Raw genomic sequence first — 109,873 nt, 5'->3', positions numbered from 1 at the left:
ATAACTGGTCAACCCAAAAGAATTGCTTTTTTATGACTTTTTCAGCAAGCCCTAAATATTTAAGTTAACCAGTTGCTTCAATTCTAGAGTTCAATATAGTTCAGAATGAGCAACAAAATTCTGATGTAGAGACGCGATTTATCGCGTCTTAAAAGACCAATTATTTAAAGGATTCTCCTTCTCTTACTAGATAATAGTAAACGTAAGGTACATCATAGTCGTCTCCTAGCTTGTGATCAGGGGAGTGAGGTTTTTATACCTCACTCAATCTAGAACAGCTAAATCTATGTCAAATCAATCAAAAAATGAGCTATTAAAGTATTTCTTTCATAGGATAGCAAGTAAAGATGCAAAAGATTTGGGTTATCTTTATCAAGGTGCATCACTGAACCATCAACTGCTAAGTGGTGATGATCTATCCACCGCTCCTGTGAATCTAGTAAAAAACTGAAGTAGGGGCTGACATCTGGATGATTTTTAGTTAATTCTTCATAGCTTTGATAAAAAGGAGGTATCCCAATTCCCATCGGCATATATAAGCCTTTGGAATAATCTTTTACAGGCAATTGAGGAAGCGTTTTCAGATTAACGCCACTGATGAATAATCTATTTTTCTCACCAGTTTTGGTATCTGTGAATCCTAGCTCAATTTCCTGTAAATTTTGTTCAACACCAATTGGTTGAATGTTCCTTAAAATGGCTTTATCAAATTTGCCTATTCTCCAGTATTGATTTCCCCAAGGCTTATTTTGATCGTAAAATCCTGGCGCTCGAAAACTTGCAAATTTAACTTCATTTTTAACGTCGTAAAAATCTCCCCATTTAGTGATATTGGTTGCTAGCGTAGTTCTAACTTTTCTACTTTGCTCTCCTGATACAATTATCCTCTCATCAAGAGGGAATTGAGTAGCAACTTCTTTTTGATTGATTACATTTCTAAGAAGATTAGTTTTTACTATTGTGCCACTTGGATCTTGCCAGTGTTCTAATTTCCACCAATGCTGCCAATATGAAATCTTATTAATTTTTTCAAAAATATTTTTGTAATGTCCAATCGGAAATGTAAACCAACTTTGATAATAAAGGGATTTGTTGTTATCCTCTTTAGTAAAAAGTAAAATTTCCCAAAATCCGGCATTTAAGCAATTATTAGCCAAACCGATCTCTACAATGTTTTGCTTTTCAAAACCATCTCCTCTTAGCTTAAGTTTGAGTCAGGTCTAAGCCTCGACTTTATCTATTTTTCCTTTATTGCGATACTTGCAGCAAACCGCTAAAAGCCCCTATGCATAGGCACTTAAGAAATTACACTTTTCCATTTCACCAGAATTAGTCACAATAGAAAAAGTTTTATGCCTCAAAGCAAAACTTTTACCCAACAAAGTCGTTTACTTTCCTTAATTAGATAAAGTAGGACTAAGCTGTTGAAGAAACTCAATATTCAAATCTAGCTTTTCTCCTAACCATAAGGAATGAACTGCGTGGTCTGCCACAGCATTCCCTGTCTCAGGATGGACGAGAATATCTAATCCCTCACGATTGAGCATTAACCAAGGAACAACTTTATCAAACTGATTCGGTAAGAAAGCAACTTGATACATCGCTTTTGGATGGGGGCCGATGGGCTTGTCAAACCAGCGTCCGAGTTGCACGTCAAACCTAGCGCCTAATCCTTCACGTACACGCGCAGCGACATCCCAACTCGCAGGATCGAAGTAAACATGAGCATGAAAACCAGTGATCTCGATAGTATCTTCTTCCATAGATCCACTTTTCGCTCTCAACTCTAATTTTGGGTAGCGGGCTTTTTATTTCTTACTAAAAAAGCGATGTCTACGACGGGCTACGCCTACGTTCTAATTTTAGCCCAATACAGTGTAGCTAAGGATCGTTTGTGGAGATTGAATTTACAGAGATTGTCGATTGAGATAACTAACTTTTGTGGGGTAGGCAGCATACTGAGCGTTATCGTTAGCGCAGCCTCTCGCAGAGAAGTAGGACTCACGCCGAAGTCTTACCCACCTTAATTATGCAAGTTACAGCTATTTTCAGGTAAATAGACCACGCGGTAGAGGCGCAAGGCCTTGCGCCTCTACGACAGGTGTGGTTCAAATACATGAAAACTGCTGTAAATGTGGAATAGCTTAGTAGTTAGTTAACGCTGAAAGCGCTTGTAGTTTCTTTGACAACTTCATCTATTTTAGGAGTAACTGAAAGATGCACAACATGCACTGAACAAGGAGCATGGTGAAGAACATAGTTACTCACACTACCGAGAAATAGTTCCATCAGCCGAGAATGACCCCGACGCCCCATAACAATTAGGTCAGCGTTACAACTATGGGCTAAATCACAAATAATGTGACCAGGATTACCAACATTTTGTGTAAATTCCGTAGTGATACCTGCTGTGTTTGCTTGGGCACAAAAAGATTGCAACATCTGGATTCCTAGATTTTTAAAGGTATCCCACTGTTTTTGGTATAACTCAAAACTTTGACTGGTCAATCCTGGATAGTAGTCCATATTAGACAGCATAGGAGCATAAGGACTACCCTCTTCTTCGGAAGATAGGACATGAAGTAGCATTAAGCTAGCTTGTGTTAACTTTGCTAAATCCAACGCTTCCTCAAAAACCTGTTGCCCTATTTCCGAGCGATCTAATGCAACTAGAATCTTTTTAAACATCATAATAGACCTCCGATTTCATTGGTAATTGGTCTTTACGGTTTCAGGTTTCCAGATGCTGGATTGTCAAACATGACTAATCCCTCAACTATGTTTAGCGACTTTTGAATTTTAAATCTCTTAAAGGTTTTCGCCCTATATTTATATTTATAGCAGAACAATTTGAGGAACTTGTGAGGAAAGCCAGCATTTATCTTTGAGCATCAGGGAGCATCCCATTTTGGAAGAAATATCTTTAGGCCCTTACCCTAAATCCTTCTCTCAAAGTTGCTATGCATTAGTCACATTTTTATTAAGATTTCTGTAAATAAGTCAGGACAGGATTGTAGAACAAAGCGATATGTGGATATTTGACAAAAGCAGAAGAATGTAAATGACGAAAATTTTCTAGGCGATCGCTAACTACAAACTGGATAATTTGAGTGTATACCTATCAATGCTTTTGCTCTTGTTTTAAGTAAGTTATATTTTTGTTGAGAAATATCCGGGTAATGGATAGCCTAAAAGTAGAGAAGTCAATATATTGCATACAACCGAAAAGGCTAAAGCATTAAACAATCCGGTTGACAATTGTCCATACTTCCCCATCAGAGCGGACATAGGGAACGGAGATTGTCTTAAAGCCAGTAATAAAGGGCTTGTAATAAATCTGCCAATACATTGGACTCAATTGATTGGCACAAGCCTTAAGAAAACGGACTTCTGCGGCCAGTTCACTTGCTAGTTGATTAATGCGTTCAGCATGAACCTGAGCCACTTCTTTCGCTTCCTCTAGCTGCTGCTGTTGGATAAGTTGTTTGGATTCACCTTGCCAACGCACTAACTTCCCTTGTTTTTGTTTGATCTGGCCTTCCAAGGCGGCGATCGCTGCATCTATGCCTTGGAGTTCAACTGATAATTGGGCATTTTCTCTGGCTTGACGGCGGTAAGCTTCCACCATCGCCTGGGGTGAATCATTCTCGCCACAGATGACATTATTTTTTATAGTGAGTGCAGCGCGTTCTTCTAAAAGAGCCTGAATTTGAGAGTTAAATGCGGCTATTTCAGCCTGAGTTTGCTCCATAAATCGAGTTTTAAATGCTGAGTAAAATATTAAAAGCTTTTTGCGCCTTGGGTATCGAGAGAAAGCGATCGCACCTCGGCTGTAATTCCTTCTTCTTGCCAAGCAGCTAACATCGCCGCCTCCACAGCCTTTGAGTATAACTGATCTGCCAAAGCTAACAGTGTCGGCCCCGCACCACTAATCACCATACCATAAGCACCAGCACTAACAGCTGCGATGTTGAGAGCATCATAACCAGGAATCAAAGCTTTACGATAGGGCTGATGCAATCTATCTTGCAAAGCTGTCTTTAACCATTGTCCGTTACCAGTTTCCAAGCCACGCAACAATAATCCCAAATGTGCTGTATTGAAAATCGCATCGGCGCGACTCACCTCAGTGGGGAGAACGCCCCGCGCCTCGGAAGTAGAAAGTTCAAAATTAGGAATAGCCACAACTGGTACAACATCTTTATGCCAGGGAACATCACAAATTTCCCAACCTGCGCCACTGGTAGCAGCGAGACGACATCCTCCCAACAAAGCTGGAACTACATTATCAGGATGTCCTTCCATTGCGATCGCTAACTCCATCACCTGCGATTGACTCATAGGCGTACCTTCAAGTTGATTAGCCGCAACCAACCCACCAACAATTGCTGTCGCCGAACTACCCAAACCCCGCGCCAACGGCACACCTAATTTAATCTCTATTTTCACAATCGGCGGTGTTTGCTCTATATGTTGATAGAACTTGACAAACGCTTGGTAAAGAAGATTGCTCTCATCAGTTTGGACTCGTTCAGCTTCTGTACCAGTGACATGAATAGTTAGCCCACCCTCTTCTTGGCGAGTGAACTTGAACTCGTTGTACAGTTTTAAAGCTGCACCGATGCAATCAAAACCTGGCCCCAAATTCGCAGTTGTGGCGGGAACAGTAACAGTAATGGTAGAAACAACAGACATTGGCAAAACTCACTAATCATCAACTAGCATCCCATGTAAAGGGGTGATTTGTTTACTAGTGATGCTAATTATCTGTTGTGGTAGTTTGCATACCCATCTGAGTGTTTATATTTTATTAATCTATTTTTTTACCTAATGATTGAAAACTAATGTTATTATTAATTCATATATTATTATTGACTATTTATATTAACTAATTTAATAAATGGAATATTTAAAGCGCTTTCTTGAGTATGCTCCTGAAGCGTATGATGCTATTCGTAATGCTGACGATGTAGTAGGGATTGTACGTAACACTGGATGGGCAGAGTTTCGCATTCGACGGATTAAAAAACATTTATTTTATGATGAACACCAGTTGGATTACGATCTCAAATTTAACCGCTTTAGTCCCGATCCAGATATAGCAGATGCCTGGATTAGGTTACAGCGAGGTAATTTTAATCCTGAAGATTTGAGACTACTGGAACATGAATACTTTGAGTCGAGGTTTGAAGGCATTTTCCATACTAACTACCGGACAGATCATGACGCTACTGAACGCTCTGGTCGTTTGTGGAATCCCCAGTAGCATGATGAGCATAACTCAAATGAGTTAAAACTGAAGTATCCAACTTTTACAAACTACATTAATCTGTTATGGCTTTTTACGTATTGATTCTAAAAGAAAAGGAGGATGAGATCGGCGTTACTTAACGCTTTGGCCCACATGAAGATCGTCTCGGCTCTTTATGGATAGATAAATTGAGTGGAGAAATTAAGGAACTTCAAGAAATCCCAGAGCAGAACTCGCAGGCATTTTTTCAACGAGCAGCAGTAAAGGTTTGGCAAAATTGGAAAAAAGGAGCTTTTCCAGAAAAAACATCTTGGGCATCCTGAGAATGATTTGGCATTGATAGCCTATCCATAGCGATCGGCTATCAATACTTTGTTCTTCCTGAGAAAAATACCTAGAAGTTCTCGAAGTTAGCGATCGCTCTTTCCACAGAAGAAAAACTTACTTCAAAGTTCCCAAAACGGGCGCTACCTCAACCTCGGAAATTTGCGGAACCAAGAAACCCTTTGCATAAATCTGGGGATTGGTTTGCGAGACTATGGCATAAGACTGGCGAAGATTAGCATTGACTGCAACGGTCTTCACGTCGTACATCTGCATCGCCATTTTGGGATAGAAACCAATACCAATAATCATCAGCAGAAAACAGGCCGCGATAAACACCTCACGGGGTCTAGCATCCTCGTAGACTGCATCTTCTGGCACGAGACAGTCTGTACCAAAACAAACTGTTCCGTCATCTTCTTGATTTTCCAAGCTTGCATTATTAATGTCGCATAGCAGCGCTGCGTCTTTACCATAAAACACTTCTCGCAGCATGGAAAGTAGATAAATCGGTGTGAGGATAACTCCAACTGCGGCGAGAAAAACTGTTACGGTACAGAAAGTCGAACTATAAACGTCACTGCTTGTCATCCCAACGAATACCGAGAGTTCGCCAGCAAAGCCACTCATACCTGGAAGTGCCAGGGATGCCATTGCTCCGATTGTAAACAAGGCAAAGACTTTGGGCATGGCTTGACCAACACCGCCCATATCTTTCATTACCATTGTGTGGGTGCGATCGTAAGTAACACCTGCTAAGAAGAACAGCACCGATGCAATTAAACCATGCGAAATCATCTGCAACATCGCGCCGTTGATTCCCAAATCAGTGAAGGACGCAATCCCCAGCAGTACAAACCCCATGTGAGAAATCGACGAATAAGCTAAACGCCGCTTCATATTGGTCTGACCAAAGGAGTTCAATGCACCATAGATGATGTTGACAACACCGAGAATGGCTAGAACCGGCGCAAAATAAATGTGTGCATCGGGAAGCAACTCAAGATTCAGGCGAATCAGTCCATATCCGCCCATCTTCAGCAACACACCAGCTAATATCATCGACACAGGAGAGGATGCTTCGCCGTGAGCATCAGGCAACCAAGTATGCATGGGAAAGACAGCAAGCTTGACACCAAATGCAATCAACAATCCTGCATAAAGTAGCAGTTGCAGACTAAGGGGATATTCCTTGCTGGCGAGGGCGGTGATGTCAAATGTCATATCACCGCCGCCGTATAGCCCCATTGCCAGGGCTGCCACTAAAATAAATATAGAAGCTGCTGCGGTATACAACAAAAATTTCGTAGCTGCATAACGACGCCTTTGCCCACCCAAAATGCAGATTAGTAGATAGACGGGAATCAACTCTACTTCCCACATAATGAAAAATAGCAGTAAGTCTTTGGCAACAAACACCCCTACCTGTGCCGAATACAGCACCAGCATTAAAAAATAGAAAAGGCGAGGTCGGTGATCGACTTGCCAAGCTGAAAATATCGAGAGTGTGGTGACAAATCCGGCTAAAAGCACAAGTGGCGCTGAAAGTCCATCGACTGATACCGCCCAGTTAAAACCTAACTGAGGCACCCAGGCATAATTTTCCACCATTTGAAAACTAGCACTGCTGGCATCGTAATGCTTCCAAAACGCATAGCACATCAAGGCGAAATCTGCAATACCTACACCCAGCGCATACCACCGCACGCGCTTACCATCTTTATCAGGCAATACAGGGATGAGCAGGGAAGCAACAAGTGGTAGTAAGACAATCGCGGTAAGCCAGGGAAATTGATCCGCTATCATGTATGTATAGAAAAATACTTATTTAGTTAATTATGTCATTCTACTAAACTTTGTAACAATTTCTTCATAAATCTTTGTCCCAGTTAATTGCTTTGACCGAAAAACAATTGACTGGAGACTGGGAAAGAAATATTTTTATTTGTTAAGTGTTCTTGTCTACGCAGTTGATGATAGCTATTTACTTACTCACGGTACTAATCCCGCCCGCAACGCACGGACAGCAGCTTGTGTTCGGTCAGCGACACAAAGTTTATTGAGAATACCTCGAACATGAGTTTTGACAGTACCGACTGTTAAATAGAGCTTTTTAGCAATTTCTGCATTGTCACAGCCAGCAACAATCAACTCTAAAACATCCATCTCTCTATGAGTTAAAGGATAACTGACTATACTTTTCTCAGTATCTGGGTCAATACCTTCAATTAAGACTCTTTTTCCAGATGCGCCTCTGCTGCCATCGGGGAAATCTTGACGTATTTGTTGTAGTACAAGGTCTGCGATCGCTGGATCGATCCATGAGCTACCTGCATAAGTTGTTTGCACAGCTTCTACTAGTTTCTCAGTTTCTATATCCTTCATGCAATAAGAATCTGCACCTGCTGCAAATGCTGCTAAAACTGCTTGTTCGCTATTTTGCATCGTTAAAATTAGCAGCTTTGTTGTGTAGTCCTCATTCTCTGCCTGATATTGCCTAAATGTGCGTGTTAGCTCAATACCATCCATGTCAGGCAAACCAATGTCAATAGTAGCAACATCCGGCTTGAGAGTTTTCAGAAGCTTGATGCCGTCGGCTGCATTAGCTGCTTCACCAACAATGTTGAACTCTGGCTGGGTTTGTAAGGCAGACCGCAAGCCGATTCTGGTCAGGTTGTGATCTTCAATCACAAGGATCTTGATTTCACTCATAGTTGCTTAACTTTACTATTATTTATCTAAAGTACAGATTAAAATAATCTCGTTCTTCTATTCGGGATCTTATACAAAAAGCAATGAGTTTGGTATTATTTCCTGAACTTCATCTACCATTAGACATAAATAACCTTATCTCGTAAGCTTTTCTAAGGCAAGAGTTTCGATATGACAATATAATTCAATCAGAAAATATAAATATTTTTATAGATTAACTTAACGATCGATGTTTTATGATATACAATTTTTAATTAAAAATCTGGTAGCAAGCAAAAGTAGGTGACTATTAAGTAGTTACCTTTGATTTGAGTAGGATTATGCATCGAAAAAGGACTAAAGTAACTCACTATAACACCCAGACACTGGTATTAATTGGATAATTCAGGCGGATAAGATCCTTGTAAAGAAATATTATATTTAAAATAAATAGCACATAAAATACAGGAAAAAGCAGTTTAATTACGTAGAAAAAAGGTATTTAACTCAGGAAACTCTAAAAGAAAATGTTAATCCTTAATAATCTCAGGGCTAGTGAAGTAAGCTATTACTAGATTTGCTAGGGATAGCCAAGCACTTCTTTTTTTATTTAGCCATGTCTTTACCTAAAACTGTCAAAAAAGATAAAATTCTCGTTGTTGATGATGTTTTTGACAATCTACTTGTCTTAGAAGCAGTCCTAGAAGATGAGGACTATGAAATTAGCTTGGTAGAAGATAGTAAGATTGCTCTGGCTATGGTTGAGGAGTCACCGCCAGACATAATTCTCTTAGATGTGATGATGCCGGAGCTAGATGGTTATGAATTTACTCGGCGTATCCGACAGAATCAGGCGTTGCCATTTATCCCGATTCTGCTACTCACGGCTCACTATGAGTCTAGCGTTGTTGAAGGACTCGACGCTGGTGCAGATGACTTCATTCGCAAACCATTCGATCCTGATGAACTACATGCAAGGGTGCGATCGCTCCTGCGCCTCAAGCATAGTATCGACGAACGAGATCAGATGGCGAACCTTCGAGCAGATTTTGTCTCGCGTTTTACTCACGATTTACGCATACCGCTAGTAGCCTCCAACCGCGTATTAAAATTATTGCTGGAAGGGAGGTTTTGCGATGTTTCACCACAATTACAAGAGATAATTGATACCATGATTGGCAGCAATCAAGACCTGCTGGAAATGGTAAATACCTTGTTAGAAGTTTATCGTCATGAAGCGGGCTGTAAAACCTTAAAAATTTCTCCCTGCAATATTCAGGAATTAGTTAGTGAAGTTTCCCAAGAATTAACTCCTTTAGCTGAAGAAAAAGGATTAACTGTAAATATTGATCGAAGTGAAGTTGCAAGCATAATTATGGGCGATCGCTTAGAACTGCGGCGAGTTTTGACAAATCTTATCGGCAATGCCATCAAGTTTACAGACAAAGGTTCTGTAGATATTCACTGCTATCTGACTCCGGTAGCTGTAAATATTGATATCCAAGATACAGGACCAGGAATTTCTAAACCAGATCAGGCAATATTATTCGAGCGATTTCGTCAAGGGAAACACCAACGTTCTGGTAGTGGCTTGGGACTATATTTATCTCGCTGCATTATTGAAGCACATCAAGGCACAATCGATGTGAAATCTGAACCAGGACAGGGTAGTACATTTACTATACGTCTACCTGTGGCTGGCAAAAACTAAAAGTAGGGAGCATCTCACCTTTGCAAATATACCAGGCGATTAGAAATCGCAGCTACACAAACGAAGTCCGCCTACGCGGACTCGAAGAATTTGAAACCCACGCAGGTGGGTTTTGTTTGTATAGCCAAGCCAGTGCGGTCTTCTCCCAAGGGGAGACGCCAGTGCAGGCGTGTTTATTACTTCTTCTTTCTTTCTTTCTTTCTTTCTTTTTTTTTGTGTCTTTTACGTCCTTCTCTACGAGACGTTACGCGTAGCTTGCTTCTCCGTAGGAGTATGCGGTTCGTTTTTTTTTCTTGTACTTCAGCTCTAATATGGTTTAGCGCATTTTCATACACAAGCCTACAGAAGCTGTTTACGGACGCGCTCGCTTCCGTTATGGATGGAAGAAACAAGTCAAATCCTCTTCCCTTCTGCCTCCTGCCTTGTTTCTTGAAAGTGGTACAATAATTGTGATTACTCAATCGTACATAAACTTTGGACTTCCCGCAGCACAAAGCTACTAGATATACAAAAACTTTCCATAACACCAAATACAAAGTTATAAAATATACTTTAAAAAGTTAATTTATATTGCTAATAATCCAAAAATATGATGTTGGCTGAAGATGCTTGAAATAAATCATTAACATTTAAAAATAGCCAAAATAGTTCACTTAGTTTCTAAGTAGTTCCAAAACTCTATGTTGCAATAATGTCAACTTGAAGAATTATTATTTGATGTGTGTAAGCTCCTATGGTCAAGCGATCGTTCCAGGGATCACTCACCGGGATTGAACAAGCTAAAAAAGCGTTCGCTCATAAGGGGTGGACACAAGAAAATTTGGCTTTTGAAGTTAACTTAAAGACTCGCCAACCAATTTGGCGGTTTTTTAGTGGGCGTCCTGTTGAGCGTCATATCTTTATAGAAATTTGTTCTGTATTGTCGTTGAATTGGCGGGAGATTGCGGCTAATCCTCCAGAAGAATTCCCTGAATCAAAAGAACTTGGTGCTGCGGAATTTTTAGATATTGATGCTCTAGTACAACAAGTGCGATCGCAACGCTTTGACAAAATTCAAGACCAGTGCGGCACTTTGCAGTTATTAGATGTTACTCGCCCGGTTAGAATCGACGACATTTACATTGATGTCAACATTTTGGAGGAGATTGCGAGCCTTCAGTGGTTAGAGTTTGCTGACTTGCAAAACTTTACATCACAAGAATTTGATCGCTTTGGTTTAGGTGAAGTATCCCAGACACAAATGGCGGGGATCGCGGCAGTTCAAACTTATTCAAAGCTGCGGGTTTTGGGTAAACCGGGAGCAGGTAAAACCACTTTTTTACAACATCTGGCGATTCAATGCAACCGAGGGAGATTTGCTGCAAATCGGGTTCCTATTTTTGTCACCTTAAGAGATTTTGCTGACGAATCTAAAGAAGCAGGAGAGTTCTATTTACTCAACTATATTTGCAAAGAATTCTTCACCTGTGGAATTTCAGATCCATCTGTGCTGGAAACTTTGTTGTTGGAGGGCAGAGTATTGCTGTTGCTGGATGGATTAGATGAAGTACTCCATCAACAGAGCATTAGTGTCGTCAATGAGATTCGCAGACTATCTGAAAAGTATCAAAAGAATATGTTTGTTGTCACCTGCCGCACAGCAGCTAAAGCTTTCAACCTCAGACGCTTTACAGATGTTGAAATTGCCCCTTTTAGTCAAGATCAAATTGTTGCTTTTGCTCAGAAGTGGTTTACAGCAGTTACGAAAACGAACATTCAAAATAAACAAGAACAGGCATTTGAATTTATTGAAAAACTAGATTTGCCCGAAAATTTACAATTTCAAAGACTTGCTGTCACTCCCTTGTTTTTGCATCTCGCCTGCTGGGTTTTTCATCACCAGAATAAATTTCCAACCCAAAAAGCTGCGTTTTATAAGCAGTGTTTAGACCTGCTCCTGGGCAAATGGGACGAAACTAAAGCAATTGAGCGGGATGAAGTGTATGAAGGTTTTTCATTACCACAAAAACTTAAGTTGCTGAGTCAGGTTGCTAGCGCGACATTTGAGCAGGGTAATTACTTTTTTGAACAACGCATTGTTGAGCAATACATTAGCGATTATATCAGTGATTTGCCGAATGCTTCCACAGAACCGGAGGAATTGGAATTAGATAGTGAAGGGGTACTTCAGGCGATAGAGTTGCAACATGGATTACTAGCAGAACGAGTGCGGGGGATTTTCTCTTTCTCTTATTTGACGTTTCAAGAATACCTGACTGCTCGAAAAATTGTTGCCAGTTATAATTTACAAGCATTAGAACAACCGTTAGAACGTCTGGTGACTCATATTACTGAACCCAGGTGGCGTGAAATCTTTTTGTTAACGGTTACTATGCTACGGAATGCAGATTTTTTCGTGCAGTTGATGAAGCAAGAAGTTGATGCGCTAGCGGCTCAAGATCCATCTTTGCAACAATTTTTAACTTGGGCAAGTCAAAAGTCTCTTGCTGCTCCTGAGTCTGCTGCAATTCGGGCGTTTTATCTTGCCCTGGCTAGGACTCCTCACCTTACCCCGTACTTTGCTCTTGTCTGCATCTTCGAGCGAGATATTTTTTTGAATGCGGCATTAGATAACCTAGTAATGGAATGCGAATCTAATTTTGCCGATGTCTATGAGTGCAACGATGCTCTGAGTAGTGCTTTAGTAATTGTTCAAGATGCTGGCTTACATCAATCTTTACAACAACTTAAAGACCTACTGCCCAATCCAGAACAAAGTAGAGAAAAGATTCAGACATGGTGGCAAACAAGTTATTCTGCTTGGATGAAACAGTTAAAAACTGCGATCGCGAAGTATCGAAACATTCAGCATCACTGGCATTTCAGCCCACAGCAACAACAAGTATTACAACAATATTACGATGCCAATCAGTTGCTTATCGATTGCCTTAATAGCAACTGTGAAATCACAAACGTTGTGCGGCAGGAGATTGAAGCTAGTTTGTTGTTGCCGATAAAAGAACTCTCTAAGCGGGAATGGCAGGGGGCAGGGGCATGGAGCAGAGGGAGTGAGGGAGATGAGGGGACAAGAGGGTAAACAAAACTCCTAACTCCTAACTCAGCACTCAGTACTCCTTATGCCTAATGCCCAATGCCCTTTCTATTTCGCTGTAACTTTGACTCTAGCTACAGAGATTTCTGGTGGTTCAATGAGAACTTGGACTGGTGTAGATGAGCCTTTCAACCACAGCAGCACTGCGGGAGTGACACCCAGTAATAAGCCTAACAACACGGGTACAAAGAATCCAGCTGTTAAGCTCATGACTGTAGCGAAACCAAAGTTACTTAAATAAACTGCAAAAGGTATATTAAGTTGCGATCGCTCCCAGTTAATTGGATTATTTCTCCACAACAGTGCAGTCACAGTCATAAATACTGAGCTAGTACCCAGCCACCCCGCAAAATTTTGGTAAGGCATTCCAAAGAAGGGGCCTGGTTGTTGCCAATACCAAAAGGGTAGAGAAGTTTGACTCATTGCAGGATCGAGAACAAAATCCCAGGAGGTTAGTAACAAAGCACCCAAAGCGATCGCACTTATATGACGCCACAAGTTGGGTTTTTTGTCCACTTCTAAACCTGAACGTGCCAGTAGGTAAGAAACAAATCCCAAATAAAACCACGACAAGGGAATTGTAAATGGGACTAAACCCGCAATCTTATAACCTAAACCGCTTAGGTAACTATAATGGCCAAATGGAAAACCAGTACTGGTTCCTAGTAATTCACTTCCTAGAGAAATAAATACAGATGGCAACAGAAATGCCAAAGCGCGACTTAAACCCAAAGTCCGCGTGGCATACAAAAAAACACCTGCCGCGCCTAAAATCATATAAACTACACCGCCTCCTGCCATACTCCATTGCATAGCAGTTTGTCCAACCTCTGATAAGTCGAAAATTACTTGGGCATTAGGTACAACCAGTAATATCCCTACCAATCCAAATATCATTGACACGATATGACCAATAAGGCTTATGCGTTCAGCAATAACAAGTTGTCTCATGATAATTCCTTGACAAGATATGACACACAGCGACCCTACTGTTAAAAGTTTCAAAAGTTTAAGAACATATTTAGGGGTTGCTGAAAAAGTAATAAAAAAGCAAGATCAGGATTGTTAATGCGTCGGCTGACATTGTTAATGCGTCGGCTGACATTGTTAATGCGTTGGCTTGCATTGTTAATGCGTTGGCTTGCATTGTTAATGCGTCGGCTTACATTGTTAATGCGTCGGCTTTACGCAAAACTCTACTAAGTCAGCTAACGGATGAGAGCAATACTAGGTTGTAGCCTTGTTAAAAGCCTGATTATGTCCTCCGCAAATCTGCCTCGGTGAGGAGTATCATCGTTTCTGCACCAACTCTGCCAAAGTCAGGCTCTAGCCCTAATGCCATCTCAATGAGATACGTCCATGTGCCAGATTCAGGAGTGTAGCTGCGTACAATCCCTTCTCCACCAACAAAGCTTACCCATTGAGTATTGCGAAACTTAGGCAGCTTCATGAAGGTTGCAGTCATGCTTTTGATTCCTCAATTCATAGTTGATACTTTCTGTTTTAATAGAATAAATTAAATATGTTTTGTATCTTTTTAAGTAAAGATGTTAAACATCATCTATAACTTAAGAATGTTTTAGATGCAGATTAAACAATTTATACGTAATTCAAACGTTTATCAAAAAAGAATTCCAAAGTCATATTATGTCCGCATAATTAGTTATGCTAACCACAGTCATTACACCCCTCCCCGATGCTTCGGGGCTACGGTGTACACGCAAGTATTCTAGAGTTGCGCCACAGCCTTTTGATCCCCCCAACCCCCCTTAAAAAGCAGGGGGGCAAAAAGCTCTCAAAGTCCCCCTTTCTAAGGGGTATTTAGGGGGATCTACGACGATTTTGGTTTTCTAGAAAGATGTGTGTACACCGTAGCTTTGGTGGGGTGGGGTTCTTCGGGTTGAATAAGCAATCAAGCTGACATGATATCATACCAATTCTGTATCCCAACCTACAATTTTTCACAAAGCCAAGCGTATTGATATATAGCACAATACGCTTGGGTTAAGGGCTATTGGTGTAAATAATTGGTCTTTCAAGACGCGATAAATCGCGTCTCTACATGAGGGTTTTGTTGCTCATTCTGAACTGTATTGATATATAGCAGTCCTAAATAATTTGTGAACAATTAGATCCCCGACTTCTCAAAGAAGTCGGGGATTTGGACAACGTGCATTTTCACAAATTAAATACAGTACTTTCAATTACGAATTACGAATTACGAATTACGAATTATCTGTGCCTCGTCCAGTCAAATTTGTAATCATCAATACCAATTGAGTAAGGTCAATCGGTTTAGCTAGATGCATTTGGAAACCAGCATCAATTGCCTTTTGCCGCTCTTGTTCGGTGGCATAGGCAGTGATTGCTACTGCTGGAATTTGTCCCCCAGCTTCAGCTTCAAGCGTTCTCACCTGACGAATCAGGGAAAAACCATCTTCCTCTGGCATTCCAATATCTGCTAGAAGCACATCATATTTGCCAGGAGATTCAGTTAAAGCAGCGATCGCTTCCCTTGCCGATGTCACAATCACTACTTCAGCCCTGAAATTTTCTAATATCGACTTGATTAAGTCGCGGCTATCCGCTTGATCGTCTACAGCCAAGATGCATAATCCTTCAAGGCTCAAGGGTGGATTTTTACCATTTAATGTGTGCTGAGTCTCTGACAAAATGATCGGCTCTAAATAAGTTGGCGGTGTAATTTCCAACGGCATTGAGCGCAGAGGCAGCCTGACAATGATCGTGGTTCCTTTTCCCTCGCCTGGACTTTGCGCTTGAACTGTTCCACCGTGAAGTTCTACAAGATGACGGACGATTGACAAGCCTAATCCAAGTCCCTGAGTTGTTTTGCTACTGCTGGAATCTCCTTGGCGGAAGCGATCGAAAATATATGGCAGCAAGTCTGCCGAGATGCCAATTCCTGTGTCGCTGACTCGAATTTCAGCATGAGTATATACAGCTTCGAGCATAATTCCCACTCGTCCATTGGGTGGAGTGAACTTAATCGCGTTAGAAAGTAAATTCCACAGAACTTGCTGTAAGCGATCAAAATCTCCGACAACTGTCGCCGAGTTCAAGTCTGAAACAATTTGAATGCTTTTTGCCTCTGCGGACAATTGGACAGACTCAATGGCGGCATCCACTACTGAAACTAGATCGATTATACGAGTGTTTAAATGAAGCTTTCCACTCGTAATCCGTGAGACATCCAGCATATCATCGATTAACTGAGCTTGCACCTTAGCACTCCGCTCCACCACTTCCCAGGCACGAGTGACTGCTGAAGAATCTAAATCGCGGTTACGGAAAAGTTGCGCCCAGCCCAGTATAGTATTGAGCGGGTTACGAAGTTCATGGGAGAGGTTCGACAGGAATTCATCTTTAGCTCGGTTGGCAATTTCCGCCTGTTGACGGGCTGACTGCTCCTGTGCTAAAAGCTCGGAGCGCTCTAACTCAAACCGTTTGCGCTCCGTGATATCTTCAATCGCCAGCAAAATCATTTGAGCCTCTCCCTCTTGAATAATTTTCCAACCATTGAGCAGCATGGTTTTCTGCCCAATCTGCTCAAAACGATGCTCTACCTCCAAGTTTTGAATACTGGTATCGTTGGCGAGAATGTCTTCTAAGAGCGATCGCAGTTCGGGCAGGTTCCATTGACCGTTCCCTAGTTCAAAAATCAGAGATTGGGCTGTCTCTGATGGTGAAACCTGAAATGTTTCATAAAACGAGCGATTGGCTTTGTTCACCCGCAAATCAGAATCAAGGACGATTAATGGCACTTGTACCGTCTCCACAATCGCTTCAGCGTAATTCCGGGCTTCTTCTAACGTTACGGCACTGCGTTTAAGACCATCAATATCTATTAACACCAACACTACACCGTCAATTTTGTTTTCTGTAGTGCGATAAGGACGGATGCGGAGGTTGTACCAATGTCCCCCCAGAGTTTGGACTTCTAATTCTTTGATGCTGAGTGTGTCAAGTACCTCCAAAATTAGAGTTTCTAAGTCAGGAACATCGAGATTCGCTCTGATATCGCTCAAAGGTCGTCCAGCATCGGCGGGAATCAAATTGAAAAGTCGCTGCGCCATTGGCGTAAAACGTCGAACGCGTAAGTCCAAAGTCAATATCAAAATGGGAATATTAATACTGGCAAGCAAATTCGTGAGATCGTTGTTAAGTTGGTGTAATTCCTGATTTCGACTACGAAGTTCTTCATTAGTAGTGTTGAGTTCTTCGTTAGTTGCCTGAATCTCTTCTTTGGCAGTTTCTAACTCCTCATTGGTGCTTTGCAACTCTTCATTGCTCGACAGGATTTCTTCATTGGCAACTTTCAGGTCTTGATTGATATGCTCCTGCTCTTGGATCACCGCTTGTAGATATTCTTGAGTTGCAGCCCGCTCTTGGATGGCGGTTGCAAGTTCAAGCCTTAGCCGAACAATCTCCTGCGCTAAGTCTGACTGCTCTTGGCTCTCAGGATTTACTGTGCTGGGGTTGTTAATTGTGGGTGGGGCTGATTCAAATAAAACCAGAAAGTAGAGTTCTTCGTCAGTCCGAGGGTTGAATGGAATCACCTCAAGATTGATGATTTTTGCAAGATCGCCCGATTCAATTTGTAACCCTTCTCTTCTAACTAGAATTTTTTGCCGTTGTGCTTGATAAATTGTGGCGCGTAGCTCAATGAGCAAGCCTTGGCGCACCATTTTAAATAAGTTAAGACTGGGTTTCCCAGGTGAAAGTTTGAGGTAGAGATCGATTTCTCCCCGAAATTGCAGCACGTCCATCTTGTCGTTGACTACTACACCCACTGGGGCATAGCGATTCAAGATTAGTTGATCAGTTTTTTTCTCTAAATCAAACTCATCCGATGAATTCTCAAACGCCTGCTTTGATTCGTCCACTTTTACTATCGGATAATTGCTGGTAATGAACGAAAAAGTTGGACGAATTCCAGTTAGCTTTTTGGCATAAATTTTATACTTTTTGTCAATTAAAGTAAACAAATCCGAATATTTACCTGTGCTTTCTGAAGTCCCTAGCAGCAAGAAGCCAGTCAGATTAAGACTGTAATGAAAGATGGGCAATATCCGTTTTTGCAACGTTTCGTCCAAGTAAATCAGTACATTCCGGCAGCTAATTAAATCTAAGTTAGAAAAAGGGGGATCGCTGCCCAAGTCTTGCCGGGCAAACACACACAGTTCGCGCACAGCTTTGCTAATTTGATATCCACCGCCCTCAAGGGCATTAAAAAATCTGCGGCGGCTCTCTGGTGAGACTTCCACCATTTGATTCTCTGCATAAATACCTGATCTCGCTTTGTCAATCGCTATCTCGCTGATGTCTGTGGCAAAAATTTGGATCGGCGGCGAGGTTACTTTATTTGACAAAAACTCCAGCAAGGAGATGGCGATGGAATACACTTCTTCGCCCGTTGAACACCCAGCTACCCAAATCCGAATCGGCAACTCTGCTGATTTGTTTTGGATGATGGTAGGAAAGACTCGCTCTTTCAAGAGTTGAAATGCTTCGGGATCGCGGAAAAAATGGGTTACATGGATCAGAATTTCTTCATAGAGCGCCTTGACTTCACCCGGATTGTTTTGCAAATACTCGGCATAATCCTCCAAGCGTTCTAGTTTATACAACAGCATTCGGCGCTGGATTCGGCGATCGAGGGTGTTGGGCTTGTAGTGGCTGAAGTCAACGCCAGTTTGCGATCGCAATAAGACAAATATAGTCGTTAGGGCATCTCCCTGTTCGGGCAACTTCTCAACTGCGATCAGTGGCAATGACTTAGAAATAAAAGGATTGCGACTGAGGTTTACCAGTTCCTCGGCGATTTTTTGCGGCGGTAGCACAAAATCCACATTCCCGGTGGCAACAGCGGTATTGGGCATACTATCGAATTTTGCCGTGTCTTCACACTGAGCAAAAGTCACGCCTCCAGCTGCCTTGATTGCCTTCAGCCCCAGTGAACCGTCTCCATCCGCCCCAGATAGAACAACTGCGATCGCTTTGTGCCCTCGATCTGCTGCCAATGAAGTAAAGAACGCATCACCAGGCATATATTTCCCCTGAACTTTCTCTCGCGGCGTGAGTTGCAACACTCCCGCAGACAGCATCATCTTAGTGTTAGGCGGAATGATATAGACCTTGTTAGGTTCTACAGTCATGCCATCTTGCACTTCAATAACAGGCATTTGAGTTGTTCTTGCCAGAATCTCGCTCAACAGACTCTTGTGGTTAGGGTCTAAGTGTTGAATCAGCACAAATGCCATCCCTGTATCAGTAAGCAAATGCTTGAGTACCTGCGTAAATGCCTCTAATCCACCCGCAGAGGCGGCAATGCCAACGATGGGAAATAAAGCATTTGCCATGTCTTGTTGCTCTACGTCGAACACTTCATTAGCGGTAGATTCAGATACAGGTTGCTCAGAGCGTTGATCGGATGTCATAGGATGAAGTTTAGCACTGCAATGATTTGGCAACTAAGGTTTATATTTTAGATTCAGTTTACTTATTTGCCCTGTATTTAATAATAGTTTGAGTATAAAAAAAATTAAGGCTGCTTTGGGTGGTACGTGTTGGCGTTGGCGAAGCCTCTCGTAGAGAAGCCTCTCGTAGAGAAGTGCAGCGCAAGCGCGATCTTTTCGAGTTATACCGATTTTTTTCACGCAATCAAACAGGAGTGCTATATTCCCAAAATATAAACTATAAACATTTAAGTTTTCTAAATCAAAGTCACTGCCAAGAAGTAAGAAACTAGAATAAATCCAATACCAATAATTCCGCTACTCAAAAGCAAAACTAATTGAGTTAAGTCATTCATGTGATAACTCCTGAGATTAATCCTATCGTTTCTCAAGTTAATTAGTAGCATTTGAAAAATATTTATCCCTACCCATAAATGACCCATACCATTAATTCTCAAAACTTAAATTACTATATCTAAAACATTAATTAAAGCTAGTTAGCATGAGGATAAGGATTATTAGCAATTGCTAAAATGCCAAGTACAGCAACAAAATCATCAATAACTACGGGTTTAGCAACGCATAGACTAAACCCAGCTAAAAGAGCGTGTTGATACATATCTTCAGTTACAGTGCTTGTCAGAGCGATCGCTGGTACTACTTTGCCTCGCTCTCCCGTAAGTGTTCTCACTTGGTGAATCAGAGCATAGCCATCCTGATTTGGTGTGGAAATATCACTTAAGAGGATATCAGGTTGCCATTGCAAAAATATTTCCATAGCTTGTCCTAAGAATGCCGCTTGCACGCTCACACCATAGGATTGCAACATCGGCGTGAACGAATTGCAGAAATTGACATCATTATCCACAAGAAGTACTCGTAGCCCTTGAAGAAATGAAGAATTATTAGGAAATCTATTTTTTAGATACATCACAGTTTCAAGATTGAGTTTTATTGAGCTTTGGAATTTTCTTAAGTAGTACATTTATTGTGCTTGCTTGAAGTTGAATAAACTTCTCATCATTAAGCACAAAAACTCAGGGCAAATGGATTTAAATTACTCTTGATTGCAACCAAGGTTAAAAACAACGAAAAATCAGCATTTATCATTTAGTTTAGTTTCCTAAAGAACTTCCAAATAAAAAAATACTCAACTACTTCTTGTAGAGTGGGCGTCTCGCCCGCGCGTAGTCAAAGGCTGGCTGGAAGGCCACCCTACAAGATTGAATAATTTATTTGTTGGCAATCCTCAAGCTCAAAGCAATGTCTATAAAAGGCTATACCTACGCTAAAGCTGTGTCAATAAGTAGCTATTATGCGACTATTTTTGAGTTTATTGACATGATGTGGCCGCCCGGCACAAAAATGGTGAGCGGGTTATTACCTTTGAAAATATCTACTCTCTTACCAGCTTTGATTACAGCGATTAGTATACTAAAGACACTAAATTTTATGGCAGCATCGGCAGTATCAACCATTTATTTGACCGATTAAAGAAAAATTTTATTAACAGTATTGACTTTAACATCTTATTGTTAAAGTTTATGTTTGAATAGATGTTTTAATAACGTATATTTTATCTAATATGTATATTTTCAGGAACAAATTTTCTGATATAAAAAAATAAATTATTCCAATGGATGACTCCCGTATTTTTGGCCTTAGAAAAGTCAAATATATTACTAGTATTATGGCGATCGCTGTCCTGTTGTTACACGCACTTAGTCATTTAGCGTTTAATCATTGGTTGGAAAAACCGATTAATGAGTGGTTAAATAGAAGATTAATTATAAATTAGTACCTTTGAAAAAATCAGTGAAAGCTTGATAAAATATTTTGGGATAACTATTGTGAAAATGCCTAAAAATCTTAGGAAAAAAACAGAGTTAATAAAGGGAGAAGGTTCAGTAAATAATTATTTAACTTAAACCTTCTTCCTAAATAAAATTCCACCTAGTACGCTATCGCCAGAATCTAGTTACTTGAGTAACTTGTTATAACCAGGAAAACCTCTACCACAGTGTACTATTCTAAAGTCTTTTTAACTTCATCTTTGATATTTTCAGCGGTGTGACGGACTTGGGATTCAGCTTGTTTAGCTTTACCTTCAGCTTTATCTTTAGGATCGCCAGTTACCTCGCCAACTGCCTCTTGTACTTTACCTTCGATGTTTTTAGCAAAAGCTTTTGCTCTATCTTCGATACTCATATTATTTGTTCCTAAAATAAGTTGCGTAGTGATTAGTTATTGCTTGCTTGAAAAGCACTGCAATATCTATACATTACTTTTAAATAACTTTTAATTCTTCTATCTGACGATGTTTCTATGACAAATATTTGTATCCATTGTACATAGTTATTTAACCTTTAAATTCATCTTTAGAAATTCAAGTAATATGCAAAAGAGGGAAAGGGATCATTCTATTATTCTATCTTTAGACAAAATCATTTATCACTTTAGGTAGACAGTCCTGATAATAAACCGCAACTAGGCTTATCACCACTGGATATGGTAAGTACAGCGCTCTTTATCTAAGTCGAGTACACTAGCCACCCGCTTCAATAGTTCTCGGTTAAGGGGAAAAGGGGAAAGAAAAAACCCTTAACCCAAACCCAGTAACCTTTTCCCAAAACCCGATTCCTAATTAAAAATGTCTAACCGATAAGTATTGCCACTCATTCTATCTGGCACTCTCCCCGATAGCTTGGTTATACATTAGTCCCATCTTTCTTAACAGTCACTTCTTAACTTGCAATCCGCTGTATATTGCTTCTGCAACTCTGACTACTTAAGCAAGTACTAGAAATAACTGGTACTAAAAATAGCTGCAATCTCAGTAAATACTTTAGGAGCAATAGCTTACAGAACAAGGATTTTGTCACAAAATTTAGCAGAAATCAACATAATTTTTCAGGGTTTAACTGAAGAATAGTTTAGCTAGTGCAAAAAGGCATAGAGAAGTCTCAGCAGCGGCTTTGAAGTACCTAATATAACTTGTGACTAATTTCTGCTCAAAGACAGCAGGAACAATTATCCACGTTTCTTTATAGCTTCTTACTTGTAATATTTATGAAGATATTTATGCAATCAAATTTTACTACTCAACCAACTCCCAACTCCCAATATATAGACTCTACTATCCAAACTGATTCATCTGTTAACATTTTCATCGGATATTCTATCTTGATTCCAATGATTGTGTTTGTAGGGTTTAATTTCTATAAGAAACACCGGGTTGCTGTTTTCCGCCGACAAGTTGCTTCTTTAGAGAAACTGTGGCATTTGAATATTAAAAAAGAGCTTGAAGAAAAATAATAATGAAGTACTTATTTCTAATTTGGGTGCTTATATTCTCTTTAGTCGCTCCTAGTGCGGCAATGGCTGACAACAAGCCGCTTCTCGACGAGAAATTACACCAACACGTCTACGCTGAAGTAAAACAGCCATACAACTTAATATCTGGACTTGGCACAATCCACCATCCAGTTTCTACTTCTAATCCCCAAGCCCAAGAGTTTTTCGATCAGGGATTAAATTTAATTTACGCTTTCAATCATGATGAGGCGGTGCGTTCTTTTCAATACGCTGCCAAACTCGATCCGCATTTAGCGATCGCATATTGGGGTATTGCTTTAGCCTTGGGCCCCAACATTAACTCGGCAATAGATCCCAACCGAGAATTAGCTGCTTACCAAGCAGTACAGCAAGCTTTGGCACTTTCTAGCCAAGCTTCTACTCCAGAACGAGACTACATTACTGCCTTAGCAAAACGTTACTCTCAAAATGCCGATGCTGATTTGTATCAACTAGCGGTAGATTACGCCAAAGCAATGGGAAACCTAGTCAAGCGCTATCCTGATGATTTGGATGCGGCGACACTTTACGCTGAAAGCCTGATGGATCTGCATCCTTGGCAGCATTGGACTAAAGATGGTAAACCCCAGCCAGATACAGAAGAAATTGTGGCTGTTTTAGAATCAGTTCTCAAACGTAACCCGAATCATGCAGGAGCTAATCATTACTATATCCATGCAGTGGAAGCCTCACCTTCTCCAGAACGGGCCCTTGTCAGTGCTAACCGACTCGGAACTCTAGCGCCAGCAGCGGGACACTTGGTACACATGCCAAGTCATATTTATTTTCGTGTGGGAGATTATGAAGGGGCAATGCAGGCAAATGAGCAGGCGATCGCTCAAGATGATATTTACATCAAAAAATATCAAGTCCAGGGTACTTACCCCATGATGTACTACAACCACAATGTAGATTTCTTCATGGTGGCTAGCAGTATGGTGGGAAAAGATCAAGATGCTCTCCAAGCCGCAGAAAAGTTAGTCGCAAATGCTACTGCTATTGACCCGTATGCACCAATGCTAGAGGGATTCTTGGGCAGCAAAATGCTGATTCAGACACGCTTTAATGATTGGGATGCTATCTTAAGAACTCCTGCTCCCGAAGCTAAATTGCCCACTACCTCAGCACTTTGGCATTTTGCTCGCGGTATGGCCAGCGCAGCCACAGGTAAACTTGAAGATGCAGCAAGTGAAAGTCGGGCATTACTGGCTGCCAAACAGGGAATTTCCACCGCGGCAACCATTGGATTCAGCCCCGCCAATCGCATTTTAGACATTGCCTCAAAAGTTCTAGACGCCAAAATTGCTAGAGAAAAGCATGATTATGAATCTGCCATTTTATTGCTAGAAAAAGCGGTGGCAGCAGAAGATGCCCTCGATTATGTGGAACCACCAGACTGGTATTTTCCGACGCGGGAATCTTTGGGTGCTGTGCTTTTGGCTAAGGGTGACTATAGAGAAGCTGAGAAAGTCTTTCGTGCCGATTTAAAAAAGTATCCCCATAATGGACGTTCTCTATTTGGCTTGCAAGCAAGTTTACAAGCACTAGGCAAAGAAGAGGCCGCTCAAGTTGTCAAAGCTGAATTGGAGACAGCTTGGAAAGGTGATGTTCGGCAACTTAAGATTGCAACTTTGGTTAATTAGCCGAACATAATGTTCCGCCACTTACTCCCCTTTTCCAAAAAGAGAGGCTTGCGCCAAAAAAAAGACTCGCGTAGCTTGCCGCTGTAAGCATCACAGTTGGTTTTACAGCGGGTTATCCAAAAAAGTACAAGTCACAATAGTTTTATATTTGTTGCCTGACTTTGCCTTTCGTATTAAAATTTTGAAGTAATGCTTCATGGTGAATGCAGTCAAACGTTCAATTCGGATATTAAAGATGCGCCCCTGCATGTCTGATTTTCTATATCACCCTACAGAATTTATCTTCTTCCATTTCCAACCCCTTTTTGCGGTGGATTGTACTTAGGGTATGTGGGGGCGGGCGATCGCTTAGGTGCGATCGCATCACTAGTTAACTATCTACTGGGTGCAAAGAGTTGGCTCGTATGTCATCCTAGATTTATGAGAGTTAATTCAGCGATGTCTTTGGTTTTAGTATTGAAAGGCTTTTTCCTTTTAGTATTTACAGACTTCTGAGAGAAATTAAAATCTCTACACAGTGATGATTTTGGAGAGAATCGATGTCAATTTATGTAGGTAACCTCTCTTATGATGTTACACAAGAAGATTTAAGTGGTATTTTTGCAGAATATGGTACTGTAAAGCGCGTTCAAGTACCTACTGACCGTGAAACAGGTCGTCCGCGCGGCTTTGCTTTTGTGGAAATGGGAACTGAAGCTGAAGAAACTGCTGCCATTGAAGCTCTTGACGGTGCTGAGTGGATGGGTCGTGACCTGAAAGTGAATAAGGCTAAACCCAAGGAAGACAGAGGTGATAGAGGTTCCTTTGGTGGTAACAGAGGAGGATACGGTGGCGGCGGCGGCGGTGGACGCGGCGGACGCTACTAAATCTTGGAAATAAAAAATTTACCAAGAGTCTTAAGGTCAGACAAACAAGAGTCTGTCTTTTTTTTGTAATGTTACCGCCTGCATAGCCATTGATGAAGTCAACTTAGTAGGAGAAATAATGACCCAAGTAATTGTAGGTGACAATGAACACATTGAGTCAGCCTTACGACGATTTAAACGAGAAGTTTCCAAGGCTGGAATTTTTCCAGACATGAGAAAACATCGTCATTTTGAAACACCCTTAGAAAAACGCAAGCGCAAAGAAGTTGCCAAGCACAGACAAAGTAAGAGAAGTTTTCGTAATTAAGGGCTGACATACAGCAGGAGTCAGAATTCAGAATTCAGGAGTCAGAATGGGCTGCGCCCCGCTGCGCTAACAGAATTCAGAAGTCAAACAGGCTTTATACCTTGCTTTGAGACTTAGCTTGTGTACTTCACCTTCCTTGAAATCCGCTGTAAATATGAATGAATTCCCTCATAGATTCTATGAGGGTTTTCCTTTTGTCTATTTTAAAATCAGGAAACCTAAAGAAACGCTAAAATCAAGTCAGCCTTTGTATTGTAGCGGTTGTGTCCCACATCACTCAGAGTGCGGTTCACTGCATAAATCCTGATTGTCAACGTCCTTATCCTCAGCCTTGGGGAAACAAATTTTGCAACAGTTGTGGCGCACCGCTAGAACTGTTAGACCGCTATGTTCCAATTCAGCCATTAGGATCGGGAGGATTTGCTCAAATCTACACGGTTTGGGATGAAAAAACTCAAACCGAGAAAGTGCTGAAGGTGTTGGTAGAAGATTCACCAAAGGCACTGGAGTTATTTACCCAAGAAGCGGCGGTTTTATCTAGTTTGCATCATCCAGGTGTCCCCAGAGTCGATGCCGAAGGGTATTTTCAGGTACAACTGTTTAATCCCAAACTGCACCAACTGCCTTGTCTGGTAATGGAAAAAATCAATGGGCGGACTTTAGAGGAGATATTAAAAAAGTTTCCCCAAGGGTGTCCAGAGAGTTTGGTTTTAAACTGGTTTGCCCAAGCTGTACAGATTTTACAAGAATTACACAAACGTCAGATTCTTCACCGGGATATCAAACCTTCTAATTTAATGCTGGGCACTTCTTTGCCATCTTCAATCGCGTCTCCAGGGCAAGCAGAAGGCGATCGCCTGGTACTAATTGATTTTGGCGGGGCGAAACAATTTAGCGCCTCGAAGCTGCGTTCTCAGTCTAGTTCCACGCGATTATTTTCTTCTGGCTACAGTCCACCAGAACAAGTGACTGGAGGTATTGTTGGGCCAAGTGCCGATTTTTATGCCCTTGGTCGAACGGTGATTGAACTACTAACAGGCAAATATCCACTAGAGTTGGAAGATCAGCAAACGGGTAAATTGCGCTGGCGAACTGTGGTGAATGTCAACCCGCAACTAGCAGATTTGCTGGATGAGATGGTGCAGGAGGATGTGCGATCGCGTCCAGCCAATGCAGCTATAATTCAAAAACGTTTGGCGAAGATTTCTCAACCATTACCGCCACCAGGGTTATTTGCCCAACTGCAAGACAAAATTAAGCAAGCCTCAACGCAAGTTTCCCAGAGATTTACACTGATAACACAAGCTATTGAACAAGTTTTAGCTAACTTTAGCCAAGCTGTCACCAAAACCGTTGTTTTTATCGCTCAGACAATCATCAAAATTTTCCGAGCTTGTTTGGCGACAATTTGGGCGATGATCCTGAGTACTATCGGCGCTTATTTTGGTGCGATCGCTGGTTTTATTTTGGCCTATCGTACCAGCTTGGGGCGTCAGGTTGTGGAATTGATTGGGAATCAGCTAAACCAATTAGTGCCAAATACTCAACCCGTTTTCGGGGCAGATATTTTGGTGTTCGTCGCCGCAGGCTGGGGAACCGCATGGGGACTGACAGTATCCGGGTGTTTTGGTCAACGGCGGCGGTTTTTAGTAGCTTCCCTGATGGGCATGATTAGCTATGGCTTCGGCTGGTTAGTTTTGCAATTAATCACCCCAAAAGATAGCGGCGAGGGCTTAGTGGCAGTGATTTTGGTGGCAGTTTGCCTACTTACCTTGAGTTTAGGACTTCGCAGCCATCATGTAGTGTACGCTGTGTTCTCGGCTTTTGGCAGTGCGATCGGCTATGCAGTTTTGATTCTTTTGAAGTTAGCACCTCCAATCTTCCAATTTACTAGTCAACCAGCCTGGTCAGAGTTATACTTGCCTCTGACTTTTTTTGGCTCTGTAGGCTTCTTTATCAGCTTCTGGTTAGGAGTGAGTTATTACTTAATTGTCCCTGGACTGCGCCTTTTAGGATGGCGATGAAGAAGGCAGGAGGCAGTTTTTGGCAGCAATGGATAACAAATACTTAGAAAGAGTTTTAGTACTATAGGAATCCGCTTTGATTCCTGAAATTATTTGCATAGGGAGGGAACAGGGAAGAAGGAATAAAAGTGTACGTTGATTGAGGAAAAGTGCGATTGGTATACTGAGAACAACTTCTAGAAAAGGCGATCACCATCATGACGACACGCGAACTCTTATTACACGAACTAGCAAACGCGTCTGATGAACTCTTGCTACCAGTGCTGCAATTTTTGCAATTCCTCAAAGCGCATCCTATTCAATCCGCTGATCTTGAACTTGACACCCTGGAAACCATCATCAGTCTTCGGCAGGGATTAGCCGAATTTGATCGCGGTGAAGGACTTCCTGCCACCCAAGCGTTAGAAGAACTGCGTCATCAACTCCAGATTCCCCCTCGCCCATGACTTATCAGGTTTTGATCCAGCCAACCGCGTTTCAAGACATAGAAAACACTTACCGTTGGATGTGTGACAACTTTGATGCTGAAATTGCTAATCAATGGTACTACGACCTACAAGATGAGATTGCCTCCCTACAACTGTTTCCCAAACGATGCCCAATAGCATCGGAAGCACAAGGAATTGGGCGAGAAATTCGTCAACTCTTCGTTGGCAAACGTAGACAATATCGAGTGTTGTTTGTGGTTGAGGAGGATGTTGTGGCTATTATTCATGTTCGCCACAGTCGGCAAGCGCGTATTGAACCTGATGCAGAGTAGGCGATCGCGCGCGCTACGCAACACAAGATATCAGCAGTATTTTGGATGGTGACGGATAAGGGGCGATCGCACTTTGGGGAAGTTTTCCTAAATTGAGAATTGCTGATATTGGAATAAATCCCTCCTGTCCTCTGCCTTTGTTGTCAATCAAGTGCCTAAAAACAAGATCCCCCTAGTCGTATTTTTATCGAGCTAGGGGGATCACATATTTGGTAGTCTATAATTGGTTCGGTATAGTTCCTTACGATTTGATTCTATAGCCTATATTTCCGTTTGAGTAGTCTTACTATTAGAATTTATAGTATTTTTACAGCTTCTTAATCAATGCTTCATCCCGGTACTTCTTTAGAGAAGCAGTATATGTAAGGATGACAGTACGTGATGTTCGTAACTTATCATTTTTGTAAATATCAGTAAAAAATATGAAACTTAAGATTGTTGCCACCGTCTGCCTGTTAGCTTGTTTAGGGTTTGCAGAGCAGGCTCTTGCGTTAAATCAGCTAGATTTGGATCAGTTGAAGGCAACAAGTGCCTGTCCTCGGTGTAATTTGAGTGGCGCTGACCTAAGTAAGCTAAATCTAACTGGAGCAAATTTACGAGGGGCTGACTTGAGCGCCGCTACATTATCTCAAGCTAATCTCACGAATGCCGATCTCACCGGTGCAAATTTAGAAGGTGCGATTCTGAATTCGGCGAATCTGAGTGGTGCTTCTTTAACAGGAGCAAATTTAAAATCAGCATCCCTAGAAAATGCCGATCTGTCTTTTGCTGGCTTCATCAGTGCCAATTTAGAAGCAGCAAACTTAAAAGATGCCAAATTGCAATTTACCAATTTTCGGGGGGCTAACTACCGACTAACAACTTTAAATAATGGTGTCGTCACCTCCGACAAACCTTATGGCTGGTCGTTAGAGCGTCAAAATCCCAGAGAATGTAACGAGTACAAACCCGAAAATACTTTAGGCACAACCTGCTATTCAAAATAGACTAGGGAATGGGGCATTGGGGATTGGGCATTGAGAAGAGACAAGGTAGACAAGGAAGAGGGAAAGATAAGGGAGAGAGTTGTTCGATAATTCCCCCTTACTCCCTGCACCCTGCCCCTGTGCTTCTTCCTTAAACCACTATCCTTGTAATAGCAAAAGCATTTTGTTTGTTAACAGTTCTTTATCATGGGAAAAAAGCCTAGCCTATAGATTAATTAAATCGATGCTTACCCATATAAAAGACCTAGCAGCAAAACTAGCGCCCCGCTTAATTGAAATTCGCCGCCATATCCACTCTCACCCAGAACTCAGCGGTCAGGAGTATCAAACAGCAGCCTTTGTAGCTGGTGTTTTGTCTTCCAGTGGGCTACACGTACAAGAAGGAGTTGGTAAAACAGGTGTGATTGGTGAACTGCAAGGCAGTGGTCAAAATGACCGTTTATTGGCAATTCGTACTGATATGGATGCCTTGCCCATTCAAGAGGGCACTAATTTGGAATATGCCTCTCGTGCAGATGGGATTATGCACGCTTGCGGTCACGATGTCCACACGACTGTAGGGTTAGGAACGGCGATGGTGCTGTCCCAAATGGCTGAGGAGTTGGGTGGGAAAGTGCGGTTTTTATTTCAGCCAGCCGAGGAAATTGCTCAAGGGGCAAGTTGGATGGTGAAAGATGGAGCGATGGAAAATGTCTCGGCTGTATTAGGGGTTCATGTTTTCCCTTCTATACCCGCAGGTTCTATTGGGGTGCGTTACGGAGCATTGACAGCCGCCGCTGATGATTTAGAGATTCTGATTATGGGAGAATCTGGACACGGGGCACGTCCCCATGAGGCGATTGATGCGATTTGGATTGCTTGCCAAGTGATTACTGCATTGCAACAAGCCATCAGCCGGACGCAGAATCCTTTGCGCCCTGTAGTATTGAGTATCGGGAAAATTAATGGTGGTAGAGCGCCGAATATAATTGCGGATAAAGTGCAGTTATTGGGAACCGTGCGATCGCTCCATCCTGAAACCCGTGCCCATCTCCCAAACTGGATTGAAAACATTGTATCTAATGTTTGCCATACCTACGGAGCAAAATATCAAGTCAATTATCGCCAAGGTGTACCCAGCGTCCAAAATGATTACGCCCTGACGCAATTGTTACAATCAGCCGCAGAAGAAGCTTGGAGTTGCGATCGCGTTCAAGTTTTACCTGAACCCTCCCTTGGATCTGAAGATTTTTCTATTTATTTGGAACATGTCCCTGGTTCTATGTTTCGCTTGGGTGTCGGCTACAAAGAAAGAATCATTAATCACCCTTTACACCATCCCCAATTTGAAGTAGATGAATCTTCCATTATCACCGGAGTTGTAACTATGGCATACACAGCTTATAAATACTGTCAGCAAAATTTGTAAACAAAAACTCCCAGCGTTTACCTGCTGGGAGTTTTTGTTTAACTAACTTTTTTTAGCGGATATAAAAAGCTCGAAAGCATTCTACACATTCGATTCGCTAACAACACCCAATTTCTCTTGAATTCGGGTCTTAGCGGCTTTGAATTCAGTAGCCAGTTGCTCGCTTTGCTCAGTAGTCAAGTTGTTGCGAATGGCAGCAAACATTGTGCTTTCTTCTTGACGAATATGATCGCCGAGAGCAGCCAATAGCTCTTTAACTTTTTCTTTGAATTGAGGTGAAGATGGGCTAAGAGCCTTAATTTCCTCTAATGCCTGCTTTGCATGAGCTTGTTCATCAAACAATTCTTGGGTGTTATCTTGACCGTAGAAAGGACGTACTCTTGGGTAGACTACTTCCTCTTCAGCTTCAGCGTGGGCACTTAAATCCTTGTAAATTTGACCGAAGTACTCTTGGATTTTTTGTGGATCGTTGCTTTGTAGTAGTTCGGTGAATAAGGTATTTACCTTGTTGTGATCGAGGCGGATGACATCTTGGATATTTAGATCCTTTTTGTCGCTGTTTTGGGTGACAGCACTACCAACTACACCACTAACTGCGGCCATAGCGTCTTGAACACGTGCCCAAATTCCTTGATCTGCATCTTGTCCAGTGAGTTCACGGACACCCAGAATTTCCAGAATGCCTTTGAGTTGCTCTTGGTGAGCGCGGTTCTCAAAGTTAATAGTATTCAAAGGTGCGATCGCTAGTAAAATGTCAGCACCAACTTTTTGAGCAGCTTTGTGAACAATCAAGCCACTCATTACTAATTGATGTTTTAGCAATTCATGCTGAGAGACTTTCTCATACAGGCTTAACTCAGAACCTTTGAACAATTCGCGAGCTTTTTCAATGAATTGTGTAACATTTTTTTTGGGTTCTGCCTGAATGCCATATTGACCAATTACGGTTTCTAAAATACCAAGGTTTTTTTCATCATCATTGATAAAATTTCGGATGCGATCGGCAATTTCAGCATCAAGCCCTTGCGTCAAAAGCGATTGTTCATTTTCGATGACCAACTGTTGGAGAGCTTTAAGACTTGCAAGTTTTACAGCAATAGCATTGCGTTTCGTATCATCTAAAGTAGTTACCATCTGTGTTCTCCGTCGGCAAAGTGTTCGTAATTCTTACTGATATAACCTTGACACAGAGGTTAGGGAGATTCCATCTTTCTTTTGAGCGATCGCTCTCACAACTCTGGGTAGAGAAAAAAACTTTTCGTTAGATAAAAATTGCAGCGATCGCTTCAATTCATGGTTGCAATCAAATCAAGTAATTTAGTATGACATTCAAATTGAATAGATTACCGATTTGGGAGTAATCTATATCTTTGGAATGAAAATTAACATCAAAAAAACTACTTCTTATTCAAGAGGGCAAAATCGTAACCAGTTCCACTAGAGCAAGACTCACAACGCTCGATTTTGACAAGCATTGCTTCTCCTTGACGCTCCCCGGAGGGCGAAAACTGAATCATTCCGGTTGCTCCAGATGTTGAAAAATTGGGATTAGATAATACCCTTTGTAATCCTTCGCGGGTACTATCTTCTTTTAAGCCAGCAATAATTGCTTGGAGTGCATCATAAGCTCCCGCCGTTCTCTGATTTACTTGGGCATTCCAAAGCTGAAAGGCATTTTTTGCAAATGGGTTATCTTTATTAGCATTACGATGCCAATACACAGGTAACACCATTCCTTCGAGATCCTTGCCATTTTGTAAAGTTGTTGCACTGTACATAGTTTCAGAAGCAAACAGTGGCTTTCTACCTTTAACCTCTTGTGCTACCTTGGTGGCAAAATATATATTTCTGATTGAAGGCATTAGTAAAAAGCCACTTGCATTTTCTGTTTCTATGGCTTTATCTACAAAAGCTCTAGGGTCAAAATTTTTGTCGGCTAAATTGCAAGGCGTACTAATAACGTTGCTGCCATATTTTTTGATAGCTTGAGTGTACTTTTCTACAAGTATCTGATTTGATGAAGAGGTGGAATTATCTCTTGAACTACGAACATCGCCACAAATAGCAACATTTCTTGCTTGTCGAGCAATGTAGCGAGAATGAGTATCTACTAAATTATCATATAATGGATTGATATGAAACAAGTAGTTAGTTGTGGAACTATTAGGCTGAAGATTTACTGTATTATTATCTAATTTTTCGGTATTTTCTGCTTGATTTGGTAACTCGACGGGTAAGACTAAAACCAAACCTTTCTCTTTATATATTTCTGCATTACGTCTAACACCCACGGCAGCTACGAGGCTTTTATCTTGAACTAATTCATTATCTAACCGTGCAGAATCTTCTCTATTATCAGCACTTGCAATTACAATTTGCAATTTTTTACCATTAATTCCTCCTTGGTTATTAACTTCATTTTGAGCTTGAGCTACACCGCGTAAAATCTCTTCTGCTAAACTAGGATCAAAGTTAATTGGTGCGACGATCGCAACTTTTATAGCTTCTAAATTATCTCGTGCTATTTTGGCATTGTTTAAATAAATTAAAGTTTCTGGATCGTTGCGATTATTTTTCAGAGAATCAGTAAACTTTTTAACGGCAGTACTGAAATCTTTCTCAGCAAAAGCTTTAACTCCATCTGCTTTTTCAGGGGATGTTTGCACTTTCACCAAAATTCTTGTACCCAAATTCAGTAGTGAAGGCTTATTTGTAAATGAAGATGAAGTCTGTGTGGGGTTTGATGATGTTGTGACGATAGTAGAAGAAACTTTGCTAATTAACCATAAAATAGCTGCTACCATTACCCCAGCCAGACCAAGGGAAATAAGCAGTCTCAAGTTTTCTTTTTTATTTGTCATGAATAATTACCAATATATTACAAAAATTATCTTAAATAAAGAGATTTATGACAATTGAAGAAAACCAAAAAACTAAAGATATTTAGCAATCAGTTTGTTAATTATTTCAGACACACCGACAATAATAACTGTTAATAAACCTGCCAGGATAACTAGCAATCCTACAAGCAGCAATCCATTCAAACCAGCGTTGAGAAGATTATTAGTTAGGAGATTTCTGAAAATAAAGACAATGAGTAAATTTGCGATGATAGCAATAACAATTAAATAAGCTTTTTCTAGAAGTGGGCGAGATTGAATAAAGACTAATCCTCCTAAAATGAGCAACCACAATCCAGAGCTAATCCAAGTAGTTCCGAGAAAACTTATAAGTGCGATCGCTAAAAATGAACTGCCCGACCCTGCTATTATTGCTCCAGATAATAATCGAATGTTAGATAATTGTGGTAGATATCGAGTTGATTGATGTTGATTTTGTGGTTGCGATCTTGATCGCATAGTAGGCGGAATAACTGTAGGAGCTGATGTATATTTTAGCGGTGGCAACTTCTTCAAGTCTTGTAAGACAGCCTGTGCAGATTGATAACGCTGTTCGTGATTTTCTTGTAGGGACTTATTAATAATCATCTCTAATTCTTGACTTATGGGTTGCGTTAAATGCTGCCGCCAACTAGAAGTCCAACCATAGCCTTGTTTCATCCACAAACTTGAAGGAGAGATATTGGTCAGCAGATGAAAGCAAGTTATTCCTAAACTGTAAATATCACTGGAAGGAAAAACTTTACCCGCTTGCATTTGCTCAATTGGTGCATAACCTAATGAACCAATAATTGTCCCCACTGCGGTGTTTGTAGGTTCCGTCTTTTGCTTTGCCACCCCAAAATCAATTAGTACTAATTTCCCATCATTTTGACGGCGAATAATATTTTCTGGCTTAAGATCACGGTGAATTACTTGTTGTTGATGTATATCTACCAGTACAGATAATAAATCATTTAAAAAATCTCGAATTTTGGCTTCATCAAAAACTCCCTGTTGTTTTAACTCTTGCAACAGATTTTGCCCTTCGATAAACTGCTGCACTAAATAAAGATATTCAGCTTCCTTAAAATATGCATACAAATTGGGAATTTGGAGATGTTCTCCTAGTTCTTTGAGACGTTTGGCCTCTCGTTCAAACAACTCAGTCGCTTTTTTATGTGCCTGACTACCCTGACTGCCATAAAATTGACTTAGAACCAGCTGCTTAACAACACATTGTTCATTGAGCTTGTCTATATCTTCTGCGATATATGTGCGTGCAAACCCTCCTCTCCCTAATGGTGAGATGATTCGGTAACGATTTCTCAATAGCGATACCAACTCTGTGCCACAACTGAGGCAGAAATTTGCTCCGTCAGGATTTTTGGGATTCTCGCAATTAGGATTTAGGCAGCAGACCATATAATTATCGCTGTCATTTTATTAGTTTTTAGAATATACCTTAAATTCCCTAGAAGCGTTACATTGTAAAGTCTCTACATAGACAATGGCGACGCCGAATAGCCCGTCGTAGACATCGCCTTTTACTCTCCTAAACAATTAACCTCGCTCTACATTGTGAGAATTCTGTGTAAGTTGAATATTTTTGTAGAGATACCCACCCCATTCTAGTCAAGAAAAACCAAACTTGGCGATCGCTTATCTTTGATCCCAAACATGAAATACCCTGACTTTTAGCAGCCAGCAACTTTATCTCTCTAAGACAAAGATCGCACTTTTCACCAAAGTATTTCAATGACTAAATTCCTCTATGCGAATCAACCGGAATTCTCAAAAGCAATACTGCCCTTCAGGTAACACCTGTTTGTCACAGAAGCTTTTTTTATCCCACCAACGCCGTAATTACCACACATCTACATTGTGGGGTTTACAAAACTCACCGCAATTGTGACGATTACGCTAGAATTATTAAAGGTTCTTTACAGAGTTTGCCGATCATCCCCAATTCTGTTAAAACAGCCTAGCATTCAAATGTAAATCTTATAAACACCCTCTAGAGTTCACCAAAAGCTTCTATGACGCTCCCAATTCGCAACGTCGCCATTATCGCCCACGTTGACCACGGCAAAACCACGCTGGTTGACGCACTCCTCAAACAATCCGGCATTTTCCGCGAAGGCGAAGACGTTCCGGATTGCGTTATGGACTCCAACGCCCTAGAACGGGAACGGGGTATTACTATCCTGTCCAAAAATACAGCAGTTCGCTACAAAGAAACACTAATTAATATTGTTGATACTCCTGGACACGCTGACTTTGGTGGCGAAGTTGAACGTGTACTCGGCATGGTTGACGGATGTCTTCTGATTGTCGATGCCAATGAAGGCCCCATGCCCCAAACACGCTTTGTTCTGAAAAAAGCTTTAGAAAAAGGGCTGCGCCCCATCGTTATCATCAACAAAATCGACCGTGGTCAAACTGACCCCCACGTTGCTGTCGATAAAGTATTGGATCTGTTCTTGGAATTAGGGGCAGATGAAGACCAGTGTGATTTTACCTATCTGTTTGCCTCCGGTATGGCAGGTTTCGCCAAAGAAAGCCTAGAAGCCGAATCGGTAGATATGCAACCCCTGTTTAATGCGATTCTGCAACACGTTCCACCACCAGTAGGCGACAGCAATAAGCCTCTGCAATTGCAAGTCACAACCCTAGATTATTCTGAATATCTGGGACGGATTGTCATTGGCAGAATTCACAACGGTACTATCCGCGCAGGGCAGCAAGCGGCTTTAGTTACAGAAGATGGCACCATTGTCAAGGGTAAAATTACCAAGTTGATGGGCTTTGATGGACTCAAGCGCGTAGAGATGGAAGAAGCAACCGCAGGTTATATTGTCGCGGTGGCTGGTTTCGCTGATGCTTATATTGGGGAAACGATTACTGACCCCAATGAACCACAAGCTTTACCACTAATTAAAGTGGATGAACCAACCTTGCAAATGGCCTTCTGGGTGAATGATTCGCCCTTTGCAGGTCAAGAAGGCAAATTGGTGACATCAAGACAAATACGCGATCGCCTTTTCCGCGAACTCGAAACCAACGTTGCTTTGCGTGTCGAAGAAACCGATTCTCCTGACAAATTCCTCGTTTCCGGTCGTGGAGAACTCCACTTGGGTATCTTAATTGAAACCATGCGTCGGGAAGGCTTCGAGTTTCAGGTATCTCAGCCACAGGTAATTTACCGCGAAATCAACGGTCAACCTTGCGAACCTTACGAACTCTTGGTGTTAGACATTCCTGCTGATGGTGTGGGTAGCTGTATTGAACGCCTGGGACAACGCAAAGGCGAAATGCAAGATATGCAACCAGGTAGTGGCGATCGCACCCAGCTAGAGTTTGTCATTCCCGCCCGTGGATTGATTGGTTTCCGGGGTGAGTTCATGCGGATGACTCGTGGCGAAGGCATCATGAACCACAGCTTCTTAGACTACCGTCAAATTAGTGGTGATATTGAAGCCCGTAACAAAGGCGTTTTAATCTCCTTTGAAGAAGGCGTTTCTACCTTCTACGCTATGAGAAACGCCGAAGATAGAGGAGCATTCTTTATTACTCCCGGCACAAAGGTTTACAGAGGCATGATTGTGGGAGAACACAATCGTTCCCAAGATTTGGAATTGAATATCTGTAAGACCAAGCAGTTAACCAACCACCGCGCTGCTGGTGGCGATGAACTAGTACAACTGCAAGCACCAATAGACATGAGCCTAGAGCGTGCTTTGGAATACATTGGCCCCGATGAATTGGTGGAAGTTACACCCCAATCAATTCGTCTGCGGAAGATGTCGAAGAAGTTGGCAAAACGGTAAGTAAAGTTACGTGATTGATTTAGAAAGCCCGCATGAGCGGGCTTTTTTATTTTATTAGCTGGGGTGAGCTTATCTATATATGTGGGCATTGTAAGAAAAGTACTGCTCGGCTATACTAGCAAGTCAAGTATTTAGAGAAAAATTAGGAAGAGCAAACTGTGCCAAACTGCCCATATTGTGATACGCCAATTGATGAAGTATATAGCTTTTGCGTTAGCTGTGAACGGCAGGTGAAGTGTATAAAGTGCAGCAATCATTTATTTAGAGATAAGAGCAAGTGCTTTAAGTGTGGCACTTTAATTGACACTCCTCAGCCTCATCTTACTCCTATGAATAGTTTTTCTTTAGAAGAGGAACAGTCAGACAACAATTACTCAAGGAAGCTGAATCTATCTTTCACTGATACTGCAATTGATAAAGTTGCATCTGTTTTAGGTGGTTATGTTCCTTTAACTCCTGTTAAGGTTGCCAAGCGTACCTCAGTTCCTGAACAGCAACCTATCTTACCTCCTTTTCAGGTATTTGAAGAAGAAATCGAGCAAGACAAAGATGAAGATACCCAAGAACAGACAATTGGTAATACTGCTCAAAGTTTCTCAGAAGCCAACTCTCCTTTAAGTTACTTTGACAAAGATGCACAAGGTTTTCTAGTTTCAAAGACTCCTGATTACAAAGGTAAGAATAAAAAGCTTCAACAACAGAGATTTAGCCTGTTTTACGTTTGGGCTTATAACCTACTTTTTCACGAAGCAGTTCTAAAAGAGCATTTAAATCAAGCTGCTAAAGTCAATGGTATTTACGATAAAAATTATGCAAAATACCTCAATGATCTTGCAAACCGCTCCTTTGTAAAGTCAGATGGAGCTTTTAAACTTAATCCTGGTGGACAGGCGGAAGTCAATAAAATTCTTGCAGAAATGCAAGACTCAGATTTAAAAGGTATTGAGTATTGGAATTCAACTCGCAAAAATTCTAGTAAAGGTTTTCGTAAGACAAAGGAAGATGCTCAACAAATTGAGCAGTGGATTCAAATGCAATCAAGGTTTGACAGTTTTGATGTTAGAAGGCTAGATACTGCTGCTAAGTACGCTCTTCTTGCTTTATACGATATTACCAAAGAGTTGAAGGTTCAGAATGCAGTCAAACAAGGAGTAGCATACGACTACCTCGTTAAGAAATATAAAACAGTTTCAGTGACTAAAGACAGTTTTTCAAAAGCTTTGGGTAACACAAAAGACTATGACAAATATTTCAGTCGAACCTCTGAAGGTTTATATTATCTAACACCTGAAGCTGAAAGCTTTGTCGAGAGTTGGCTTATTCAGAGTAGTTTTGAAAATCAATAGTAATCATGAGTGTTCAAAGATCCCAGATTGAAGGAGCTTTATCAACGAAGCTACCTAAAGATATTATCATTGCATTGCTTGATGAATATCAAGATATAAAACAACAGTTTTTCTTGAGAAAATTTCAGCCATCTGAATTAAATGCTGCTCGTTTCAGTGAGTGTATTTTAAGGATAATTGAGTTTTTAGACACAGGTAACTATACAGCGTTTGGAAAACAGTTAGATACTCAAAAAATAATAAATCGTGTTGGTGGCAACACAACTTTACCTGAAGGTATTCGGTTTTTTATTCCTCAGCTTACAAGGGTGCTTCTTGATATTAGAAATAAGAGAAATGTAGCTCATGTCGGTGGAGAAGTCAATCCAAACTACTCTGATTCTTTATTTGTATCGCATTCCGCAGACTGGATATTAGTTGAACTAATACGCAACTATCATATCAATAAGATTGATGAGGCAAGAAAAATTGTTGAAAGTATCAACGAGACAAAAATGTCTGTCATAGTAGAAGTTGGTAGCTTTATAAGAGTGCAGAACACAAAACTAAAAGCAGATCAAAAAACTTTACTTATTCTATACTACAAGCAGCCAGATAAAGTCAGTGATACAGATTTAATAAAGTGGATTAAATATGCCAATGTAAGTAGATATCGAACAGAAATATTGAGAGCATTAGATGACGAAGCTCTTATACATCATGAAAGTGGTTTTTCTGTACTTCTGCCTAAAGGTATTGCTTATGTTGAGAAGAACATCAGTCCCGAACTCATTGTATGAATTACTCCAGTTTGCTGGGGTCATTAATGAAGACTCCATTAAACAAAAAGCGATTGCCTTCTATCTTTCACGCAAATGTACTGGCTCACTGGGACATAATTCATCTGCGCTCGCATTGTGGCAACTCAATTTGAGAGAATCTGATTATCACTGTTTATTAAGTCACTGAGCTTGAACGCTAGCCGTATGTATGGATATAGATGCGAGTATTGCAAAGGAACTGTTCAACCCCGAATTGTAAAGCGCGAGGCATTTAAACATAGAGATGGATTTGTCATCCTCGAAGATGTGACGATTGGTGTTTGTGATACCTGTGGCAATCGGTACTACTCAGAGAATATTCTTCATGTGGTTCATGCTGTTGCAACTGGAGCAAAACCCCCTGAAAGAATCGAACAAATTCTGGTCACTCATCTAGAATAAGCATAATCAACGCCGCATAACGTTAGATCATCGAAACCCAGCAGGCACTCTTACAGAAAGCGATCGCCCTTGCCGTGCATTTAGTTAAATCCTTGAGTAAAAATGAAGAGGACTGAAAAAGGCAATTATCATGACTATTCGTGAAACTGCGTAGGCGTAGCCTGTCGTAGACATCGCCCTTACGGAAATATCTCTGTTTCATAAAACGTATTGACAACGTAAATACACAATGTCTACTATGTAAGGTATGGATGTGTATTTCGTGCTTAATGGTGTCACTTTCGTTTGGAACGAAGAAAAAGCTTGGATAAATCCTAGCAATCATGATGGCGTGACATTTCAGCAAGCCACAGAGGTATTTTTCGATCCGTTTTTAGTGGTTGTTGATGCAAGTCGCAGTGATGAACAAAGAGATGCTGTTATTGGCTTAGACAGACGATGGAATCTTCTGTATGTCGTCTACATTGAACGTGAAAACGAAATAATTCGGATCATTTCAGCTCGTAAAGCTACACGTAAGGAGCGAGAATATTATGAAAGCTGAAGCACTGAAAAAGCGACTCGATAAAAATCGTCCAATGACTACAATCACAATTCGCATTCCCGAAGATGTCATTGTAGATTTGAAAAGAATAGCACCATTACTGGGATTTTCTGGCTATCAGCCGTTAGTGCGTGCCTATATTGGGCAAGGGCTAAGAGTTGATCTGGAACGACTGGAGGGGGATACTATCTCAGCTCTGATTGCTAGCTTGAAGCGTCATGGTGTTAGCGATGAGGTTATCCATGAAGCCCTCAGTGAAGTTACTCAAAAATAGTTCAATTGCGATCGCAAAATTGCAGCAACTTTCTGAACCACTCCTGCAAGAAGTGACCGACTTCATTGATTTTGTGATCCAGAAACATCAAGTTAAAAATGCTGACAGTCAGCCTGATGAAACGCTTGTAGAAAAATGGTCACAATGGTTTGAGGCTGTGGATTCCCTAGACGTATCTCCATCTGAACCAGTCAGCAACTATCAGCAACTCCTACTCAACAAGTTTCGGCAACAAGGGCTAGAGCTATGATCCTGTGCGATACAGGAGTTGTTCTGGCTTTTGATCAACAAACAGCCTATTAAACTCTGGAAAGGAAAGGCAAAAAGATTTGTAAATGGAATTTGAATGGAATCCAGAAAAAGCAACACTAAACCTTGAAAAGCATGGTGTTTCTTTTCAGGAAGCTGCAACCGTATTTAATGACCCGCTATCCGTAACTTTTCCTGATCCTGACCACTCCATTAGAGAAAGTCGCTACGTTATTATTGGCTTATCTAGGTTTGAACAACTTTTAGTTGTTGCACATACTGATAGAGGGGAAAAGATACGAATTATCAGCGCCCGAAATGCTACTCGCTAAGAGAAGAGGTTTTATGAACAAGGAAGTTGAAAACGAAATGGAAGATGAATTACGTCCTGAGTACGACTTCGCTCAAATGGCAAGCGGGGTTAGAGGTAAATATGTTGAACGGTATCGTACAAAAACAAACTTAGTACTTTTAGCTCCCGATGTTGCCCAAGCTTTTCCCAACGATGAAGCAGTGAATGAGGCATTAAGGTTGTTAATCCAGGTCGCCCAGCGCCAGCAGCCTAACACAACCACCTGATCTGGATCAGATCAGATTATTTGAGCAAATTTATGAAGAGGCAATCATTGAGACAGCAGGCAGGTAATCTGATAGAGAATTATTCAGATGGTAAACTAGGAGAATAAAAATTTTTGCAGAAGTAATTGTGATGGCTATTCGTGAAACTGCGTAGGCGTAGCCCGTCGTAGACATCGCTTTTGGTGCTGCTTTGATTTCACAAAAATCAGATAAGACTGATATCTTTAAGGTAAATAATTGTCATCTAATAATTGTACAAGAGTGTAAGGACACTTTTCTAGAAAAATAGTTAAATCGGTTTTAATTTTTACAAAATCAACCGCACTTTGATAAGTATTCTCTAAATCATGCTGTAACTTGTTTATTAAATTCGTCGTTAAATGATTATTTAAGTCATATCTAAAGGTTTTAATTTCTCCAATCCAATGACGATAGTTTCTTTCATATTCTACCTGCCAATATTGGAGTAATAATATATTGAATAATAATTTGCCTTAAAAGACTTTTGGCTTTAGCTAAATCTCTTTTACCCAAACTGATTAATTCCTCAATTAAGTTTTCTAAATCAAGTTGGTTAAATTGCTTTTGCTTTAATAATTTAATAGTTTCTTCTAGCCATAAATTTTCATCGGTTTCATAGAGTTGTTTTAAGTTGGTAGTAATTGTCATATTTTTACCTTCTACCTACATTCGATAATTTAATCATATACAATTATAAATTTATAGATGCAAACCACCAAAATCCAGAGAACTGGTAAAAACTATCAATGCACCAAGTTAATTTGAAAGAAGCTGAGACTCGCCTAGCAGAATTAATTGAAGAGGCGGCTGGTGGAGAAGAAGTCATCATCACGCGTAATGATGGGACATCTTTCAGAATTGTGCCGCTTGGTGGAGTAGAAGCACACCCCAAGTTTGGTAGTGCTAAAGGTTTAGTAAAAATGTCAGATGATTTTGATGAGCCGTTGGCAGATTTTGAGGAATACGCTCAATGAGGCTCCTGCTCGACACCCATACGTTTTTATGACAGCGTAAAGTTTGACTTACTGTGTTTCCTGAATAAACCCTAAATGAACGAAAAAGCAGAGTGAGTTTTTTAACATAAAATGGTGAATAATCTGAATAGAGGTTTTCTATGAGCATCAGTCTCACACCCGATCAAGAACGCTTTATTCAAACCAAACTCCAGGCTGGGAAATATCGCTCCGCAGAAGAAGCCCTTGAAATTGCCTTACGGTTGCTTGATGAATACGATCGCGCCGATGCTGAATGGGTCGAAAATGTGCGAGAAAAAATTGATGCGGCGATTTTAGCTTCAGACCAAACGCCACCCATTGATGGAGAAACATTCGTAAACCAAATTCTAGAGCGGTTTCGACAAGGACATCAGGCGCAAGCATGAGTCGCTACGTTATCAACATTCTTGCCAGCCGAGATATTAATGAAATTGCCGACTACTTTGCTGAAACTAGCATTGAAGCAGGAGAGCGATTTTTCAGTGAATTCAACCGCAAGTGCCAACAACTTGTTGCCTTTCCAAACAGTGGTAAAAGTTACGCAAAAATTCGTCCAGACCTACGAGGTGTATCCTTGCAAGGCTATATCGTTTTCTACAGAGTATTCGATGATGGTATCGAAATTCTACGGGTTGTAAGTGGTCGTCGTAACTTTCCATCTCTTTTTGAGGAATCTAACTAAAAGCTTTTTTGGCGAACCCCTGAGATACTGTGAATTTCAGATGGTATTGGGTTAAAAAAGAAACATGAAAATCATCAAACCCATCACCAATTGGTTAGAAACCCGCGCCAGTGCCCCTACTTATGGCGGTTGGGTACTAGCAGCAACGGCTATTTGTTTTTTTGGCGCAGGTATCAATACGATGGCTGGTTGGCTGTACGCCATTAGCGGCATTAGTTTTGCCCTTTTGGGTGTAGCAGCTATCTTACCGCCGCGATCGCTCACAGGTCTATCCATCACCCGCCGTCCCATGCAACCTGTGTCAGCAGGCGACGATCTAACGGTGGAATTAGAAATCTGCAATCAGACACAACAGCCTGTCAGCTTATTGCAAGTTGAAGATATACTGCCCTTCGTCTTAGGGAAACCAGTACAAAAGGCAATCGAAACAATTCCTAGCCAAGGTAGTTACCGTTGGGTATATTACCACCCAACTCAGCGTCGGGGTGTTTATCGCTGGCACACAGTCGAACTAGGTTCTGGTGCGCCTTTGGGATTGTTCTGGTGTCGCCGTCAGCGTGATTGTGCTGCCACAGCGATTGTCTATCCCACAGTGTTACCCTTGGCTACCTGCCCTCTAGTAGATGAAATGGGGCAAGAAGAGAGCAAAAGGGGCGATCCTCGTGGTAGACCCTTGCAGACAGCTACAACCGGGCTGGTGCGATCGCTTCGTCCTTACCGCATCGGAGATCCCACCCGTCTGATTCACTGGCGAACTAGTGCCCGCTATGGTGAATTAAGGGTGCGGGAGTTAGAAATGGTAACAGGTGGACAAGAAATAGTTATTGCCCTTGACAGTGCTAGCAATTGGGAAGAAGAAAACTTTGAACAAGCAGTAATTGCCGCAGCATCGCTGTACTTTTATGCACAACAACAACAATTACAGGTGCAGTTATGGACAGCATCAACAAGTTTAATTAAAGGCGATCGCTTTGTTTTAGAAACCTTAGCAGCAACCGCAGCCTTAGAAGATGCCAGTTCAGTTGTTCCTAAAAGCTATCCCTTGATTTGGCTGACTCAAAACCCCCTGAGCCTCGCTACTCTTCCTCAAGGTAGTCGCTGGGTTTTGTGGCCAAGTATATCCTTAGCAACAGAACCAGAGGTAATTAATTGGGAACACACTGGTATAGTTTTGCAAAGCGATCGCCCACTGCAAGCCCAGCTACAAAAAACATTACATTCATAAATCAATTCAAATTTTATAATTTCAAAGACTGCTGACAAGTTCAGCTTCTGCGATTTATGGGATTTTCTCTGATCCCTGCACACCGGATATATCAGCCTTTGAGCAAAGGTAAGACAATTTGATCAGCTAAGGTTGGGGAAATACACCCAGTAATCCCTTAGTGAGGCTGAGGTACAATGCAAAGAAATATTTAAATTATGAGCGACATGATCACATCAGAACATAACACAAAATCCAGCGATAAAAGCCTAGAGGCAATGCGGCATTTTTCCGAACAATACGCCAAGCGTACTGGAACATATTTCTGTTCTGAACCTTCTGTCACCGCAGTCGTGATTGAAGGACTAGCCAAACATAAAGACGATCTGGGTGCGCCTTTATGTCCTTGTCGCCATTACGAAGATAAAGAAGCTGAGATTCACGCCACATATTGGAACTGTCCTTGTGTGCCAATGAGAGAACGCAAAGAGTGCCATTGCATGTTATTCCTCACCCCTGACAACGAGTTTGCTGGAGACAAACAAGAAATCTCTCTGGAAACAATCAAAGAAGTACGAGACAGCATGGGATGAGCGAAATCATCCCCCAAGAGTTTTGGCAAGGCGTAGAACAGTTCAATTCTGGAGAGTTCTACGCTTGTCATGACACTTTAGAGGCTTTGTGGATTGAAGCTGGCGAACCGGAAAAAAGCTTTTATCAAGGCATTCTCCAAATTGCTGTGGCACTGTATCATTTGGAAAATCGCAACTGGCGAGGTGCGGTAATTCTATTGGGAGAAGGCGGCAATCGCCTACGCCGTTACCCATCTAGTTACGGCGGCATTGACGTAGATGAGCTATTGAGTCAGAGCGCAGCGTTGTTGACAAATTTACAACAAATAGGGCCAGATAAAATTGTTGCTGGCGATCTGGGCGAAAATCAAGTCTTATCTTTGCCTAGAATTGTGGTAACTACTGATTAGACTTCAGTAGGACTTACGCACAGGTAACGGAAAACGAACCACAGAGAGCGCCAAGATCACGGAGGAATGAGAGTTTGAGAGGGTTTTTGCGTAAGTCCTATTCAGGTGAAATTAATTTGCGTTGCCTGAAATCCTTGGTAGAAAATTCATCTAGCCGACGACTTCCGTACCACTACGTGGAAGCAAGCTACGCGTAGCGTCTCCGTTAAAAGAAGAGTATTGTGCCTACGTCGATTTCACTCAGATGTCAATTACCTGAAACCTTGAGGTTGGGGCTAGCGTCACTATTTCAGCCAGTAGTTATCGGCAATCACTCCAGATTGTATACTTCATATCTGGATAAAGTACTTGAGATAATTAGAATGCAAGCTGAAATCCTAAATCCCCAATTGCTATGATGCCCTGCTATCAATTGCCCATATCCCAGATACGTCGCTTTGGATTAGCTTTAATGCTGCCAGCTGCACTCTTAGGCACTTTTGCCTTCCCTACCCAAGTGCAAACCGCTACTGCACAAACATCTCAGGCAAATCGCCCCCTGACTATCCGCGCTGATGTGCAAGAATATGACGCTAAAAATCAAGTAATTACCGCTCGCGGTAACGTGCAAATGTTGTATCCTTCTCGTCAACTTCAGGCAACATCTGCCCAAGCACAGTATTTTAGTAAAGAACGCCGAATTGATTTCAGTGGTAACGTCTATATTCTGCAACAGGGCGGTAACAGTATCCGAGCAGAGAAAGTAACCTATTTAATTGATGAAGGGCGATTTGTTGCTTTACCCCAATCCAACCGTCAGGTAGAGTCCATCTACATGATCGAGGAATCAAATAATAGCGGACAAACTGCGACACCTGCCCCACAAACACCACCTTTGAAGCCTTCTAATTAGCATTTACCACCAAGAAAGGGTGCTTCCAGCGTGAAAATTGTTTTAGAGAATATTCACAAATCTTACGGTAAGCGAGTAATTGTCAATCGTGTCAATCTTTCTGTTGCTCAGGGCGAAATCGTTGGTTTACTAGGCCCCAATGGGGCTGGTAAAACGACGACTTTTTATATTGCCACAGGTTTAGAAAAACCCAATCAAGGAAAAGTTTGGCTGGGTAATGTAGATGTGACGGGAATGCCAATGCATCAAAGGGCACGACTGGGTATTGGTTATCTAGCACAAGAAGCAAGTGTTTTTCGCCAACTCTCGGTAGAGGATAATATTCTGTTAGTGCTAGAGCAAACTCATGTGCCACGTTGGGAGTGGTCAATCCGACTCAGAACTTTACTGCGGGAGTTTCGGTTGGAAAAATTAGCTAAAAGTAAAGGAATTCAACTTTCTGGTGGTGAGCGACGGCGGACAGAATTAGCAAGGTCTTTAGCTGCTGGACGAGAAGGGCCCAAATTTTTGCTTTTGGATGAACCTTTTGCGGGAGTCGATCCGATCGCAGTCTCAGAAATTCAGCAAATCGTCGCACAACTGCGCGATCGCGGCATGGGAATCTTAATTACAGATCATAATGTCCGCGAAACCCTTGCCATCACCGATCGCGCCTACATTATGCGTGAGGGACAAATCCTCGCTTTTGGCGCTGCTGACGAACTCTACAGCAACCCCCTCGTGCGGCAATATTATTTAGGGGATAATTTTCAAGTCTAAATTAACAATTATTCAGTTAATAATTTCAAAGGAAATTTTGATTTTTGATTCTTCAGCATGAATTTATTAGTTAATTTTTAGCTATTAAGTATTTAATTTTGATCTTAAATACACTAGAGATGTTTTGCTTTCCAGGGTTGCCAATATCTAAATTTTCAAGTTGCTTATGATATCAAAGAAGCTCACGTCTTTTAATCGTCTCTATTCGCTGCTGCCTTTTACGATCATGGATCGCTACCTTGCCAGCGAATTGTTAGCGCCGTTTTTCTTTGGTGTCGGAGCTTTTTCATCAATTGGCGTCACCATTGATGCTGTATTCGATCTGGTCAGAAAAATTGTCGAATCTGGGCTACCCATAGACATTGCTATTCAAGTTTTTTTGTTAAAATTTCCCAATTTTATCGTTTTGGCTTTCCCGATGTCTACGCTGCTGGCTACTTTGATGACCTACAGTCGTCTTTCTAGCGAGAGCGAACTAATTGCCCTGCGTGGTTGTGGCGTCAGTGTCTATCGCATGGTGCTAACTGCTGTGATGTTAAGTCTTGTAGTCACAGGAATGACATTTGTGTTTAACGAGGAAATTGCACCAGCAGCCAATTATCAAGCGGCGATGACTTTAGAGAAAGCGCTGAAATCAGACAAGCCCACTTTTAAACAACAAAATATTTTCTATCCTGAATACCAGGATGTTGTCCAGCCGGATGGCTCTAAGAATCGGATATTGACACGCTTGTTTTACGCCGATCAATTTGATGGTAAGCGGATGAAAGGGTTGACAATTATAGATCGCTCAACAAAAAATCTGAATCAAATTGTGGTATCAGAATCTGCTCAATGGAATCCTTCTCAAAATGTCTGGGATTTTTACAACGGTACAATCTATTTTGTTGCTGCCGATCGCTCTTATCGCAACATCGTGAGATTTGAACACCAACAACTGCAACTACCGCGCACGCCATTAAGTCTGGCAGAAAAAAGCCGGGATTATGGTGAGATGAATATTTCTGAAGCACTACAGCAACTAGAAGTGGAAAATCTTGGTGGCGATCGCCAAAAAATTCGTAAACTTGAAGTGCGGATTCAACAAAAAATCTCTTTGCCCTTTGTATGCGTGGTTTTTGGCTTGGTAGGTGCAGCGATGGGAAGCATACCGCAACGGACGGGAAGAGGTACCAGCTTTGGGATTAGTGTCCTAGTTATATTTTCGTACTACTTAATTTTCTTTATAAGTGGGGCGATCGCACAAGCAGGTGTCCTCTCTCCCTTTATGGGAGCTTGGTTGCCCAACTTTATTTTTTTGGGAATAGGTTTATTCTTATTGATGCGAGTTGCCAGACGTTAAATTGAGATAGCAGGGAGCAGGGGAAAAAGAACTATTGATTATTGACCAATGCCCAATGCCCCCTTCATCTTCATCCCCTCACTTCAATTACGGGTGATAATTTCGACATTCTGGTGCATTGGGGTTTTCCTTGCAGTATTCTTCAAAAGAGACTTTAGCTGATATCATACCCTCAGCTTTCTGATGAGCTGCTTCTGCCTGAAGTTCTTCTACCTCATCCCAGGCAGCTGCACAGGCTTTAGAATAAGCACCTTGTTCAGTGCAAATAGCACGAGCCTGCTCAATTGCTTTTTGAATTCTCTGCTCCAGCAGTAGCGCTTTTGGCGCTTCCACAAAGTCGCTTTTAGTCAAAATGTCGGTAATCGAGATGATGCCCAACAACTTGCCTTGAATCACAGGTGCGCGATGAATACCAGTATTAGCAAATAACCGTGCTACATATTCAACACCCAAATCAGGATTGACTACAATGCAGGGCTTGCTCATAATTTCGTAAACCCGCACTTGCTTTGGATCTTTACCGTAGGCTGTGATCTTATAAACAATATCTGTTTCTGTAACAATGCCATAAGCATCATTGTCATAGCGACGATCCACAACCAGCGCCCGCAATCCTTTGTCCTTCATCAGCCCCACCGCTTCAGCAACAGTTGCCGAACCGCGAATGGTAACTACGTCTTTGGTCATGATATCTTCAGCTTTCATCATTGCTGTAGTCTCCTGGTTAATAGTCCGGTGCAGCACTGCGCCCTCATGGACGTATCGAAGCATTGCAGCGCACAGTTTGCTAACTAAAAAGTAAAAAAAGTTGAACTTTTGCCCAGCTACAACAATAAATTAGACCAGTTATCAACTTATGATGTTATCCAATGTAACCAATGCCCAAAAACTAAGCATAAATTGTGATAATATTTTACCGATTAACAAATATTTATTTTTTAATCGCCGAAAATTGCCGCATTTTCCAGAAATAGCTAGAAATCAAATTGGTAATAATATGAGCAACAATCGGCACTAACAAGTTCCCCGTGAGCAGCGCGCTATATGCCAATATCATCCCGACAATTGTTGCCCAAATTACATAAGGCCATTGTTGGGAACCGCTAAAATGCAAGATGCCAAAGCAAAGACTGGAAACAATTACAGCTGTCAGATCGGAGCCTAAAGCTGGTAGCATCACACCTCTAAATAACAATTCTTCACTCAACCCTGGTAGCAACCCCAGCCAAATCAAATCTGGTAAAGCTAAAGGCTTCAATACTACTTCTAGGTAATAATCTGCACTTTTACGATAGGCAGTCCACAGGCGGTAAGTTAAGCCACTCAACGCGGTGAGTACAAACCCCAACCCTACACCTAACAGCAACTCTCTTAGATTCAAGTCCCAAGAAAATAGCGGAAAGTTGCCAAAGTATAACGAAAGTTTGGCGACTATCAACAAAATGATTGCAGTCGCTCCCATCGCCCCAAGTACTTGGATGCGCGTCAGGTATGGAATTTCTGGCTCTTGCTTTTGTTGTTCAATCACAGGTTTTAGGGGGAGAGGGGCAGGGGAGGCAGGGGAGCAGGGGGAGAAAACTAATAACTAATGACAAATGACTAATGACAAATAACTAATGACTAATTGACTGCAAAGGTAATAATTTGGGACGGAGAGCGCAGGGATTGATGCCTGCTTTATGTGCTACCAATACACCTACTGCTTCTAAATATGAGTTTACCTGTATAGATTTGATCCCCAAGGATTGGGCAGGAACTTTTATCAGAGTTTTATTTTCTTCTACTGTAATTATTTGGCATTGTCTTTGGCTTAAACTCAGTAAGGCACTGCTACCACAAGCATTTGCTGGTGCGATCGCAGCATCCACTTCATCTGCCCAAATATCTCCTTTCTCTGATGCAATCGCTCCTTTATCTACTATAAATTGTGGGGCACGACTTAATCCTACAAGGACGCACGGTAAAAATGTATAGCCCAATTCTTCGGCGGCAGAACGGGGAGATAAATCAGGTTGTGGAGGTTCGCTCAAAAGTGCAGGAGAATGGGCGCAAGGAATTTGAAAGGTTCGCACTAGCAAATGGCTAATTACGGCTTCTGCACCCGCTAAGGAATCAACACCTTTACCCTGGCGGTATTTTTGTACTGCTTCCTCATCCATATCATCGGGGAAACGAGCTACAACTGCGATCGCTTCTGCCCCCGCTTTTTTAATTAATATCTCAGCTGCCCGTAATAAACTATCTGGATTGCCAATTGTTCCCCAACTCGCTCCCGATGCTGTAGTCCGCAATTCTACATTTAATGGCGCATCAGTAATTACATAATCTGTTAAGGTCAATCCCAGAGTTGCTCTGACTGCATCTGCTGCTTGTATATGTCGTAGCCGTAACTCTGGCTCAATACCTTGGTCTAAAAGCAAACCTACCTTGTTGTTGCGGACTGGACGCAAACCCCAGCACCCAGAGGCGAATTTATCAAGTCCGTAACCTTCAACATAGAAAGCGTTAGGGAGATTCCAGTACAAACTTGCGCCATTAAGGACATTGGGGTGAGTAATTAGGCGATCGCAAACCTGTGCGATGACTTTAGCAACAGGTAAAGCATCTCCTGCATAGCCCCCAATGGCAGCCCCAACGCCAGTTGGTACAATTAATATAGCGGTGTATGGACGCATATTGAGTGTTGAGTTATGAATTAGGGCCATCACAGCAACTTTGCCTAGTATATAGTAAGCACTTCAGTGCTTATTACAAACTTATTTACCTATAGAATTTGGTGCGCTCAAGTACTAAATTTTCTTTTGATATTACTTAAGTTGTTGGACTTTTTCTTGCATTTATCTACTGCTGTTTAGTTCTTCTCTGTGCTTGATTTTAACTTCCATAGAGATAGATGGCGCTTGAAAACTAAAGCTATGTTCCAGTCATGTTCTTTTCTCAAGGTATCTTGTAATTCTTCAGAAGCATTGAGGAAAAATACATCAGTAAAAATATCAGGGATTTGTTTAATATTTGTATCAGGAAATAATTGAAATTTAGTTTGTGGTTCTAGAAGGTAACTTATAGATAATACATTTCCCCAACCCCAATCTTTACCACACTCTGAACAAATAATTAAAGGATTTACAGATTGCTTAATAATATTTACTATCGGAATATTATCGGAACTATAAGCTTTATTCCACCAAGTTTTTTTCGGTAAAATAATCACACATGATATTATTTGTAGAGAAATTAACCCAAGAAGCAATAACCTCCATAAATGCTTACGCATTTTTTTATCTGGATATAAGATAGTTTTTTGAGCTAATAAATAAGCTACAGCTAAATGGCATCCTAAATAAACAGAAATTGAGTATCTTATAATTACAGAACGAACCCCACCAAAAATTACATCCGGTATGGCTTGAGCTAGTGCTGTTAATGAAATTAATATTAAAATAAAAGACCAAGTTGACTTGGGCGTTTTCCGACAAAGAAAATAAACTGCATAAAGTAATAAAATTACTAAAAGTCTAATGATTAAAAACCAAAGGCTATTTGTTAGCTGATCTGGGTAACTATACTCCGATGTTATATCAAAAAAAATACGCGCCCAATGAATCTGCCATGTATTTACTAAATCATTTAGCGGCACAATACGGTTCGACCATTTTATTGTTTCTTGAACTTTGCCTGATTGAGTAATAATTAAAAATAACCAGGGAAGAAAAGCTAATATTCCAGCTAATAATGTGCTCAGATAAGGAATTAATATTTTCTTGGCTAGGAGTCCTTGATTGACAGCTACATAAATACCTTGTCCAATCGCTACCAAACTAAACAATAAATTTGTGTAGAATCCTAGCAATAAAGTGACAAAATAAATACTCCAGCTTGGTTTTGTATTCAACCTCATTGCTCTGAGTAATGCAGCACTAGATAGCAAGATATTTAGTGTATAAAAACTATACATTCTTGCTTCCTGGGCATACACAAGATGAAATGGTGATACAGCTATAATGGCAATTGCTACTAAACCGACGATTTTTGATTGAAATAATTCCTGGCATAGCCAATAGAGAGCAGGAAAAACTAATAAACTGATAAAGGCAGAAAAACTTCTTGTGGCTGCGACTGTATTTCCAAAGCATTGCACCCACAAATTTGCCATCACAAAATATAAGGGTGGATGTTTTGGATCTTCTACCGCTAAACCTTTAACAGTATCAATGATACTTTTTCCAACACCAGGACTTTGATATTTTTCTAATAATGTTCCAGCAGTTAATATTTGGCTATTAACTACTTCCTGCATTAAATCTGCTTTGGTATTACCATAAATTCTTAAATAAGTAAATGTTTCATCTGCCCAAGTTATTTTTCCATCAATATTAATAAATCTGATCAATATCCCTGTAATTATCAAAACGACTGTTAGCAGCTTGAAACTATTAAAGAACCAATCGTCATATTTTTTTTGAATTGTTTTAGATGAGTCAGGCATACAAGCAGAATATTAATTATCGTCAATCTGAGTTAAAACATAATTTATAAAGATGTCTTATAAAAATCAGAAGCTATAAAATTATAAGAGGATGTTTGAAAAGTCCTCTTCTTGGTAGCAAACATTTTAGATCCCCCTAAATCCACCTTAAAAAGGGGGACTTTGATTCCGGGTTCCCCCTTTTTAAGGGGGGTTAGGGGGGATCAATAAGTGCCTAAAATCACAGCCAACTACTTTTCAAACAACCTCTAACTGTTCAAATTTTGGATTTTAGATTTTTCCATCAATCCAAAATTGAATTACTTCTAACTACCGACTTTAGTCACCACAGCTTCAACTGTCGCTTTTTGTTCGTCAGTATCCACAGAAGTAACTGCCCAACGCAGAGGTTCGCCCTGTTTTTTCAACTCTGTTTCAATTACTTCTAGTAACTCTGCGGGAGTTTCTTGTAAATCAATTTCTGCGGTAATAAAATGAGTCGTCATTTTGGTAAATCCTTTTGATTTGTAGTTTCTAGAATAGCTGACTTCATCTGCGATGAAATCCTTGCGTAATTTATCAGATTTGGTAATCTCAGTGAACAGTTATTCAGTTATGCTAATCATTCGATATACTGATAAACTGTTCGCTGATTATTTGCCTTTGCCAAATTGTAACTGATAAACTACATCTTCTTTCTCTGTCTGAATTTTCAAATCAGAAAGGGGTTTGGCAATACAAAGCAATACGTAACCTTGCTTTTGCAAATCTGGACTAACGCCCATACCATCAGTTTGATCCACAGTTCCCTCGCTTATTTGACCGGCGCAAGTTGTGCAAACACCAGCATTGCAAGAACTCGGCAGTTCCAAACCGGCAGCATCAGCAACTGATAAGATCGTTTCATTTTCAGGAACTTGCAAGGTATGAATTTTGCCTTGGTGATCAATTTCTACGGTGTAAATTTTGGGCATATACAAAACAAGCGTGATGCTACGGACAAATGTATTACTTTATCTGAATTAGTTAAAAATATCCAGATGTCACTATAAAAGTTTAGGTTAAAGAGGGACAATTATAGCAACTAATTCTGAATAAGTTATAGATTAGTAACATTATTTACTATACAATACACAAATATATTAGTTAAATTTGCTTACTATAAATTGCGCGTAGGCGTAGCCCGCCGTAGGCATCGCGTTTCTTGAGAGACTGTATCTGTAAGTCTGCCTTTTGGCATCGGTTCCATGTCTTGGAAAGTTGACACCACACAAAACAAGGCGGCTTGGTCGCTTTATGTGGAATTGGTGACACGGATGTTGCATCAAAACCTCTGGCTAAGAGTAAGGTAGCTACAAGAACATCTACATCTTCATCAATATAAACTTGAGCAAAAATCGTCATTTTTGATTTAATCTAGCTTTAATCGCTGGATGGACTAATTCATCAGGGACATGATTACGCTCGATATATTCATTAATTTCTGCTTGATTATCTAAGTAAAAACTCAAAGCATCAAATACTTACGCTAAAGTTAAATGAGGTAGGTGTAGCGGAATTTCTTCTGGTCTAATACCTAAACGCCAATTTTCAACAATTGCTCTCACAGGCGTTCTACGTTTCCTTAATAATCGGTTCACCTGATAAAATATCAGGTTGTCGGGTAACATAGCGAGAGTTTGTAGTAGTTGTCATACTATTGAGATTTTTGGCAGTATCTCTGTTAATGTATCACAGACTAATACCCTACGCGGAAGCCAAAAGGCTTATAGAATAAGCTTTTCATTTTTATTGAAATTTTTTCCAACTCTGCGATCGCTGTAAATCAACAATATACACTATGTAGCGATGATTGCACTCACCAAGAAACTTTAGTCATCAATGTTATAAGGTTGACTCTTAAAGTTACAGCATTAAGCCTTAGAGCTAGAACATAAAGGCTTAAGGTTACAGCATTAAGCCTTAGAGCTAAAACATAAAGGCTTAAAGTTACAGCATTAAGCCTTAGAGCTAAAACATAAAGGCTTAAGGTTACAACATTAAGGCTTAAAGTTAAAGCAACATGGAATACAGACTATTTGTAGGGGCACAGCATCATTGGTATCAACTTAAGCTTAAACTCTTATTGCACAGGCATTTATTTTACCCCTCCCCTTGCTAAGGCTACGGTGTTAGGGGGTTAGGTCAATCGTTAGCTTTTCCACATAACGTGAAAAGCCAGATTGTCTATTGCTTAAACATAATATTATTTTGCTGAAAATCAACCTTTGATGATTAAATTCCGAGAAATCACGGACATAAATAAAAACTTTTACTAAAAAAATGCGTTTTTTGCTGAACCAGAATCCAGGTTAATTGAGAGAAAATAGCCCTGTGAAGCTATTAAAAGCGTAAAATTATGCCTCGAAAAAAACGTAGTTACCGGATTTTAGAAAAAGCTGAATTTAGAGTTGCCGGGCTGAAAGCTATCGATCCAAATATCAATTTTGATGATACTTGCAACTTGCAAAACCTGACTCAATTAATAGACAATTTTCACAATATGCTTGATGAGTATAACGCTGCTCTAGCTATGATTGACTCTTCTAGAAAAAAGCTGGATGAGATGGAAAAAACCTTAAGTCAGGTTTCAGACAAAATGCTGACTGGGGTTGGTTTCAAGTACGGCAAAAACAGCAACGAATATGAACTTGCAGGCGGCGTTAGAGACAGCGAACGTATCCGTAAAAGCAGATTAACACGCTTGAAATCTAACACAGATAAAAATGCAATAACCGCCATACCCTAACGGGAAGTCAAAAGTCAAAAGGTTTATAAAATCTGCTTTTAACTTTTTTAGAATGGTATCTGTGAAAATTAAAGGTGTCCAGCAGATCCCCGACTTCTTTAAGAAGTCGGGGATCTATTTCATCACGAATGATTCAGGAATGCTATATAATAAACTTTGTATTAACCCAGAACTTCCGAAATATTAAAATTGAATGACCAGGTTTATACATGATAAATTCGCCAAAGACTATTTAGAAGAACTACTAAAAGATTACGGAGAAGTCAAGGCATCAGAAAAAGTATCAGGAGAGATTAAAGAAATAGATGTTTTATTCACTCCTGCCAAACAGCAAAGGTCTAATATACAAATACTGGGTTTGCTAGGAAGATTTGCCGAACAGCCTGCAATTATAGAACCATACCGTAATCCAGCTTCTACCGATGAAATCTGCGACTGTATTCTCAAATTATTAGAAATCAAGGCTCTCCTGCGACGAGAAGCTAAAGCCAATAAAACCAAACTTCAGGACTCAGAAATTCCCAAATTGTGGGTTCTTACACCAACCATATCTGAAACTAGATTGTCTAGCTTTGGAACTATGCAAAAAGCAGGTTGGTTATCAGGAGTGCATTTTCTGCCAGATGCCTTGCGAACAGCAATTGTAGCGATACACCAACTACCCCAAACACCAGAGACATTATGGTTAAGGCTTTTAGGTAGGGGAAGCGTGCAGTCACAAGCAGTTATCGAGTTGCAAGCGTTACCATTAGATCATCCATACCAGAAAGCAACTCTCGAATTAGTTTACAACTTGCGCGAAAACTTGAGAGTAAACCAAGAATTAGAAGCAGATGATAGGGAGTTAATTATGCGATTAGAACCACTTTATCAAAGAGACAGAGAACAAGCCAAAGAAGAGGGAAGACAAGAAGGAAGGCAAGAAGGAAGGCAAGAAGGAAAAGAAGACTTAATACTGCGTCAACTAAATCGCCGTATTGGTGAAATTGATGCATTATTAATCGGGCGAATTAATGGTTTATCCATTGAACAATTAGAGAATTTAGGAGAGGCATTGCTAGATTTTTCTAGTGTTGCTGATTTAGAAACTTGGTTAAACCAACAATCAATCTAATTTATTATTACTACACCTGGCGACTAGAAGTCGCGGCTATACAGACGAAACGCACCTCCGTGGGTTAAAAATTGTTGATTTACTCTTAGTCCACGGAGGTGGACTTTGTTTGTGTAGTAGCGAATTCTATTCGCCTCATACTTTCAAACTTTCAGTATAAAAAAAGTTGCTAATAACCGATTAACAGTAAGGCTTCCACTAATAAAAGTAAGCTAAACTTTTATAGCCGAGTATTGCCTAAAAATATTTCATAATTGAAGGGAGAACATCCCAATGGAGAACATAAAAATGCTAGAACAATATCGTAAACACGTTGCTGAAAGAGCAGCACTCGGTATTCCCCCTTTACCATTGGATGCGAAGCAAACCTCAGAATTATGTGAATTACTGAAAAATCCGCCAAAGGGTCAAGAGGATATATTATTACATTTATTGCGCGATCGCGTTTCTCCTGGTGTTGATCCAGCAGCTTATGTCAAAGCTGGATTTCTCACCGCCATTGCTAAGGAAGAAATCACCAGTCCGTTGATTGCGCCCATCGAAGCGGTGCAATTGCTGGGCACAATGATCGGTGGTTATAACGTGCAATCTTTAATCGATTTGCTGCAATTGCCCACTGTATCCCTCTCCGACTCATCCGAAACACCTCTGGTAATGGGTGGACAAGGAAAGGAACCCATTTCCGCCTATGCCGCCAACGCCTTAAGCAAAATCCTCTTGGTGTATGACGCTTACCACGATGTTTTAGAGTTGTCGAAAACCAATCCTTTCGCCAAACGGGTGGTTGACTCTTGGGCGGAAGCTGAATGGTTTACCCTTCGCCCCACAGTTCCAGAAGCGATTACTGTCACCGTTTTTAAAGTTCCTGGCGAAACCAACACCGACGATTTATCCCCCGCCCAAAGCGCCACAACTCGCCCAGATATTCCCTTACACGCCTTAGTGATGTTAGAGTCACGGCAACCGGGAAGCTTGGCAACCATTGCCGAACTGAAGAAAAAAGGGCATCCTGTAGCTTACGTGGGAGATGTAGTTGGTACAGGTTCTTCTCGTAAATCTGCCATCAACTCGGTATTGTGGCACATGGGAAATGATATACCTTTTGTGCCAAACAAACGCGCTGGGGGTTATGTTTTAGGTGGTGCGATCGCGCCAATCTTCTTTAACACAGCAGAAGATGCCGGTGCTTTGCCTATTCAGTGCGATGTCACCAAACTCGAAACCGGCATGGTAATTACCATCCATCCCTACAAAGGCGAAATCACCAACGAAGCAGGCGAAGTGATTTCCACCTTTGCCCTCAAACCCGACACCATCCTCGATGAAGTCCGCGCAGGTGGACGCATCCCCCTACTTATTGGACGTACCCTCACCGATAAAACTCGTCTTGCACTCGGTTTAGAACACAGCACCGTTTTCACCCGTCCTCAGCAAGCCTTTGATACAGGCAAAGGCTACAGCCTAGCACAGAAAATGGTAGGTAAAGCTTGTGGATTAACTGGTGTGCGTCCCGGCACATCTTGCGAACCCATCATCACCACCGTTGGTTCTCAAGATACCACAGGCCCCATGACCCGCGACGAATTAAAAGAACTCGCCTGTCTTGGTTTCAGTGCAGACTTAGTGATCCAAAGTTTCTGCCACACAGCAGCTTATCCCAAACCAGTAGACATCAAAACCCATCACGAACTCCCCGATTTCTTTGCTTCTCGTGGCGGTGTCGCCCTCCGTCCTGGTGATGGTATCATCCACTCTTGGTTAAATCGGATGCTGCTACCCGACACCGTAGGAACTGGCGGTGACTCTCACACCCGCTTCCCCTTGGGTATTTCCTTCCCCGCCGGTTCTGGATTAGTCGCTTTTGCAGCCGCCTTGGGTGTCATGCCTTTAGATATGCCAGAGTCAGTTTTGGTAAGATTTAAAGGTGAATTGCAACCAGGTATCACCCTGCGGGATGTCGTGAATGCCATTCCTTACGTGGCAATTCAAAAAGGTTTGCTGACAGCAGAGAAGCAGAACAAGAAAAACGTCTTCTCTGGGCGAATTCTGGAAATAGAAGGTTTGCCAGATTTAAAAGTTGAACAAGCCTTTGAACTCACCGATGCTAGTGCCGAACGTTCTTGTGCCGGATGCACAATTAAGCTGAGTGTAGAGACAATTTCGGAATATCTGCGTTCCAACGTAGCGTTGCTGAAAAATATGATCGCACGGGGCTATCACGATGCCCGTACCATGCTGCGCCGTGTGGCAAAGATGGAAGAATGGTTAGCAAATCCCGTGTTATTAGAAGGTGATGCCGATGCAGAGTATGCCGAAATAATTGAAATTGATTTAAACGAAATCAAAGAACCAATTGTTGCTGCTCCCAATGACCCCGATAATGTTAAATTATTATCAGAAGTTGCTAATGATCCAGTGCAAGAAGTATTCGTCGGTTCTTGTATGACGAATATCGGTCATTATCGGGCAACAGCGAAAGTTTTAGAAGGCGCAGGTGAAGTTAAAACTCGTCTGTGGATAGCACCACCAACCCGCATGGATGAACACCAATTAAAAGAAGAAGGTGTATACAGCATTTTTGGGGCTGCGGGTGCTAGAACAGAAATGCCAGGATGTAGTTTGTGTATGGGTAATCAGGCGCGAGTTGCTGATGGCACAACAGTGTTTTCTACCTCTACCCGCAACTTCAATAATCGCATGGGTAAAGATGCGCGAGTGTATCTTGGTTCAGCAGAATTAGCCGCAGTTTGTGCCCTGCTAGGGCGGCTTCCTACAGTGCAGGAATATTTGGATATTGTGGCAAGTAGAATTGAGCCTTTTGCCGATGATTTATATCGGTATTTGAACTTTGATCAAATCCTCGGTTTTGAGGATGAAGGACGCGTGATTTCTAAAGAGGAGCAAGCTTTGTTAGTATAGTTTAATTAGGTGGGTATTATGCCCACCTAATATTTAGCATTTCCAAGAGGAATATTAATGACTAGTCCATCTTTTATCAACGAAAAAAATCTCTATGAACAAGACTTTTATTTGTGGATACAAACAATTGCCCAGCAGTTAAAAGAACATAATTTTAATGAAATAGATATACCTAATTTAATCGAAGAAATTGAAAGCATGGGGAGGAGTGAAAAACGCGAGTTAAAAAATAGATTAATTGTACTATTGATGCACTTACTGAAATGGCAATACCAACCAGAAAAACGTAGTGAAAGTTGGCGCAGTACCATTTCTGAACAGCGTATCTGTATTGAAACATTATTAGAAGATAGTCCCAGTTTGCAACCTATACTTGCACAAGTATTTGAAGATTGTTATCAAAAAGCTCGTCTCAAAGCATCTGATGAAACAGGTATTAAATTAAATTTCTTTCCTCAAGAATCTCCGTTTACATTAGAAGAAACTTTAAAAAATAGTTATTAAGTTGGAGGAAGGAATGAATTTTTATACCGTCGTACTCAGAAAAAATTCTGGCTATTGGGTTGCTTTATGTTTAGAAAACGGCATTGTCGGGCAGGGAAATAATCAAGAAGATGCAATTAAAAAACTGAAAGAAGCAATTGAATCTTTTGAAATTGTTTATGAGTCTGAAAGTAATATTTATAAATCTCCCATTTCAATAGATGAGTTACATGAATTTTTATTTGTTGAAGAAAAAGAACAAGATTCAGAGCAGTTTGTGCGCTGCTAGGGCGGCTTCCCGCAGTGGAGGAATATTTGGATATTGTGGCAAGTATAATTCATCCTTTTGCGGATGATTTGTATCGGTGTTTGAACTTTGATCAAATCGCAGGTTTTGAGGATGAAGGGCGCGTGATTCCGTTGGAAGAGATGCCCAGGCTTGAGGATATTTTGGATATTCGAGTTTAATTTATATATAGAAAAGTTTTAATAGTCTGTAGCAAACCTTTGGAACTTTAGAATAAATTACGACCATCCCAACATATCTGACCTAACCCCCCAACCCCTTCCCTACAAGGGAAGGGGGAGAAATCTGGCTCCCCTCTCCGCTTCGGAGAGGGGTTGGGGGAGAGGTCAATCATAATCTCAAAATAAACACCTATTTTCATACTTAATAAATGAATAATCCAACTCCCGAAGAACCCTATCCACCGAAAAAAGAGAGAACTCGCAATATTGTAATCGGCTACAAAGCAGACTTAGTTAAAGTGCAACGTGCCAAAGAACTTCGTCAGCAAATGACACCAGAAGAAAAAATTCTTTGGCAACATCTTCGTGCTAATCGCCTGAATGGTTTGCACTTTCGCCGTCAGCAGATTATCAATGGCTTTATTGCAGATTTCTACTGTCACTCAACTGCATTAGTGATAGAAGTAGATGGCAAAATTCATGAACAAACAAGCCGAATATGATGCAGAACGGGACAAAGTTTTGTCAGCTAGGGGACTGCGTTTGTTGCGAATTAAAAATGAAGAAGTTAGACACGATCTTGATAAAGTTTTGATGCGTATTTCCACAGCTTGTTCTCAACAGACCTAACCCCCTTCCTCCCTACAAGGGAAAGGGAAGAAATCTGGCTCACCTCTCCGCTTCGGAAAGGGGTTGGAGGTTAAGTCTATGACTCAACTTAGAAGCGTAGACTATATAGCCCTGACAATTGGACTGAAGCAGAAAATGTAACTATATTGTAACGGTGGCTTTAGTTGACGTTGCAAAAGTTTACATTTAGAATGGAATCGTCAAAAACAGATAAGTATTTATTCTTATTTATCCTGATAATTTGATATTCAGTGAGTATATATTCTTAATCTATATCAAAAATTTAATTTTCTAGAGTTAAAGAATGTTTACAAAAGTATTGATTCCTTAATACAATGAAATTAAAAGCGATAAGCCAAATTGATTGTCAGAAGTGATGAATGCTATTGAATTTCCCTGGCTAACAGCCATAATCCTTTTACCCTTGGTGGCTACCTTAGCCATCCCCCTAATCCCAGACAAGGAAGGTAGAACTGTCCGCTGGTATGGTTTGGGAGTTGCTTTTGCCGACTTTGCACTGATGATTTATGCCTTTTGGTATAACTACGACTTTCAGAGTTCAACACTCCAACTCGTAGAAAACTATCCTTGGATACCGCAGTTAGGTTTGCATTGGGCTGTGGGGGTTGATGGTTTATCGATGCCCTTGCTACTTCTGACAGGCTTAATAAATACCCTCGCAATATTCGCGGCTTGGAAAGTTACCACCAAGCCGCGATTATTTTATGGTTTGATGTTAGCGATGTACAGCGCCCAACTTGGCGTATTTGTTGCCCAAGATTTGTTGTTGTTCTTCCTGATGTGGGAAATCGAGTTAGTGCCGGTTTACCTGCTGATTTCCATCTGGGGAGGACAAAACCGCCGTTATGCCGCTACCAAATTCATTCTTTACACCGCTGCTGCATCAATATTTATCTTGATTGCTGGTTTTGCAATGGCATTCTCTGGAAATACCGTCACCTTCGACATGGCGACTCTAGGAATGAAAGAATATCCCAAAACTTTAGAATTGCTAGTTTATGCAGGTTTCTTAATAGCCTTCGGTGTAAAGTTACCAATTTTCCCTTTACACACTTGGCTACCTGATGCCCACGGTGAAGCATCAGCACCCGGTTCGATGATTTTGGCTGGTGTGTTGTTAAAGATGGGTGGTTATGCTCTCATCCGCTTCAATGTGGAAATGTTGCCCAATGCCCATGTGACTTTTGCCCCAGTGTTAGCAGTTTTGGGTGTGGTTAATATTGTCTACGGTGCTTGCTGTGCTTTTGCTCAAACCAACCTCAAACGCCGCTTGGCTTACTCTTCAATAGCCCACATGGGGTTTGTGCTGATTGGGATTGCCTCTTACACAGAGCTTGGTATCAGCGGTGCAGTGCTACAGATGGTTTCCCACGGCTTGATTGCTGCTAGCTTGTTCTTCCTCTCTGGCGTGACTTACGATCGCACCCACACCTTGATGATGGATAAAATGGGCGGTATGGCTAAAGTAATGCCCAAAACCTTTGCTCTGTTTACCATTGGTTCAATGGCTTCACTCGCCTTACCCGGAATGAGTGGTTTTGTGGGTGAGTTGATGGTATTTCTGGGTATCGCCAGCAGTGATGTTTACAGTTCTAGCTTCAAAGTTGTAGTCGTGCTGCTGTCAGCGGTTGGCGTGATTTTGACACCAATTTATTTACTGTCGATGCTGCGTCAAGTGTTCTACGGTGAGCAAAGTCAAGAGTTGCACTTGGATGCTGTAATATCTGATGTCAAACCCCGCGAAATATTTATTACCGCTTGTTTGCTGCTACCAATCATCGGAATTGGGTTTTATCCCAAGTTAGCAACGCAGACTTATGATGTGAAAGCAATAGAATTAGCCGCTCATGCTCGTCAAGTTTTACCAGTTGTTGCTCATCAACAACCATCAAGTCTGTACTCGCGGATTTTCTCTGCACCAACATTGGCTACTTCTCAAGTTGAAAGTTCGATTAACATTTCTGAGTAAATTAACTTTCCCATTAAGGGGTCTGCAAGTAAATTCTAAATATTAGGAGAATAAAGGGGTGGTTTCATAACCACCCCTAAAATTTTATAATTATTGAGTTGAAATAGATTTTTAGGTAAGGGCAACTCATGTAGACGCATTCGCAAAGTATCTTGTGCATTCGCAAAGTATCTTGTAGAGAAGCGGCTTCCCGCAGGGTATTGCCCTTACCTAAAAATTATTCAAACTGGAGAGTTCCGCCAATATTGGTAATGTGTTCATTAGCTTTAATGTTAGTTTTATTCATATCCCAGAAGACTCCAGCTTGAATCCTAGACAAAATTTAAGTTTTAATAAGTACTGTATTTCCTCACAAGTTCCTCACATTCTTTTTCATCAGATATCTAATATAAAGACATATAAGGACAAACGACATAAATATCTCTGTAATTTTAAGATTAATTTTTTTGATATCCCAGCAAAATATAGCCTTAGTCCTGACAAAGTTTAAGTTTTAATAAGTACTATATTTCCTCACAAGTTCCTCAGATTATTTGTATAACTTCAAGATAAAGACACTCAACTATTGCAGTAATTAGCTTGAGAGTTTACAGCCTTCTGGTGTTGGGGTCTTTCGGCAAAAGCTAGACTACCTCTTTTTTTAGCAAAGTATTGAGGCTTAATTTTACTTTTGCATCTACAGGAGAGTTATCTCATGGATTTTACAGAGAAATTGCCATTTTTTAATCTCAAGACTTTAGGCTATTACAGGTGAGTTCTACGAAGGTGGTGCTATACCTACACTAAGTTAATTCCTGCCACAGTTAAAAACGATTTAGTTTCTAAATAAAGTAAACCTTCTAGCAATTTATCCTGCACTAGTTAAAGAATTGGGGTAGATGCATTTTGACTGCATTTTCCATGAAAAAACAACTTTAACAACATAGGTACAATCAATATGAACTTTAAACAATTTGGTCTATTACTGTCTCTAACTACAATTCTTGGACTCAACGTGATTGCGACCAAGGTTTTGGCTGAAGAGCCTAGTATTACTTTTGGAGATGCACTCGGTTCTGGTGGATGTAAGGTTGCCGATCAGCTTCCTGGAGAGGATGGTAGAAGCTTATCGATCGTCTTGGATAACTTTAGTGCATTCAATGGTCAGCGTCAAAAGTGTATTTTACGCGTTCAAACTTTTATTCCAAGTGGTTTTATCATCCAAGATGTACAAGTACTGTACCAAGGAACTACTGATATTGATAGAAGGAGTAGAGGTACCAGCTTAAGCAGAACTTATAGCTTTAGTGGTGGCGCTCTTGGTCAAGCCGTAGCTCCCCCTAAAACTACCAAGTTTACAGGGAGTAAGGCATTTGCGGAGCAAGATGAGATTACTGTTCTAGCTGCTTCAGGTTTATGTAGTGGTGGTGGGCAAGGACTATTAGGTATTAATCTGATTGCACAATCCTCGCGAGGAAGTTCTATTTTCGTTGATACAGCCGATATCAATGCTGGGGATGTGAGACTTTATTTTGACCTAAAACGTTGCTAGTCCTTCCTTTTAGCGATTCTGCGGATAGATAGATGGTGATACACCGAGCCAGATTCTAAATTTGGTGGTCTTCAATGAGTGATGGATCTAAATCCCCCACTCATTGAATCTACCGAATGTATTCTTCTTTAAGATTATAAATTTCTGTTGATGGAGAATAAGATGATGTTGAGATTAAGTAATGCACGTAATTTTTTCATATTAATGTGCTTGTTTTTTTTCTATTCTTATGATGCCAATTCATCTAGCACTGTTGCTGCAATAGATAACCAGCCAAAATTTTTGGTTAATAAGAGATGTAATATAAGTTTCGATCCGCAAATAAATCAGTTTACACTTGGCTCTAATCTAACTGTAAACGCACAATCGCCAAGGGCTAGATGTATTATTAGAATTAATACCTCTAATACTCAAAAGCAATTTAGGCTTGTGCCTTTAGCTTTAAAAGGTGTAGTCAAGAAAGCACCAGCACAAATAGCTATATCATCATTTTTAGTTGGCGAGAAACCAACTCCATATCAAATGATATATGGAAGTGCTATGAATTTTGATTTGACTAATCAAATACTTCCAACTAACTATACCAGTACAGGAAAAAGTGTTTTAGCCATTAATGTAGTATTAATGACGAACGGAGGAGAATTAGAGTTGACAGATATGAAGTTTGCACTTCAATAACAATAAAATATGGTTTGAGTGCTTCTTTAATTTCCGAACTGAGAAGCGATCGCTCCTTTAGGAAATGGGATGCTCCCATTATTCCTCATAAGCATGAGTTATAAAACAAGTAAGTCATTTTGCCTTATGCTTTTGTCAGATTTGACCTCTCTCAAACCTCTCCACAACACGAGGAGAGGCTCAATCAACGAACTGAAGTTAAACTGTTGTCGCAGCAGCACTTGGTAAACTCACTTTCAAGCGCTTAAACATCGCTTCTCGTGCTTGTACAGCGAGACTATCGTCAAAAGGTTCTAAGGTAATTTCCTGCTGATACTTTAGCCGCAGCGCTGTTTGAATTAACCAATCGGCGACAAAAGGATTTTTCGGTAACAAAGGGCCGTGGGAATAAGTAGCGATCGCATTCTGATAAAATGCTCCTTCTGTCCCATCTTCACCATTATTTCCCAAGCCGTATACCACACGTCCCAAAGCTTCCACTTTCCCCAGTTTGGTACGTCCGCCGTGATTTTCAAAGCCTACCAAATATGGTGTGCTACCAGTCATCTCTTTTAAATCTCGCGCTAGACGTGAGGCTGTCACTTCAATTACCAAGTTGCCAATACACCGCTTAGTATTTTCACCAGGATGAACGGAAACTAAATCGAGTATCCCCAAACCTTCAATCCGTTGTCCCAAGCCTGGTTCATAATAATGTCCCAGTAATTGGGGTGAACCACAAGTAAATACTCCCGGTGTGCCATTTTCGATTTTCTCGCGCATGGCATCAGCTTTCGCACCCTGCAAATCACGCATGACAATCTCTTGCTGGCGATCTTGTGCGCCACCACCAACTATGACATCTACAGTTTTAATATCTGCGGCTGTGGAATTTTGATCTAGGGGTAACACTTTAACATCGTATCCCCGCCATTGAGCGCGACGTTCTATAGTAATTACATTACCGCGATCGCCATAAGTACTCATCAGCGTCGGATAAAGCCAACCAATTGTTAATTCTAAATTTTGAGAACTCATAAATTTCGGGAATGGGAAATGGGGAATAGGACGATCACAAATGACAAATTTAAAGAATTTTTCGCCCAGTCAGAACTTCTCGCACTTCTAGCATGGCTGAGTAGGTAGGTAGAATATGCAAAGTTTCATTCTCTGGTGTATGCTCTAATGCAGTTGCGATCGCTTGTCGCAAATCTTCTTCCACAATTAAATTTAAGTTGCTATCAAGGGACTTTTGGCTGTAACGTAGACGTAGTGCCATATCATAGACGCGATCGCCACTCACTACTAAAGTCCCGCCGCGTTCGACTAATTTCTCGGTATCCACATCCCAAATCCAGGATACATCAGTGCCATCGGGTGTGCGATCGTTCAATACCAGCAATGTGGTTTTATCTGTGCTTTGAGTAACTACGCGAATGGTTTCATTCGTGCCCACAGGATTTTTTGATAACAATATTCGCACTCGTTTACCGTTAATTACCAAATCTTCAGCCCGACCAAAAGCAGCTTGGAAGTTGTTAATAGTATCTCTGATTGTTACTTCATCAACTCCTAACTCAATAGCCGCAGTTGCAGCCGCCAAAGTATTATATTTGTTGTATAAACCAACCAGAATTTGCGACCATTCACCACTTTCGAGAGTTGGTTTACTTTTGCTAAAACCACACTTGGGACAAGTAAAGTCTCCCAAATGAGACAAATAAACGCCCTTGTAATCTAAAGAATGTCCACATTTGGGACAATAAATAGAATCAACAGCGTGAGGAATAGCTTCTAGATAATGTTCTGGTTCATTCAAGCCAAAGAATAACACCCGTTGAGGTAACTGCTGACCGAGGTTAGATAAAGTTGGGTCATCAGCATTGGGAATTACTACCGTTTCTGGTGGTAGGGTAGAAATAACTTTTGTCCAACGCTTACTAATTGTGTCTACTTCGCCGTACCTATCGAGTTGGTCGCGGAACAAGTTTAAACAAAGAATGATTCGCGGCTGGAGTGGTGCTAATACTCTTGGTACAATATTTTCATCAACTTCCAAAATGGCGTAATCAGAATTTAGCGTACCTAGTAAGTTGGCGCTTTCTAACAGCGCTGTCATCAAGCCATTTTCCAGATTTGCACCTGTAGAATTATGAGTGACACGAAAACCCTTGCGTTCTAGTATTGTGCATAAAAGCAGCGCTGTAGTAGTTTTGCCGTTAGTCCCAGCAATTAAAATCACCCCGTTTTTAACTTGCTGACTCAATAATTGTAAAAGGCGGGGTTCAATGCGACGAGCAATTGCGCCTGGTAATACACTACCAGCACCTAGACGGAGCGTAGGCGCAGCCCGTCGAAGACATTGCACAATAAAGGTTACACTCTTTGCCACTGAAACCGCGAAACCCAATCGCAGCCTATCTATGAATTGTATTTTGTTTCCCACATCTGTACCCTAGTCTTCTGGCGGTTGCTAATTAAAAGTGCAAATTTAATCTTGTGAGTTTAGCGAATCCTGGCTGAAAAAGCCAGTATTCGCAATTTTAGATTTTGGATTGTTGCGCTACTTTACCTCTGTTTTGACTTGCGCGTAGCGATACCGGCCACTTGCGAGAGATAATCTCAGTAGGCGTTATCTTAAAAAATAGTGCGTGGGCGTAATTACATATCCAGCCCAGTTGGCCAAATTCAGCACAAACTCACAACAAGTAGTAGCTTGCAAGGTTCCTTTTGATGAATAGCACAAAGTTTCTTTTTTTACATAAACAAATTACTGGCTGGCGAAGGTGGTTGTCCAAATGCCTGTTGTTGCTTGTAAGTCTTTTCATTATAAGTATGCAACCTGCATCTGCTGGTCTTAATAATGATTTATATGATGGCAACATCTTTGTCGTTTATGCTGGCAATGGTTCATTGGTTCCTCCCAGACAGACACTCGCACAGACTTTAGCGGAACATAAACCCGTATTTTTGGCCTTTTATTTAGATGATAGTAGCGATTCCAAAAGATATGCCATTTCCATTTCACGGGTACAGGAATTCTATGGTCGGGTAGCAGAGATTATGCCGATTAATGTAGATACTATCCCACCTAAAGAGACCTACGACCCTACAGAACCAGGATATTACTTTGCTGGGAGTGTTCCTCAAGTCGTGGTGTTAAATAAATCAGGTGAGGTAGTTTTGAATAAAAAGGGTCAAGTAGCTTTTGAAGATATAGACGATCAATTTCGTAAAATCTTTGATTTATTACCACGCACTGAAACAGCACAGCTAAAGCGGCGAGCCTTTAACGAGTTTAGTAGTGAGTTAGCTAAGTAACTTATGGGGTAGACCAATTTGGTCTGCCCTAATTTTTAGTTATATCTGTTACTACGTTGCCGCCGATGTCAAAGCATAATATTGAAATATCTGTATTCGCAAATGAGGAAATTAATCCATAGTCTATAGTCAGTAATCAATGCCCATTGTCCAATAATTAACTAGAGTGTATTCTGATGTCAAAGGTTTACACCACCCAGGAACTAATTCAAATTTTGGCAGCCGAACGCCAAGCTTGCCTTAAAGGAAAGCGCTTAAAGTTAGAAATAAAAGTCTCTGGCAATCCTGTAATTGACCAGTTTATCAGAACTGATGGGTTGCAACAGTTTACTGCCTATCAAGATTTCAAAACTGCAATTCACGAGTATCAGAAAGAAAATCGAGTTTCCGGTATTATTTGGCGAGAAGTGACAGTTAAAGGAAAAAGCTTGCATTATCCCGAAATAGATACTGAGTTAATTGCCCTCAATGGTGACTTAGAGATATTAAAAGCTGCTAAAAATTCCATCGTAGAATTTTGGTATGAAGTCACTATAGGAATGGATTTATACTTGAGTTTTAATAATAGTAAACAACACCAACAAATTGTCACATCTGATGTAGAGAGAATTGTTCAAAGAACAGAGTGGGCAAGTTTGTGCAAGTGGGAAAATTCTAGCTTTTTGGAAATGATTTTGCAGTTAGGATGGGGTAAACCAGAAGAAGCTTATTATAAACGAGGAAGACCGCGATCGGGTAGTGAATATATTCATGCAGTCAATCCCGGAAATCGCCCTATTGGTTGATTGATGTGTTGGGTCAGAATACTAAAACCAATGACAAAATGACGGACAGAATTGCGACAGAATTGCGTTTACTTTGCTTTCTTAATAAGGCACTCTATCTATAACAGAAATTTTAACTGTACAGATAAGCAGTAGCATGAAAGTACGCGAAGTTATCAAACGACTAGAAGTTGATGGTTGGTATATTGCTTGAACTAAAGGTAGTCATCGACAGTTCAAACATCCTGATAAACCCGGTGTGGTTACAGTTCCAGGTAAATTGTCTGACGACTTAGCCCCTGGTACTCTCAGTAGTATTTGGAGGCAAGCACAGTTATAAGGAGAATCGCAATGCAGTATGTAGTGGTGATTGAAAAGGCTGAAGGTAATTACTCTGCTTATGTCCCTGATTTACCAGGTTGTGTAGCTGTGGGTGAAACTTTAGAAGAAGTCAAGCAGATGATTACAGAAGCTATTGAATTTCATATAGAAGGAATGTTAGAAGATGGTTTACCTATTCTTAAACCTACAAGCATCGCTCATGAGGTTTAAGTTGCAAACTACAGCAAAATATAATTATAAAAAACTACTAAATTAATAATAAACAATCATTTTAGATATTTTGTAAAGTTAGTTTTGAAAGTTTATAGTAAGGACTTTAGTGCTTAGAAAACAAGGACTAAAGTCCTTACTACGAACTTGTTAAGAAACAATGCTTATCGACTTTGAACTATGGACTCTTGACTAGAGTTTTCAAGTTCTGGAAGTTCTACTCTGGCGGGTTTCCAACCACCTGCCCAAGCAAGACATAGATGACGGAAGCGATCGCCCCGCACCTCAAAATTTGGGTACTGATCGAAACTCGCACAAGCCGGAGATAGCAACACCACAGGCGCTTGATACTGCTTGGCTAATTCTGCCGACTTGGGAACTGCCCTTTCCATAGTTTCCACAATATGGTAAGTATGATACCCCACCTCTCGCAGACGTTTGGCAAATGCAGGTGCAGCAGAGCCAATCAATAACACAGCAGCAGCTTTGGTTTGAATTTGTGCTAACCAGGCAGTATCATCACCTGCTTTGGCTTCTCCACCAGCAATTAAAATTGCTGGACTGTTAACAGATGCTAAACCTACTTCAGCCGCATCATAGTTGGTAGCTTTGCTATCGTTAATGAAATCAATACCTTCCCATGTGCAGATATGCTCCAAACGATGGGCAACACCAGGAAATTCTCGAATTGCAAGTGCGATCGCATCACGATTAATTCCTGCTAATCTTGCTGTTGCTACTGCCATCAAAAGATTTTGCTGGTTATGTTCTCCCACCATTCGTAAACTAGATACTTTCACAATCGGTTCTGGTGTCGAGGTTGCAGTCAATTTTTCTACAACCCAGCCGTCTTCAATGTAAAAGCCTTTTTCGCTAATCAGAAAATCTTTTCCTTTGACACTTGTCCAATAGGCATCAGGCCAAGCACTTAAACCTAACTGGCTCAAGTAGGCATCATCGCCATTGAACACTTGCAACTCAGACTGACGTAATAACTTGGCTTTGATATTGTAATAGTTCTCTAAAGTCTGATGGCGACTAAGATGATCCGGCGTGAAAGTCGTCCAAACACCGATCCGGGGAGCAAGAGAACTCGAAGATTCTATTTGATAGCTGCTAACTTCCGCAATTACCCAATCGAGTGAAGAGTGAGGAGTTAAAAGTGAGGAATTATCAAATGCCTCCCCTGCCTCCCCTGCCCCCCCTGCTCTTTTCCCCCTCTGGGATAGAGCAACTTCACAAGCAGCATAACCAATATTCCCGCAGGCAGGTGCATTTAATTCTGCTGCTTGGAAAATGGCAGCAATTAAAGCTGTGGTAGTAGTTTTGCCATTAGTGCCAGTAATTCCTACCCAAGGTAGCGATTGTAAATTTCGCCAAGCGAGTTCCATTTCGCCAATGGTTTCAATACCTAACTGACGTGCCTCAACTAATACGGGAATATCCCAAGGCACGCCAGGACTAACGACTATTAATTGGGGTAAATTAGCACCATTCAATTCTAGGGATTGTCCTAGTTTAACGGTTATTTGCTCGGCAGCGAGTTCTTGTTGTTGTTCTAGGAGGGTTTTGGAGGTGTTGCCATCACTCAGCTCTACCTCCCAACCTTCCCGTTTCAACAATCTCGCCGCAGCAACACCGGACTTTCCCAATCCAACAACAGTAGCTTTGGACATAGATTGCAGCAGAGTGTCCCTGGTTAAGCACTCCCTATAGTAGCGTTTCTTGGCAAAAATTACACAAGTTTTTGTTGACCTACGCTACAGATTTTTGACGATCGCACCGAAGTCAGCTAAAACACGGGCATGATTGCGAACTAGTCCCAGCAGATGTAACCGATTACGCTTGACTTCTGGATCGGAGTCCATAACTAAAACGCTATCGGGGCCATCAAAGAAATTACTAACTGCTGGAGCAAGTTTTGCTAATGCTGCTACTAACAGTTGATAATTTCGGGTCTGCTGTGCTGCTTGAGTTTGTGGTACTGATTCGATTAGCGCATTATACAAAGCCGTCTCAGAAGGCTTTTGGAATAATTCTTGACGAACTACGGTTGTTGGTTCTAGCTGTTTTGTATCCAAATCACCTTGGGCGGCTAATCGTGTGGAACGGTTAACAGTTTCGTAGATGTTATCTAAGGTACTATCGTTGCGGATTTGTTGTAAGTATAAGGCGCGATCGCGGACATCCAATAAATCTTTTAACGTCCGTTCTGTGTATTCTGGGTCATTTTCTCCCAAAACTGCATTTACTAAGTCGTAATCAATCTGCTTTTCTTCTTGTAGTAAAGTGCGGATGCGTTGCAAGAAAAACTCTTGTAATGCTGTGGTTAATGATGTCCCATCTTTATGATATTTGGCTGCAAAGTCTGTTGCTATTTGCGCCAATAAATCATCTAAATTTATCGGCAAATTATCAAACCAAACAATTTTAACTACAGCGTTAGCTGCACGGCGCAAGGCAAAGGGATCGGATGAACCGGAGGGAATTAAGCCTAAACCAAAGATACTCACTAAAGTATCTAATCTATCTGCCAAGCCAACAATTTTACCTGTGAGTGTTTCAGGTAAAATATCACCGGCTGCCTTTGGCAAATAGTGTTGATAAATTGCCTTTGCTACTTCGGCATCTTCACCACTGGCTAAGGCATATTTTTCTCCCATAATGCCTTGCAATTCAGGGAATTCATACACCATTTGTGTCACCAAATCTGCTTTACATAATAAAGCAGCACGTTGGATTCTTTGGCTTTGGTCTTCGGCTAATTCTAATTGACTGCTAATTTTCTCGGCAATTTTAACTATTCTATCTACCTTGGTACGCACTGATCCCAATTCTTCCTGGAAAGTGACTTTTTCCAACTGCGGTAAAAAGCTATCTATTGGCTTAGTTAAATCAGCGTCGTAGAAAAATCTGCCATCAGCTAATCTGGCACGAATTACCCTTTCATTGCCGACGGCAACAATATCTGATTTTTTCGGATCGCCGTTAGAAATGGTGATGAAGTTGGGTAATAATTCTTGCTCAAAACTCCCTGGTTTGAATACAGGAAAATAACGTTGATGAGTAACCATCACTTCAGTAATTACCTCAGTTGGTAATTCTAAAAATTCTGGTTCAAATTTTCCGACAACTGCGGAGGGATATTCTACAAGGTTGGTTACTTCCGCCAACAAATCGGGGTAAATTACTGTATACCCGCCCAAATTCTGTGCAACTGCATTTACTTGCTCTTTGATCAGATTTGCCCGTTCCTCTGGGTCAACGGTGACATAAGCAGACTTGAGAGCGGTAACATAATCAGTAGCTTGGGCAATTGTCACAGGTTCAGGATGCAAAACCCGATGACCTTGAGAAATGCGATCGCTCTGAATCGTTTTAGAACCATTTACTAATTCTAAAGGCAGCACTGTCTCATCTAACAAAGCTACCAGCCAACGAATTGGTCGGGAAAACCTCGCATCCCCATTCCCCCAACGCATCAACCGCTTACCTTCTAAACCCCAAATCCACTGGGGAACAAGTTCTGTCAAAATTTCCGCCACAGGACGACCGGGAATTCTTTTTTGCACAAATACAAATTCCCCTTTGTCGGTGGGGCGAACAGACAGCGCATCCAGTTCCACACCTTGCTTTTTGGCAAAGCCTGCGGCGGCGGCTGTCGGCTGACCATCTTTAAAGGCGGCTTGGGCGGGGGGCCCTTTTATTTCTTCTTCTCGATCTGGTTGCTGCGATGGTAGACCTGTAATCAATACCGCCAGCCGCCGGGGAGTACCGTATATCTGGATACTTTCACCCTTGAGGCTGTTTGCTTCCAGGCTTTGGGGAATGCGTTCCTGCCATTGCACTAAAGCATCACTGAGAAAACTTGCAGGTAGTTCTTCTGTACCAACTTCTAATAGAAACCCAGGCATATAACACTGTTTTCAACTTTGCGTAGCTCAACTTTATCAGTTATTCTCAGGCGATCGCTCGTGATTTTTAGCTGAATCATAAACTTGACATTTTATGCAAAACTTTATAAAACAAGTGCTTTTCTTCATAGATTCATTACATTACATCTTGTATTTTATGCGGTATTTACGGATATATATTTCTATCGTAAGCTTAGTAGTTGATTGATGCATTGATATATGCATCATCAAAATCAATTTTGGAGTTATGACCATGAAAAATATTTTCGCCAAAATCACCGCGATCGCAGCAACCAGCGTTGCGATCGCTGCTGGTGCTAACAACCCAGTCCAAGCTATTGAATTAAACTTTAACTGGCAAGGTGATGCTGGTTACTCTGCAACAGGTTCATTCAGCTACGACGAAACTACAGCACCAACAATCATTTCAGAACTTGGTAGTGGAGCCACCAACTTTTTACAATCCTTGAATGTCTCCTTCTTAGACCCATCTAAAAATCTTCTGGGAACTTATAACACCGTTAGTGGTGGAGTATCAGAATCTAACTTCTTCGCTTTCAATTTTAATACTTCCACTCACACATTGTTTGGCCCCTTTGATGTCGCCGGAGGGACGGGTGTAATTGCAGAATATTTCTTTCAGGGAACAGTTGGCGACTCTTTGCAATTACGTCAGGATGTCGATCAACAGGGAACGTCAACAACACTGGATCAAAATTCCGGCTCTATTCAAGTGTCCAAAGTCCCAGAACCTGCTTCTCTCTTGGGTTTGCTAGCATTTGCTGGTTTGGGTGTAGGTTCAACTTTCAAGAAAAAGCAAGCCTCTGACTAGAAATTAGGGCTTTCTAGTCAGAGCTTGCCAAATTTACTGAATCTCTATTCTAGCCCTACTAGTTCAGTTAACTAGTGGGGTTATCATATAACCTCATTATAAATATGAGTGAAAAAAAAATTTAGAGACGTAGCACTGCTAAGTCTATACAAGGATTTTAGATAACGTATATTTAATTTTACCAAATGTCTATTAGTTTGTCATCAACACTTTTACAACGTTCAGTGCTGAGTGAAATTAGTTTTACTTTTATCTCAGCATTTATAATTCAGCACCTAAGACTGTTTTGGTCGGTGCTTTTGAACTACTTAAAAAGTGGGATTTTGCTTAGTGAATACAATACTGATAACTTGGTTAAGAATACTTCATGTGCCAGTTGAGAAGGCGGAATGAGGGTTATATGCATAATAGTAAATATAATGTTACAATTTTCCAAGTATAAATTGAGGCATTAGTTCGGAGATAAACAGACCAACTATTGTCATAATCACCAGAAAATAAAGTCTATATTTATCAATAGTCTAACCTGTGTATACAAAGTCATATTTTGATTTTTCAGTGTTTTATGCGGGACAAAAATTCTCTGTTGAAAACCACGAAGAAAATTTCTAACCAATGTTTAACACATTTTTTTTAATCAAACAATTTAACCAATCAAAATACAGCATTTGTAAATAAATGAGGTAACAAAATGCAGGGATACAAATCAGATATAAATAGTTTTTATCTCTGCCTCCTGCTTCCAAATCGGTGGCTTTGTACTTCATGCAAAAAAATGCTGTAAATAATAAAAATAGCAGCCCCACTGGCTATTAATAAGTAATCTGCTCGTCTCATGCTCTCTTTACAAAATTCACAAATAGTTCATGCATATTCTAATTTATTCCTACAACTATCATCCAGAGCCAATTGGAATTGCTCCGTTAATGACTGAATTGGCAGAAGGACTAGTAAAGCGAGGTCATAAAGTGCGAGTGATTACGGGAATGCCCAACTATCCTCAGCGCGAAATTTACGATGGGTATCAGAATAAGTGGTATCTTACAGAACAAAAAAATGGCGTTACAATTGCGCGAAGTTACGTCCGTATTAAGTCTAAACCGAACCTCGTGGATCGGCTGTTACTGGAGTTGAGCTTTGTTTTCACGAGCTTACCCCAAGCCTTTAAAGGTGGGCGACCAGATGTGATTATCTTAACAGTACCACCGCTACTAGGTACGTTGCCAGCAACAACATTGGGCTGGTTATACAACTGCCCAGTAGTTCTAAATGTGCAAGATATTTTACCAGAAGCTGCTGTGCGTATCGGGCTATTAAAAAACAAGTGGATGATCCGAACTCTTGCAGCTTTAGAGAAATTTGCATATCGGACTGCACATACTATTAGTGTGATCACTGATGGGTTTCGTGAGAATTTAGTCAATAAGGGAGTACCTGTTAATAAAATTGTTTGTATTCCCAATTGGGTAAATGTAAATTTCATTCGCCCGTTACCGAAACAGAGCAACTCCTGGATATCTAGCCATCAACTCAATGGGAAATTTGTAGTACTTTATTCAGGCAACATTGCTCTAACGCAAGGTTTAGAGACAGTAATTGAAGCAGCCGTTTGTTTACGTCATATCAAAGATATTGTCTTTGTCATTGTTGGCGAATCAAGAGCATTGCAAAGGTTGCAGGAATATTGTCTATCAAATGGAGCAGATAATGTTTTGCTACTACCGTTACAGCCGCGAGAAAAACTACCTGAAATGCTAGCAGCTTCTGATGTCGGGCTAATTGTGCAAAAGCACAATGTGATTTCGTTCAATATGCCTTCAAAAATACCACTGTTGTTGGCGAGTGGTCGCCCAATTGTGGGTTCAGTTCCCGCCACTGGTACTGCTGCCAAAGCCATCGAACTCAGTGGTGGTGGGATAGTTGTTGAGCCAGAATCACCCCAAGCAATGGCCGCTGCGGTACATGATTTATATGCTAATCCGGCTCTAGCCAAGAAGCTAGGTAACACAGGAAGACAATTTGCCGAAGAAAACTATTCCTTAGAGCAAGCGCTCGATCGGTATGAGTGGCTTTTTTCTCATATTGTTACCAACCGAAAATCAACTGTGGGGATTTTACCGAAATTCGATTCTAAGAAATCAGTTGTGGATGGTTGAAGGGGATTGAGGATGTATCACTCGTCAGCTACACAAACAAAACCCCGATTGGGATCAATTAAATCACCCATTCGGGTGAGTTAAAGATCAACCGATCGGGTGAACTAACTGTAGGAAGTTGAGACTGCTCAAAAATAGGAATCTAGAGAACACTGGGTGATTGTACGTCGTTCTTGGTGAGGATAACTTGATGAAACTCGCAACTTTGATTAAGACAGCTGAATTAATCAGCGTAGGCGTATACTCCTGTAAAGAAGCAAAGCTACGCGTAGCATCTCGTAAATAAGGCATCGCTCCAGACTTTTTTCTTCCTTAAGATCAGTATTCACTAATACTTAAGGGCGATAAACTCATCTGTAACTTATACCAATCTGGTCTGCTATGTGGTTATAATGCAAGCAAGCGCTTGCAGACACTCATAGAGAACTTAGCGTCAAGTACGGCACAAACTTATGCACCCTTGATCTAGTCAGCAACTAAGGTATTTGCAACGGCAAGTTTAACCACGGCGACAACGCGAGAAATTGCTCGTGTTGCTGCGGTCAATGAGGTAACTTTATTTCGTCATTTCCAAAACTGAAAAGCAACTTAGCTTGCTCCAATTACCGAAGCGATCGCTTTACAGACCGAAGCTTTAGCTGCAACAACATGAACCGTGCTTTCTCTCTGAGCTAAGGCACTGGGTTTATACTGACTAACAAAAAACTATAAATTACACTTTAAGAAATTGAACGGAGTTAAGTAATGTACAAATTAACCATAATGTGTTGAACAAAATTGCTTCATTTTAGGTGCTAGACATCGTGAGCGATCGCCCAAATACCCAAACATATTTGTCACCAACATAGAGAAAAAAGGGCTAAAAAACTATTCAAATAATGCTTTTTTAGCGAAGAGTAGATTGCCCAAGTCTAAATCCACAAGACGAGAAAACGAAGATGTCCCATTCTGAGTTCCCTGACTCTCCCTTACCGATTGAAATAGAACAGCCTGCTGTTAATGATTCTAGTCAAGAGTCGCAACAATTGCCACAGCGATCGCCTAAGCCACCTCAAAAACGTCGTTGGCCGCTACTATTAGGAATCCTCTTATTAATTGGAGGTGTAGGTTTTGGTTGGCGCTGGTGGCAAACTAGTAATGCACCAGCGGCTGAAGCAAATGCCGGTCAACCTAGAGCAGTTCCGGTCAAGCTAGCAACTGTGCAAACTGAAACTGTTCAAGAAAGTTCGGAGTTTATTGGCTCCTTAGAGGCTCCACGTTCAGTAATCATCAAGCCACAGGTTGAAGGACGAATTACCGATATTTTCATCCAAGAGGGCAACCGCGTTCAACAAGGACAAGTCATCATTAGTCTGCAAAGTGATAATGTCCAAGCTCAATTGTTACAGGCTAGAGGCTCACTGCAACAAGCCCAAGCACGTCTTGCTGAACTCAAAGCAGGTACACGACAAGAAGAAGTTGCCCAAGCTAGAGCGCAGTTAACCCAAGCCCAAGCTCGCTTTAGAGATGCGCAATCGGGATCGCAACCAGAAGAAATTGCTCAGGCTGAGGCTCAAATTCAGTCAGCTAAATCCGATGTGGAACTAGCACAGTCACGCGCCAAGCGATATGCACAATTGAGAAAAGAGGGAGCAGTTTCCCAAGATACCTTAGAAGGATATGTCAAAGAACAGCAAAGTGCTGAAGCTGCCCTGGTTGTAGCCCAGAAACGCTTAGATCAACTCCGCCAAAGCAGAAGATCGAGTGTTAATGAGCTAGCTGGTGCTTTGGAACAACAGAAACAAAACTTAAGACAACTAGAAAATGGTTCGCGTCCAGAAGAAATTGCCCAAGCGCGATCGCAAGTAACTCAAGCAGCTGGACAACTCCAAGCCGCTCAAGTCCAATTGCAATACACAAAAGTTCTGGCACCTTTCACTGGCATTGTTGGTGATATTCCCGCAAAAGTGGGAGATTATGTGGAAAAAGCAGATCAACTGACTACACTCACCAGAAACGACTCTTTAGAACTGAATATTTCTGTTCCCGTAGCTGAAGCCAGAAAGCTACGCTTGGGCTTACCTGTGCAAATGCTGGATGTCCAAGACAAACCCATCGCAACCGGTAAAATCAGTTTTATCTCCCCAAATGCTAGTTCCGATTCGCAGACAGTTTTGGTAAAAGCCAACTTTGGCAATTCGAGAAATCGACTGCTTAATCTTCAGTCAGTGCAAACCAAAGTGATCTGGAACGAACGTCCAGGAATTTTAATTCCAGTTACAGCAATATCTCGCTTGGGTGGAGAGACTTTTGTGTTTGTGGCGCAAGCGCCGCAAGAAAAGTCTAAACCTGGAGCGCCAGCTTTAGTAGCTCAACAAAAACCGGTGAAATTAGGAGTTATTGAGGGGAATAATTATCAAGTTATCGAAGGACTAAAAGCGGGGGACAAAATTGTTGTTTCCGGCATTCTTAACTTAACCAATGGCGCTCCCATTACTCCTGAAACAGAAGAAGTTGGTAGCCAGAAGCCTTAGCTGAAGAAGGAAGATGAGGGCACGGGGGCAGATAAGCAGGGGGGAAATAACCAATGCCAATGCCTCATGCCAAATACCAAATACCCAAAGCCCAATTTTTAAACTATGTTTGTTGACTTCTTTATTAAGCGGCCAATTTTTGCGTCGGTATGTGCGATCGTCATCCTTTTAATCGGATTAATCAGTATTCCCACACTACCGATCGCTAGATTCCCAGAAATTAGTCCCACTCAAATTAGTGTAACTTCCAACTATAGCGGAGCTAGTGCAGAAGTCGTAGAAAGCGGTGTGACAAATATCTTAGAAAGGCAAATCAACGGGGTTGAGGGACTAAGATATCTGACTTCTAGCAGCAGTAACGATGGTACAAGTACCATTACAGCCACCTTTGATTCATCACGGGATAAAGATATTGCGGCTGTGGATGTGCAAAACCGTGTTTCTGTTGCCCAACCACAACTACCAGAGAGTGTGCAACGCACGGGAGTTCGGGTATCAAAAGAGTCTAGCAACATTCTCTTGGCAATTGGTTTATACGCTGAAAATAAAGAGTACGACAACATATTTTTAAGCAACTATGCCGACCTTTACCTAGCAGATGCCTTAAAAAGAGTCAAGGGCGTGAGCAACGCCCAAGTTTTTGGCGAACGTCGCTACGCAATGCGTTTGTGGTTAGATCCGAGTCGGCTTGCCAGTCGGGGACTAACGACTAAGGATGTAGCAAATGCCCTATCCGAACAAAACTTGCAAGTTGGTGCAGGGAGAATTGGACAAGAACCGGCTCCTGAAGGACAAAGATATCAACTGGATGTGCGTGCTGTCAGCCGATTAACAGAACCATCAGAATTTGAAGAAATTGTCCTGAAAACTCAAGATGATGGTACGTTAGTTAAGCTCAAAGATATAGGTAGAGCAGAACTAGGCGCAGAAAACTACAGTTCATTTCTGCGATTTCGGGGCAATGATGCTGTCGGTTTAGGGATTTATCAGGTTCCTGGCAGTAATGCCTTGGAAGTAGCCAAGGGAGTCAAAGCTGAACTGGTGCGATTGGCACCGAGTTTTCCGCCAGGAATGAAATATCAGGTAGCTTTTGACACAACATCCTTTGTAGAAGAGTCCTTGGCAGAAGTAGTCAAGACTCTGATTGAAGCCGTGGTGTTGGTTGTAATTGTAATTTTTGTGTTTTTACAAGACTGGCGAACCACTTTAATTCCTGCACTGACCATTCCGCTTTCCTTAATTGGAACGTTTGCCTTCGTCAAAGTTTTTAACTTTTCCATCAATAGTTTGACTTTATTTGGTCTAACTTTAGCATCGGGGATGGTAGTAGACGATGCGATCGTGGTGGTAGAGCAAATCAGCCGTTTTATTCAGGATAAAGGAATTAGTCCTCGCCGAGCCGCTAGTGAATCAATGGCGGAACTGTTTGGCGCAGTTATTGCCACTTCACTAGTATTGATGGCAGTGTTTGTGCCAGTGGCGTTTTTTCCGGGAACCACAGGCGCACTTTATCGACAATTTGCGCTGACGATCGCTTTCTCCATTGCGATTTCAACTTTTTTGGCTTTGACCCTAACGCCTTCTTTATGTGCGCTGCTGCTGCGTCAAGGACAAAAACCTTCAGGCTGGCTGGGTTGGATTTTTGACCAGATTAATCGGTTTCTTGACTGGGTACAGAATGGTTATAAGCGATCGCTTACCTTTCTAACACGCATCAAAGGTATTGTGATTGGGTTGTTTATCGTCTCCTTGGGAATGACTGCTTGGCTGTACACCACAGTACCAACAGCCTTTCTCCCAGACGAAGACGAAGGCTACTTCATCACAATTATCCAAGGGCCGCAAGGAGTTTCGCTGCAATATACCAGCGATGTGATTGCAAAGGTAGAAAAAGAAATTCTGCAAATTCCAGAAGTCCTGGGGACTTTTGCGATCGGTGGATTTGGTTTTAGTGGTAGCACAGCTAACAGCGGCATCATATTTACAACTTTAAAATCTTGGGACGAGCGCTCAAAACCCAATCAATCAGTACAGGCGATTATTGGCAGCTTGCAAGGGAAGTTATTGGCAATTCCAGAGGCCAGAGTTTTTCCTGTGAATCCGCCACCAATTCAGGGTTTAGGCAACTTTGGCGGCTTTGTATTTCAACTGCAAGACCGCAGAGGTAACAGTGGTTTAGCAAATCTAGTCCAGTCGATGGGTCAATTGCTGGGTAAAGCTAATCAAACACCAGGATTACAAGCTGTATTTAGCACCTTTGCCGCAGATACACCACAATTGCTTGTGGAAGTAGACCGCAATAAAGCTAAATCATTGCAAGTTTCCATAGATGATGTCTTCAGTACATTACAAACTGCTTTGGGATCTCAATATGTTAATGATTTCAATCTCCAGCAGCGCAATTATCGGGTGTATATCCAAGCAGATCAACAGTTTCGTTCCAACCCAAAAGATATTGGTAAACTATATGTTCGTTCTCAAAAGAATCAAATGATTCCTTTGAGTAACTTAGTCACAGTTACTCCCACTGTGGGGGCGCAAACGATAAATCACTACAATCTATTCCGCTCAATTGAAATTAATGGTGCCGCTGCCCCTGGCTCTAGTTCTGGAGACGCAATTAAAGCAATGGAAAAAGTTGCTAAAGAAGTTTTACCAGCAGGTTATGGTTATGAATGGTCAGGGACTGCATTAGAAGAAATCGATTCTGGTGGTTTAGCACCCCTGATTTTTGGATTAGGAATAATCTTTGTGTTTTTGGTACTAGCCGCTCAATACGAGAACTATGTTGACCCGTTTATCATTCTGTTATCAGTTCCCTTAGCTATCTTTGGAGCGCTTATTGCTCAATCAATGCGGGGTTTTGCGAATGATGTTTACTGTCAAATTGGTCTAGTAATGTTGATCGGTTTAGCTAGTAAGAACGCGATTTTGATTGTGGAATTTGCTAACCAATTACGAGACCAAGGGCTTTCGATGACCAAAGCAGTAATTGAGGCTTCACAAGAGCGGTTACGCCCAATTTTGATGACTGCTTTTTCTACACTCTTGGGGATTTTCCCCTTAGCTACTGCCACGGGTGCTGGTGCAGGAAGTCGGCAATCTTTGGGAACGGCAGTTTTTGGTGGAATGTTAATCGCTACTTTCTTAAGTTTGTTTGTAGTGCCAATTTTGTATATCGTAATTAAGACGACAACAGAGAGATTTATCAAACCAAATCGGCATCAAGAAATATCAGTAGAAGCTGCGTCATTGAATGGTAGCACTGCTGTATATTCAACAAAAGCTGAGGATTGAGTATCTTTCGTTATCGGTTGGAGCAAATCAATTTAGGGACTTGTAAAAATTCTACAAGGCCCTCAAAATTTCCATGTGGGCATGATAACAAACCAGAATGTATAGTACGAATGTACGCTGAAATCAAGACAATGGTAACAATAGCAGTCAATCCCTATCTCGATGGCAATTTTGCTCCAGTCCATAAAGAAATCACCACCGACCAATTACCAGTCATCGGTGAATTACCCCTTGATCTATCAGGGATGTTTGTGCGGAATGGCCCTAACCCTCAATGGACGCCTATCGGTCAATATCATTGGTTTGACGGGGACGGGATGTTGCATGGTGTGCAAATTAGCAACGGCATAGCAACTTATCGTAACCGCTACGTCCAGACAGCCGGATGGAAAAAAGAACGAGAAGCAGGTAAAGCTATCTGGACTGGGTTGTTAGAACCACCACAAATGGATAACCCCCACGGCCGCTACAAAAATACTGCCAATACTGCTTTAGTGTGGCACGCTGGTCAGATGTTGGCGCTGAACGAGGGAGGTAAACCTCACGCCATCAAGCTGCCTGAATTAGAAACTATTGGTGAGTATAGCTACAATGGCAAGCTGGTTTCTGCCTTCACAGCCCATCCCAAGGTAGACCCCGTTACAGGGGAAATGATCTTCTTTGGCTACTCTTTGTTTGCGCCACCGTATCTGCAATATAGTGTCGTCTCAGCACAAGGCGAACTGTTGCGGACAGTGCCAATTGAACTGCCAATAGGCGTGATGATGCACGATTTTGCCATCACTGAAAACTACACGATTTTCATGGATTTGCCCCTGACTTTTAACCTTGAGCGATCGCAGCGGGGAGAACCTGTAATGATGTTTGAGCGCGATCGCCCCAGTCGTTTCGGGATTCTACCACGTCACGGTGACAACAGTAATATCCGCTGGTTTGAAAGTCCTGCTTGCTACGTCTTCCATACCCTCAACGCTTACGAAGAGGGAGACGAAGTAGTGCTAATTGCCTGCCGCATGAGTTCTACAAATGTTTTGAGTTCTGATGATTCGCAACCCGATCCAAACGCAAATATTCCCCGTTTGCATCGCTGGCGATTTAACCTCAACACCGGTTCAGTGCGTGAAGAGATGTTGGATGATGTCGCCTCGGAATTTCCCCGCGTCAACGAAAACCGATTGGGGCGACAAAACCGATATGGCTACACTAACAAAGCGGCAAACACTCCCGTACCTTTATTTGAAGCTATCATCAAATACGACTTCAGCAATGGAAAATCCCAAACACATGAATTTGGGCAGGGACGCTATAGCGGTGAAACTGTATTTGCGCCGCGTCCTGGTGCAACGGCTGAGGATGATGGTTGGCTGATGACTTTCGTCCATGATGAGAATTCAAACACTTCAGAATTAGTAGTGCTGAATGCTCAAGATGTGATGGCTGAACCTGTAGCGCGGGTGATAATTCCTCAGCGAGTGCCTTATGGGTTTCATGGTGCTTGGTTTGCCGAGGAATAGCTAAATGGGTAGTTAGAAATCGCGTCTACACAGACGAAACCCGCTTAGGCGGGTTTCCAATTCTTTGGCAGGTGAACTTGGTTTGTGTAACCGCAATTTCTAATCGCCAGGTAGAATCCTCTCTATTGCCGATCGCAAATTATTTTTCCCTATACCCCCCAGCGTAGTCAATCACACAGATTGTTCTATATGATTTGTGAGTTCCATAAGCAACACCAGAAACTTTAAAAGCGCCGTTAAAAATGTTTTTTCGATGGCCGCGATCGCGCACACCATCATCAATAATTAACTGCATAACAATATCTTGAGCCGTATTTGGCCCATAACTGATATTTTCACCTGCGGTTGTTTGCCATTTACCATAGCGGTTGATGCGAGTAAATGGGTTGCTACCATCGCTACCATCATGACCTATAGCACCTTTTGGGCCTTGGTCTTTTACGTGGTCTTTTGCTCCTAAAGACATACCTTTAGATGCACTCAAGACTCCTATAGGACGTGCTGATTTGAGAAATGCGATCGCTTCATCAACTGCTTTGACTCCTTCTTGAGTTCGCAAATAAGTATTATTATAAATTTTGACTCGGTTCCCCTCAAAGCGCTTTCTATAGTTTTCCAGAATGGGTAGGTATGCTTTAGGATTTGTTCTTACCTTATTTGTTTCAACAATTACCTGTTGTTCCAACGGTGAAAGGTAACTCGCTTTTGCTAATAAAGTTGGACTGGTTTGTTCAACTACTGCTGGGTTAGAGTTGGCTACAGACGGGTTAGATTGAAACAGTTGATCTGAGCAGCCGAATATTAAGACAATTGGCAAAAATACCCAAAATTTCATGCGACGCATCCATTACCTCACAATTTTTTTATGGATTAATTTAGTGAATTAGAAGAAATAAGAATTTTAAACGCACAGATAAGTCTGTAGACGCTTCTGGCGTTAGAAACAATATCAGGACTTAAGTTAGTTCGCTAAAGAAAGCGCAGATTAACGCGCTAATAATATTGATAAAGTTGCGATTGCCTTTGTTCCTAAAGTGTTACAATCTATCACTTAACACCTGTTGTAACATTGAAAACACTAAAACGTAAATAATAACAAAAATCTTTTTTACACTTTCAGAAACCAGCGTTGCCGATACATCAGAAAACCAACAGCCCACCACAACAACACGGTGACTAAGGCAAATAACAGGGAACCATTCAGCACACCCGCCCAAGATGCGAAAAAATTCTGGTAAATCCAATTGTAGGTACTGGGAGCGTCTTTGCCAGTGCCAATAGTAGTTTTGACTAAAATTTTAATTAATAAAACCGATGCAACGAAAAGAGCGATCGCATTTAAGCCCATAATTTCAAAAGGTTTACTCCAGCGACGCATCAGCCGTACTTCGATAAGTTCATAACAAGCTGCTAGTAATAATAACGCCCAACCTGTTGTAAATACTACATAAGAACTTGTCCACAGCTTTTTGTTAATTGGGAATGTCCACCCCCATGCCCAACCGATAATTAAGCAACCGACTCCAAATAATCCTAAACCGATACTTGTGCGAGACTGTACAGGTTGACTGCGTATCCATTGACCAGTGAAGTAGCCAGCGAGGACACTTACTATCGCCGGAATAGTACTGAAAAGTCCTTCTGGATCTCCCATAAAGTTGAAACCATCACCCTTGTATAAATGTGCTTTGGGAATAATCAGGCGGTCAACATAAGCGCCGAAATTACCTTCTCGCGTCAAAACTCCCGCACCATATTCTGGCACTGCTACATACATCATCGTTAGCCAGTAGCCAATGAGTAGCACTGCTGCTAGTATCCATTGACCTTTGCGCGGAAGGTTGAGAACAGCTAGGGAAGCCAGCAGATAGGTAAGGCTGATGCGCTGCAACACTCCCATAATGCGGATACTATTCAAATCAAAAGTCCAAATACCCTGATTCCAAAAGCCATTTAGTAGCAAGCCGAAGGCAAAGAGAATGGTGGCGCGACGCAAGATGCGCCAGTAAACAGCTGAGGTTGGTTTATTGCCTTCGGTGTATTTTGACAGCGAGAAAGTCATTGCTACACCGACAATGAAGAGAAAGAAGGGAAATACCAAATCCGTTGGTGTGCAGCCATGCCATTCGGCGTGGGCTAAAGGAGGATATACATCATCTGCGACACCTGCCATATTGACGAGAATCATTCCAGCGATGGTAATGCCGCGAAAAACATCCAGTGAAGTCAGGCGCATAGACGAAATTTTATGTTAGATGAAGTATCTAAGTTACCCCGGTTGATGAAGGTAATCAAGCAAAATTTATAGGTCTTTTCATCAAGGTTCCTGGAACAGTTCGGGTTTCTGCCAATACCATACTTGTGCGAAACCAGAAGTACGCGATCGCACTTAGACCACAGTTTTAGCTATCCAAAAAGGATTAGTAGTACCAGAACTGTTAATAAAGCTAGATATACTCAAATTTCAGTCAATCTACCTATTGTTATTTAAGTGGAAATGCAGTTGTCTTGTCATTAGACTTAGTATAAATTGCTATAAACAAAAGCTGTGACTAAAAAACAGCTAACTTTATTCAAGGCGTGCTTGCTTATATAACAACTAAAAATATTGGGGTTTTATCTCATTAGATAAAAGGTTTAATTACCGATTTAATTTGGGAATGGAAGCGGATGCTGAGTCGTTCACTTTCTGTTTTGCTATGCACGATAAATATTACTAAGCTAAAGCTAATAAATTATATTTAAGGATAATAATTATGATAAAACTGCCAGAGAATCATCAACTTAAAACTAGAAATAAGTCTACTATAAAATTACTAGAAGCCAGCACAAATCTTGTTTTTCTAGAGCCAAAAGTTATAGATTACCAAAGCTTAGTGGCTGGGATCACACTCGGCAGTGAAGTTGTTATTCTTGATGCCAATAGAGACGGGTTAGCACAAATCACCGAGTTTCTAACAAAACGTGAAACCAATTCAGTTCAATCAATTCACATTGTTTCCCACGGAAGTCTGGGAAGTTTGCAACTAGGGTCAATCAACTTCAACCTTAGCAATCTGGATAGCTACAAAAATCAGTTACAAAAGTGGGCAAGTGCTTTAACTGAAAAAGCTGACATCCTACTTTATGGCTGTGATGTAGCCAGTGGTGAAGGCATAAAATTTGTACAGCAGATTAGCCAAATTACTGGAGCAGATGTTGCCGCTTCCACTGACAAAACCGGAAGTGCAGCTTTAGGTGGCGACTGGAATTTAGAAGTGAAGACAGGAAAAATTGAGGCTTCCCTGGCATTTCAACCTGAAGTAATACAGGCTTACCAATCGATTTTGCCAGCTAGTTTCACTGGCACATACACTCAAAACTTTAACTCATTAGCTTTTTCCGGAACACCGGCTTGGGTTAATGATTCAACTATTTCGGGCTGGTATTCTACGAGAACAACTTACAGCCCTGGTACTGGCAGTAATAACACAGGTGGCTTGTACAGTTTTGGTAGCTCTAATAACCCAGATCGGGCACTTGGTTCTCTAGCTTCTGGGACTACAGGAACTATTTATTATGGGTTGCGCCTCCAAAACAACACAGGTTCAGCAATTACTAAGTTGCAAGTAAGTTACACCGGTGAACAATGGCGTAATGGTGGTAATACATCGCAGCAACAGTTGAAATTCAGTTATCAAACTGGGTCAACTGTCACAAGTTTAACAACAGGAACATGGACGCCTGTCACCTCGCTAGATTTCACCGGGCCAATTGCAACTGCAACCGCAGGTCTCCTGAATGGTAATCAAATTGCCAATCGAGTTGTTATAACGCCTGTAATATTTAATTTAGCGACCCCAATAGCTAACGGTGAAGAGATTATATTGCGTTGGGAAGATATAGATGATGGAGGCAACGATCATGGTTTAGCCATTGACGATGTATCTATCAAAGTAGATAACACCACTTACATAGTAACTAACATCAATGACAGTGGTACTGGCTCGTTAAGGCAAGCTCTTATCAATGCCAATAATGATCCAGGGATTGAGACAATTATCTTTGATCCGACTGGGATATTCGGTGATGCTACCCCCGACACCATTACCCTCACTTCTGGGGAATTGAATATCACTGAAGGAGTGATCATTCAAGGAACTGGGGCGTATAAACTCACCATCAGTGGTAACAATACTTCCCGTATTTTTAATGCCAGTGCCTCCCTATCAATTGATGGATTGAAGATAACTGGGGGAAATGCAGGCAGTAGTAACGGTGGCGGCATCTACAGCACTAGTGGTGTCACAGTCAGCAATAGTAATTTTTCTGGCAACATAGCGAACCTTGGAGCAGGCATCTACAGCAGTAGTAGTGTCACAGCTATTAATAGCACTATTTCTGGCAACACAGCGAACACTAGCGGCGGCGGCATTTACAGCAGTAGTAGTGTCACAGCTAGTAATAGCACTATTTCTGGTAATACAGCGAACACTAATGGCGGCGGCATCTACAGCACCACTACCACACTTAGTAATAGCACTGTTTCCAGTAACACCGCAAAAGTCAACGGTGGCGGTATCTATTCTGGCGGTGGCACCGTAAGTAATAGCACTATATTTGGCAACACCGCTGATAGCGATAACAATAACACAGGTAATGGTGGCGGCATTTATAGATCTGCTGGTACTTGGAGCATCAGCAATAGCATCATTGCTGGCAATATTGATTTAGGTGATGATGCACCCGATGTCTATGGTAGCAACTTCAATGGTAATGCTTACAACCTGATTGGCAAAATTGCTGGTAAAATATCGGGGACTTTGGGTACGGGTACAGATATTATTAACCCCAACCCCGGACTCCAAGCGCTAGGAGATTACGGTGGTTCGACACAAACTCACGCTCTATACTTTAACAGTCCTGCCAGGAATGCTGGAGATCCGGCTTACAATGGTGGCTTAACTACCGACCAACGCGGCACAGATTTTAACCGTATTGAAAGCAGCAGAATTGACATTGGAGCATTTGAATATGTACTTCCAAAAGTCAGCTTTGGTGCTGCTACGTACAATACAACAGAAGATAGTACCGCCACTACAGTAACTATTTCTGTTACCTTAGATGCCTCTCCTGAAACCGCTGTCACAATTCCTATTGTCGTTAAAAATAGTAGTACGGCGACTAGTGGCAACGATTACACTTTTTCCCCCACTACCATCTCCTTTACTGCTGGGGCAACAGACGCAAATTTAACACAGCTAATTACTTTTACTATTAACCCAGACGATTTACCTGAGAATGCAGAAGCAGTTGTACTCAACTTCGGTACACCAACAGGGGCTGATTTGGGGACAATAACTGAAACTACTCTAAATATTGCTGCTAATGATGCGATTCAATATGCAATTTCCACTCCCACCTCAACTTTAACTGAAGGTAATAGTGGTACTGAAGCTGTTAGCTTCACGGTTACTCGCAGTGGTGGTATTGGCGTGGCTAGTACCATAGATTACGCTTTTAGCGGTGCAGCAATTTTTGGCAGTGACTATAACAATATTCAAGTGATGGGTGGAGGAACTGCTGTATCTGGGACTTTAAGCTTCGCTGTTGGGGAAACCACAAAGACAATTACAGCCGATATTTTGGGTGACAATACACTTGAACTCAATGAAGACATTACTGTTATCCTAAGTAACCCCAGCCTCATAACTGGAGCGCCAAATTCCACAATTACTAACAGTTCGGCTACAGTAAACATCATCAACGATGATAGCCAACCAACTATCAGTATCTCAGATGTCTCTGTTATTGAAGGCAGCACAGGTGCAACAGCTAACGCTAATTTCACTATCAGTCTTTCTAATCCTAATTCTCAACAGATTAGTGTAAATTACAACACGAATGATGGCACTGCTGATGCTGCTGACTCTGATTACAACTCTGCTTTTGGGACGATTACTTTCAATCCTGGCGAAACTAGTAAAACTCTTAGCATTGGTGTTGTAGGCGATAACAAATTTGAAACTGATGAGACATTTTCTGTCAATCTTTTGGGTGCGACAAATGCCGCGATCGCAGATAGTTTAGGAATTGCTACCATCATTAATGATGATAACCAACCAACTATCACTATCTCGGATGTCTCAATTGCTGAAGGTAACATAGGCACGACAAGTAATGCTAACTTTACTATTAGTCTCTCCAATCCTAGTTATCAGCAGGTTACGGTAAATTACAACACGAATGATGGTACTGCTCAAGTTGCTGATTCTGATTACAACTCTGCTTCCGGGATAATTACTTTCAATCCTGGCGAAACTAGCAAAACTCTTAGCATTGGCATTATTGGTGATAACAAATCTGAAACTGACGAGACCTTTTCTGTCAATCTTTTGGGTGCGACAAATGCCGCGATCGCAGATAATTTAGGAGTTGCTACCATCATCAACGATGATAATCAACCAACTATCAGCATCTCTGATGTCTCAGTTTCTGAAGGCAATACAGGCACAACAACTAATGCCAACTTTATTGTCACTCTCTCCAATGCCAGTTATCAGCAAGTTACGGTAAATTACAACACGAATGATGGTACTGCTCAAGTTGCTGATTCTGATTACAACTCTGCTTCCGGGATAATTACTTTCAATCCTGGCGAAACTAGCAAAACTCTTAGCATTGGCATTATTGGTGATAACAAATCTGAAACTGACGAGACCTTTTCTGTCAATCTTTTGGGTGCGACAAATGCCGCGATCGCAGATAGTTTAGGGGTTTATACCATCATTGATGATGACAGCCAACCAACTATCACTATCTCGGATGTCTCTGTTACTGAAGAGAACACGGGTACAACAACTAATGCTAACTTTACTATCAGTCTTTCTAATCCTAGTTATCAGCAAGTTACTGTAAATTTCAACACGATTGATGGCACTGCTGATGCTACTGACTCTGATTACAACCCGGCTTCTGGGACGATTACTTTCAATCCTGGCGAAATCAGTAAAACTCTTAGCATTGGTGTTGTAGGCGATAACAAATTTGAAACTGACGAGACATTTTCTGTCAATCTTTTGGGTGCGACAAATGCCGCGATCGCAGATAGTTTAGGAATTGCTACCATCATTAATGATGATAACCAACCAACTATCACTATCTCGGATGTCTCAATTGCTGAAGGTAACATAGGCACGACAAGTAATGCTAACTTTACTATTAGTCTCTCCAATCCTAGTTATCAGCAGGTTACTGTAAATTACAACACGAGTGATGGCACTGCTCAAATTGCTGACTCTGATTACAACTCTGATTCAGGAACGATTATTTTCGCTCCTGGTGAAACTAGCAAAGTTATTAGCATTGGCGTCATAGGCGATAACCAAAGTGAAGCCAACGAGACATTTTCTGTCAATCTTTCAGGCGCGACAAACGCTGCGATCGCAGATAGTTTAGGAATCGCTACCATCATTGATGATGACAACCCAACAACTGTCAGTATCTCGGATGTCTCAATTGCTGAAGGTAACACAGGCACAACAACTAATGCTAACTTTATCGTCACTCTCTCCGCACCGAGTTTACAGCAGGTTACTGTAAATTACAACACGAGTGATGGCACTGCGAAAACTTCTGACTCTGATTACAACGCTGCTTCCGGGACAATCGTTTTCAATCCTGGCGAAACCACCAAAACTCTTGGTATTGGTGTCATAGGTGATAGCAAAGCTGAAACCAACGAGACATTTTCTGTTAATCTCTTCGGTGCTACAAACACCACAATTACTGATAGCCTGGGAGTGGCTACTATCACAAATGATGATGATCCCTCCACCATTAGCATTGCAGATGTATTAGTCAAAGAAGGCACAACAGGGATGATAACTAATGCCAATTTTGTCGTCACTCTCTCGAATGAATTTTATCAACGGGTGATTGTAAATTACAGTACGAGTGATGGTACTGCCAAAGAATCTGACTCGGATTACAATTTTGGGCTGGGGACAATTATTTTTGACTATGGCGAAACCAGCAAAGTTATTAGTATTGGCGTCAGAGGTGATAATAAAGTTGAACCCAATGAAACATTTTTTGTCAATATCTATGGTGCAGCAAATGCCACATTTAATAATAACCAAGGAGTTGGCACAATCAAGAATGATGACTAATCGTTATTGAGCAAAACATTAGCGATCGCTGCAATTATCTCAGTCTAGAGTAGCCGTTGGTGACATACTTATATTAAAAACTACGGTTTCTTAATTTACTCGTCCAATCTTTTGTATTTAAAGTATAAACAAGAACATAAATTATACTTAAAATTAGTTGAGCTAGCATTTTAAAATGCAGGATTAAGCCATTATCAAAAAAATTTATCCTAAAATCAAATATTCAGTAAATTTACGTATGCGAATTGAAGTCTTCTCAATGAATAGTAGAATTAGGCCATAGAGGAGAAGACTGTGACGCTCTTAAATGAAGCTCAATTAGAGCAACTAAAGGAAATAACCACACGCTTGCGACAAGTAAGACAAGAAAAATCTATCCGCATAGAAGAAATAGCCTCTCAAACAATGATTCGAGCAGGTATTTTGCAAGCTTTAGAAGAAGATCGATTTGAAGAATTGCCTGAGCCGATTTTTCTTCAAGGATTCATCCGTCGTTATGGAGATGCTTTAGGCCTGGATGGAAATGCTTTATCATACAGCCTTATAACCAATGTTGTCTGTCAAGATTCTAAAAATACTCATCATAATTCAGACAACAAACAAAATACATATATTCCTCTTGTTCTGACCTATATTTTATTATTGGTCGGTGCATCTGCTGGTCTTCTTCATATACTTAATCCACAGCTTACAGCTGAATCTCTGATCCCAGGAGACAATAATCAACAGTCAATAGTCAGTAACCAGACTAACAAATGACCAAAAAAGCAGAAAGAGTGGAGAGACGCGATTAATCGCGTCTCTACTCAGTAGAGAAGAAGAATTAAGAACCAATGACAAATGACCAATGACAATTTTCAAGATATTTGCGGTTTACGCAGATGCCAAGTAGTGGATTGCTCATAAGCATAAGCTACCTGAAACAGTAGGTCTTCTCGCAGCACATTGCCAATTAGCTGTAATCCTATCGGTAGCCCCTGAGCGTCAAAACCACATGGCAAACTTAAACTGGGTAAACCAGCAAGATTTACAGGAATAGTCATCAAGTCAGTTAAATACATACTCAAGGGGTCAGTAGTTTTTTCCCCTGCTTTGAATGCTGTAGTGGGAGATGTGGGACAAACTAACACATCAACTGCACCAAAAGCCTTTTCAAAGTCTTGCTTAATCAAAGTACGGACTTTTTGCGCTTTCAGGTAGTAAGCGTCATAATAGCCAGCCGAAAGGGCGTAAGTGCCAATCATAATCCGGCGTTTGACTTCTGTACCGAAACCAGCGGCACGGGTACGAGTGTACATTGATAGCAGATTATCGGCATCAGGAGCGCGATACCCATATTTCACGCCATCGTAACGAGCCAGGTTTGCTGATGCTTCCGATGGGGCGATAATGTAGTAGGTGGGTAAGCCATAGCGAAAGCGGGGACAGGAAATTATATGAATTTCCGCCCCCAAGCTTTGTAGTTGATCTACTGCTTTGGTAACAGCTTGTTCCACTACAGGGTCTAAACCTTCACCAAAAGTTTCTTTAATGATACCAATTCTCAGCTGACCTCTGGGTTTGAAGTTTGGTTTTAAGCTAGCAGCATAGTTGGGAATGGCAACTTTTAGGCTGGTAGAGTCTTTGGGATCGTAACCTGCGATCGCACTTAATAAGATTGCCGCATCTTCTACCGTATTTCCAAATGGCCCAATTTGATCCAAAGACGAAGCGTAAGCCACCAAACCATAACGAGAAACCAAACCATAAGTGGGTTTCATCCCCACAACACCGCAGAAAGACGCAGGTTGGCGAATCGAACCGCCAGTATCAGAACCGAGCGCAACTACACATTCTTGAGCCGCCACCGCTGCCGCCGAACCTCCAGAAGAACCGCCTGGAACTCGTGACAAATCCCAAGGATTAGCCGTGACTTGATAGGCAGAGTTTTCAGTGGAACTACCCATTGCAAACTCATCCAAGTTGGTTTTGCCTACCATTACCGCCCCAGCATCTGCCAGTTTTTGCGTCGCTGTTGATTCATAAGGCGGCACAAAATTTTCTAAAATCCGAGAGGCACAGGTGGTAGGAATCCCCTTGGTACACATATTGTCTTTGATACCCACAGGAATGCCCGCTAGCAGCCCAATTTCTTCTCCTGCGGCAATTTTGGCATCCACAGCATCCGCCTGCTCTAATGCCCGATCTGCCGTCACACATAAAAAGCTGTGCAATTTCGGCTCTAACGCTTGAATGCGCTCTAAAGCTTCTTGGGTAATTTCAACGGCAGAACGTTCTTTTTTAACCAGCTGGTGGTGCAACTCGCGGATGGATGCCATGATTGCTCTCTTTGATGACTCAAGTCATTGATTCTAGTACATATTGGTCAAAATTGGGTATTGGTTATTGGGCTTTGGGCATTGCTTATTCTCCTCTGCTTGCCATTCCCCATTCATCTGACTAAGCGGATTAATATGTATTGAAATGTGTTTAATAAGGTTTTAAAAACAGCAAATACATGGTTATCAACCATCTATTGAATAGTTTGCCAAAGTTTTCATCTATATTGGCTACTTTTGTGTAAGAGTATAGCAGTGTTTTCTAATGATATAATTTTGTATTACAACATTATTAATACTACAAACTTCATAATTTTATTCAATTCCACAAAATTTTTCGAGGTAAGGTAGGATGATAAAAATAGCCACGCGTAGATATTTAGGCAAACAAAATGTTTATGACATTGGGGTTGAACGCTACCATAATTTTACAATAAAAAATGGCTTTATAGCTTCCAATTGTTTCAATAAATCCCATTCAACTGCCTATGGTTATGTAACTTATCAAACAGCATATTTAAAAGCTAATTACCCATTGGAATATATGGCGGCTCTGTTAACAGCTAACAGCGGCGATACCGATAAGGTACAGCGATACATTACCAACTGTACAAATATGGGGATATCCATAGATCCGCCAGATATAAATCGTTCTGGTGTTGATTTTACGCCAACGGCAGGCAAGATTCTGTTTGGATTTTCGGCGGTGCGTAACGTGGGACAAAATGCGATCGCTTGTATTTTGGAAGCGAGAAATGAGACAGGAGAGTTCAAGACTCTTGCTGATTTTTGCGATCGCGTCGATTTACGCGCTGTTAACCGCCGAACTCTAGAGTCGCTGATTTATTGTGGAGCCTTTGACAAAATTGAACCCAACCGCCAACAGTTAATTAACGACTCAGAATTGGTGTACGATTGGGCACAATCTCGCGCTAAAGACAGAGCCAGTGGTCAAGGGAATCTATTTGATTTATTGGGCGATGGTTTTTCTTCGACTCAGAATAAAAGAGCAAACAATGCCTTTGAGACTGCTCCCAAATCTAAACCCGTGACTGATTTACCCCCACAGAAAAAATTGCAGATGGAGAAAGAATTATTAGGTTTTTATGTATCAGATCATCCACTGAAATCCTTACGGCAAATAACACCACTTTTGACACCTATTAACCTTTCACAACTGGGAGAACAAAGAGAAGATACAAGGCTTTGTGCAGTTGTCATGTTAAATAACGTCAAAAAAGTGGTGACTAAAAAAGGCGATCAGATGGCAATTCTGCAAATAGAAGACTTAACTACACAATCAGAAGCTGTAGTTTTTCCTAAAACCTATGAACGCATTAGTTCCCTACTCCAAGTTGATACTAGATTAATTATTTGGGGAAAAGTAGATCGACGCGATGAGCAAACTCAATTTATTCTTGAAGATGCAGAACCAGTGGAAACAGTACAAATGGTGATGGTGGAATTAAATCCTCAGCAAGCCGGTAATATGGAAGATTTACATCGCTTGAAAACAATTTTGCAAGACCATTCAGTAGACAAAGAAAAGGCAAAAATGCCAGTGATTGGAATTATCCAAACTGAAACTTCTCGTAAACTTGTCCGCTTAGGTTGGCAATTTTGTGTACAGGATTCTAGAATAACTGTTCAAGCTTTGCAAAACGCTAGTTTTCCTGCTCATATAAAATCGCTGACTGGTAGCTGACGCCAGGAGTGACAAATCCACCAATACTGAAAAGCAAATTAAGAATTAGTTTTATTGGACTGTCAACAGTAAATTGCCTTAAGTATTCAGGATTTTAATCGTTTTTTTAGTTACTTATGCGGATGATAATTTCCTTGAGGGAGTGGTATCTTTTGATGCTAATACCCTTAAGGCTGCGACCGGGGGAAGGAGTTATAACTTGATGATTGTCAACGAGCTACATAGATTTGTTTCATACTGTAAAAAAATTCAACCCCAAACTCACGAGGACATTCAAAAATTTTTTGAAGGAGTGATATTATTTCCTTATGATAAGGAACTTCTATTGCAAGCTTATTTATTTCTGAATATTACAGAATTGTTTCCCTCGTGCGCTGAATTGCTGTTATTTGAAAAGTCTCCAATTTCAGATTATACAGATTTAGGAAAGTGTGATTTTGTCTTCCTAACCTTTAAAGGTAGTCTATTTTTAATAGAAACTAAGTTTATTGATACAGAAGCAACTGGAGCAACAGAACGAAAAAGAAGAAATAAACATAGAAACAAGGTATTTGAGCAAGTTATTACTTTAAAAGGTCGATTTAGCGAATATTGGAATATGAGGCTAGATCAATTAGAGTGCGGGGTTTTCACAACAGATGCAGAAGTTGCTTGGCGAGGAAATGGTGTGAATGTCACATCTAAATCAATATCTATAGATAAGCTCGAACAATGGCGAAGAAGTTATCACAATAGTGATAAATTTTTATCTCATCAAGATGGTTCAAAGTTTGAGGAGAAGGTGAATTTGAAAGGATGAGACTTGACCCAAGTATAGTTATTACAGTGAATGGTGTATGGGGCATAAAAGTAATTAACAATGCCACATACACCAACCCAGAGAAATTATCTGGGTTTTCCTTCCCATCAATCTTTACTGCCAAACATAGATAAGGACAAACAAAATAATCCAGATCACATCGACGAAGTGCCAAAACAATGAAGTTGCATTCACCCCGAAGTGACCTGTATCGTAATTGCCAGGTAGGAAAGAACGTACCAAAATTATCAACTGCAACAGAATACCTGTGAAAACGTGCAAACCGTGGAAGCCTGTAAGCAGATAGAAGGTTCCACCAAATACCCCGGAGGTGAAACCAAAGGCGAGGCCGTTCCATTCAATCGCCTGTCCAACTAAAAAGTAAGTTCCCATCGCCATTGTTGCCAAGAGAAACAGGCGAAATTTCACTAAGTCGTGGCGTTGAAGGGCGCGTTCTGCTAAGTAAATTACAAAGCTACTAGCGACAAGAATTACTGTGTTGATTGCCGGTTCTTTGATTTCTAATCCAGAAACACCTGCTGGTAGCCAATTAGGCGTTGATGTTTTGTAGATGGCATATCCGACGAAAAAACTCAAGAAAATGACGCTTTCTGACAGTAGGAAGACAATGAAGCCAAACATTTTGTTGCCTTCTTCGTCGTGGCTGTGTTCTGCGCTTGGATGGGGCAATTCTTCGGAATTGATATAGCTGTCCATTTTGCTTTTTGAGGAATGAATTTGAAACGCATAGGCACTTTGCCTTCCCGCAGGATAGGAACGCGGAGGGAAGCGCAGAGGGACGCGGAGGGTTTTTGCGTCTTCCCGATTGTTTGCGTTTATTCTGGGAGGTTGGCTGTTAAGGGTTCTGATTTGCCGTAGCCGTAGGGTTCGGAGATGATGATGGGAGTTTCTTCAAAGTTTTCTACTGGGGGGGGTGAAGAAACTAACCACTCTAGTCCGATTGCTCGCCAAGGGTTAGCGGGTGCTTTCTCCCCTTGCATCCAAGAAATCACCATGTTGAATATGAAGGGCAAGGTGGACATTCCTAATAGGAATCCACCGAGGCTAGCAATGATATTCCAGAATTGATACTCTGGGGCGTAGGAAGCAACTCGCCGTAACATTCCTTGCAATCCCAAGGGGTGCATGGGTAAAAAGTTGAGGTTGGTGCCGATAAAGGCTAACCAAAAGTGGATTTTACCCCAGCTTTCGGAGTACATCCGCCCGGTCATTTTGGGGAACCAGTGATAGATGGCTGCAAATAAGCCCATCGTCACGGTGCCGTAGAGGACGTAGTGGAAGTGTCCGACTACAAAGTAGGTATTGTTAACGTGGACATCAACGGGCACGGAGGAAAGCATAATGCCTGTGATTCCGGCGAAGACAAACATCACTAATGCACCCAAGGCAAACAGCATGGCGGTATTTAGCCGCAGTTTCCCGCCCCAAATAGTTGCTACCCAAGCAAATACTTTAATTCCTGTGGGGACAGACACGCACATCGTTGTCAGCATGAAAATCAACCGCATCCAGCCAGGAGTCCCGCTGACGTACATGTGGTGTACCCAAACAATGCCGCTAACTACGGCAATCAAGATGGATGAAATGGCAACTACTTTGTAACCAAATAGGGGTTTACGTGAATAAACTGGGAAGATTTCTGAGAAAATGCCGAAGACAGGCAAAATAATCACGTAAACGGCAGGGTGGGAGTAAAACCAGAAGTAATGCTGAAACATCACTGGATTCCCACCTTTGGCGGGGTCAAAAAAGGCGGTGCCAGCTGTGAGGTCAAGTAGCAACATCACCGCACCAGCTGTCAGTGCTGGAAGTCCAAATAGTTGGATGATTTGGGCGCTAAATACTGCCCAGACAAACAACGGCATTTTGAAGAAGCCCATTCCTGGGGCCCGCATCTTCACAATTGTAGTGACAAAGTTCACTGCCCCCATAATTGAGGATACGCCGGATATTGCCACCGCTAGCAGCCAGAGAACTTGACCATTAATCAAGTTACCTGTGGGATTCTGGAGACTAACTGGCGGATAAGACCACCAGCCGGCTTGGGCAGGGCCTCCAGGTACAAAGAAGCTACCCATCATCAAAATCCCAACTACTGGTACCATCCAAAAGGCGACGGCATTCAGGCGGGGAAATGCCATATCTCGCGCCCCAATCATCAGAGGCACTAGATAGTTGGCAAAACCAACGAGTGAGGGAAATGTCCACAAGAACAGCATCACAGTGCCATGCATGGTGAACATACCGTTGTAGACGGTGCGATCGACTAAATCTGATTCGGGTGTCATCAGTTCTCCCCGCATCACCATCGCAAAGATACCGCCGACGAGAAAGAAGAAAAATGAGGTAACGAGATACTGGATACCAATTACCTTGTGGTCAGTACTAAAGCTGAAGTATTCTTTCCAGCTACTCGGAGATTCGTGGTTAGGCTTCTCATCAGGGAGAAGGATACCTTCAATAGGAACATTAGTCATGGTTACTTTCCTTTCAACCAGGTGAATTGACTAGAGGAGGTGCAGCAGGTGGAACTGTAACCCAACCAGTTTGGACTGATTGATTGGATGTTTGAGCATACTCAGAAGCCGCTTGATTCTTTGCTGGGGATGGCTTTTGAGTTGCAGCTTGGGCAAGCCACTGCTGATAATCTTCAGGAGATTCAACGACTACATTCGCTTGCATCGTCGCAAAGTATGTGCCGCTGTATTGAGAATCGGTTAATCGGTATTGTCCGGGACGGATGGGAGTAAATTCAAAGTCGATCGCGTGGTTAGGGATAATATCCTGCTTGAGTCGAAATGCAGGTATATAGAAGCCGTGGAGAACGTCTTGCGATTTCAGCGCTAAACGTATCCGGCGATCGCTTGGTAAATGCAATTCAGTACTGGTAATATCTCTTTCTGGGTAATGAAAAACCCACGCCCACTGTTTAGCTAGTACGTCGATTTTTTCAACGGGTTCTGCTAAGGCTTTAGCTGGTGCTGCATAAGCTGATTCCATTGCCAGCGGATTATGCAGATGAACTAGTTCTGATGGGCCTTGAATTCCCATTTGTTCGTAAACTTGGTAGCTGTAGCTTGCAATCCAAAATACCAAGAGAATTGGGATTGCTGTCCAGACAACTTCCAAGGCGACGTTACCTTCAATCGGGGGGCCGTCAGTGAAGTCATCTTTGACTGCCCGATGGAAGATGACAGAATACATCAGAGTACTTGTTACTCCCAAGAAGATGAAGGCACCGAGGGTTACTAAAAAGCTAATCAAATCATCAATGAGTAGGGATTCGGCTGCTGCTTGGGGAGGAAGCCAAGAATAAGACTGCTTGCCGATCCAGAGACTCATAGAAGTCACTGCGATCGCGCCTGTAAGCAGCGTTAAAATATTTAAAATCTTCTGGATTTTCATGGTCTTTGGTTATTGGGCATTGGGCATGGGGCATTGGGCACTTGTACTGAGCGTTCGCGTAGCGTCTCGTAGAGAAGCCGAAGTATTGGGCATGGGGCATTGGGTATTAGTCAAAGGACAAATGACTAAGGACTAAGGACAAATAACAAATGATTTACTTGAGTGTTGTGTTGAGGTCTTGGTGCGATCGCAGCAAATTATCTGCTGTATTGTGTACGCCAAATTCGGCGGCTAGTTGCGCTCCTAGTGTGCCGTGGATGTACAGAATGAACATGATTGCTATGCCTGCGAACAGATAGATCCATTGCACTTCTCTATCTGTCTGTTTATATTCTTGTTTGCCCCAAACGAAGCGCTGCCATGCTCTCCAGATGGTCATGCCAACAATCAGCGCTAATAAGAACACACCACCCACACCATGCCAGAGCATAGTTTCCATTGCCTGCAATCCCCAGGCACTCTTCATATCAGCTGGTGGTGCTGCCAACAGCATTTCGTAAAAGCCTGCTCCCACTGTGAAAAATGTGATGATGCTGGCAGCTAACATGTTGTACCAGCCAACAGCAAATAAGTTGTCGCGTTCGACAGTAATTGCCAAAAATTTGAACACCCATTTTTCAAAGGGGAACAGAACACCAACAATATCAAAAGTCATCGCAATGATGAACAAACCTATTGTCAAATGGACTAAATTGGGATGAATCGGAATTGTGTAAGGTAATCCGTTTGGGCCTAGAGAGTCGGTTAATTGGTTAATCAATTCTGAGTTCATCGCAACACACCATCCTTTACTGCTTCCACAACTGGTACGGTATGCAATCCATATACCCAAACAAGTTCATCTCCGAGATATACTTGTAAGCCAACTATTAAGGTTAAAACTAGCCCCGCTCCCAAATAATAAATCGGTATTTTTTTAGGATTGCGGGCACGAATTACATAGCGCCAAGCTGTAATCGCTGTGATAATTCCTGAAAGCGACCAACCAATTAGCGTATGCAAATTCAGCACTGATTTCGCTAGGCTGTAAGGCTGTGCTAATCCCGCTTCAAACTGACCAAAAATAATCGCGACGAAGATGGCGATCGTGGCAACTAACATATTCCACCAACTCACCTCAAAAAGACCGGATTTACTAGTAAAATAGCCAATTACATCGCAGAAGAAGGAAAACAACACCATCGCAATTACGAAGTGGACAACGATGGGATGAATCGTATCTGGATAGGGCAAATTGTGGTCGTTCAAAGATGTCAAATACTCAATCATCGTCTTCTCCTGGACATATCTACCGCACTTTGGTCAATAAATTTTGGATTTTGGATTGGCGATCGCGCAGTCTTAGCGAGCGTCTTTTAGATTTATTCCGTCCCAGACGAGATATAAACTAGAAGACCCTAATCAAAAATCTAAAATCGCTAGTCAAGCTTCAATAATTGATGGACACTCACTAACATCACCACAAGTATCCATCCATAATTGACCGAATTCTGTTCAATATCTGCGCGGTTCAATACGCTTAATCATGTCTTAGCTTTTTGTAGCTAAATTTGGTTAAATTGCCTACATGGAATAATTTGGGTTTTGATTCATTTCCTTATGCCAATAGTCTGCAACAGCAATTCTTGATGGAGCTAAATCAAATCGCTGTCGTTTGTTGATTTGCTTAACCTATCCTTTAGCTTAAGTAAATTTTTATGAATTGTCAAAACAATAAATATTAAACTTTAAAAAGTTAGTCTATAAACAAAAAACTATTTTCACAATGTATTTATTTTTGCACTTTTTTAAATATAAAAAACTCGAAATAGAATATTTGTCTGTAAGGTATTTCACAATAAGAAAATATTGGTTTGTGATGGAAATAACAAAAATATTTGAACTACTCAAAAAGCCCCTTAAAAAAAGAAAAGTAAGAAATCATGGTTGAGTCAGAACTCAGAAATATAGTTTATTGCAACAGGTTGGCTTTTTTCTCTGAATATTATTTTCATAATTCTTTCATTTTTAACTTACTTCTGCTAAAGTGAGACAAAAGTGAGAAGATTATGAGATTGCTATAATGATATTTAATATCAATAACTTTCAGATGCAACTACCGCAGCACGGACAAAAATTGGTTGTAGCGTCTGTGCTGCTATTGGGACTGTGTTTGAGTGGGTGTAGCCCGTCAACCTCCAATTCTCAATCACAGTTAACTCCAAACCCAGGCACAACTACCACCAGCAACCTAGATAAAAAAGGTAAAAAAGTGGTTCTTACCACCTTTACAGTCATTGCAGATATGGCACAAAACGTGGCGGGAGACAAGGCGATTGTTGAATCTTTGACCAAACCAGGGGCAGAAATTCATGGTTACGAACCAACTCCTAGCGATTTGGTGAGGGCGCAAAAAGCAGACCTAATTTTGAATAATGGTCTAAATTTAGAGCGTTGGGCACAGAAATTGTATAACAGCGTTCCTAAAGTACCTCACGTTACCCTAAGTGAGGGAATTAAACCTGTAGAAATTACGGAGGATGCCTACAAAGGTAAGCCTAATCCCCATGCTTGGATGTCACCACAAAACGCCTTGATCTACGTAGATAATATTCGCAAGGCATTAGTTGATTTAGACTCAGAAAATGCAGAGACTTATAACACCAATGCCAAAGCATACAGCCAAAAGATTAAGGAAGTTGATGAGAAACTGCGAAAAGCCGTGTCGGTAGTTCCAGCAGATAAGCGCTACATGGTAAGCTGTGAAGGCGCATTTTCATACGTTACCCGCGATTATGGCTTGAAAGAAGCTTATCTCTGGGCGGTCAACTCTGAACAACAAGCTACTCCCAAACAGCTAGAAAAAGTCATTGATACAGTTAAAAAAAATAAAATACCTGTAGTTTTCTGTGAAAGTACAGTCAACGATGGAGCGCAACGTCAGGTAGCTAGAGAATCAGGAGCAAGGTTTGGTGGAGTGTTTTACGTTGATTCCCTGTCTCCAGCCAATGGGCCAGCGCCAACTTATCTCAAGTTGCTAGAACTTAATATTAATACTCTAACTCAGGGATTAGAGGAAAAGTGAGCAAGTATGCCAGAATAAATCTAATTATTGAAAATTGGCTTTTAGTAAGGACTTTAGTCCTATTTATTCTCTGAAAAACGTTAAGTATTTGCAAATGGGGATAGAGCCGCTTACTACAAAATACTGATTAATTTTAGAGGTGCTTTTTAGTGAAATCTATTAGTATTGATGTTGAAAATTTGACAGTTGCTTACCACGGCAAAGTTGCTTTACATGGTGCTTATTTGCAAATTCAAGCAGGTTCAATCAGTGGTTTAGTGGGGATGAATGGTAGCGGTAAATCAACCCTGTTTAAGGCAATTATGGGGTTTTTGAAGCCAGTTACAGGACGGGTTTTAATTAATGGCTTACCGATAAAGACTGTACAGAAAAAAAGCTTGGTCGCTTATGTACCCCAGTCGGAAGAAGTAGACTGGAATTTTCCAGTAAGTGTCCATGATGTTGTGATGATGGGACGCTACGGATACATGAATATACTGCGAATTCCATCGGCGAACGATCAAAGAGTGGTGAAAGAGAGTTTGGAAAGGGTGCAAATGTGGTCAATGCGCGATCGCCAAATTGGAGAACTTTCAGGTGGACAGAAAAAACGTGCCTTTCTCGCCCGTGCTTTGGCACAACAGGGAACAGTTTTACTATTAGATGAACCTTTCACTGGGGTAGACATCAAAACAGAAAAAGCGATGATTGACTTATTGCTGGAATTGCGAGAAGAAGGTCATACAATTTTGATTTCTACCCATGATTTAGCTTCTATCACTACTTTCTGTGACCAAGTAGTACTCATTAATCGTACTATTTTAGCTTATGGTGATACATCAGAAGTTTTCACAGAAGAAAATCTCTCACGGACTTTTGGTGGTTCTCTGGGAGATTTATCTTTCAGCAAAAGTCAGATAATTCGTGGAAATAAAATTGAATCGGATTGATGGATAATTTTTAATTGATATTGCTTGGATTAGAGTTATAAAAATATGAATACTCTCGCATTCTTAGACTGGTTCACCACACCTCTACAGCATGAATTCATGGTGAAGGCAATTTGTGTAAGTGCCTTAGTTGGTGTGGTCTGTTCTGTTTTATCTTGTTTTATGACCCTCAAGGGTTGGGCATTAATGGGAGATGCTGTTTCCCATGCGGTAATGCCTGGGGTAGTAATTGCTTATGTTTTAAATATTCCTTTTGCTGTGGGCGCTTTCGTCTTTGGAGTGGGTTCAGTGATTGCGATCGGTTATATCAAAGCAAAGACGAGAATTAAAGAAGATACTGTCATTGGACTTGTATTTACAGGATTTTTTGCTCTGGGTTTAGTACTAGTTTCCAAAACTCCAAGCAGCGTAGACTTGACGCACATTTTGTTTGGGAATGTCTTGGGTATTTCTAATGAAGACATCATCCAAACGGTGATTATTAGCGTAATTACTTTAGCAACAATAGCTATTTTACGCAAAGACCTACTATTATTTTGTTTTGACCCCACTCATGCACGTTCCATCGGCTTGAACACAGGAGCGCTTCACTATATTTTATTATCATTACTATCACTAACTGCTGTCGCCGGACTTCAGACAGTGGGAATTATTCTGGTTGTCGCTATGTTAGTTACTCCGGGAGCAACGGCTTATTTATTAACCGATCGTTTCGACCACATGATACTAATTGCAATGGCATCTGGAGTATTTTCTAGTGTTATGGGGACTTACATCAGCTATCATATCGATGGTGCAACAGGGGGTTGCATAGTTGTGTTGCAAACCTTGTTGTTTGTCATAGCAATGATTTTTGCACCTAAACATGGGTTACTGGTAAGAGCAAAGAAGCAAGAAAACACTGACTGATTCAGTATGAAATACCCTTTGCTATTTACGTAACCCCCATTCCACAGGTGTGAGGGCGAAACAAGTGTCGTTTAAAATTGTGGTAATTGGTACTTCTTTAGGCGGATTATCAGCATTGAAAATTATCCTGGGCAATTTACCAGCAGACTTCCCCGTACCGATCGCGATCGTGCAACACCGTCATAAAGAATCTAGCAACACACTCCAGGATTTATTACAAGAATCCAGTTTGTTGAAAATTCGAGAAGTGGAAGACAAGGACGAAATACTACCAGGACATATCTACATAGCCCCAGCAGATTATCATTTACTGGTTGAACCAGGTCACTTTGCTCTTTCGACTGATGAGCCTGTTTCTTATGCTAGACCATCTATTGATGTGCTGTTTGAGTCGGCAGCCGATGTCTACACAGAGGAAGTTATTGGTGTAATATTGACAGGAGCAAACCAAGATGGTATGCAAGGTCTTAAGAAAATAAAAGCGCGGGGAGGAATTACTATTGTACAAGAACCTGCCACAGCAGAGAGCGACATTATGCCAGAGGCAGCAATTTCTGCTGTTACAGTAGACTGGATTTTGACACTCTCAAACATTGCTTCCCAGATGGTCAAGCTTTGTCAATTATCACAGAAATAAACCGATGCAGATGGAACGCAAAGTCAACATCCTCCTAGTAGATGATAAACTAGAAAATTTGCTGGCACTAGAGGCAATCCTAGAAAAATTAGGGGAGAATCTCGTGAGAGCTACTTCCGGGGAAGAAGCTTTGAGGTGTCTGCTACATCAAGACTTTGCGGTGATTTTGCTGGATGTGCAAATGCCAGGGATGGATGGCTTTGAAACTGCTACCTTAATTCGCAATCGAGGGCGATCGCGTCATACTCCAATTATCTTTCTTACCGCTTTTAGCACCAGCGACCAAATGCTGTTTAAAGGTTATGCCTTGGGTGCTGTTGATTATCTGCTCAAACCACTAGACCCCAATATTTTGACTTCTAAAGTCACAGTATTCGTAGAACTATTTAAGAAAACAGAAGCCGTCAAGCAACAAACAGCGCAGTTGGTAGCTGTAAATACCGAACTCAGGCAAAGTGAAGAACGATTCCGATCGCTAAGTACCTGCTCACCTGTTGGTATTTTTGAAACTGATACAGAAGGCGACTGTAAATATACTAATCCCCGCTATCAGACAATTTGTGGCTTGAAAGCGTCAGAGAGTTTAGAAAAGAAATGGCTGGAATCTGTTCATCCAGAAGACAAAGAACGAGCGATCGCTAGTTGGTCTGCTTACATTTGTGAAGGTCGGGAATACTCAGAAGAATTTCGCTTTCAAGCTGCTCACGGTAACATTCGTTGGGTTCAAGTCCGCTCATCACCGATGCTTTCCAGTCAAGGAGACTTGTTGGGTTATGTAGGCACTCTTGAAGATATTACCGAACGCAAGCAAGCAGAAGAAGTCCGCGCTCAAGTGATTCGCGAACAAACAGCAAGACAGGAAGCAGAAGCTGCGAATCGGATGAAAGATGAGTTTCTAGCTGTTCTCTCCCACGAACTCCGCACGCCTCTAACCTCAATGCTCGGCTGGTCAAAAATTCTCCGCACCAAGAAACTTGACGAAAAAGCCACTTCCCGCGCATTGGAGGCGATTGAACGCAACGCTATATCTCAGATGCAACTAATTGAGGATATTTTGGACGTATCCCGAATTATCCGTGGTCAGTTGCGATTAAACGTATCGGCAGTGAATCTAATCTCGGTGATGGAGGCAGCTTTAGAGGCAGTGCGTCCCCTAGCAGAGCCAAAAGATATTCAATTAAGTACTGTGCTGGATACTTCGATCGGTTCAGTCTATGGCGATCCAGCCCGTTTACAGCAAATTGTCTGGAACCTACTAACTAATGCAATAAAGTTTACCCCTAAAGGTGGTAGGGTCGAAGTCAGGTTGTCAAAGCATTTTGGATTGCCGATTTCAGACTTTCCTGCAGAACGCTACGCGAACGGTGTGAGCGCTACTTCCACAAGCCTCAGTACAACCCAGTCGAACAATTTTGGATTTGAATCTCATAGTGAAAATTTAGACTCTTCAAACACTGAAGAAAGCAATAATCTAAAATCCGTCTTGGAAAATTCTGATGGTCAGGAGCCGAGTCTTAAACTTTCCGCAAAATCTCAAAATTCAAAATCTCAGTACGCCCAAATTCAAGTTATCGATACAGGCATTGGTATCAGTTCCGAGTTTTTACCCAAAGTATTTGAGCGTTTTCGGCAAGCAGACAGCACCACAACGCGATCGCACAATGGATTAGGACTAGGATTAGCGATCGTCCGTCATCTAGTGGAACTACACAAGGGGACAATTTTTGCCCAAAGTTCAGGTAGTGGACAAGGAGCAACCTTTACTGTGAGATTACCACTCTTACAAGACAATAGAGGCAATAGAGAAGCAACAGGAAAAAGTTCTTCTCCTATTGCTTCTACGCCTCTTGCTGGATTAAGGGTGTTAGTTGTAGATGATGAAGCAGATACCCGTAACTTTCTGAGTTTTATGTTTGAGGAGTATGGGGCTTTTGCCACTGCGGTAGCATCGGTTGATGAAGCACTTGCAGTACTTGAACAAGCAAAACCAGATATCCTGATTAGCGACATCGGTATGTCAGAGCAAGATGGTTATACACTAATTAGGAAACTGCGCTCTCTAGAACCAGAAAAAGGTGGACGCATCCCCGCGATCGCTTTAACAGCATACACACGAGAGGAAGACCGCTTGGAAGCGCTACGAGCAGGGTTTCAGAAGCATTTATCTAAGCCGATAGACCCCAATAAGTTGATTTCTGCGGTTGTCAATGTATTAGAACTGTCTATTGAAGTTCCAGTGAGTTGATTTGGACTGGGAGTCGGAGGAGGGAAGCAAGGGAGCAGGGGAGAAATTGCACTAAGTTTTTCCCCTCTGCTCGTCTACCTCTTATGTCCAATCCCTAATTAAGACAAAGTTAAAGCATGTTTTTTGAGTTCGTCTAGAGAAACTACTTCCAAAGCTCTAGCATGGGTTGCTGAAAGTATGACGGGTGGAGCAACGCCAGCTTCTAGAGCTTCTTGCCAGCGAGAAGCACACAAACACCAGCGATCGCCAGGCTTCAATCCAGGAAAATTAAAATCAGGAACTGCTGTGCTGAGGTCGTTACCCTGCGATTTGGTGAACTCCAGGAATTCTGATGTCACTTCGGCACATACGACATGCGACCCAAAATCTTGACCACCTGTACGACAAAAACCGTCGCGGTGAAACCCAGTCATGGGAGAAGTACAGCAAACCTCTAGGTTTCCATCGATTACATTTTTAGCGTCTGTCATCGTTAATTCGTTGTACTTGATTTTTCCACTTGATATAAGCTTATATTTATTGTCAATTCCCTGGTTGAATTAAAATCGCTATCCCTAATTAATTCCCAAAAGCAGGGAATTCTAAAATTACTTATCTCAAAATCGTTAAAAATAAATTTCTCAGCAGAATATTTAAGAGCGATCGCTCTCATTTTAAATAAAAATAAAACCCCTGGCTAACTACCAGGGGTAATGCAAGTCAGTACTTTTCGCATGGAATGTATCCTACTCAAATACCATAGCAACCCTCTAATTTACAGATATGCCATTTTGCCAAACAAAAAAAGCCCTCAGCTTACCACTGAGGGTTAATTTTTTAGAATAGCGGTAATATACAAACTTATTATTCCCAGAGAAGTAAGCAAATAATACTTGTAGCCTCCAACATCAGAATTTCTTGTTCCCTTTTCTACGAAAGGCTGCGCGAATAGAGGGTTACTCCCATTCAGCAATCGTAGATATAAAATCAGACACCGATTCTAAAGAGGCATATAACCAGATATGTGATGTCACATATAAAGATAACTTCGGCGTATTCCTGCCTCGTTGTTTGCTTTTAAATAAGCAAAACTAATAACTTGCATCAGGTTTGCTGAAGTAATAAAACTTGA

At 41.4% G+C, this 109,873-nt stretch carries 100 protein-coding genes and 3 pseudogenes; 64 read left to right on the top strand and 39 right to left on the bottom strand.

Translation table 11 applies throughout. The annotated features are described in order from the left end of the window. Positions 1 to 284: 284 nt before the first annotated feature. The 5 genes from HWQ43_RS22310 to thrB form a co-directional block, all read right to left on the bottom strand. Complete coding sequence (locus HWQ43_RS22310; protein ID WP_292738150.1) at positions 285 to 1,157, bottom strand: hypothetical protein; 873 nt, start codon at positions 1,155 to 1,157, stop codon at positions 285 to 287. Positions 1,158 to 1,397: 240 nt separating this feature from the next. After that, positions 1,398 to 1,763, bottom strand: a complete 366-nt coding sequence (locus HWQ43_RS22305) for a DOPA 4,5-dioxygenase family protein (protein ID WP_292738147.1) — start codon at positions 1,761 to 1,763, stop codon at positions 1,398 to 1,400. Between the two features lie 388 nt (positions 1,764 to 2,151). Further along, entirely contained in the window at positions 2,152 to 2,688 is a 537-nt protein-coding gene (locus HWQ43_RS22300; RefSeq protein WP_292738161.1) for a universal stress protein, read from the bottom strand. Between the two features lie 550 nt (positions 2,689 to 3,238). Beyond that, on the bottom strand, positions 3,239 to 3,751 hold the full coding sequence (locus tag HWQ43_RS22295; protein ID WP_292738145.1) for a hypothetical protein: 513 nt from the start codon (positions 3,749 to 3,751) through the stop codon (positions 3,239 to 3,241). Between the two features lie 29 nt (positions 3,752 to 3,780). Then, positions 3,781 to 4,695 carry a homoserine kinase gene (gene thrB, locus HWQ43_RS22290; protein WP_292738143.1) on the bottom strand — a complete coding sequence of 305 codons (915 nt, stop codon included), beginning with the start codon at positions 4,693 to 4,695 and terminating at the stop codon, positions 3,781 to 3,783. Between the two features lie 205 nt (positions 4,696 to 4,900). Here thrB and HWQ43_RS22285 point away from each other — a divergent pair, with 205 nt between their 5' ends. Next, positions 4,901 to 5,266, top strand: a complete 366-nt coding sequence (locus HWQ43_RS22285; protein ID WP_292738141.1) for a hypothetical protein — start codon at positions 4,901 to 4,903, stop codon at positions 5,264 to 5,266. A gap of 426 nt (positions 5,267 to 5,692) precedes the next feature. Here the strand turns inward: HWQ43_RS22285 and HWQ43_RS22280 are convergent, their stop codons facing one another. Continuing rightward, positions 5,693 to 7,381 carry an NAD(P)H-quinone oxidoreductase subunit 4 gene (locus HWQ43_RS22280; RefSeq protein WP_292738139.1) on the bottom strand — a complete coding sequence of 563 codons (1,689 nt, stop codon included), beginning with the start codon at positions 7,379 to 7,381 and terminating at the stop codon, positions 5,693 to 5,695. 186 nt (positions 7,382 to 7,567) lie between these two features. Further along, the gene (locus HWQ43_RS22275) at positions 7,568 to 8,287 is read right to left on the bottom strand and encodes a response regulator transcription factor (protein ID WP_292738137.1); all 720 of its coding nucleotides are present in this window, start codon (positions 8,285 to 8,287) and stop codon (positions 7,568 to 7,570) included. Positions 8,288 to 8,882: 595 nt separating this feature from the next. Here HWQ43_RS22275 and HWQ43_RS22270 point away from each other — a divergent pair. Together HWQ43_RS22270 and HWQ43_RS22265 are read left to right on the top strand one after the other, a co-directional pair. Beyond that, positions 8,883 to 9,977 (top strand): hybrid sensor histidine kinase/response regulator, encoded by a 1,095-nt coding sequence (locus HWQ43_RS22270; RefSeq protein ID WP_292738135.1) that lies wholly within the window; start codon positions 8,883 to 8,885, stop codon positions 9,975 to 9,977. 733 nt (positions 9,978 to 10,710) lie between these two features. Further along, on the top strand, positions 10,711 to 13,053 hold the full coding sequence (locus HWQ43_RS22265; RefSeq protein WP_292738133.1) for an NACHT domain-containing NTPase: 2,343 nt from the start codon (positions 10,711 to 10,713) through the stop codon (positions 13,051 to 13,053). A gap of 63 nt (positions 13,054 to 13,116) precedes the next feature. Here the strand turns inward: HWQ43_RS22265 and cruF are convergent, their stop codons facing one another. After that, complete coding sequence (gene cruF, locus HWQ43_RS22260) at positions 13,117 to 14,019, bottom strand: gamma-carotene 1'-hydroxylase CruF (protein ID WP_292738131.1); 903 nt, start codon at positions 14,017 to 14,019, stop codon at positions 13,117 to 13,119. Between the two features lie 117 nt (positions 14,020 to 14,136). On the opposite strand from cruF, the gene HWQ43_RS22255 reads away from it, so the two are divergent. Continuing rightward, positions 14,137 to 14,271 (top strand): hypothetical protein, encoded by a 135-nt coding sequence (locus HWQ43_RS22255; protein WP_292738129.1) that lies wholly within the window; start codon positions 14,137 to 14,139, stop codon positions 14,269 to 14,271. Positions 14,272 to 14,323: 52 nt separating this feature from the next. Here HWQ43_RS22255 and HWQ43_RS22250 read toward each other — a convergent pair whose 3' ends face one another. The 4 genes from HWQ43_RS22250 to HWQ43_RS22235 all read right to left on the bottom strand — a co-directional run bounded on the left by HWQ43_RS22250 (position 14,324) and on the right by HWQ43_RS22235 (position 21,022). Beyond that, positions 14,324 to 14,533 (bottom strand): hypothetical protein, encoded by a 210-nt coding sequence (locus HWQ43_RS22250; RefSeq protein WP_292738127.1) that lies wholly within the window; start codon positions 14,531 to 14,533, stop codon positions 14,324 to 14,326. Between the two features lie 760 nt (positions 14,534 to 15,293). Next, positions 15,294 to 19,526: a chemotaxis protein CheB gene (locus tag HWQ43_RS22245; protein WP_292738126.1), complete on the bottom strand. Its 4,233-nt coding sequence runs from the start codon at positions 19,524 to 19,526 to the stop codon at positions 15,294 to 15,296. A gap of 511 nt (positions 19,527 to 20,037) precedes the next feature. Then, complete coding sequence (locus tag HWQ43_RS22240; RefSeq protein ID WP_292738159.1) at positions 20,038 to 20,475, bottom strand: response regulator; 438 nt, start codon at positions 20,473 to 20,475, stop codon at positions 20,038 to 20,040. A gap of 382 nt (positions 20,476 to 20,857) precedes the next feature. After that, positions 20,858 to 21,022, bottom strand: a complete 165-nt coding sequence (locus tag HWQ43_RS22235; RefSeq protein WP_292738124.1) for a hypothetical protein — start codon at positions 21,020 to 21,022, stop codon at positions 20,858 to 20,860. Positions 21,023 to 21,180: 158 nt separating this feature from the next. On the opposite strand from HWQ43_RS22235, the gene HWQ43_RS22230 reads away from it, so the two are divergent. Beyond that, entirely contained in the window at positions 21,181 to 21,342 is a 162-nt protein-coding gene (locus HWQ43_RS22230; protein WP_292738122.1) for a hypothetical protein, read from the top strand. Positions 21,343 to 21,569: 227 nt separating this feature from the next. Here HWQ43_RS22230 and HWQ43_RS22225 read toward each other — a convergent pair whose 3' ends face one another. Then, the gene (locus HWQ43_RS22225; protein WP_292738121.1) at positions 21,570 to 21,752 is read right to left on the bottom strand and encodes a CsbD family protein; all 183 of its coding nucleotides are present in this window, start codon (positions 21,750 to 21,752) and stop codon (positions 21,570 to 21,572) included. An 873-nt stretch (positions 21,753 to 22,625) separates the two neighbouring features. On the opposite strand from HWQ43_RS22225, the gene HWQ43_RS22220 reads away from it, so the two are divergent. The 9 genes from HWQ43_RS22220 (at position 22,626) to HWQ43_RS22180 (ending at position 30,892) form a co-directional block, all read left to right on the top strand. Further along, positions 22,626 to 22,859, top strand: a complete 234-nt coding sequence (locus HWQ43_RS22220; RefSeq protein ID WP_292738119.1) for a hypothetical protein — start codon at positions 22,626 to 22,628, stop codon at positions 22,857 to 22,859. Positions 22,860 to 22,861: 2 nt separating this feature from the next. Next, complete coding sequence (locus tag HWQ43_RS22215; protein ID WP_292738117.1) at positions 22,862 to 24,541, top strand: hypothetical protein; 1,680 nt, start codon at positions 22,862 to 22,864, stop codon at positions 24,539 to 24,541. Between the two features lie 539 nt (positions 24,542 to 25,080). Continuing rightward, positions 25,081 to 25,407, top strand: coding sequence for an RNA-binding protein (locus tag HWQ43_RS22210; RefSeq protein WP_292738115.1), 327 nt, complete (start codon positions 25,081 to 25,083; stop codon positions 25,405 to 25,407). 118 nt (positions 25,408 to 25,525) lie between these two features. Next, positions 25,526 to 25,714, top strand: coding sequence for a 30S ribosomal protein S21 (gene rpsU / locus HWQ43_RS22205; protein WP_012407716.1), 189 nt, complete (start codon positions 25,526 to 25,528; stop codon positions 25,712 to 25,714). A 263-nt stretch (positions 25,715 to 25,977) separates the two neighbouring features. Continuing rightward, complete coding sequence (locus tag HWQ43_RS22200; protein ID WP_292738113.1) at positions 25,978 to 27,738, top strand: serine/threonine-protein kinase; 1,761 nt, start codon at positions 25,978 to 25,980, stop codon at positions 27,736 to 27,738. 197 nt (positions 27,739 to 27,935) lie between these two features. Then, a complete protein-coding gene (locus HWQ43_RS22195; protein ID WP_099100555.1) occupies positions 27,936 to 28,184 on the top strand; it encodes a prevent-host-death family protein in 249 nt (82 codons plus the stop codon). Next, positions 28,181 to 28,498, top strand: a complete 318-nt coding sequence (locus HWQ43_RS22190) for a type II toxin-antitoxin system RelE/ParE family toxin (protein WP_292738109.1) — start codon at positions 28,181 to 28,183, stop codon at positions 28,496 to 28,498. The genes HWQ43_RS22195 and HWQ43_RS22190 overlap by 4 nt, the downstream gene beginning before the upstream one ends. 422 nt (positions 28,499 to 28,920) lie before the next feature. Next, entirely contained in the window at positions 28,921 to 29,484 is a 564-nt protein-coding gene (locus HWQ43_RS22185) for a pentapeptide repeat-containing protein (protein ID WP_292738107.1), read from the top strand. Positions 29,485 to 29,707: 223 nt separating this feature from the next. Continuing rightward, positions 29,708 to 30,892, top strand: a complete 1,185-nt coding sequence (locus HWQ43_RS22180) for a M20 family metallopeptidase (protein ID WP_292738106.1) — start codon at positions 29,708 to 29,710, stop codon at positions 30,890 to 30,892. 81 nt (positions 30,893 to 30,973) lie between these two features. Here HWQ43_RS22180 and HWQ43_RS22175 read toward each other — a convergent pair whose 3' ends face one another. The 3 genes from HWQ43_RS22175 to HWQ43_RS22165 form a co-directional block, all read right to left on the bottom strand. Continuing rightward, positions 30,974 to 32,026 (bottom strand): hemerythrin domain-containing protein, encoded by a 1,053-nt coding sequence (locus HWQ43_RS22175; protein ID WP_292738104.1) that lies wholly within the window; start codon positions 32,024 to 32,026, stop codon positions 30,974 to 30,976. 263 nt (positions 32,027 to 32,289) lie between these two features. Beyond that, positions 32,290 to 33,753: an ABC transporter substrate-binding protein gene (locus HWQ43_RS22170; RefSeq protein ID WP_292738102.1), complete on the bottom strand. Its 1,464-nt coding sequence runs from the start codon at positions 33,751 to 33,753 to the stop codon at positions 32,290 to 32,292. 72 nt (positions 33,754 to 33,825) lie between these two features. Next, positions 33,826 to 35,196, bottom strand: coding sequence for a serine/threonine-protein kinase (locus HWQ43_RS22165; RefSeq protein ID WP_292738100.1), 1,371 nt, complete (start codon positions 35,194 to 35,196; stop codon positions 33,826 to 33,828). Between the two features lie 614 nt (positions 35,197 to 35,810). Here HWQ43_RS22165 and typA point away from each other — a divergent pair. The 9 genes from typA (at position 35,811) to HWQ43_RS22120 (ending at position 41,795) form a co-directional block, all read left to right on the top strand. Beyond that, positions 35,811 to 37,601 carry a translational GTPase TypA gene (typA, locus tag HWQ43_RS22160; RefSeq protein ID WP_292738098.1) on the top strand — a complete coding sequence of 597 codons (1,791 nt, stop codon included), beginning with the start codon at positions 35,811 to 35,813 and terminating at the stop codon, positions 37,599 to 37,601. A gap of 329 nt (positions 37,602 to 37,930) precedes the next feature. Further along, positions 37,931 to 38,947 (top strand): hypothetical protein, encoded by a 1,017-nt coding sequence (locus tag HWQ43_RS22155; protein ID WP_292738096.1) that lies wholly within the window; start codon positions 37,931 to 37,933, stop codon positions 38,945 to 38,947. Between the two features lie 5 nt (positions 38,948 to 38,952). Then, entirely contained in the window at positions 38,953 to 39,726 is a 774-nt protein-coding gene (locus tag HWQ43_RS22150; protein WP_292738094.1) for a hypothetical protein, read from the top strand. Between the two features lie 171 nt (positions 39,727 to 39,897). After that, positions 39,898 to 40,149 carry a YgiT-type zinc finger protein gene (locus HWQ43_RS22145; RefSeq protein WP_292738092.1) on the top strand — a complete coding sequence of 84 codons (252 nt, stop codon included), beginning with the start codon at positions 39,898 to 39,900 and terminating at the stop codon, positions 40,147 to 40,149. A gap of 247 nt (positions 40,150 to 40,396) precedes the next feature. Further along, positions 40,397 to 40,693 (top strand): BrnT family toxin, encoded by a 297-nt coding sequence (locus HWQ43_RS22140; RefSeq protein ID WP_292738090.1) that lies wholly within the window; start codon positions 40,397 to 40,399, stop codon positions 40,691 to 40,693. After that, positions 40,683 to 40,967: a hypothetical protein gene (locus HWQ43_RS22135; RefSeq protein WP_292738088.1), complete on the top strand. Its 285-nt coding sequence runs from the start codon at positions 40,683 to 40,685 to the stop codon at positions 40,965 to 40,967. The genes HWQ43_RS22140 and HWQ43_RS22135 overlap by 11 nt, the downstream gene beginning before the upstream one ends. Beyond that, positions 40,948 to 41,217 (top strand): DUF2281 domain-containing protein, encoded by a 270-nt coding sequence (locus tag HWQ43_RS22130; protein ID WP_292738086.1) that lies wholly within the window; start codon positions 40,948 to 40,950, stop codon positions 41,215 to 41,217. Before HWQ43_RS22135 ends, HWQ43_RS22130 begins: the two co-directional genes overlap by 20 nt. An 85-nt stretch (positions 41,218 to 41,302) precedes the next feature. Then, positions 41,303 to 41,548 (top strand): BrnT family toxin, encoded by a 246-nt coding sequence (locus HWQ43_RS22125; RefSeq protein WP_292738083.1) that lies wholly within the window; start codon positions 41,303 to 41,305, stop codon positions 41,546 to 41,548. Positions 41,549 to 41,561: 13 nt separating this feature from the next. After that, positions 41,562 to 41,795 carry a hypothetical protein gene (locus HWQ43_RS22120; protein WP_069069125.1) on the top strand — a complete coding sequence of 78 codons (234 nt, stop codon included), beginning with the start codon at positions 41,562 to 41,564 and terminating at the stop codon, positions 41,793 to 41,795. Between the two features lie 30 nt (positions 41,796 to 41,825). Here the strand turns inward: HWQ43_RS22120 and HWQ43_RS22115 are convergent, their stop codons facing one another. Together HWQ43_RS22115 and HWQ43_RS22110 are read right to left on the bottom strand one after the other, a co-directional pair. Then, on the bottom strand, positions 41,826 to 41,969 hold the full coding sequence (locus HWQ43_RS22115; RefSeq protein ID WP_292738081.1) for a hypothetical protein: 144 nt from the start codon (positions 41,967 to 41,969) through the stop codon (positions 41,826 to 41,828). Positions 41,970 to 42,019: 50 nt separating this feature from the next. Beyond that, positions 42,020 to 42,464, bottom strand: a pseudogene (locus HWQ43_RS22110) (DUF29 domain-containing protein). 98 nt (positions 42,465 to 42,562) lie between these two features. On the opposite strand from HWQ43_RS22110, the gene HWQ43_RS22105 reads away from it, so the two are divergent. The 9 genes from HWQ43_RS22105 (at position 42,563) to HWQ43_RS22065 (ending at position 48,672) form a co-directional block, all read left to right on the top strand. Beyond that, entirely contained in the window at positions 42,563 to 42,790 is a 228-nt protein-coding gene (locus tag HWQ43_RS22105) for a type II toxin-antitoxin system Phd/YefM family antitoxin (RefSeq protein ID WP_292738080.1), read from the top strand. Between the two features lie 140 nt (positions 42,791 to 42,930). After that, positions 42,931 to 43,197, top strand: a complete 267-nt coding sequence (locus tag HWQ43_RS22100) for a type II toxin-antitoxin system ParD family antitoxin (protein WP_292738078.1) — start codon at positions 42,931 to 42,933, stop codon at positions 43,195 to 43,197. After that, positions 43,194 to 43,493: a type II toxin-antitoxin system RelE/ParE family toxin gene (locus HWQ43_RS22095; protein WP_292738076.1), complete on the top strand. Its 300-nt coding sequence runs from the start codon at positions 43,194 to 43,196 to the stop codon at positions 43,491 to 43,493. Before HWQ43_RS22100 ends, HWQ43_RS22095 begins: the two co-directional genes overlap by 4 nt. A gap of 64 nt (positions 43,494 to 43,557) precedes the next feature. Further along, positions 43,558 to 44,718: a DUF58 domain-containing protein gene (locus HWQ43_RS22090; RefSeq protein ID WP_292738074.1), complete on the top strand. Its 1,161-nt coding sequence runs from the start codon at positions 43,558 to 43,560 to the stop codon at positions 44,716 to 44,718. A gap of 206 nt (positions 44,719 to 44,924) precedes the next feature. After that, a complete protein-coding gene (locus HWQ43_RS22085) occupies positions 44,925 to 45,290 on the top strand; it encodes a ferredoxin thioredoxin reductase catalytic beta subunit (protein ID WP_094351306.1) in 366 nt (121 codons plus the stop codon). Further along, positions 45,287 to 45,679: a DUF309 domain-containing protein gene (locus tag HWQ43_RS22080; protein ID WP_292738072.1), complete on the top strand. Its 393-nt coding sequence runs from the start codon at positions 45,287 to 45,289 to the stop codon at positions 45,677 to 45,679. Before HWQ43_RS22085 ends, HWQ43_RS22080 begins: the two co-directional genes overlap by 4 nt. Before the next feature lie 394 nt (positions 45,680 to 46,073). Continuing rightward, positions 46,074 to 46,571 (top strand): LptA/OstA family protein, encoded by a 498-nt coding sequence (locus tag HWQ43_RS22075; RefSeq protein ID WP_292738070.1) that lies wholly within the window; start codon positions 46,074 to 46,076, stop codon positions 46,569 to 46,571. Positions 46,572 to 46,601: 30 nt separating this feature from the next. After that, positions 46,602 to 47,330, top strand: coding sequence for an LPS export ABC transporter ATP-binding protein (lptB, locus tag HWQ43_RS22070; protein ID WP_094351303.1), 729 nt, complete (start codon positions 46,602 to 46,604; stop codon positions 47,328 to 47,330). A gap of 226 nt (positions 47,331 to 47,556) precedes the next feature. Continuing rightward, positions 47,557 to 48,672, top strand: coding sequence for an LptF/LptG family permease (locus HWQ43_RS22065; protein WP_292738067.1), 1,116 nt, complete (start codon positions 47,557 to 47,559; stop codon positions 48,670 to 48,672). 87 nt (positions 48,673 to 48,759) lie between these two features. On the opposite strand, the gene HWQ43_RS22060 is transcribed toward HWQ43_RS22065, so the two are convergent. The 8 genes from HWQ43_RS22060 to HWQ43_RS22025 form a co-directional block, all read right to left on the bottom strand. Next, a complete protein-coding gene (locus HWQ43_RS22060; protein ID WP_292738066.1) occupies positions 48,760 to 49,380 on the bottom strand; it encodes a CP12 domain-containing protein in 621 nt (206 codons plus the stop codon). Between the two features lie 223 nt (positions 49,381 to 49,603). Further along, positions 49,604 to 50,200 carry a CPBP family intramembrane glutamic endopeptidase gene (locus HWQ43_RS22055; RefSeq protein WP_292738064.1) on the bottom strand — a complete coding sequence of 199 codons (597 nt, stop codon included), beginning with the start codon at positions 50,198 to 50,200 and terminating at the stop codon, positions 49,604 to 49,606. An 85-nt stretch (positions 50,201 to 50,285) separates the two neighbouring features. After that, a complete protein-coding gene (locus HWQ43_RS22050) occupies positions 50,286 to 51,347 on the bottom strand; it encodes a DUF3326 domain-containing protein (RefSeq protein WP_292738156.1) in 1,062 nt (353 codons plus the stop codon). A 176-nt stretch (positions 51,348 to 51,523) separates the two neighbouring features. After that, positions 51,524 to 53,158, bottom strand: coding sequence for a glycosyltransferase family 39 protein (locus HWQ43_RS22045; protein WP_292738062.1), 1,635 nt, complete (start codon positions 53,156 to 53,158; stop codon positions 51,524 to 51,526). Positions 53,159 to 53,463: 305 nt separating this feature from the next. Continuing rightward, the gene (locus tag HWQ43_RS22040) at positions 53,464 to 53,643 is read right to left on the bottom strand and encodes a hypothetical protein (RefSeq protein WP_292738060.1); all 180 of its coding nucleotides are present in this window, start codon (positions 53,641 to 53,643) and stop codon (positions 53,464 to 53,466) included. A 147-nt stretch (positions 53,644 to 53,790) separates the two neighbouring features. Beyond that, the gene (locus HWQ43_RS22035) at positions 53,791 to 54,111 is read right to left on the bottom strand and encodes a 2Fe-2S iron-sulfur cluster-binding protein (RefSeq protein WP_292738058.1); all 321 of its coding nucleotides are present in this window, start codon (positions 54,109 to 54,111) and stop codon (positions 53,791 to 53,793) included. A gap of 172 nt (positions 54,112 to 54,283) precedes the next feature. Then, a complete protein-coding gene (locus HWQ43_RS22030; RefSeq protein WP_292738056.1) occupies positions 54,284 to 54,541 on the bottom strand; it encodes a hypothetical protein in 258 nt (85 codons plus the stop codon). Between the two features lie 119 nt (positions 54,542 to 54,660). Further along, the gene (locus HWQ43_RS22025; protein ID WP_292738054.1) at positions 54,661 to 54,807 is read right to left on the bottom strand and encodes a DUF433 domain-containing protein; all 147 of its coding nucleotides are present in this window, start codon (positions 54,805 to 54,807) and stop codon (positions 54,661 to 54,663) included. Positions 54,808 to 55,535: 728 nt separating this feature from the next. Here HWQ43_RS22025 and HWQ43_RS22020 point away from each other — a divergent pair. The 11 genes from HWQ43_RS22020 to HWQ43_RS21970 all read left to right on the top strand — a co-directional run bounded on the left by HWQ43_RS22020 (position 55,536) and on the right by HWQ43_RS21970 (position 65,738). Continuing rightward, on the top strand, positions 55,536 to 55,925 hold the full coding sequence (locus HWQ43_RS22020) for a hypothetical protein (protein ID WP_292738052.1): 390 nt from the start codon (positions 55,536 to 55,538) through the stop codon (positions 55,923 to 55,925). A gap of 193 nt (positions 55,926 to 56,118) precedes the next feature. Next, positions 56,119 to 57,039, top strand: a complete 921-nt coding sequence (locus tag HWQ43_RS22015) for a DUF4351 domain-containing protein (RefSeq protein ID WP_292738050.1) — start codon at positions 56,119 to 56,121, stop codon at positions 57,037 to 57,039. Positions 57,040 to 57,327: 288 nt separating this feature from the next. Then, positions 57,328 to 59,958: a bifunctional aconitate hydratase 2/2-methylisocitrate dehydratase gene (acnB, locus tag HWQ43_RS22010; RefSeq protein WP_292738154.1), complete on the top strand. Its 2,631-nt coding sequence runs from the start codon at positions 57,328 to 57,330 to the stop codon at positions 59,956 to 59,958. Positions 59,959 to 60,015: 57 nt separating this feature from the next. Beyond that, positions 60,016 to 60,462, top strand: a complete 447-nt coding sequence (locus tag HWQ43_RS22005) for a DUF29 domain-containing protein (protein WP_292738048.1) — start codon at positions 60,016 to 60,018, stop codon at positions 60,460 to 60,462. A gap of 13 nt (positions 60,463 to 60,475) precedes the next feature. After that, positions 60,476 to 60,730, top strand: a complete 255-nt coding sequence (locus HWQ43_RS22000; protein ID WP_292738046.1) for a type II toxin-antitoxin system HicB family antitoxin — start codon at positions 60,476 to 60,478, stop codon at positions 60,728 to 60,730. Between the two features lie 35 nt (positions 60,731 to 60,765). Further along, positions 60,766 to 60,909 (top strand): hypothetical protein, encoded by a 144-nt coding sequence (locus HWQ43_RS21995; RefSeq protein ID WP_292738044.1) that lies wholly within the window; start codon positions 60,766 to 60,768, stop codon positions 60,907 to 60,909. Between the two features lie 209 nt (positions 60,910 to 61,118). Continuing rightward, positions 61,119 to 61,412, top strand: a complete 294-nt coding sequence (locus HWQ43_RS21990) for a DUF559 domain-containing protein (protein WP_292738042.1) — start codon at positions 61,119 to 61,121, stop codon at positions 61,410 to 61,412. Continuing rightward, the gene (locus HWQ43_RS21985; RefSeq protein ID WP_292738040.1) at positions 61,390 to 61,539 is read left to right on the top strand and encodes a DUF559 domain-containing protein; all 150 of its coding nucleotides are present in this window, start codon (positions 61,390 to 61,392) and stop codon (positions 61,537 to 61,539) included. The genes HWQ43_RS21990 and HWQ43_RS21985 overlap by 23 nt, the downstream gene beginning before the upstream one ends. Before the next feature lie 376 nt (positions 61,540 to 61,915). Then, positions 61,916 to 63,529 carry an NAD(P)H-quinone oxidoreductase subunit 4 gene (locus tag HWQ43_RS21980; protein WP_292738038.1) on the top strand — a complete coding sequence of 538 codons (1,614 nt, stop codon included), beginning with the start codon at positions 61,916 to 61,918 and terminating at the stop codon, positions 63,527 to 63,529. A gap of 937 nt (positions 63,530 to 64,466) precedes the next feature. After that, positions 64,467 to 65,060 carry a DUF4360 domain-containing protein gene (locus HWQ43_RS21975; RefSeq protein WP_292738036.1) on the top strand — a complete coding sequence of 198 codons (594 nt, stop codon included), beginning with the start codon at positions 64,467 to 64,469 and terminating at the stop codon, positions 65,058 to 65,060. Between the two features lie 162 nt (positions 65,061 to 65,222). After that, on the top strand, positions 65,223 to 65,738 hold the full coding sequence (locus HWQ43_RS21970) for a hypothetical protein (protein WP_292738034.1): 516 nt from the start codon (positions 65,223 to 65,225) through the stop codon (positions 65,736 to 65,738). 198 nt (positions 65,739 to 65,936) lie between these two features. Here HWQ43_RS21970 and HWQ43_RS21965 read toward each other — a convergent pair whose 3' ends face one another. Together HWQ43_RS21965 and HWQ43_RS21960 are read right to left on the bottom strand one after the other, a co-directional pair. Then, positions 65,937 to 66,755: a type 1 glutamine amidotransferase gene (locus HWQ43_RS21965; protein WP_292738032.1), complete on the bottom strand. Its 819-nt coding sequence runs from the start codon at positions 66,753 to 66,755 to the stop codon at positions 65,937 to 65,939. A 49-nt stretch (positions 66,756 to 66,804) separates the two neighbouring features. After that, positions 66,805 to 68,163, bottom strand: a complete 1,359-nt coding sequence (locus tag HWQ43_RS21960; RefSeq protein ID WP_292738030.1) for a Mur ligase family protein — start codon at positions 68,161 to 68,163, stop codon at positions 66,805 to 66,807. Between the two features lie 287 nt (positions 68,164 to 68,450). Between HWQ43_RS21960 and HWQ43_RS21955 the strand changes: the two genes are divergently transcribed. From HWQ43_RS21955 to HWQ43_RS21940, 4 genes and pseudogenes are all read left to right on the top strand, one after another. Then, positions 68,451 to 69,038, top strand: a complete 588-nt coding sequence (locus tag HWQ43_RS21955; protein WP_292738028.1) for a thylakoid membrane photosystem I accumulation factor — start codon at positions 68,451 to 68,453, stop codon at positions 69,036 to 69,038. A gap of 176 nt (positions 69,039 to 69,214) precedes the next feature. Continuing rightward, positions 69,215 to 69,823, top strand: coding sequence for a hypothetical protein (locus HWQ43_RS21950; RefSeq protein WP_292738026.1), 609 nt, complete (start codon positions 69,215 to 69,217; stop codon positions 69,821 to 69,823). 136 nt (positions 69,824 to 69,959) lie between these two features. Beyond that, positions 69,960 to 70,142, top strand: a pseudogene (locus HWQ43_RS21945) (type II toxin-antitoxin system HicA family toxin). Positions 70,143 to 70,153: 11 nt separating this feature from the next. Then, positions 70,154 to 70,354: a type II toxin-antitoxin system HicB family antitoxin gene (locus HWQ43_RS21940; RefSeq protein WP_292738024.1), complete on the top strand. Its 201-nt coding sequence runs from the start codon at positions 70,154 to 70,156 to the stop codon at positions 70,352 to 70,354. Positions 70,355 to 70,518: 164 nt separating this feature from the next. Here HWQ43_RS21940 and murD read toward each other — a convergent pair whose 3' ends face one another. Both murD and glyS read right to left on the bottom strand, forming a co-directional pair. Beyond that, positions 70,519 to 72,030 carry a UDP-N-acetylmuramoyl-L-alanine--D-glutamate ligase gene (murD, locus tag HWQ43_RS21935; RefSeq protein WP_292738022.1) on the bottom strand — a complete coding sequence of 504 codons (1,512 nt, stop codon included), beginning with the start codon at positions 72,028 to 72,030 and terminating at the stop codon, positions 70,519 to 70,521. An 84-nt stretch (positions 72,031 to 72,114) separates the two neighbouring features. Next, complete coding sequence (glyS, locus tag HWQ43_RS21930; RefSeq protein ID WP_292738020.1) at positions 72,115 to 74,268, bottom strand: glycine--tRNA ligase subunit beta; 2,154 nt, start codon at positions 74,266 to 74,268, stop codon at positions 72,115 to 72,117. A gap of 253 nt (positions 74,269 to 74,521) precedes the next feature. On the opposite strand from glyS, the gene HWQ43_RS21925 reads away from it, so the two are divergent. The 6 genes and pseudogenes from HWQ43_RS21925 (at position 74,522) to HWQ43_RS21900 (ending at position 84,580) form a co-directional block, all read left to right on the top strand. Beyond that, positions 74,522 to 75,100 (top strand): PEP-CTERM sorting domain-containing protein, encoded by a 579-nt coding sequence (locus HWQ43_RS21925; protein ID WP_292738018.1) that lies wholly within the window; start codon positions 74,522 to 74,524, stop codon positions 75,098 to 75,100. An 866-nt stretch (positions 75,101 to 75,966) separates the two neighbouring features. After that, complete coding sequence (locus HWQ43_RS21920; RefSeq protein ID WP_292738016.1) at positions 75,967 to 77,256, top strand: glycosyltransferase family 4 protein; 1,290 nt, start codon at positions 75,967 to 75,969, stop codon at positions 77,254 to 77,256. A 484-nt stretch (positions 77,257 to 77,740) separates the two neighbouring features. Beyond that, positions 77,741 to 77,836: pseudogene (locus HWQ43_RS21915) on the top strand (TetR family transcriptional regulator); the annotation flags it as partial. Between the two features lie 358 nt (positions 77,837 to 78,194). Next, positions 78,195 to 79,769, top strand: coding sequence for an efflux RND transporter periplasmic adaptor subunit (locus HWQ43_RS21910; protein WP_292738014.1), 1,575 nt, complete (start codon positions 78,195 to 78,197; stop codon positions 79,767 to 79,769). Between the two features lie 105 nt (positions 79,770 to 79,874). Continuing rightward, positions 79,875 to 83,066, top strand: a complete 3,192-nt coding sequence (locus tag HWQ43_RS21905) for an efflux RND transporter permease subunit (protein WP_292738012.1) — start codon at positions 79,875 to 79,877, stop codon at positions 83,064 to 83,066. A gap of 131 nt (positions 83,067 to 83,197) precedes the next feature. Further along, positions 83,198 to 84,580 carry a carotenoid oxygenase family protein gene (locus tag HWQ43_RS21900; RefSeq protein ID WP_292738010.1) on the top strand — a complete coding sequence of 461 codons (1,383 nt, stop codon included), beginning with the start codon at positions 83,198 to 83,200 and terminating at the stop codon, positions 84,578 to 84,580. 139 nt (positions 84,581 to 84,719) lie between these two features. Here HWQ43_RS21900 and HWQ43_RS21895 read toward each other — a convergent pair whose 3' ends face one another. Then, positions 84,720 to 85,424 carry a CAP domain-containing protein gene (locus HWQ43_RS21895; RefSeq protein ID WP_292738008.1) on the bottom strand — a complete coding sequence of 235 codons (705 nt, stop codon included), beginning with the start codon at positions 85,422 to 85,424 and terminating at the stop codon, positions 84,720 to 84,722. A 264-nt stretch (positions 85,425 to 85,688) separates the two neighbouring features. Then, positions 85,689 to 86,816, bottom strand: coding sequence for an acyltransferase family protein (locus HWQ43_RS21890; protein WP_292738006.1), 1,128 nt, complete (start codon positions 86,814 to 86,816; stop codon positions 85,689 to 85,691). A gap of 520 nt (positions 86,817 to 87,336) precedes the next feature. Here HWQ43_RS21890 and HWQ43_RS21885 point away from each other — a divergent pair. Both HWQ43_RS21885 and HWQ43_RS21880 read left to right on the top strand, forming a co-directional pair. Then, positions 87,337 to 92,730, top strand: coding sequence for a Calx-beta domain-containing protein (locus HWQ43_RS21885; protein ID WP_292738005.1), 5,394 nt, complete (start codon positions 87,337 to 87,339; stop codon positions 92,728 to 92,730). Positions 92,731 to 93,024: 294 nt separating this feature from the next. Continuing rightward, positions 93,025 to 93,489, top strand: coding sequence for a helix-turn-helix domain-containing protein (locus HWQ43_RS21880; RefSeq protein ID WP_292738003.1), 465 nt, complete (start codon positions 93,025 to 93,027; stop codon positions 93,487 to 93,489). Positions 93,490 to 93,587: 98 nt separating this feature from the next. Here the strand turns inward: HWQ43_RS21880 and gatA are convergent, their stop codons facing one another. Next, positions 93,588 to 95,048 (bottom strand): Asp-tRNA(Asn)/Glu-tRNA(Gln) amidotransferase subunit GatA, encoded by a 1,461-nt coding sequence (gatA, locus tag HWQ43_RS21875; protein WP_292738001.1) that lies wholly within the window; start codon positions 95,046 to 95,048, stop codon positions 93,588 to 93,590. Between the two features lie 352 nt (positions 95,049 to 95,400). Between gatA and HWQ43_RS21870 the strand changes: the two genes are divergently transcribed. Further along, complete coding sequence (locus HWQ43_RS21870) at positions 95,401 to 96,753, top strand: OB-fold nucleic acid binding domain-containing protein (protein WP_292737999.1); 1,353 nt, start codon at positions 95,401 to 95,403, stop codon at positions 96,751 to 96,753. A gap of 202 nt (positions 96,754 to 96,955) precedes the next feature. Then, entirely contained in the window at positions 96,956 to 97,552 is a 597-nt protein-coding gene (locus HWQ43_RS21865; RefSeq protein ID WP_292738152.1) for a hypothetical protein, read from the top strand. A gap of 114 nt (positions 97,553 to 97,666) precedes the next feature. Here HWQ43_RS21865 and HWQ43_RS21860 read toward each other — a convergent pair whose 3' ends face one another. The 3 genes from HWQ43_RS21860 to HWQ43_RS21850 form a co-directional block, all read right to left on the bottom strand. Next, complete coding sequence (locus tag HWQ43_RS21860; protein WP_292737997.1) at positions 97,667 to 98,269, bottom strand: heme-copper oxidase subunit III; 603 nt, start codon at positions 98,267 to 98,269, stop codon at positions 97,667 to 97,669. A gap of 119 nt (positions 98,270 to 98,388) precedes the next feature. Further along, positions 98,389 to 100,050: a cytochrome c oxidase subunit I gene (ctaD, locus tag HWQ43_RS21855; protein ID WP_292737995.1), complete on the bottom strand. Its 1,662-nt coding sequence runs from the start codon at positions 100,048 to 100,050 to the stop codon at positions 98,389 to 98,391. A gap of 13 nt (positions 100,051 to 100,063) precedes the next feature. Further along, positions 100,064 to 100,978, bottom strand: a complete 915-nt coding sequence (locus HWQ43_RS21850; RefSeq protein ID WP_292737993.1) for a cytochrome c oxidase subunit II — start codon at positions 100,976 to 100,978, stop codon at positions 100,064 to 100,066. Here HWQ43_RS21850 and HWQ43_RS21845 point away from each other — a divergent pair. Further along, positions 100,977 to 101,114: a hypothetical protein gene (locus tag HWQ43_RS21845; RefSeq protein ID WP_292737991.1), complete on the top strand. Its 138-nt coding sequence runs from the start codon at positions 100,977 to 100,979 to the stop codon at positions 101,112 to 101,114. The genes HWQ43_RS21850 and HWQ43_RS21845 overlap by 2 nt on opposite strands. 18 nt (positions 101,115 to 101,132) lie before the next feature. Here the strand turns inward: HWQ43_RS21845 and HWQ43_RS21840 are convergent, their stop codons facing one another. Both HWQ43_RS21840 and HWQ43_RS21835 read right to left on the bottom strand, forming a co-directional pair. Further along, on the bottom strand, positions 101,133 to 101,750 hold the full coding sequence (locus tag HWQ43_RS21840; RefSeq protein ID WP_292737989.1) for a DUF2231 domain-containing protein: 618 nt from the start codon (positions 101,748 to 101,750) through the stop codon (positions 101,133 to 101,135). Continuing rightward, a complete protein-coding gene (locus HWQ43_RS21835; RefSeq protein WP_292737987.1) occupies positions 101,747 to 102,247 on the bottom strand; it encodes a DUF2231 domain-containing protein in 501 nt (166 codons plus the stop codon). The genes HWQ43_RS21840 and HWQ43_RS21835 overlap by 4 nt, the downstream gene beginning before the upstream one ends. Here HWQ43_RS21835 and HWQ43_RS21830 point away from each other — a divergent pair. From HWQ43_RS21830 to HWQ43_RS21805, 6 genes are all read left to right on the top strand, one after another. Continuing rightward, positions 102,229 to 102,369 (top strand): hypothetical protein, encoded by a 141-nt coding sequence (locus HWQ43_RS21830; RefSeq protein ID WP_190240952.1) that lies wholly within the window; start codon positions 102,229 to 102,231, stop codon positions 102,367 to 102,369. The two genes, HWQ43_RS21835 and HWQ43_RS21830, sit on opposite strands and share 19 nt — an antisense overlap. A gap of 698 nt (positions 102,370 to 103,067) precedes the next feature. After that, positions 103,068 to 104,042: a metal ABC transporter substrate-binding protein gene (locus HWQ43_RS21825; protein ID WP_292737985.1), complete on the top strand. Its 975-nt coding sequence runs from the start codon at positions 103,068 to 103,070 to the stop codon at positions 104,040 to 104,042. Between the two features lie 149 nt (positions 104,043 to 104,191). Further along, positions 104,192 to 104,971, top strand: coding sequence for a metal ABC transporter ATP-binding protein (locus HWQ43_RS21820; RefSeq protein WP_292737983.1), 780 nt, complete (start codon positions 104,192 to 104,194; stop codon positions 104,969 to 104,971). 45 nt (positions 104,972 to 105,016) lie between these two features. After that, positions 105,017 to 105,880 (top strand): metal ABC transporter permease, encoded by an 864-nt coding sequence (locus HWQ43_RS21815; RefSeq protein WP_292737981.1) that lies wholly within the window; start codon positions 105,017 to 105,019, stop codon positions 105,878 to 105,880. A gap of 64 nt (positions 105,881 to 105,944) precedes the next feature. After that, positions 105,945 to 106,517: a chemotaxis protein CheB gene (locus HWQ43_RS21810; RefSeq protein ID WP_292737979.1), complete on the top strand. Its 573-nt coding sequence runs from the start codon at positions 105,945 to 105,947 to the stop codon at positions 106,515 to 106,517. A 4-nt stretch (positions 106,518 to 106,521) separates the two neighbouring features. After that, positions 106,522 to 108,762 (top strand): response regulator, encoded by a 2,241-nt coding sequence (locus HWQ43_RS21805; protein WP_292737977.1) that lies wholly within the window; start codon positions 106,522 to 106,524, stop codon positions 108,760 to 108,762. 98 nt (positions 108,763 to 108,860) lie between these two features. On the opposite strand, the gene HWQ43_RS21800 is transcribed toward HWQ43_RS21805, so the two are convergent. Continuing rightward, positions 108,861 to 109,232 carry a DUF2237 domain-containing protein gene (locus tag HWQ43_RS21800; protein ID WP_292737975.1) on the bottom strand — a complete coding sequence of 124 codons (372 nt, stop codon included), beginning with the start codon at positions 109,230 to 109,232 and terminating at the stop codon, positions 108,861 to 108,863. Between the last annotated feature and the right edge of the window lie 641 nt (positions 109,233 to 109,873).

Origin of the sequence: Nostoc sp. JL31, assembly GCF_017114965.1 — a bacterium.
In the GTDB taxonomy this organism is placed as follows: domain Bacteria; phylum Cyanobacteriota; class Cyanobacteriia; order Cyanobacteriales; family Nostocaceae; genus Nostoc; species Nostoc punctiforme_A.
This window is presented reverse-complemented; position numbering and strand designations above follow the sequence as displayed.

Bases quoted from the DNA above. Each gene is read 5' to 3' on its own strand.
- HWQ43_RS22305 (WP_292738147.1), bottom strand. From the start codon at position 1,763: ATGGAAGAAGATACTATCGAGATCACTGGTTTTCATGCTCATGTTTAC.
- HWQ43_RS22300 (WP_292738161.1), bottom strand. From the start codon at position 2,688: ATGTTTAAAAAGATTCTAGTTGCATTAGATCGCTCGGAAATAGGGCAA.
- HWQ43_RS22295 (WP_292738145.1), bottom strand. From the start codon at position 3,751: ATGGAGCAAACTCAGGCTGAAATAGCCGCATTTAACTCTCAAATTCAG.
- thrB (WP_292738143.1), bottom strand. From the start codon at position 4,695: ATGTCTGTTGTTTCTACCATTACTGTTACTGTTCCCGCCACAACTGCG.
- HWQ43_RS22285 (WP_292738141.1), top strand. From the start codon at position 4,901: ATGGAATATTTAAAGCGCTTTCTTGAGTATGCTCCTGAAGCGTATGAT.
- HWQ43_RS22280 (WP_292738139.1), bottom strand. From the start codon at position 7,381: ATGATAGCGGATCAATTTCCCTGGCTTACCGCGATTGTCTTACTACCA.
- HWQ43_RS22275 (WP_292738137.1), bottom strand. From the start codon at position 8,287: ATGAGTGAAATCAAGATCCTTGTGATTGAAGATCACAACCTGACCAGA.
- HWQ43_RS22270 (WP_292738135.1), top strand. From the start codon at position 8,883: ATGTCTTTACCTAAAACTGTCAAAAAAGATAAAATTCTCGTTGTTGAT.
- HWQ43_RS22265 (WP_292738133.1), top strand. From the start codon at position 10,711: ATGGTCAAGCGATCGTTCCAGGGATCACTCACCGGGATTGAACAAGCT.
- cruF (WP_292738131.1), bottom strand. From the start codon at position 14,019: ATGAGACAACTTGTTATTGCTGAACGCATAAGCCTTATTGGTCATATC.
- HWQ43_RS22255 (WP_292738129.1), top strand. From the start codon at position 14,137: ATGCGTCGGCTGACATTGTTAATGCGTCGGCTGACATTGTTAATGCGT.
- HWQ43_RS22250 (WP_292738127.1), bottom strand. From the start codon at position 14,533: ATGACTGCAACCTTCATGAAGCTGCCTAAGTTTCGCAATACTCAATGG.
- HWQ43_RS22245 (WP_292738126.1), bottom strand. From the start codon at position 19,526: ATGACATCCGATCAACGCTCTGAGCAACCTGTATCTGAATCTACCGCT.
- HWQ43_RS22240 (WP_292738159.1), bottom strand. From the start codon at position 20,475: ATGTATCTAAAAAATAGATTTCCTAATAATTCTTCATTTCTTCAAGGG.
- HWQ43_RS22235 (WP_292738124.1), bottom strand. From the start codon at position 21,022: ATGGTTGATACTGCCGATGCTGCCATAAAATTTAGTGTCTTTAGTATA.
- HWQ43_RS22230 (WP_292738122.1), top strand. From the start codon at position 21,181: ATGGATGACTCCCGTATTTTTGGCCTTAGAAAAGTCAAATATATTACT.
- HWQ43_RS22225 (WP_292738121.1), bottom strand. From the start codon at position 21,752: ATGAGTATCGAAGATAGAGCAAAAGCTTTTGCTAAAAACATCGAAGGT.
- HWQ43_RS22220 (WP_292738119.1), top strand. From the start codon at position 22,626: ATGCAATCAAATTTTACTACTCAACCAACTCCCAACTCCCAATATATA.
- HWQ43_RS22215 (WP_292738117.1), top strand. From the start codon at position 22,862: ATGAAGTACTTATTTCTAATTTGGGTGCTTATATTCTCTTTAGTCGCT.
- HWQ43_RS22210 (WP_292738115.1), top strand. From the start codon at position 25,081: ATGTCAATTTATGTAGGTAACCTCTCTTATGATGTTACACAAGAAGAT.
- rpsU (WP_012407716.1), top strand. From the start codon at position 25,526: ATGACCCAAGTAATTGTAGGTGACAATGAACACATTGAGTCAGCCTTA.
- HWQ43_RS22195 (WP_099100555.1), top strand. From the start codon at position 27,936: ATGACGACACGCGAACTCTTATTACACGAACTAGCAAACGCGTCTGAT.
- HWQ43_RS22190 (WP_292738109.1), top strand. From the start codon at position 28,181: ATGACTTATCAGGTTTTGATCCAGCCAACCGCGTTTCAAGACATAGAA.
- HWQ43_RS22185 (WP_292738107.1), top strand. From the start codon at position 28,921: ATGAAACTTAAGATTGTTGCCACCGTCTGCCTGTTAGCTTGTTTAGGG.
- HWQ43_RS22180 (WP_292738106.1), top strand. From the start codon at position 29,708: ATGCTTACCCATATAAAAGACCTAGCAGCAAAACTAGCGCCCCGCTTA.
- HWQ43_RS22175 (WP_292738104.1), bottom strand. From the start codon at position 32,026: ATGGTAACTACTTTAGATGATACGAAACGCAATGCTATTGCTGTAAAA.
- HWQ43_RS22170 (WP_292738102.1), bottom strand. From the start codon at position 33,753: ATGACAAATAAAAAAGAAAACTTGAGACTGCTTATTTCCCTTGGTCTG.
- HWQ43_RS22165 (WP_292738100.1), bottom strand. From the start codon at position 35,196: ATGGTCTGCTGCCTAAATCCTAATTGCGAGAATCCCAAAAATCCTGAC.
- typA (WP_292738098.1), top strand. From the start codon at position 35,811: ATGACGCTCCCAATTCGCAACGTCGCCATTATCGCCCACGTTGACCAC.
- HWQ43_RS22155 (WP_292738096.1), top strand. From the start codon at position 37,931: ATGAATAGTTTTTCTTTAGAAGAGGAACAGTCAGACAACAATTACTCA.
- HWQ43_RS22150 (WP_292738094.1), top strand. From the start codon at position 38,953: ATGAGTGTTCAAAGATCCCAGATTGAAGGAGCTTTATCAACGAAGCTA.
- HWQ43_RS22140 (WP_292738090.1), top strand. From the start codon at position 40,397: ATGGATGTGTATTTCGTGCTTAATGGTGTCACTTTCGTTTGGAACGAA.
- HWQ43_RS22135 (WP_292738088.1), top strand. From the start codon at position 40,683: ATGAAAGCTGAAGCACTGAAAAAGCGACTCGATAAAAATCGTCCAATG.
- HWQ43_RS22125 (WP_292738083.1), top strand. From the start codon at position 41,303: ATGGAATTTGAATGGAATCCAGAAAAAGCAACACTAAACCTTGAAAAG.
- HWQ43_RS22120 (WP_069069125.1), top strand. From the start codon at position 41,562: ATGAACAAGGAAGTTGAAAACGAAATGGAAGATGAATTACGTCCTGAG.
- HWQ43_RS22115 (WP_292738081.1), bottom strand. From the start codon at position 41,969: ATGTCTACGACGGGCTACGCCTACGCAGTTTCACGAATAGCCATCACA.
- HWQ43_RS22105 (WP_292738080.1), top strand. From the start codon at position 42,563: ATGCACCAAGTTAATTTGAAAGAAGCTGAGACTCGCCTAGCAGAATTA.
- HWQ43_RS22100 (WP_292738078.1), top strand. From the start codon at position 42,931: ATGAGCATCAGTCTCACACCCGATCAAGAACGCTTTATTCAAACCAAA.
- HWQ43_RS22095 (WP_292738076.1), top strand. From the start codon at position 43,194: ATGAGTCGCTACGTTATCAACATTCTTGCCAGCCGAGATATTAATGAA.
- HWQ43_RS22090 (WP_292738074.1), top strand. From the start codon at position 43,558: ATGAAAATCATCAAACCCATCACCAATTGGTTAGAAACCCGCGCCAGT.
- HWQ43_RS22085 (WP_094351306.1), top strand. From the start codon at position 44,925: ATGATCACATCAGAACATAACACAAAATCCAGCGATAAAAGCCTAGAG.
- HWQ43_RS22080 (WP_292738072.1), top strand. From the start codon at position 45,287: ATGAGCGAAATCATCCCCCAAGAGTTTTGGCAAGGCGTAGAACAGTTC.
- HWQ43_RS22075 (WP_292738070.1), top strand. From the start codon at position 46,074: ATGATGCCCTGCTATCAATTGCCCATATCCCAGATACGTCGCTTTGGA.
- HWQ43_RS22065 (WP_292738067.1), top strand. From the start codon at position 47,557: ATGGATCGCTACCTTGCCAGCGAATTGTTAGCGCCGTTTTTCTTTGGT.
- HWQ43_RS22060 (WP_292738066.1), bottom strand. From the start codon at position 49,380: ATGATGAAAGCTGAAGATATCATGACCAAAGACGTAGTTACCATTCGC.
- HWQ43_RS22050 (WP_292738156.1), bottom strand. From the start codon at position 51,347: ATGCGTCCATACACCGCTATATTAATTGTACCAACTGGCGTTGGGGCT.
- HWQ43_RS22045 (WP_292738062.1), bottom strand. From the start codon at position 53,158: ATGCCTGACTCATCTAAAACAATTCAAAAAAAATATGACGATTGGTTC.
- HWQ43_RS22040 (WP_292738060.1), bottom strand. From the start codon at position 53,643: ATGACGACTCATTTTATTACCGCAGAAATTGATTTACAAGAAACTCCC.
- HWQ43_RS22035 (WP_292738058.1), bottom strand. From the start codon at position 54,111: ATGCCCAAAATTTACACCGTAGAAATTGATCACCAAGGCAAAATTCAT.
- HWQ43_RS22030 (WP_292738056.1), bottom strand. From the start codon at position 54,541: ATGACGATTTTTGCTCAAGTTTATATTGATGAAGATGTAGATGTTCTT.
- HWQ43_RS22025 (WP_292738054.1), bottom strand. From the start codon at position 54,807: ATGTTACCCGACAACCTGATATTTTATCAGGTGAACCGATTATTAAGG.
- HWQ43_RS22020 (WP_292738052.1), top strand. From the start codon at position 55,536: ATGCCTCGAAAAAAACGTAGTTACCGGATTTTAGAAAAAGCTGAATTT.
- HWQ43_RS22015 (WP_292738050.1), top strand. From the start codon at position 56,119: ATGACCAGGTTTATACATGATAAATTCGCCAAAGACTATTTAGAAGAA.
- acnB (WP_292738154.1), top strand. From the start codon at position 57,328: ATGCTAGAACAATATCGTAAACACGTTGCTGAAAGAGCAGCACTCGGT.
- HWQ43_RS22005 (WP_292738048.1), top strand. From the start codon at position 60,016: ATGACTAGTCCATCTTTTATCAACGAAAAAAATCTCTATGAACAAGAC.
- HWQ43_RS22000 (WP_292738046.1), top strand. From the start codon at position 60,476: ATGAATTTTTATACCGTCGTACTCAGAAAAAATTCTGGCTATTGGGTT.
- HWQ43_RS21990 (WP_292738042.1), top strand. From the start codon at position 61,119: ATGAATAATCCAACTCCCGAAGAACCCTATCCACCGAAAAAAGAGAGA.
- HWQ43_RS21985 (WP_292738040.1), top strand. From the start codon at position 61,390: ATGAACAAACAAGCCGAATATGATGCAGAACGGGACAAAGTTTTGTCA.
- HWQ43_RS21980 (WP_292738038.1), top strand. From the start codon at position 61,916: ATGAATGCTATTGAATTTCCCTGGCTAACAGCCATAATCCTTTTACCC.
- HWQ43_RS21975 (WP_292738036.1), top strand. From the start codon at position 64,467: ATGAACTTTAAACAATTTGGTCTATTACTGTCTCTAACTACAATTCTT.
- HWQ43_RS21970 (WP_292738034.1), top strand. From the start codon at position 65,223: ATGATGTTGAGATTAAGTAATGCACGTAATTTTTTCATATTAATGTGC.
- HWQ43_RS21965 (WP_292738032.1), bottom strand. From the start codon at position 66,755: ATGAGTTCTCAAAATTTAGAATTAACAATTGGTTGGCTTTATCCGACG.
- HWQ43_RS21955 (WP_292738028.1), top strand. From the start codon at position 68,451: ATGAATAGCACAAAGTTTCTTTTTTTACATAAACAAATTACTGGCTGG.
- HWQ43_RS21950 (WP_292738026.1), top strand. From the start codon at position 69,215: ATGTCAAAGGTTTACACCACCCAGGAACTAATTCAAATTTTGGCAGCC.
- HWQ43_RS21940 (WP_292738024.1), top strand. From the start codon at position 70,154: ATGCAGTATGTAGTGGTGATTGAAAAGGCTGAAGGTAATTACTCTGCT.
- murD (WP_292738022.1), bottom strand. From the start codon at position 72,030: ATGTCCAAAGCTACTGTTGTTGGATTGGGAAAGTCCGGTGTTGCTGCG.
- glyS (WP_292738020.1), bottom strand. From the start codon at position 74,268: ATGCCTGGGTTTCTATTAGAAGTTGGTACAGAAGAACTACCTGCAAGT.
- HWQ43_RS21925 (WP_292738018.1), top strand. From the start codon at position 74,522: ATGAAAAATATTTTCGCCAAAATCACCGCGATCGCAGCAACCAGCGTT.
- HWQ43_RS21920 (WP_292738016.1), top strand. From the start codon at position 75,967: ATGCATATTCTAATTTATTCCTACAACTATCATCCAGAGCCAATTGGA.
- HWQ43_RS21910 (WP_292738014.1), top strand. From the start codon at position 78,195: ATGTCCCATTCTGAGTTCCCTGACTCTCCCTTACCGATTGAAATAGAA.
- HWQ43_RS21905 (WP_292738012.1), top strand. From the start codon at position 79,875: ATGTTTGTTGACTTCTTTATTAAGCGGCCAATTTTTGCGTCGGTATGT.
- HWQ43_RS21900 (WP_292738010.1), top strand. From the start codon at position 83,198: ATGGTAACAATAGCAGTCAATCCCTATCTCGATGGCAATTTTGCTCCA.
- HWQ43_RS21895 (WP_292738008.1), bottom strand. From the start codon at position 85,424: ATGCGTCGCATGAAATTTTGGGTATTTTTGCCAATTGTCTTAATATTC.
- HWQ43_RS21890 (WP_292738006.1), bottom strand. From the start codon at position 86,816: ATGCGCCTGACTTCACTGGATGTTTTTCGCGGCATTACCATCGCTGGA.
- HWQ43_RS21885 (WP_292738005.1), top strand. From the start codon at position 87,337: ATGATAAAACTGCCAGAGAATCATCAACTTAAAACTAGAAATAAGTCT.
- gatA (WP_292738001.1), bottom strand. From the start codon at position 95,048: ATGGCATCCATCCGCGAGTTGCACCACCAGCTGGTTAAAAAAGAACGT.
- HWQ43_RS21870 (WP_292737999.1), top strand. From the start codon at position 95,401: ATGATAAAAATAGCCACGCGTAGATATTTAGGCAAACAAAATGTTTAT.
- HWQ43_RS21865 (WP_292738152.1), top strand. From the start codon at position 96,956: ATGATTGTCAACGAGCTACATAGATTTGTTTCATACTGTAAAAAAATT.
- HWQ43_RS21860 (WP_292737997.1), bottom strand. From the start codon at position 98,269: ATGGACAGCTATATCAATTCCGAAGAATTGCCCCATCCAAGCGCAGAA.
- ctaD (WP_292737995.1), bottom strand. From the start codon at position 100,050: ATGACTAATGTTCCTATTGAAGGTATCCTTCTCCCTGATGAGAAGCCT.
- HWQ43_RS21845 (WP_292737991.1), top strand. From the start codon at position 100,977: ATGGTCTTTGGTTATTGGGCATTGGGCATGGGGCATTGGGCACTTGTA.
- HWQ43_RS21850 (WP_292737993.1), bottom strand. From the start codon at position 100,978: ATGAAAATCCAGAAGATTTTAAATATTTTAACGCTGCTTACAGGCGCG.
- HWQ43_RS21840 (WP_292737989.1), bottom strand. From the start codon at position 101,750: ATGAACTCAGAATTGATTAACCAATTAACCGACTCTCTAGGCCCAAAC.
- HWQ43_RS21830 (WP_190240952.1), top strand. From the start codon at position 102,229: ATGTCAAATACTCAATCATCGTCTTCTCCTGGACATATCTACCGCACT.
- HWQ43_RS21835 (WP_292737987.1), bottom strand. From the start codon at position 102,247: ATGATTGAGTATTTGACATCTTTGAACGACCACAATTTGCCCTATCCA.
- HWQ43_RS21825 (WP_292737985.1), top strand. From the start codon at position 103,068: ATGCAACTACCGCAGCACGGACAAAAATTGGTTGTAGCGTCTGTGCTG.
- HWQ43_RS21815 (WP_292737981.1), top strand. From the start codon at position 105,017: ATGAATACTCTCGCATTCTTAGACTGGTTCACCACACCTCTACAGCAT.
- HWQ43_RS21805 (WP_292737977.1), top strand. From the start codon at position 106,522: ATGCAGATGGAACGCAAAGTCAACATCCTCCTAGTAGATGATAAACTA.
- HWQ43_RS21800 (WP_292737975.1), bottom strand. From the start codon at position 109,232: ATGACAGACGCTAAAAATGTAATCGATGGAAACCTAGAGGTTTGCTGT.